We start from the raw sequence: 113,168 nt of genomic DNA, 5'->3' as shown, positions 1-113,168 counted from the left end.
CCGTCAGCCAGCGCGGCCGCGTCAGCACGTCGACGTAGTCCGCAAGCCCCGGATAGCTCAGGACGCCGAACGTCGGGTACAGCACGAACACCACGAGGATCGCCAAGGCGGCCACGAAGGCGACGACGACCCCGAGCTCGACCGGCGCCCGGTCGCCATGCCATCCAAGCCGACCGGCTACCGCCGACATTGCCGACATTGCATTCTCCTCATTGGCCCCGCCCGACGGCGGGACAGCGGTTTCGTGGCAGGACGGACGGCTTCGGGACCGCGCGAGGCGATCCCTCGGCCGCCCCGGCTCGGGGGACTGGTTCGGGCAGGGGGCGAGCTTCACATCGACGGAGCGTGGCGCGTCAACGGCCCGTCTCGCGCGCCCACTGCTTGCGGAGCCGGTCGACGTTCGCCGAGGCCCATTCCACGTCGTACTTCACCAGCTTGAGATCCGTGAGCGGCGGCGCGCCTTCCGGCGGCGTCGCGGCCGGGTTCAGCGGATGGCGGAAGCCGTACTTGGCGTTGATGGTCTGCGGATAGTCGCTCAGCAGGAAGTCGATGTACTTCCGCGCGCCCTCCGGGTTGGGGCCGCCCTTGACGATCGACGCCGCCCACACGTTGACGACGTTGTCCGGCGGCACCGTGAACGCGATGGGGCCGTTGCGCGCCAGCTTGGCGGTCAGCACATCGGCCAGCCAGAACGCGCCGACGCTGGCCTCGCCTTGTTCGACCAGGGTGACGGTGAGCGGCGCCGAGGGGGTGTACTGCTTGACGTTCTTGTCGAGCGCGCGGGTATAGGCCCAGGCCTTGTCCTCGCCGGAGCGGAAGATCTGCGTCGCCAGCAGGACGTAGCCGATCGCCGACGTCTGCGGGTTGGACAGCACGATCTGGTCGGCGAGCCTGGGATCGAGCAGGTCATCCCACGTGGCCGGAGGCTGGAGCCCCTTGGGGGCGAGCTCCTTGGCGAAACGGTCGGTGTTCCAGAAGATGCAGGTGGTCAGGCCGTACCAGCCGAACCAGCGGCCGTTGGCGTCCGCATAGCCCTTGGCGACCATGTCCGCCGTCACTGCCGGTGACTTGTAGGTGTCGAGCAGGCCGTCCTTGGCGAGGGCCTCGTGGAAGTCGACCGGCGCCGTCGCGAAGACGTCGGCGCGGGGCCTGTCCTTCTCGCTGCGGATGCGCGAGGCGACCGTGCCGACGGCCGGCACGTTCAGCACCTCGACCTGGATGCCGGTGCGCCTGGTGAATTCCTCGTTGATCTGCCGGTTGACCTCGGCATCGGGGATGACGGTGTAGACGACGATCTTCTGCTGTGCGGACGCCGCGCCGGTCGAGGCCGCGACGAGCGACGCGGCCAGCGCGACGGCGAGCGCGCATCCGGGAAATGATCTCATGGCTTCCTCCTCGTTGCCCGTGTGCCGCTACTTCGCGCTCACCCGGCCCCACTCCTTGCGGATGCGGTCGATGTTGTCGTTGGCCCAGGCCTGATCGTACTTGACCGTCTTGATCGAGGCGAGCGCAGGTGCACCCTCCGGCGCCGGCACGTTTTCATTGAGCGGCGTGCGATAACCGAGACGCGCGTTCACTTCCTGCGGATATTCCGACAGTAGAAAGTCGACATATTTCTTTGCGCCTTCCGGATTCGGTCCGCCCTTCACGATGGATGCAGCCCATACGTTGACCGTGTTGTCGTCGGGGACGACGAAATCGAGAGGCTGCTTGCGGCCGAGCTTCGAATACAGCACGTTCGATAGCCAGAAGACGCCGACGGTCGCCTCGCCTTGCTCCACCATCGCCACGGTGACCGGAGCGGAGGGCGGATACTGCTTCACGTTGCCGTCCAGGCGGCGCAGGAACTCCCAGGCCTTGGGCTCGCCCAGGCGGAAGATCTGCGTCGCCAGCAGCACGTAGCCGATCGCCGAGGTCTGCGGGTTCGAGACAACGATCTCGTCCTTGAGGCCGGGAGCGAGAAGGTCGTCCCAGGCCTTGGGAGCCGTCAGGCCGGTCTTGCCGGAGAGGGCGGCGAAGCGGTCGCGGTTCCAGAAGATCGCCGTGGTGAGGCCGTACCAGCCGTGCCAGTAGCCCTGCGGATCGGAATAGCCCTTGGCCAGGACCGCGTCGGTCTCCAGCGGCGACCGGTAGGACAGCAGCAGCCCCTCCTTCGCCAGTGCCTGCTGGAAGTCGATCGGCGCGTCGGCCAGCACGTCGGCGCGCGGCCGGTCCTTCTCGCCGCGGACACGCGCTGCCAGCGCGCCGGCGGCGGGAACGTTCAGCATCTCGACCTCGATGCCCGTGCGGCGGGTAAATTCCTTGGCGATGTCGCGGTTGATCTCCTGCTCGGGGATGACCGTATACACCACGACCTTCTGCTGCGCTGCGGCCGGCGCCGACCCAAGCACCAGCAGCGGCACGACAGCCATGAGGCCAGCGAACAGTGATCTCGTCGAACGCACTCTGAATCCCCCCGTATCATTGTCTTGATCCGTCGCCACGGTGGCGCATCCGCGCGGCCGTTGCCGCACGGAGGACGGGCCACGCTAGCCTTGCGGATCTCGCTGCCGCCAATACCCATTTCTGATCGGCCGTATAATTTTCAATGATCGGCTCCGATTTACGCCGCGCCGCATCGGGATTGGCTGTGATGACCCCTCATAGTGGGCAGCATTGCGTCTGACAATCCGTCACCCCGCGTCCAATCGGGGTGATCGGATCAACTGCACGCGTGCGGAGCATCATTTAAAATTATCAACCTGATCACATATCATTACTTCCATTCACTGAACCAGATGGCTTTTCTCCGGGCCGGATGCGCCCATCCGTCCCCGGGGCGCGATCAGGCACGAGATGACGATGAGTTCGACGTTCAAGGCTGCCGTCGCCGACGAGGCCACCCTGCGCACAGCACTCGACGATGCGGATATCGCCCCCACGCTGATGGTCCTCGCCCAGCTCGGCGGCGGGGCCGGCCTGCTCGACGAGGCCGCGCCCTATATCTCCGGCGCCTGGAACTTCCAGGAGACTGTTCCGGACACGCTCAAGCGGCGGATCCGGGATGAGCTCGTCACCGTGCTCCAGGATTACGCGCGGACCGGAAAGCCGGTGCCGCGCGCGGTGGACCTCGGCTTCCTCCGGAAGATGATGAGCACCGCGGTCGGCCAGCCGGTACCGGACGAATACGTGCCGCTGCTACTGGAGGAGATGCGGCTGGGCGCGGAGGAGACCCGCAAGGTCGCCTGGCGCGGCGCGGCGCCCGCCGCCCGCAAGGCGTTCAAGGTCGTGGTCATCGGCGCGGGCTTCTCCGGCCTGTGCGCGGCGATCGCGCTGCGCGAGCTCGACATCCCCTTCGTCGTCATCGAGAAGAACGACGAGGTCGGCGGCACCTGGTACGAGAACGTCTATCCGGGCTGCGGCGTCGACACGCCCAATCATTTCTTCTCCTATTCGTTCTATCCCTACAACAAGTGGTCGCATCACTTCTCCAAGCGCGAGGAGATCCAGGGCTACATCGAGGAGGTGGCGCGCGCCTACGATCTCAAGCGCGATATCCGCTTCCGCACCGAGGTCTTGCGGGCGGTGTTCGACGAGGCGAGCGCCGCCTGGACCGTCACCGTCCGCACGGCTGACGGGGCCGAGGAGACGATCGCCTGCAACGCGGTCATCACCGCCGTCGGCCAGCTGAACCGGCCGGCGGTGCCGGCGATCGCCGGTCTCGACACCTTTGCGGGGCCGGTGTTCCACACCGCCTGCTGGGACGGGGACATCGATCTCCGCGGCAAGCGTGTGGTGATGATCGGCACCGGCGCCAGCGCCATGCAGGCGGCCCCGGCGATCGCGCCCGAGGTGGAGCGGCTCACCATCGTGCAGCGCACGCCCCACTGGGCCATGCCGAACGCCAACTACCACAAGGCGGTGACCGCCGGCCAGCGCTGGGCGCTGGAGAACATTCCGCTGTTCTCCGAATGGTGTCGCTTCCAGTTGTTCTGGGCTTCGTCCGACGGCTTCCATGCCTCGTTGCAGATGGATCCGCAGTGGACCCAGCCGGAGGTGTCGCTCAACGAGACGAACCACCGCATGCGCGAGATGCTGGTCGCCCACATCCGCAAGGAGCTCGACGGCGACGAGGCGCTCATCGCCCGCTGCACCCCGAGCTATCCGCCCTACGGCAAGCGGATGCTGCGCGACAATCACTGGTACCGGATGCTGAAGCGGCCGAACGTCGAGCTCATCTCCGGCGGCGTCGCCGAGGTCACACGGTCGGAGGTCGTGCTGAGCGACGGCACCCGCCGGGATGCGGACGTGATCATCATGGCCACCGGCTTCCAGGCCTCGAAGATCCTGTGGCCGATCGACGTGCGCGGGCGGGGCGGCATCGGCATCCGCGAGCTCTGGGGCGACGACGACCCGCGCGCCTACAAGGGCATGACCATCCCGGAGTTTCCCAATCTGTTCGTCACCTTCGGGCCGAACACCAACCTGGCCCACGGCGGCAGCGCCATCTTCCACTTCGAATGCCAGGTTCGCTACATCATGCAGGCGCTGCGCGAGATGATCGAGAGCGGTCACCGTACGGCGGAGATCCGGCGCCCGGTGCACGACGCCTACAACCGGCTCGTCGACGAGAAGTGCAGCAACATGGTCTGGGCGCACCCCGGCGTGAACAACTGGTACAAGAACAAGCACAACCGCGTGACGCTGACGTCGCCCTGGCGCCTGCTCGACTATTGGGCGCTGACGCGGACCTTCGTCCCGGACGAATACGAGTTCGACAAGGCCGGCGACGACGCGGCGGCGGTGCCATCGCTCGCGGCGGCGAGCTGAGGGCGTCGCCGTGGCTTACGTCGAGCGGCTTGGCCGCAGGATCGCCTATGACGTTGCGGGCCCGGACGACGGCCCGACCGTCGTCTTCGCCAATTCGATCGGCACCGCCAGCGCCATGTGGGACGGCGTCGTCGCGGCGCTCGGGCCGGCCGTTCGCGCCGTCCGGTTCGATGCGCGGGGCCACGGCGCCTCCGATCCTGACGGCAGCCCGGCGACGATCGACGATCTGGCCGACGATGCGCTGGCGGTGATGGATGCCGCCGACGCGGGCAGGGCGCTGTTCGTGGGCCTGTCGCTCGGCGGCATGGTCGGCCAGGCCCTGGCCTTGCGTGCTCCCGGGCGCCTGAGCGGGCTCGTGCTGTGCGCGACCGGCGCTGCGCTGCAGCCTGCCTCCGCCTGGGAGGAGCGGGCGCGGACGGCGCTCACGGCCGGCATGGAGCCGTTCGTCGCTCTTTCGCTGGACCGCTGGTTCACGCCGGCGTTCCGCGAGGCCGAGCCGGCGGCGGTGACGGCGTGCGCCGGGATGCTGCGGGGAACGGACCCGGCGAGCTACGCCGCCTGCTGCCGCGTCATCCGCGATACGGACCTGCGGGAGCGGCTGGCGGACATCAGGCTGCCGGCATTGCTGATCGCCGGGCGCGACGATCCGGCGACGCCGCCCGCGCTGCTCGACGAGATCGCGGCGCGGCTCGCCGGTCCGAGCGAGCGCATCGATGTGGCGCCGGCCGCCCACATGCTGGCGGTGGAGCGTCCGGCCGAGACCGCGGCGCTGATCGCCCGCTTCACGCGCTCGGCCGTCGGTGCCTGATCACCAGGCGATGGCGCCGCCGTCGACCGGCACGATCGCCCCGGTCATGAAGCTCGACGCCTCGGACGCCAGCAGCAGTGCGGTGCCCTTGATTTCGTGCGGCCGGCCGACGCGCCCCATGGGCACCGATTCGGCGAAGAGCGCTTCCGTGGCCTGCTCGTGCATGCGCCCGCCGCCGATATTGGTCAGGAACGGCCCCGGCGCGATGCCGTTCACGTTGACGCCGAACCGCGCCAGATCGGTCGCGGCCTGCTTCACCAGGTTCACTACCGCGGCCTTGGTCGCGCTGTAGGCGTAGCCGACCATTGGGTCGGCTCGGAAGCCGGCGCTGGACGCGGTGACGACGATGCGTCCCCAGCGCTGCTGCTTCATCGGCACGGCTGCGGCCTGAATCGTGGCGAAGACGCCGGTGAGGTTGACGTCCAGCACCTGCCGCCAGCGCTCCGGCGCCACCGCGCCGATCTCGCCCTGGTCGGTGAACGGGCCGGGGCCGGCCGAAATGCCCGCGTTGGCGAAGGCGATGTCGAGCCGCCCGAGCCGTTGTGCGATCTCTGCAATGGTGCGGCCGACGGCTCCTGCGTCGGCGACGTCGAGCGCCAGCCCCTCGCAGGCGAGGCCTCGCGCCTTGAAGTCCGCCGCCACCGCGTCCGCGGCCTCGCCGCGCAAGTCGGCGAGGACGACATAAGCCCCGTTCTCGGCCAGCGCCTCGGCCATGGCGAGGCCGAGGCCGCTGCCGGCGCCGGTGACGATCGCCGTCTTGCCGGAAAGGTCGAACAGGGGATGCTGGGTCATGGCTCTGCCTTCACGAGGATCGCCGTTCCGATCCCACAGGCGGCAGGACGCGGCAATTCAGATTATCTGATGGCGGCATCACCACTTAGCTGATGGCGCTATCACGCCGCGCCAGAGCATTTCGAATCCGGAGCGCTTCTTTTGCGATTGTGTGAGTCCACCCAATCGCGAAGCGCTCCGGACGGATCAGGCCCGCTGATACGGTGGATCAGAAACCCTTACTTGCCGCCCGGCGCTTCGGGCTCGTAACTCCGGCCAACGTGCCGCCAGCGGGCGGAATGACCGCAACGCCGACAGCCGGAGCAAGCCGATGAGCCACGCCGTTTCCTTTCCCGAGATCCGCGGCACGCGCATCCGCTTGTTCAAGGGAGGCGCGGGCAGCCCCGCGGTATTCCTGCACGGCGGCGCGGGCCTGAGCGTGTGGACGCCGTTCTTCGAGGCGCTGGCGCAGCAGCACGAGCTCCTCGTGCCCGAGCATCCGGGCTTCGGCCAATCGGACAATCCGCCCTGGCTCGGCTCGGTCGCCGATCTGGCGCTGTTCTACCTCGATTTCCTCGAGGCGCTCGACCTCGGCCCGGTGCACCTCATCGGCAATTCGTTCGGCGGCTGGATCGCGGCCGAGCTTGCCGTACGCGATGCGAGCCGCCTGAAGAGCCTGACGCTGATCGGCCCGTCCGGCCTGCCCGCGGTCGGCGAGGGTGCGACCGACATCTTCCGCTGGTCCTACGAGGAGAACACCCGCAACCTGTTCCACAACCAGGCGATCGCCGACCGCATCCTGTCGCAGCCGCCGTCGCTCGAGCAGGTTGCCGTGGCGATGAAGAACCAGACGACGGTGGTGCGGCTCGGCGCTGCGACCGCGCTCAGCAACCCCGACCTGTCGCGCTGGCTGCATCGCATCAAGATCCCGACCCACATCCTGTGGGGCGCGCAGGACCGTCTTGCGCCCGTGGCGACCGCGCAGTCCTGGACGGCCGAAATTCCCCACGCCAAGCTCACGGTCGTCGAGGACGCCGGCCACCTGCCGCACGCGGAGAAGGCGGACGTGGCGGCAGCGGCGGCGACGGCCTTCCTCGCCGGGGTCTGAGCCCGCGCCGACTGCCTCGGGGCCGCGCACGCTTGTCGTTGCGGCCCGATGTGCGTAGCACTTCGCCGCGCAAATGCGGCGAGGTGCAATGGACATCAGGCAGATCCAGTACTTTATCAGGGTCTACGAGGAGCGGAGCTTCAGCCGGGCCGCCGAGAAGTCGCACGTCGTGCAGCCGGCGCTGTCGATGCAGATCCGCCGCCTGGAAGAAGAGCTGTCGACGACGCTGTTCGAGCGCACCTCCCGCGGCATCGAGCCGACCGCGACCGGACACCGGCTCTACGAGCTGTGCGTGCCGATCGTCCGCAGTGTCTCGGAGGCGAGGCAGGAGATCATCGACGTCGCCCAGGGGCGGCGCATCTCCGGGGTGATCCGCGTCGGAACGCCTCCCTCGGTGAACCGCGGCATCATGGGCAGCGTGCTGTCGCTCTATGCGGAGCGGTTCCCCGAGGTCGAGATCACCGTCATGGAGGCCTACAGCAACTCCCTGACCGCCATGGTGCAGACCGGGGTGCTCGACGTGGCGCTGGGCGCCAGGCCGGCCGAGAGCGGCAGCCTGGACTTCCGCAAGGCCTACGAGGACCGGCTGCTGCTGGTGGCGGGCGCGCCGATCAACGGCGACTCGCTCACCCCCTGCAAGCTGTCCGAGCTGACCGAGCTCAAGCTGATCCTGCCGTCCCAGTACAACGTGCTCGGCGCCACCATCCAGGACCAGGTGGCGCGCGGCGAGATCAAGCCGAAGCGCATCATGAAGATCGACGGCGTCATCGCGACGCTGGAGCTGGCCCGGCGCGGCGGCTGGGCAGCGATCTTCCCGGTCATCTCGATGGCGCGCGATATCGGCCGCGGCGGCCTGTTCCTCTACCCGATCATCGCGCCGAGCATGACCTTCGAGCTCTACGTGGTCACCGACCACCGCCGGCCGCCGTCGATCGCGGCACGAACCTTCATCGAGGTGCTCGAAGCGGAGCTGAACTCGATCGCGGCCCTGCGCGAGCAGTTGTTCCCGGACCTGCAGGCCTCATAACGCGATCTGATCGCGCCTATTAGAACACGTTTCTTGTCGGCGCCGCGCCGAGCCTCCATCGCTGCGAGCCATTGGAGGTGATCCCATGATCCACGACCTGCGCATCTACACGCCGCACGAAGGCAAGGCGGACGCGCTACGCGAGCGCTTCCTGCACCAGGTGCTGCCGATCTTCGCCCGCCTCGGCATCGAGGTGGTGCAGATCTGGCGCCCCGAGACCGCGCCCGACGAGCTCTGGTACGTGACGCGCTTCGCCGACGAGCCGGAGCGGCAGGCCCGCTGGGAGGCCTTCAAGACCGACGCCGAATGGCTCGCGGCCAAGGCCGCGTCCGAAACCGACGGCCCGTTGCTCAAGAGCCAGACGTTCCAGGTGCTGCGCCCGGTGCCGCCCGCCTGAGCTCACGGGGACGCCTCACCTTGCGGAAGGGCCGCCGGAGCACTACCATCTCGTCCGCATCAAGAGTTGGGGCGACGCCCAACGCCAACCTGCTGTCCGAGCAAGGTGGCGCTCCCTGCCAGGGAGGATGTGGCCGACCCGGCAACCAAACGGATCAGGCCGCACGCGTCCGCCCCCATATGTGGAAGGGCCGACGCGACCATGCCGATCAAGATTCCCGACGACCTTCCCGCACGACGCACCCTCGAAGGCGAAGGCGTGATCGTCATGCGGGAAACCGATGCCGGGCGTCAGGACATCAGGCCGCTGCGGATCGGGCTGCTCAATCTCATGCCGAACAAGATCAGCACGGAGACGCAGCTCGCCCGGCTGGTCGGGGCGACACCGCTCCAGGTCGAGCTGACGCTGGTGCGGATGACCGGCCATGTTCCCCGCAATACGGCCGCCGATCACATGGCGACGTTCTACCGGCCCTGGGACGCCGTGCGGGCCGAGCGCTTCGACGGCTTCATCGTGACCGGGGCGCCGGTCGAGCGGATGCCCTTCGAGCAGGTCACCTATTGGGACGAGCTGCGCCGTGTCTTCGATTGGACGCAGACGCACGTCCACAGCTGCTTCATGATCTGCTGGGCGGCGCAGGCGGCCGTCCAGCACTTCCACGGCGTGCCGAAGCATGATCTCGGCCAGAAGGCGTTCGGGATCTTCCAGCACCGCAACCGGGCGCCCGCATCGCCCTATCTGCGCGGCTTTGCCGACGATATCGCCATACCCGTGTCGCGCTGGACCGAAGTCCGCCGGGAAGACCTGCCGCGGGACGGACGTCTGACGGTCCTGGCGGACAGCGACGAGACGGGCCTTTGCCTGCTCGACGACCCGTCGTGTCGGTCGATCCACATGTTCAATCACCTCGAGTACGACACGCGGTCGCTCGCCGACGAGTACGTTCGCGATCTCGAGGCACAGGGCGGCGTGCCGCTTCCGAAGAATTATTTCCCGGACGACGACCCGGCGCGGCAGCCCGTGAACAGCTGGAGAAGCCATGCCCATCTGCTGTTCGGCAACTGGATCAACGAGATCTATCAGACGACGCCGTTCGAGGTGGCGCACATCGGCGCGGGGGCTGTCCCGACGGTCGAGGCCGCCTGAGGGGGGCCGAGAAACGCCTGGCGATGGCGGCAGGCTGCCAAGACGCCCCCTGGGGCCCTTGCAGCGCAGGCTCGGGCCGATCTCGCCGGGGCCTTGACCTTGCCGCTAGCGTGAAGGCGCTAGCACCTTCGCGGCAAGGACGGAACCCGATGCAGATTCAGGAAGCGGCCCGGCATCTCGGCGTCAGCGCACGCACGTTGCGCCACTACGAGGCGGCTGGGCTCATTCGCCCCACGCGCCGGGCGAACGGCTATCGCAACCTGTCGGAGGCCGACCTGCGGACGGCTGCCTGGGCCCGCGATCTCATCGCCGCCGGCTTCTCGACCCGCGAGCTGCGGACGCTGCTCGCCGTGCTCGACGGCGGGGCGGACGGGACGGCTTGCGTCGCCGCCCTGCGCGGCAAGCTCGCCCAGATCGATCGGCTCGCCGGGACCTTGCGCAAGCGGCGGCAGGCCGTGGCCGAACGGCTGGCGGTCGAGGCCGGCCGGTCGCCGGGCTTGCCAGCCTCGATGCCCCGAGAGACGGAGAGTTCATCCGATGCAGGTGCTCAACATTCTGGTGCGGCGCTATCTGCCACTCGACGGCTTCGATGAGGCCGTCGCCTTCTACGAGGGTCTGATCGGCCAAGAGGCCCGGCTGCGCTTCGACTACCCCGCGTACAGTCTTAAGCTGGCGCAGGTCGCCTCCATTCTCTTCGTCGCCGGCACCGAGGAGAGCCTTCGTCCCTTCGTCGCCACGCACGCCACCTTCATGGTCGACGACATCCAGGCCTTCGCCGCCCATCTGCCGACCGTCGGCGCCGCGGTGCTCGAGCCGCCCAAGGTGGTGCCGACCGGCTGGAACATGCTGGTGCGCCATCCCGACGGCATGCGGGTCGAATACGTCGAGCACCGCGACAAGCACCCGGCCGACCGGATGTCGTAGGCCTTCGCGCTCTGGTCCCGCATCGTCCAGCCCGCAGCCATCCACGTTCGACAACGGTTGTTGATGCCTTCGACGGCTTGACCACGGTCATGGCACCCCGCATGCCATGGCGCGCGCCATGGGAGCGCGAACGTCCACGGGTTAATGAAGGTCCTCCGTCATGCTCTACGTCGACATTCCGACTGTTGCCGACCTGAAGGCCCTGATCACGCATCGGGACGACGCGTGCGTTTCGATCTACCTGCCCACCACGCCCGTCAGCCGCTCCACGGCCGGCGATCGCATCGAGCTGAAGAACCTGGCCAAGGAGGCGGTGCATCAGCTCGAAGCGAAGGGCGCCGACAAGCACCGGGTCCAGGTGCTGGCGGAGCACCTGGACGACCTCATCGACGATGACGAGTTCTGGAGCTACCAGGCCCACAGCCTGGCCATCCTGGCGACGCCCGACAATGTCCGCACCTTTCGCGTCGCCAACGCGCTCAAGCCGCTGGTCGAGGTGTCGGACCGCTTCCATCTCAAGCCGCTGATGCGGGCCGTGACCTTCCCCAACACGTGCTACGTGCTGGCGCTGGCCGAAGGTGCCACCCGGCTGGTGGAGGTGACCACGGATCTGCCGGCGACGACCGTCAAGGTGGACGGCATGCCCCAGAGCGCCGCCGCCGCCGTTCACCGCGCCAGCGTCAACGACCGTTCGCCGAGCGGCCGCATCCAGGGGTCCGAAGGCCAGAAGGTGCTGCTGCGTCAGTTCGCTCGCAAGGTCGACGGTGCACTGCGGGGCCTGCTCGCCGGCTCCGACATCCCGCTGATCCTGGCGGCAGCCGAGCCGCTCGCGTCGATCTTCGCGTCCGTCAACACGTATCCCCACCTGGCGCCCCGGACGATCGCCGGCAGCCCGGTGGCGCTGACCGACGCCCAGCTGGCCGAGCGCGCCCGTGATGTGCTCGACGGCCTGTACCAGCAACAGATCCAGGCGCTCGCGGGGCTCTTCGAGACGCGCCGCGGCACCGGCCAGACCACCACCGATATCGCCCAGGCGGCCCGGGCCGCGACCCAGGGCGCCGTCGAGGTCCTGCTGGTGGACATCGACGAAGTCGTTCCCGGCACGGTCGGCGCCGACGGCAGCGTCACCTTCGCCGACCAGGAGGGCCCGGACAGCTACGGCATCGTGGACGAGATCGCCGATCGCGTCATCCTGTCCGGCGGCCGTGTCCTGGGGGTGCGCAAGGCCGATATTCCCGGCGCCGGTTCCCTCGCCGCAATTCTGCGCTACGCGGCGTGAGGGAAGAACGGGCCGGGGCCGTACGTCTTCAGCATGTCATGTCATGCCGGACCCTGCGCGCGTGACGGGTCCGAGGAGATTGTTCATGCTGATGTCGACGCTCATCCGGCCCGTGGCCGTCGCTGCTGTCGCCCTCGCCACGCTCACGGTGGTCCCCGGGTCCATGGCGCTCGCGGATGAGATCGTCCGCGTCCGCGGCACCATCGTGAGCTTCGACGGCACCGCCGCCCTCGCGGTGAAGACCCGCGAAGGCCAGGATGCGACGATCGCCCTGAAGCCCGGCTTCGGCGTGTCCGGCATGGCCCGCGTGGCCTTGCCGGACATCAAGCCCGGCGACTACGTCGGCATCGCCTCCGTGCCCGGGCCGGGCGGTGGCGACGACGCACTGGAGGTGCTGGTGTTTCCGGCCGCGATGAAGGGGGCGGCTGAGGGAAACTATCCCTGGGACCTGAAGCCCAACTCGTCGATGACCAATGGTTTCGTGGCCGAGGCGGTCACCTCGGCGAACGGCCGCGCCCTCACCCTCTCGTACCAGGGGCAGAGCAAGACCATCACCGTGCCCGACGACGTCCCCGTCGTCACCTTCGCGCCCGCCGACAAGGGGGATCTGAAGCCGGGCGCCGCCATGTTTGCGATCGCCCAGAAGGATGCCCAGGGCGGGCTGAGCGCCAACCGCGTCACGGTGGGCACCAACGGCGTCGTGCCGCCCATGTGAACGACTGCTGCCGTCAGCGCACGTAGCTGATGGGCTGGCGGGTTTCGGGATGCGGCATCACGCCCATGGCGATGCCGTACACCGTATGCAGTTGCTCCGGCGTCATGATCTCCTCCGGCGTGCCCCGGGCAACCAGCCGGCCGGAGTGGAGCGCCAGGATCTCGTCGCAGAAACGGGCTGCCATGTTGACGTCATGGAGCACCACGACGACGCCCAGCCCTCGCTCCTTGGTCAGGCGGTGGACGAGGGACAGCACTTCCACCTGGTGCGCCACGTCGAGGGCCGAGATCGGCTCGTCGAGCAGCAGGTATTCGGCATCCTGGGCCACCAGCATGGCGAGCCAGACGCGCTGGCGCTCGCCGCCCGACAGGGTATCGACGAGGCGGTCGGCGAACGGCTCGACGCTGGTCAGCTCTATCGCCTCGTCGACCTTGGCGCGATCCGCGTGGCCGAAGCGGCCGAGCGCCCCGTGCCAGGGGTAGCGCCCGAGCGCCACCAGTTCCTTGACCAGCAGGCCGGAGGCCGGCGGCGTCTGCTGCGGCAGGTAGGCGACCTTGCGGGCGAAGGGCCGGTCGCCCCAGTCCTTCAGTGCGCGGCCTTCGAAGCGGATGGTGCCGGACGCGGCCGGCTGCTGGCGGGCGAGCAGCTTCAGCAACGTCGATTTGCCCGAACCGTTGTGCCCGATCAGGCCCACCATGCGGCGCGGCGGCAGGGCGAGCGTCAACGGCTCCAGCAGCACGCGATCGCCGACCGCGAAGGTGACGCCATCCAGCTCGAAGGGCGGCGTATCGGCCGCGGACGGCGGCAGCGCGATGGCAGCGGACGAAGATCTCGACATGAATGAGGGCCTCTCAGGCGGACCTGCCAGCTGAGCTTGACGGCAGTGGAGCTTGCGCGGCAATGCGGGGGATTGTCGTCGGCCGCCGCCGCGACGGTGGAAGCGCTCGGCCGACGACGTCGACGGCGAAGCGGACGGCGGTCACGGGCCGCCTCCCACGAGCATGGGCCTCTGCACCGGCCGGTCCTCGGCGATGCGGCCGCCGGCCAGGTGCACGATGCGGTCGGCGATGCGGAAGTAGCGGTCGTCGTGCGAAACCACGATCAGCGTCCGCCCCTGCGCCCTCAGCGCCGGCAGCAGCTCCTCGTAGAAGATCCGCCGGAACCCCGGGTCCTGGTCGGCGGCCCATTCGTCGGTGACGATGACCGGGCGCTTCTCCAGATAGGCATGGACCAGCGCGAGACGCTTGCGCTGCCCCGACGACAGGTCGGTGGTCGAAAAGCGGCCGTCCTCGACGCGCACCTTGCTGGCCATGCCGAGCCGCTCGAGGTGGGCCTCGGCCTCGTTCGGCAGAGCGCCGTAGGCCAGGTCGTCGAACAGGTAATAGTCGGAGAAGATGGTGGTGAAGAGCTGGCGGTAGTGGTCCCGCGTCGCGGCTGTCACCGGCTCGCCGTCGCGGAGGATCGTGCCGCCCTGGGGGGCGTAGAGGCCGAGCAGCAGCTTGACCAGCGTCGTCTTGCCCGAGCCGTTGTCGCCGACGATGAAGATCAGCTCGCCGGCGCGGATCGTCAGATCGATCGGGCCGAGCACGAACGGCACCGTGCCCTGCCGGCCAGGAAAGGCGTAGGTCACGCCGCGCAGCTCGATGGAGCCGATCCGCTCCGCCGTCGGCGCCGTGCCGCCGGCCATGAGCCCGATGTCGCCTTCGTCCTGGTCGAGCTCGGCCGAGAGCGCCGCGATGCGCCCGAAGGAGATCTGCGCCTGGTCGAGCATCGGCAGCGCGCCGGCGAGCTGCGCGATCGGCCCCTTGACGTACAGCAGGACGATGACGGCCCCGCTGACGGCGGCGGCATCGATGCCCAGCTGGTGGCGGGCGGTGAGCAGGATCCCGATGACGACGAAGAACAGGCCGGAGCCGGCGGCGTCCGCCACCCAGAACAGACGCATGGCCCGGCTCTTGAGGGCTGCGATGCGGTCGGCGGCATCGCTCAGCAGGACGCCGTGCACGCGGGCGCGTCGAGGTCTGCTGATCTTCAGCTCCTTGGCGCCCTCGGTGATCGCCCGGTACTGCTTCTGCAAGTCGTCCTGAGCGATGCGCACGCCCTTGTAGTCACGGATCCAGCCCCGCTTGGCGACGATGTTGATGGCGATGCTGAGGACAAGCCAGACGAGCGCCGCCGCGAACAGCGTCGGTGACAGCACCGCAAGATAGACGAAGCTGCCGATGGAGATGGCCAGCGCGATGGCGTAGCCGGAAAAATTGAAGGTGAAGATGCTGACCGTCTCGACGTCGTTGGTCAGCACCGCCATGAGACGGTGGGGGCGATGCGCCTCCAGCGCGGCGATTGGCGTGCGCAGGATCCGCGCCGAGATGTCCTTGCGCAGGGCCGCGATCAGCTTCTGGCCGACGATGCTGTTGAGCGTGCCCGCGATGGCGGTGCCGCCGACGCTCAGGACGCCGAGGCCCGCCAGCCCCGCCAGCAGCGGCCAGGGCGTCGCGCCGGCCTCGTGCAGGCCGCGGTTGACGGTGGCCAGCAGCGCCGCCGTGGCGAGACCGCTCAGGATGCCGATCCCGGTCGCCAGCGCCGACAGCAGCCAGAACGGCTTGAGCAGCCGCAGCGCCTCCCGGATCACGTGGCGGCGATCGCCGCCGGCATCGGCGTCGCTCATGCGGGGCGTCCCCGCAGCAGGGCCAGGCAGACCGGCGCGCCGATGAGGGCCGCGCAGAGGCCGGCGGGCACCTCCCAGGGGAAGAAGAGGTTGCGCCCGAGCCAGTCGGCGCCGAGCAGCAGGGCGCCGCCTGTGGCGGCCGCGGCCATGAGCTGCTCGCCCGGGCGTTCGATGCCGGCGAGGCGCACGAGGTGCGGTCCCATCAGGCCGACGAAGCTCAGAGGACCGACCACCATGGTGGCGACGGCGGTCAGGGCCGCGATCGCCGACACGAGGACCAGGCGGCTGGTGCGGGCGGGGACGCCGACCGACGCGGCCGTGGCGCCGCCCAGCGGCAGGATGGCCAGCCAGCGCGCCGTGGCGCCCACCGCCGCGATGAGAGCGGCGGCCAGAAGCGCCGCGGTGAGAGCCCCCGCGAGCGTGGCGCGGTAGGTCGAGCCCGACAGCCAGGCGAGGAGAATCGCCGACCGCGGGTCGCCGCTCGTCAGCAGCAGGGCGGCGAAGGCGCTGAAGCCGGTGGCGAGGGCGACGCCGACGAGCAGCAGGCGATCCGGCGACAAGCTCGAGCGCCGGTTCAGTCCGACGATCAGCAGAAGGGCGGCCAGCGCGCCGCCGGCCGTGGCCGCGATCATCAGCGGTTGGGAGACGTCGGCCACGACCAGCAGAAGAATGACGAGGCCGAGGGCAGCACCCGACGAGACGCCGAGCACCTCGGGGCTGGCCATGGGATTGCCGGTCATCCGTTGCAGCAGCAGGCCGGCCACGGCGAGCATCGCGCCGGCCGATCCCGCGGCGATGACGCGCGGCGCGCGCCACGGCAGCAGCAATCCCGCTGTGTCCGCCGAGAGCCAGCCCCAACCTGTCATCGTCCTGCCGAGCCCCATGGCGACCAGGGCCGACACCGCGAACAGCGCGCAGAGAGCCGCGACGACCATGCGGGAATGCCTGGCGCGGGGACGGACTGGTGCGGTGGCCGGCCGGGCATTCCGCACCCCGCGACCTTTATGCTGCAGCACGAGGAGGAGCAACACCGGGGCGCCGAGGAGTGCGGTTGCGCTGCCCGCAGGGATCTCGGCGCGCAGGAAGGCCAGGTGTTGGACCCCCTGGTCGGCGAGCCATAGGAGCAGCGCGCCGAAGGCAGGGGCCCAGGTGAGCCGCTGGCGGAGCGTTCGCGCCCCCAGCAGCCGCGCGATCTGGGGCGCGACGATGCCGATGAAGCCGACGACGCCCACGGCGCTGACGCAGACGGCGCCGATCGCGCCTGCGACCGCGACGGCGCCGGCTCTGGAGGCGTCGACCCGCAGGCCGAGGGCGCGCCCCTGGCTCTCCGCCAGTTGAAGCAGCGTCAGCGGCCTCGCCAGCGCGACGGCGGCAGCCGCGGCGAGCGCCAGGGCGGCCCCCAGGCGGCGAACCGTGCCCCAGCCGTTCTGTACCAGCGAGCCGCTCTGCCAGACGAACAGCGTGCTCAGATAATCGTGGTTGAGAACCGTCAGCACTGCCGCCGCCGATCCGCACAGCAGCGAGAGGGTCAGCCCGGCAAGGATGAGCGAGGTCGACGAGAGATCGCCGCGGCGCGCCAGCGCCAGCACGATCAGCCCGACGGCGAGGCCGGCGGCCAGCGCCACTGCCTCCTGCCCAGCGTTCAGCAGCGCCGGGGCGAACAGGGAGGCGGCGGCCAGGGCGAGGTAGGCGCCGGCGGAGATGCCCAAGGTGGTCGTATCCGCCAGCGGGTTGCGCAGCGCCTGCTGCAGCAGGACGCCTGCCAGCGCCAGGGCGGCGCCGACGATCCAGCTGACGACGACGCGCGGCAATGCCACGTCGGTGAAGATGAGGGCCGCCACGTCGTTGCTACGGCCCGCCAGCGCCGACCACCAGAGCCCGACCGGCAGCGTGGCCGCCAGCGTCGAGATGGTGAGGGCCAGGGCGAGGCAGGTGAGCGCGCCTGCCATGAGCCCCGGCGAGGGCATGCTCAGGGGCCGATCGAGCGTCTCGCGCTCAGCCATGGGCCGGGCTCGGCGCCTCCGCGACGGCGTCCCGGATGAGGCGCGCGCACCGCCATGCGGACGGCAGGCCACCGAGGGCGTAGAAAGCCGGAATCGCCCGCACCCGTCCGGCGCGCACCAGAGGCAGGCCGCGCCAGAGCGTGCTCTGTCGCAGCGCGTTCTCCGCCCGCCGCGTCCGGCTGCCTTGATCCAGATAGAGCAGCAGAGCCTCGGGCGTGGCCGCCAGGTGCGCGACCGCGATCAGGGCGTTGCCGAAGCGGGAGGTCGGCGCCTTCAGCCCATTGCGCAGGCCGAGGTGCAGCAGCACCTCGTGCACCCAGCTGCCGGGGCCGTAGGCGTAGAGCTGCCGGCCGTTCTCATGGAGGACGCCGACGATGACCGGCATGCCCTTGCGATCGGCGAGGCTGTCCGCAGCGACAGTGAGGGCCGCCTCGAATGCCGTCTGGTAGCGGTGCGCATCCATGGCCTTGCCGAGCGGCGCGGCGACGTCGCCAAGCGCGGCGCGGGCGTTGTCCAGGGGCGAGGCGGGCGGCGCCACGATCGACAGCACCTGGGTCGGCGCAATGCGCTCGAAGCGCGCGACGAGGCTCGTCTGCCAGTTCGAGACGAGGATCCGGTCGGGCCGCAGCGCGGCGAGCAGCTCCAGATTGGGCTCGGCCCTGGAGCCAAGGTCCAGGACGCCGGCGGGCAGGGGGATCTCCGGCAGCCACTCCCGATAGACATCGACATCGGCCACCGCCAGCGGCGGCACGCCGATGGCCAGCAGGCTTTCGGCGGCCGCCCAGTCGGGCGCGGCGATCCGCGGCACGGCGGCCGCGGCGGCGATGGGGCGGCCGGCCCATGCGCCGAGCCCCGCCAGGCCTGCGATGCACTGCCGCCGCGTCGACCCTGCGCGCGCCGCGCCGCCCATCCCGCGCACCGCTCAGAAGTCGAAGGTGGTGGACACGAGGAAGGTGCGCGGGGCGCCACGGGCCAGGCCGAAGGTGGACGAGGCGGCGGCCCAATAGTCGGCGCCGAGGAGGTTCTCCACCGCGGCGCGGATGGTGACCGGCTTGCCGCCGGGCCGCTCGAAGGTATAGCGGGCGCCGAGGTCGACGCGCGTCCAGCCCGGGATGCTCTGGGTGTTGTCGACGCTGGCGTATTGCGAGGACGTGTAGATCACCCGCCCGGTCACGGTCAGGCCGTGCAGAAAGGGCGTGTCCCATTCGGCACCCAGGTTGAGCTGGGTGTCCGGGATGCCGATCGCCTTCTTGCCGTTGTTGATGCCGTTCGCGGTCTTGGTCTGCACGCCGTCCATGAGCGCCACGCCGCCGAGCAGCCGCAGTTCCGGCACGACCTCGCCGAAGACGTTGAACTCGAGGCCGCGGTTGCGCACTTCGCCGTTCATGCCGTACCGGTTGGTGGCCGGGTCGAGGACGCCGTTGGGCTGCTCGATCTGGAAAGCGCTCAGCGTCGTCGTGATGCGGCCGAAGTCGACCTTGGCGCCGGCCTCGTACTGCTTGGACTTGATCGGGGCGAAGGTTTCGCCCGAGTTGACCGAGCCCACCGGCGCGACCGGTCCCTGGCTCAGCCCCTCGATGTAGTTGGCGTAGAGCGAGACGCGCTCCCACGGCTTGACCACCAGGCCGACCGCAGGCGTGATGGCGTTCTCGTCATAGAACGCGGTCTGCGCGCGGGTGGTGACGTTCCAGCCCTTCTGCAGCACGTTCTGAAAGCGGCCGCCGACGATGACCTGGATGCGGTCGTCGAGCATGTACAGGCTGTCGGCGACGGCGAGGCTGCTCAGCGTCGCGGCGCTCGTCTTCGGCGTCCAGTTGTACCACTTCGACAGATCCGGCATGCCGACGCGGGCGGGATCGTAGAGGTTCGACGAATAGGTCGAAATGGTCTGTGAACGGTTGCCGAGCTCCGAGTAGAGGCGCGTGGCGGTGATGGTCAGCTCATGGCGGATCGGGCCGGTCTCGAACCGCGTCCGCACCCCGGCCTCGCCGGTCCAGGCTTCGTAGTAGGTCGGCTGATAGTAGTTGTTGGCATCGAAAGCGCCCGCCGCGTTCTTGATGTACTCGAAATTGTACAGGCCGAGCAGCGAATTGCGGTGCGCGCCGAAGGTGGCGTAGGCCGTGATGTTGTCGGTGACGTCGTATTCGCCGCGCACGATGGCGATCGTGTCCTCGCCACGGGCGAAGTACCAGTTCTGGCCCAGGTCCGCATCCGCCCGTGGCGGCCGCGGGATCTGGAAGCCGGCGCGGTAGTAGATCGGCCTGACCGGATCGTCGGCGTAGTTCTTCTGGTAGATCAGGTCGGCCGACACGCGCAGACGCTCGCCGCGATAGTCGAGCCCGAGAGCGGCATCGCCGAGCTCCGTCGACTGGCCGTCCACCGCCGTGCGGCCGTTGGCGTAGGAGCCGTTGAAGCGGACGCCGAACTCCTTGTTCTCGCCGAAGCGGCGGCCGACGTCGATATGCGCGCCGGGCTGGCCATCCGAGACGTAGCCGAGGGTCAGCCGCGTGATCGGATCGTCGGTGGCGCGCTTGGGCACGAGGTTGATGGTGCCGCCGATGCTGCCGCCCGGCGCCATGCCGTTGAGCAGTGCGCTCGGGCCCTTCAGCACCTCGACGCGGTCGACCCAGGAGGTGCCGGCCATCTGGTAGGGGGCCAGCCCGTAGAGGCCGTTGATGGCGATGTCCGGATTGCCGACGGCGAAGCCACGGATGAAGAACTGGTTGGAATAGCTGCCGTCGGCCCAGGTGGTGCGCACGGAGGGGTCGTTCTTGACCACGTCGCCGATGTTGCGGGCCTGCTGGTCGGCGATGGTCTTGGCGGTGAAGCTGGTGACGTTGAAGGGCGTGCTCATCACGTCGCGGTTGCCGAGGATGCCGAGACCTCCCCCCGTCGCCACCTGGCCGCCGGCATAGGGCGGCGGCGGGGTGCCGAGGGCCTGCTGCCCCTGCACCTCGATCGTGTCGAGCACGATGCCGCCATCGGCGGCAACCGCGCCGACGCTCGGGCCGGTCCGCGCCGGATCGACGAGCACGATCGATTGCGGACCGGTGACCCGATATTGCAGGCCGGAGCCGGCCAGCAGGCGCCCGACCGCCTGGGGCGGCGTCATGCTGCCAGAAAGCGGGTTGCTGCGGACGCTGGGCGGGAGCGTGAAGGGATAGGCGATGCGCCAGCCGCTGACGGCGCCGACGCCGGCAATGGCAGCCGCCAGGGACGTGCTGGGGATATTGAAGTCATAGGTGGACGCGGGCCGCGCAGCCGTCTGGGGCGGGGCGCTCTGGGCGACGACGGGAGAGGCGCCGAGCGCCACCGCAGCTGCCGCCGTGCTCGACAGCAGCGCGATGCCCCAACGTCCGTATCTGCGCCCGCACGACCCCGCCATTCGCCCGCTCCTCCGACCATCGCCGAGAGCCGCGACGCGGCCTCTCATGGTAGAAACGGGTGACGGAGCCTCCGCCGTGCCTCGGCGGCTGCAGATTTTTCGGGATTGACCCGCACGCGGCGCGCGCGGGCGTCAGTACATCACGGTGAGCCAGGGTGTGGCGTGGAGGATGCGGCCCTGCACCGCCTCCGCCAGCGTCACGAGCGAGGCGTCCACGTCCGTGAGCGGAAAGGTGCCCGAGATCTCCTGGCCGGCCAGCGTGCCGCGCACGACGATGCGGCCTGACGTGTGGCGCTGCAGCGCGGCGGCGACATCCGCCACGGTGGCGCCCTGGACCACGAGACGACCCGACATCCAGGCCAGGGCGAGCGCCGGATCGGCCGCCTCGACCCGTTGCGCGCGGCCGGCCGCGACCAGCACCTGATGGCCTTGGCGCAGGACGACCGGTGCGGTGTCGTCGCGCCCGGTGACCTCGACGGCTCCCTCGGCCACCACGACGCGCGTGCGATCGGGTACGGCGTCGACGTTGAACCTGGTGCCGATGTCGCGCACCTCGTCGCCGTTCGCCTGCACCGTGAAGGTGCCGGCGGGCCCGTGAGCGACCTCGAAGTAGGCCTCGCCGCGGAGCAGGCGGACGCGGCGGCGGCTGTCCCGGAAGTCGAGCGCGACCGCCGTGTCGGCGCCCAGCCGTGCAGTCGATCCGTCCGGCAGGCGGACGACCGAGACCAATTGCCGTCCGGTGACGATGTCGCTCTGCCAGTTCTCGACCATCGACGGATTGAGGACCCAGGCGACGAGCAGGGCGGCGGCCACCACGGACGCCGCGGTCAGCCAGCTCCGGCGCGGTTGGACCAGCCGCGCCAGCTTGCGCCGGAGCGGCGCAGCGTCGGCCGCGCGCCGGGCCGGCTCCTCCAGCTGCGCGTAGAGCGTACGCGCATCGTCGAACGCCCGCCGATGGCGGCGGTCGGCGTTGAGCCAGGCCTCCAATGCCTCGGCGTCCTTGTGCGTGAGCGATCCACCGGTCTTCTTCGCCAGCCAGAGAGCTGCCTCGTCGCGCTGCTCCTCGCTCGGTTCGTCGCTCAGCGTCATTCCCTCCACGATCCTTCGTCCGCGACCGGCGCGAGGTCGGTCGGCGGCGGACTGCATCCGTAGGATATAACGGCTGGGGGAGGAAACGCCGTGTCAGCGGCGGCAGATCATCCTCAACGCTCGGCGAGATGATCCGACAGGCAGGCCTGGCAATGGCGCAGCGCACGGGCGATGTGCTTCTCGACGCTGTTGACGGATATGCCGTGCCGGCGGGCGATCTCCTCGTTGGACAGCCCGTGAACACGGCGAAGGATGAAGATGTCGCGGCAGCGGGGCGACAACGCGGAGAGCGCCGCATCCAGGGCGCCGAGCGCCTGCTTGGCTTCCAGCCCCCGCTCCGGCGAAGGCTCGTCGACGGCGCTTTGCTCGGGCAGGAAGGCCGACAGCAGGCGGTCGTGGCGGCGCGCGGTGCGATGATGCTCGGCAGCCGCGTTGCGGGCGGAGGCGAACAGCACACGCCGGTCGTCGTCGGCCGTTGCGCGCGGCCCGGCGACCAGGGCGCGCGTGAACACATCCTGCACGATATCGGCCGCCGTCTCACTGCTGCCGACGCGCTTGCGCACGACCGACTCCAGCTGCCGGCGGTGGGCCAGGAACAGGGAGGCGAACCTATTGCGCCAATTGGACATCATCAACCGTCTGGGGCCTGCGCGAGCGGTCCGTCCGCCGATCGGAAAGCCGCCAGCCAAGCACCTATCCCGAGAGAATTATCCTTGCAATTCCAATAGTTTGTATCCGTTCTAAAATGGGCGGGGAGGGCTGCCGAATGCCGGTGGGGCCTGGTGCCCAACGGGGCGGATCGCTTGGTGATTGCCGCCTGCCTAGTCGAACGAGCCGGGAGAGATGATTGGCGGGGGGTGTTGCGCATCGGCAACAAAGGCCAGGGCAGGCGCCGTCGCGCCATGCTCCAAGACGGGTTGGCTCGGGCCGGCGAGGATGGTCGCGCAGCCGCGCCACCGGCGCCGGCCGGCAGCGTCGCGGCCCCATCTATATGTGACAGAACTTTGAATGACGTGGCTCAATCATCCCGACATACGGCGATGATCTAGTGCTGCTCGAGACCTGGAGCAGCATTCCATGAAATCCGCCATCGTTGAACAGCTTGGGCAAGCCGAGATTCTGCTGCCGTCCCTCATCCGGGAGGGCCTCGACGCCAATGATCGCGTCAAGGCGCGGCTGAGCCTGCTCCAGGCCGCAGCGCGCCATGCGCGCAGCCCGAGCGGGCAGCCCTTCGATCTGAAGGACGAGTGCCGCGCTGCCGGCCTCGACGCCGTGGCCATGGAAGCGCTCGTCAACGGCGCGGCCGTGCTTGCCGACGACGGCATGACGGCGCCGGGCCTCGGCGGGCTTGGCCGGGCGATCCGGGACGACATCGAGGCCATGGTGCGCCCCGTCCAGGCGGCGGAGCCCGCCGCGGGCGAGGCGGCACACGGACGACTGTCGGCGCTGCTGGCCGCGATCCCGCTCGGCGCGTCCGACACGATGGCCATGGCGGAGGTCGCGCAGCTGACGTCGCTGTCGAAGGACGGACGCGACAGTCTCCATCGCCTGGTGATGGACCTGCACAAGGACCTCAACCGTCTCTCCGCCGCCCACGCCGAGGAACTGCTGGCCGGAGCCCACGTGCACGGCCTCCTTCCGGAGGATCGGCCGCTGATCGAGAGCTTCATGCGCGGGCTCGAGTCGACGCGCATGCTCAAATTCGACCACCCGGGGCTGACGACGACCGCTGGTCGGTCCGGGGAACGGCTGATCATCCAGAACGACATCGGCGAGACCGACGCCCACGTCGTGGTGATCACCGTCGAGGCCGGCGACGTCACCGTCACCTACACGGACGTGCATCTGGCGCGCGCCAAGTTCTTCATCGGGCTGGTCGGCGACGCGTCGATCCAGTGGAGTGGGCTTGACAGCACGAGCGCTGCGGGCCTGAACGAGGGGAAGGCCTTCCACCTGGTCACCGGCCGCAGCCGGACGACGGACGAGGCGCAGCGCTGCGCCGTGCTGTCGTCCCTCGGGGCGGCGCTGGTCTTCCTGATCGACTGGAACAAGGCGCGCAAGGTGCTGCGGACCCTGGTCCCGAAGCCGGACGCGGTCGGTATCCTGGACTGGGCGGCGCGCCAGCAGGTCGGCCACCGCGGCTTCCTCGAGCTCGGCGGCAGCGAATTCGTCGCCTCCGCCGTGCGCGGTGTCGCCGGGAGCCGCATCGGTTTTGGCGAAAGGCTGGACGGCGCGCTGGGCAGGGCGCAGGCCCTGGGCTTTCTCAAGACCATCCTGCGCATCTCGACCGAGACGCTGCTCCAGGGACGTTCGGCGCGCGCGGCGCGAGACCGCGTCGAGGCCGACCTCGTCCAGCGCCTGCAGCGGGTCGATGCCGAGTTCCTGGCGATCGTGGCGCGCCAAGCCGGTCTTGCCCGCGACATCGCCTCCGCTCTGGCTCAGTTCGTCGGCGAGCTGCAAGCGGGACGGCCGTTCGATCAGGCCGCCTTGGCGGCGAAGGCCCGCCGTATCGAGGAGAAGGCCGACCGGATGGCCGTCGACGCCCGCGGCCGCATCGCGCGGCTCGACGCGGACCGCGTGATCGAGCAACTCGTGAATCGGATCGAGGACGCCATCGACGAGCTGGAGCAGGCGGCCTTCATCGCTTCGCTGGTGCCGCGTCCGCTGCCGCCGCTGCTGCTGGAGCCGCTCGCGGCCCTGTGCGCGGCGGCCGTCGACGCGGCCGAGGCGGCGGCCGTCGGAGCGACGGCGGCGGCGGAGGTCCCCGAGGGGCATCGCCTCGACGCGGAGGATGCGCTCGCGGCGGCGGCGCGGCTATTCGACGTCGAGCATGCCGCTGACACCGCCGAGCGGTCGGTGACGGCGACCGTTCTGCAAGGCGATGTCGACCTCAGGACGGCCCTTTCGACTCTCGACCTGGCCCGCGCCATCGAGCGGGCGACCGACCGCTTCGCCAGTTTTGGCCACCTGCTGCGCGAGCGCGTGCTCGCCGAGCTCTCGAAATAGGAACGCGACCATGGCAATCGTGCGTATCGGCGACGGGCCGATCGACAACTGTTCCCCGGAGACGCTCGGCGCCAAGGCGGCCAATCTGGCGCACATGGCCACGCTCGGCCTGCCGGTGCCGCCGGCCTTCGTGCTGCCCGTCTCGCTGTGCGCGGCGATCATGCGAGGCGATGCCGACGCCAGGCGGGAGATGCTGGACGGCCTCCGCGACGGCATCCGCTTCCTGGAGGCGCGCACCGGTCTGGTGTTCGGCGATCCGCGCCGTCCGCTGCTGGTGTCGGTGCGTTCGGGGGCCGCTCGCTCCATGCCTGGCATGCTCGACACCGTCCTCGATGTCGGCTGCACGCAGGCCGCGACGCGCGGCCTGATCCGCGCGAGCGGCAACCCCCACTTCGCCTGGGACTGCCGGTGCCGGCTGCTCGACAGCTTCGGCGGCGTGGTGCTCGGCGTGCCTTCGTCGACGTTCGACAAGGCACGGACGGCGCTGGTCGCCACTGAAGGGGTCGGCCGCGACGACGAGCTCGATTGCGACGCGCTGGAGCAACTCGCGGGCCGATACCAGCAGGCCATCGAGAACGCCGGAAAGGCGGTTCCCGACGCCGCCATGGAGCAGCTCGCCGCTGCGGCGCAGGCGGTCTACGCCTCCTGGGACAGCGACCGGGCCCGCACCTATCGCCGGCTTCAGCATCTGGAAGACCTGGAAGGCACGGCCGTCACGGTCCAGGCCATGGTCTTCGGCAACCGCGATCTCGCCTCCGGTGCCGGTGTCGCCTTCTCCCGCGATCCCTCGACCGGCGCGCCGGAGCCGGTCATCGACGTGCTCCTTGCGTCGCAAGGCGAAGACGTCGTGTCCGGGCGCCGGACCCCGGATACCGAAGAGGCGCTGATCCGCGCTGCACCGGGCCTGGCGCAGGAGTTGCGCGGCTACCTGAGCCGTCTCGAAGGCGAGTTCCGCGACGTCCAGGACGTGGAGTTCACCATCGAGCAGGGGCGGCTGTGGATGCTGCAGACCCGCGCCGCCAAGCGGACCCCGCGGGCGGCATTGCGCTTCGCCGTCGATTTCGTCGGCGAACGGCTGCTCGCGCCGGCGCAGGCGCTGGAGCGGCTGGAGGGGCTCGACCTCGACGCTCTGGTCGAGGAGCGGCTCGCCCATGCCGGCGATTCCGTCGCGCGAGGAACCAGCGCCTCCGGGGGCGTCGCGGTCGGCCGCGCCGCCTTCGATTCCGAGGGCGCTGCGCGCTTCGCCGCGGCCGGCGACCCGGTGATCCTGGTTCGCCCCGACACCAGCACGGCCGATGTCGCCGGCTTCGCGGCGTCCAAGGGCATCGTCACAGCGGTCGGCGGCCGGACCGCCCATGCCGCCCTGGTGGCGCGGCAGCTCGGCAAGCCCTGCGTGGTCGGCTGCGCCGGCGTCGCCGTCGATGTTGTCAACCGTCGCGCGCGGCTTGCGGCGGTCGAGGTGGACGAGGGCGACTGGCTGTCGATCGACGGCACGCAGGGCACCATCCATCTCGGCCGGGCCGACATCGTCACCGAGCGTCCGCAGGCGGAGCTGGCCGAGGTGGCGCGCTGGCGCGACGGGAGCCTGTCGCGGCCGGATACGGCCATCCGCTTCGAGAGGCAGGCTTCGCCGGCTTGAAGCCACGCCGGGGAAGGCCATTCACCGAGGCCCGCGGGCCCCGGCCGATGCAAGCCTGGTCCAGGCTGCGCGGCTTTGACGCGGAGGTTGCAAACGCGCATCCTGACGACCGTCGCTCCGGACCGTGAGTCAGGCTGGAGCCTTGCGCTTCGGCTGTCCGGGTCCGGACCGGCGCCTCGTGCGAAAGCACATGTCGACATCCGAGCAGAGGAGCTTCACCGTTCACCGCTGCCGTGCGCGCACCAAGACGCGCCGCATCGATCACCAGGGAAAGGAAACGCCATGGACATCGGATACTTCGCGATGCCGTCGCATCCGCCGGAGTGCGGCCTCAAGGAAGGCCAGGACTGGGATCTTCAGGTGCTGCGCTGGCTCGATGAGCTCGGCTATCGCGAGGCGTGGATCGGCGAGCACCATACCGCGCCGTGGGAGCCCAATCCGGCGCCGGACCTCCTGCTCGCGCAGGCCATGCTGCAGACCAAGTCCATCCGGCTCGGTCCCGGCGGCTTCCTGCTGCCCTACCATCATCCGGCGGAGCTCGCCAATCGCGTGGCGATGCTCGACCATCTCTCTGGCGGCCGGCTGAACTTCGGCGTCGCCGCCAGCGGCCTGCCGAGCGATTGGACCATGTTCCACGTCGACGGCATGTCCGGCCAGAACCGCGAGATGACGCGCGAAGCGCTCGACATCATCCTGCGCCTGTGGAGCGAGCCGGCGCCGTTCACCTACGAGGGCAAGTACTGGACGGTCACCAAGCCCGACGTGATGTTCGATTTCCTCAAGCCGCACCTCGAGCCGCTCCAAGCCCCGCATCCGCCGATCGGGGTGGCGGGGCTGAGCAAGGGGTCGGACACCCTGAAGCTCGCCGGCGAGTACGGCTATATCCCCATGAGCCTCAACCTCAATCCGGCCTATGTGGGCAGCCACTGGGAATCGGTGGAGATCGGCGCCGCCAGGACCGGGCGGACGCCCAACCGCCGCGACTGGCGGCTGGTGCGCGAGGTCTTCGTGGCCGACACCGACGAGGAGGCGTGGCGGCTGTCGACCGGCGACATGATGGGCCGGATGATGGGCGAATACTTCCTGCCGCTCCTCGGTCATTTCGGCTTCAAGGACTACCTCAAGCACACGCCGGACGTGGCGGACGGCGACGTCACCGTCGAGTACTGCGCCCGCCACAACTGGATCGTCGGCTCGCCGGCGACGGTCGCCGAGAAGATCGAGGCCATCTATGACGAGGTCGGCGGCTTCGGCACGCTGCTGGTGTTCGGCTTCGACTACAAGCACAGGCCCGAGGCCTGGCACAATTCTCTGAGGCTGCTCGCGGAGGAGGTGATGCCGCGCCTCTCTCACCTCGAGCCGGGCCTTGTCCGCGCGGCGTAGTATCAACACGAACGGGGGCGGGTCGGTGACGGTGGCCGGCCCGCTCATCATCGAGGGCTGGGATATGCGGGAGCTTGCAGGAAAGACGGCATTCGTCACGGGTGGGGCCAGCGGCATCGGCCTCGCGCTCGGCCGCGCCTTCGCGGCGGAGGACATGAAAGTGGTGCTCGCCGACATCGAGGCGGCGGCTTTGCCGTCGGCCGTCGACAGCCTGAAGGAGCTGGGTGCGGACGCGCGCGGCATGGTCTGCGATGTGGCCGATCCCGCGAGCGTCGAGCGCGCGGCGCAGGCCGCCTACGAGGCGTTCGGCCGTGTGCACCTGGTCTGCAACAACGCGGGCGTCGCCGGCGGCGGCGGCATCGACGACATCTCCCTCGACGACTGGCGATGGGTGCTCGACGTCAACCTGATGGGGGTGCTGCACGGCATCCGGACCTTCGTTCCGCACATCCGCGCCCATGGCGAGGGCGGCCACATCGTCAACACCGCCTCGCTCGCCGGGCTGCAGTGCGGCCTCGGCTTCAGCCCCTACGTGGCCAGCAAGTTCGCCGTGGTCGGCATGTCGGAGGGGCTGGCCATGCAGCTTGCGCCGCACGGCATCGGCGTGAGCGTGCTCTGCCCCGGATGGGTCAACACCCGCATCAGCGAGAGCGGGCGCAACCGGCCGCAACGCTACGGAGCGGCGCCGACCGTCGACCCGGGAAGCCCGGCGGGGGCCGTGGTCGCGCAAATCGCCGAGCTGCTCCGTTCGGGGCTCGACCCGTCGGCCATCGCCGCCCAGGTGCTCACCGCGATCCGCGAAGACGAGCTCTACGTGTTCACGCACCCGGAGATGCGCGGCGAGGTGGACGAGCGGTTCGACGGCATCAAGGCGGCGCTGGACAAGGCGGCTGCGCGCCAGGCCCCGGTCCCTTAAAGCGAGATGATTTGTCTTCGACTCATCATCCCGCTCCAAGACTTTGTTTTGAGCATGATCTTGTCCAAAAACCGGTGGCCACTTTTGGGGATCATGCTCTAGGTCGACATCGTCGACGGCGCCGAGCGCTCGCCCGCGCCCGAGGTCCACTCCACGAAGCCGGGCGGCATGTCGACGTCGAAGTGCGGGCGGCCGGCCACCGCGTTGGCGATGACGGCGCTGCGCCAGGCCATCAGGCTCAATTGCGGCTCGGCGATGCCGTGGCTGATCAGGCCGGCGTTGAGCGCGAAGATGCGGTTGGACTTGGGGCCGTCCCAGTGGACGGCGAAATCCGCATCGAGCCGCAGGCGCCCGGAGCTGTCGAGGGCGAGCCGGTCGGCGAGGGAGGCCACGCACGCGGGCAGGCCGAAGGCATAGCCGGTCGCCAGAATGACCATGTCGGCCTGAGAGAACTCCATGCGGCCATCGAGCCCGTTGCGCATGATCAGACGGGCGCTGCGGCCGCCCTGATCGACATCGAGAACCTCGCGGTGCGGCAGCAGCGCGGCGGTGATGGCGGCGTTCTCGATATGCTGGAGGGTATAGAGGCGGCGATAGAGGTCGGTGAGCGTCGTCGCCGAGACGCCGTCGCTGGCAAGCATGTCGCGCTCGACGATGGCGGCGCGGCGCGCTTCCGGGAGCCGATGGAAGCTCTCCACGTATTGCGGCGTGAACTGTTCGTTGGTGAACGGCGTCTCGTCGAGCGGCTGGAAGTTCGGCCGCATGCTGATCCAGTCGACGTGCGACGGAGCGTCGGCGCCGCGGTTCAGGAGGTGCAGCACGATCTCGGCCCCGCTCTGGCCGCCGCCGATGACGGCTACCCGCTTGCCGGCCGTCCGTGCCAGCTCGAACGCGGCCCGCGAGGAATGGAAATGATCGTGGCCGGCGAGCTTCCTGGCGAACGCCGGCAGGCGCGGCTGCAAACCTACGCCGAGCGCGACATTCCTGGCGCGGATCGGGCCGCCGTCGGTGCCGAGGATGAACGTGCGGCCGTCGAAGGAGATGTCGTCGATGCGTGTGGCGAAGGCGAGGCCCGGCAGGCGTGCCGCCACCCAGGCCAGATAGTGCGCAAACTCCTGCCGGGGCACCGCCGCGAACTCGGCGTTGAGGAAATCGTAGAAGCGCTTGTGTGCGACCAGATAGGATAGGAAGCTCCAGGGGCTGGTCGGATTGGTCGCCGTGACCAGATCCTTCAGGAACGACGTCTGCAAGGCGACGTCCGGCAGCATCATCCCGGGATGCCAGTTGAACCCCGGGCGCTGGTCGAAGAAGCGTGCCGTGACGCCGTCGACGGCATCGAGCTGCGCGGCTAGGCTCAGGTTGAACGGGCCGATTCCAACGCCGGCAAGGTCAAGCGTCTCGCTTGTCATGATGGTTGGACTCCTGCAAGGCTGCCCGCCCGGCCGGCGGATTGCTCGGCGAGGTGCAGCGGATTGATGAGCTCGGTCCCGAGGCTCGGCACCGGGCGGCGGCTGGAATCGCCGTAGCCCGCCGCCAGACGAACCCGGTTGATGCAGATGCGCGGCACCTTCGGTGCGAACAGCTCGAACAGCGCGAAGCGATCCTCGAGCTCGGGGTGGCGTGCCTGGTAGCGGCGCAGCGCGGCGGCGAGAGCGCCGTAGAAGGCGATCTCGGGGACGCCGTCGTGGCGCGCCAGCGCGTCGGAGAGGAAGCGCAGCACGCTGGCGAAGTGCCCGGTCTGCAGGTGCTGGAGCAGATGCAGGGCCGGGCGGTGCAGCAGCACCTGCCGCACCTCCGCCGGTAGGCTGCCGGCCTCGGGGAAGTCCTGGTCGACCAGGTCGACGTCGCCCTGCAGGTCCTTCAGCGCCACCCCGCACGGCACGGCGCCGTCGAGGATCACGGTGATGTTCTGGCCGTGGGCGATGAAGCCGACGCCGTAGCGGCACAGGAAGTGGTAGAGCGGCACCACGACGCTGTCGAACAGGCGCTCCAGCCATTCGGCGGGCGCGAGCCCCGAGCGGGCGATCAGGGCGCTCGCCAGCGGGCGGCCGTCGGCGCCGGTCTTGATGAAGGCGCCCAGCATCATCGGCCGCCGGCCATCGGTGAGCCGCGCCTCCGGCGGCTCGCGCCAGATGACGCCGAGCATCTCCCGGAACTGATAGGGCGCGCTCTCGATGCGCTCGAACAGCGGGTGCGGATAGAAGGCGCCGGCCCGCTCCCGCAGCACGACCACACCGGCTAGCTCCGGATCGGCGGCCGTCTGGGCCACGAGCCACGAGGAGAAGGCGGGGCCGACGGCGATGTACTTGCCCGGCACGCCGCGCCAGGCCGACGTATTGAGGATGGTCAGCGCCACCTTGACGTGGAGGGCGCGGGGCGAACGAGCGTTGGCGAGGGTGCGCAACGATTGCTGCGCCAGATAGGCGTCGCCGAACACGCCGAGCGGTACCAGCCGGCCGGCGGCGATCTCGCCGGCGAATTGCGCGGCGACCATGTTCTGCCATTGCCAGGGATGGACCGGCATCAGCAGGTAGCGATCGGCCGTTACGCCTGCGTCGCGGCAGGCCTGGTCGAGCCGCTGGCGCTCGTCGGCGTCCATGGCGCCGGCCAGCAGATCCTGCTCATCGATGCCGTCATCGAGCGCCAGGCGGCAGCACGCGCGATCGGCGGCGATCCAGAACAGCCGGATCCCGGCCTGGAACTCCGGGGCGAAGGCCTCGAAGTCGCCGAGGCCCCAGCCGATGCGGCCCTTGCTGGCAGGGGCCTTGGGATGGCCGTCGAGGTATTGCTGGAGGCGGCTGTCGGGCAGGGCGATGAGGTCGTCGGCGGACATGGCCGCACCGATCGCCGCGATGCGCGCGTCGGCCATGAGCGTGCTGAGCATCTCCTTGACGTAGATGCAAAGCGTATCCGGCTCGATCGATAGGGCGGCCTGGGCGTCGACCATGAAGCGTGCCGCGTCGATGGCCGGCCGCACCACGTTCGCCTCGTCCCGCATCAGGCTCGACGGCTCGATGGAGAGGTTGCCCCAGATGCGGCGCTCGGCGCGGAAGCGGTAGCTCACGGTGTCGTCGAGCCGCAGCGTCCAGACGCGGCCCGCGGCATCCGCCGGCTCCGGGACCAGCGCCTCCTCGAAGGCCAGCTCGCTGATCGCCTTGGCGATCACCACACGGTTGAGCCCGTGCCAGAGCTCGGCGTCGACCGGCGCGCCGCCGGGCAGCGGGCCGCGGCTCACAGCTCCACCTCGCGGAAGAAGCGCTCGCGCTCGCAGCACACCAGGGCCGCCCGCTTATGGGGGAAGTCGAACTCCTTCACCTTGTCGTAGGCGACGTCGGCGCAATAGCTCAGCATCTTGTGGTGCGAGGCGCGCGGCTCGCCGACGATGCGGCGGGTGCGCGGCTCGTCGAGGAACAGGTAGTGGGTGAGGGAGCGAAACCAGGCGAGCGTCTTGGGCCGCCCCAGGTGCCGCGCGTTGCCGATCAGGCCGTGCCAGCCGCGGTCGAAGTCCTCGGCGTCGTAGTGCGGGCCGAGGCGGTCCTCCAGCGCCCAGTAGAACTCGAAATAGCCGACCGGCTCGTCGTTGAAGCTGCCGATGACGCCGAACAGATGCGGATCGGCCTCCTGGTCCGCCAGGTAACGGTCGAGCTCCGCCTCGCTCTGCGCCAGCTCCCAGAAGAAGGCGACGCGCGGCTGGTTCATCCAGCCGTGGAACAGCTTGAGGTCGCGGCGGCGATCGATGGCGCGCAGCGACAGGCTGCCGCCGAGATGGGGCAGCCAGCGCTGGTACATGAGGCCGTTGGGCTGTGGCGGCCGCAGTGGCGGCAGGCGCCCCTCCGGCCCGATGCGCGAGCGGATCACCGGGTAGGCCGCGTGCGCCGTTTGACGGCGCCAGAGCAGCGGCAGCTGGTAAAGCTCGTTCCGCCGCACGACCGCATGGGGACGATCGGTCCCGGGCGCGATCCATGTCTCGGCGGAGAGCCCCGCGAGCGCCGGACGGCCGGCCCAGCCGGGCAGCAGCAGGCGCTCGGCGCCGGCGATGCGCTGGAAGGCCGCTTCCATCAGCACGGCCACGACGTCGGCGTCGGCGGGGTGGAGCCCGTCGGGGCGCGTCGGCGCGAGCACCACGTCGCCGGCCGCCGGCGCGGCCTCGAGGCCCGCCTCGGCGATCACCTCCGAGCCACGCAGCACGCAGAGCTGGAGTGAGCCTTCGCCGCGCCCCGTGCCGATGACGGCCAGGGTCTCTCCGGTACGGCCCGAGAGGTGCAGGCTGCGGCCGTCGGCAGCCACTGCGGCGGCGGTGTCGATCTTGCCCTGAGCCGTCATGGTCAGGCCCTCGCGATTGGATTGGGGAGCGGGACGTAGCCGGCGAGCGGATCGATCACCTCGGTGTTCTCGTTGATATTGCGGAAGCAAATCATGAAGTTGCCTTTGCTCATCAAGGTCGGCGAGTGCAGCAGGTAGTCGAGCAAGGTCTTGTCCCGGAGCGGCTGCGCCGAGATCTCTTCGAGGAGCTCGCGCAGCCGGGCGACCAGCGCCGCCTCGTCGGCAAAGCCGCCGGTGGCCAAGGTGCCGATCACGGCGAAGACGCTGTTGACGATGAGGTAGTAGCCGGCGAGCTGCGCCGCCTGGGCGCTGGCGAAAAGGTGGCCGGCGTCGAGCCGCACGCCGGGTGCGTCCTGCGCCAGCTGCGGCAGGAACTCGCTGACGTAGCCGGTGCCCTGGCAGTCGCGGAAGTAGAGCTTGCTCGGCCAGCCGTCGTCGAGGCCGACGACGATGTTCTGCTGATGCGCGCCGAACAGCAGGCCGTAGTCGGCCTGAACGATCAGCAGCGGCGTGACGACCACCTGGAGAAAGCGGTCGAACCATCGCCGCGCCACGCTTGCCGCGGTCACGCCCTCCAGCTCGGCGAGGCGTAGCAGGACGTCGCCCAGCGCGCTGCCGCGGCCGTCGGCGTAGATCTCGCACAAGCCGGCCAGCATGGCGGCGGGTGGTCCGCCATGCTTGAACGGGTTGTCGCGGAACACGACCGTGGTCGCGGGCAGCACCCGGCCGTCCAGGTTCCTGAGCGCCAGATAGGCCGGCTCGCCCAGCACCTGGAAGGTGGGCAGCCGCGCCGCCAGCGTCTCACCGAGGCCACCTGCGAGGAGCTTGTCGATCTCGATCCCGCGCTCGCATTCGTAAAGCTCGATGATCCGCTCCGAATTGGTGAGGCGCAGGCTGAGCGAGACCTTGAGCATCCAGTCGGCATGGGGCGCGTAGATGCTGCGGAGCGAGGAGGTGGCGTACCATGGGGCCCCCGAGGCGCCGAGGTCCGTCAGCAGCCCGGCGCGGAACAGCGCGTCGATCTCCGGCTCGAGCGCCAGCCGCGAGGCCTGCCAGGGATGCATCGGCAGCAGCACGCGGCCGTCGCCGCCGGCCGCCTTGACCTGCGGCGCGAGCGCCTCGTCGCCCGCCGCGAGCGAAGCCGAGAGGCCGGCGGCCGGCGTCGCGCCGGAGGCGCCTTGCGCCACGATCTCCGGCGCCGCCGCCCACCAGCGCAGCGCGAAGCCCTGGCCGTACTCTGCCGCGAAGCGGCGCGAGTCCGTCCGGGTGAATTGATCGCGGCTGCGCGGCGTGGGGTGGACCGCGTGGCCGAAACGCAGCGCCCGCTCGCCCTCGATGAAGCTCGGATCCCGCCGGCCGAACACCGCGGGCGCCGGCCCCTGGCTCATGAGCACGTCGTCGATGTTGGCGACGCTGTCGAGCACGCGCTGCAGGAAGGTCAGGGCCCGGCCGCCGTCGCCGTTGCCGATGGCCGGCTCGGCCGCGACCAGGGTTGCGAACTCGACGAAGCCGATGGGCCGGGCCGGGCTGTGTTCGGAGATTTCATGCAGCGGCAGCTGAAAGCCGAGGTAGCCGACGCGGGAGACATGCGTCACGGAGACGGCGATGTGGCTGCCGCGGCCGGGCAGGGCGATCAGCGCCCGCCAACGTGCGTCCTGCGCGGCAGTCGAAGGCGTGGCAACGCCCGCGGCGTCGCCCGGCGAATCCGCGCGCGCGCCCATCGGCTCGATTCGACAGCCCGCGTATTCGCGCATCAGGCTATTGATGAACGCGCGTGCAGATATCTGAAGCGCTGCCTCGACAGAGGATATCCTGGATTCGATCATGTGTAATCTCTCCGAAGGCTCGGTATAGATCACTTCACCGCATAGATAAATAGATCGTTGTTTTGTCGCGTGCGAATATAAAACTATTCTAATCTAAGAAAGATTGTTGCATAAACGCTGAGCGTTCCGTATGCAGGCGCGGTCTGGCGAAGGAGTATTCATGAGCGCGGCGGACACATCGCCGGCGTCGCAGGGCGCCATCGGCCGGCTGTCGCTGATCGCGGCCAGCGTGGGCTTCGGCCAGTCGGCCCTGCTCGCTCTGGTGCCGATCGTGGTCGAGCGGACCGGGCTCGGGGCGTCGGCCGTCGGGGCGGTGACCCTGCTCGGCGCGTTGGCCTTCCTCGTGGCGGCGCCGCTGTGGGGGCATCTCGGCGCGCGCAGCAGCCTGCGCCGGCTGTTCCGGCTGCTCGCCGGCCTGATGATCGCCGGTCACGCCCTGCTGGTGGCCGCGGTGTTCCTCGGGCCGCTGCCCGCGCTCGCGGCGCTCGCCCTGCTGGCGGCGTCCCGCGTTGTCTACAGCGTCGGGGCCGCCGGGGTCATGCCGCACGCGCAGGCGGCCATCGTGCACGGCACCGTGCTCGAGCGGCGGCCGGCCGCTCTGTCGCGTCTGAGCGCCGGGCTCGGCGTCGGGCGCGTGCTCGGCTCGCTGGCCGCCGTCGCCGGGGCGGCGGGGCCGGGCGTGCCGTTCCTGCTCATGGCGATCAGTCCGCTGCTGCTGCTGACGGCGCCGGCTCTCGTTCGCCCGCAGGTCCAGGAGGTGCGCAAGCGCCTGTCCAGCCTCGCCGGGGCCGCGCTGCCTCTGCTCGTCATTGCCTTTACGCTGACCTTCGGGCTGGGCCAGATTCAGATCGCACTCGGCCTCTTCCTGCAGCAGCGCTTCGGCCAGAGCGCCGATCAGGCCGCGGCCCTGGCCGGGGTGACCTATGCGCTGGTCGCGGTCGCCATGATCGCCGTGCAGGTCCTCGTCGTGCCGCGCCTGGCCTACCGGCTGACCCGCAACATGCAGATCGGCGTCGCCGGCTTCGCCGTGGGGTGTGCCATCCTGGCGGCGGCGCCGTCGTTCTGGGTGGTGATCCTGGGAGCTGTGCTGGCCGGCGCCGGCATTGCCGTCGCCACGCCGGCCTACACGGCCTGTCTCGCGTCTCGCGTGCCGGCCGCGCAGCAGGCCGGCGCGGCCGGCTGGCTCGCCAGCATCCATGTGCTGGGGCAGGGGGTGGGCGCGCTCGTCGGCGGGCTGACCTTCGCGCTGTGGCCGCCGCTCCCCTTCGTCGTCTGTGTGGCCGCCGGCTGCATCGCGTGCCTGACCTTGGCCCTGGCGCGCGCGCCGCAGCCCGCCGCGAACGAGCCGGCCGGTGACATCCCGCCCGAATGCGGAGCGCTGCAGGGAGCGGCCTGCCGTCATGACGCGTCGCCCAGATAGGGCGCCAGAAACGCCCGGGCGCTGGCCTCGTCCCGGGCCACGGTCAACGGCATGGACCAGAGCCGGCGGAAGGTGTGCGCCATCTGCTCGGTGGCGCCCGGCCGGACCATGGCGATCGCGCGGCACAGGCGATCGAAGCGGCTGCGCGTCGCCTTGAACCAGAGCGCCTGCTCCCGCTCGCCCGCCGGCGAGAGCTTGCCGCCGCCGCCGAAGATCGTCAGCAGGGCGAACGGCGTGTCGCTGCGACCGATCTCGCTCAAGGCGTCGAGGTAGGCGCGCTCGTCGTCCGGCCCATAGGGGGGCAGGAAGAGCAGTGTCACCAGGGCGCCCGTGCGATCGAGGCGGACCATCAGGCGCGCGTTCCCGCGGTGGCGACGGCCCGCATAAGCGGCCCAGTGGCGGGCAAGGAGTGAGTCCGCAAAGCTGCCTCCGATACCATCCTGCATCTCATGTGGTGCTCCGATATCTACGCCGGTCCGCAACGCGCCCAATGCAGACCTCGCCGAGCCTAAGCATTGGCTCAAGCCGTCGTTGATGCTCGCTCCTAGTTTATAATTATTTTAAACTAAGTGCATGTTGCATATACTTCCATGGGGCCCGGCACGTGCTATGAATATTCACGGCGCTCATAGGCCAGGGCGCGCTGAGATTTCTTGGACCGGGACGCATTGGCAAACGGACTGGAGCGAACAGCAGCGGAACTCGCGCCGCGGATCGGTGCCGCTCAGGCGGCCGCAGAGAGCAAGCTGACGCCGGTTTGGCTCATCGCCAACGAGCTGACGCCGGCCGAGCGGGCGCAGCTTGATTTGCGTGTCGCCGGGCGGGCGGCGCGGCGCCTGCGGCTCGACTCGCAGCCCACGCCGCTCCGGGCGAAGGCGCTCTTGCGTCTCGACCCGGATATCGGCCTGGCGTCCTGCTTCGGCCCGACGGAGCTGGTCGACCTCTCGCACGCCGGCATGCTCGCCGACGGGGTAGGGCTGCTGCTGCGGCCGGCCGATGGCACGCTGGTCGTCGAGCGTGAGGCGCGCCGCGCGGTCGTCGGGGCGCGCGAGGCGATCCTGCTCACGGACCTGGCCGGGACGCAGCTGCGGCTGACCGACGTGGCGCGGCTGGACTATTTCGTTCTGCCCGGCCGCTGGCTGACCGAGGAGATGCTCGCCGCAGCCGCGGCGCTGCGGGTGCATCATCGGCAGAACGACGCCTTACAACTGCTGGGCAGCTACGGCGCCGCCCTGATGCGCGGCCTCATGCCGCTGAACACGCCGGCGTTGCGCGACATGGCCGTGAAGTACATGAGCGAGCTGGTCGCGATGATGTGCGAGGCCCCGGCCGAGGCCGACGTGTGGGCCGAGGTGGACCGCCCCGCCAGCCGTCTGAACGCGATCAAGGCCGAGATCGAGGCGCGGCTGGGGGAGCGCACCCTGACCGCCGGACGGATCGCCGAGCTGCACGGCGTCAGCCTGCGCTACCTGCAGAAGCTGTTCGAGGGGGAAGGGCTGACGTTCTCGGAGTTCGTGCTGGCGCGCCGGCTGGAACGGGCGATGCAGCAACTGCAATTCCCCGAGCAGGACGGCCGGTCGATCAGCAGCATCGCCTTCGACGTGGGCTTTGGCGATCTCTCCTACTTCAACCGCACCTTCCGGCGGCGCTTCGGCATGGCACCGCGCATGGTGCGGGCCAAGTCCCGTGCCGAGCGGACACCGGCTCCGTGAGCCAGGGCATCGGCATCGGCCGGCCGAGGACGTCCATCTACCAGCAGACCAGCTTCGCGATCCGGTGCTTGAGTTTGCATCGTGAGTGATCCACGAGGACGGCGACGGTGCCTCTGCAGGCCTCATATGCGTAGATTTCGAGTATCCGGCCCGTGGTGAAGCCGCTCTCCCTGCACGAGGCGACAGCTAGGCTACGGCAGCTGATCTTGCTGGTGTCGTCCAGTTCGCAGGCAGACCGCCTCGGGGCCTCCAGAATCCGGAACGGCGTCTGTTGACCAAGGGCTTCGAGCGGAATCACGCTGGTCCGCACGCCCCGCTCGACCAACTGTCTGCTCAGGCTCCCGGACTCGCGCAGCGCATTCGCAGCGGCGCTCCATATCTCGATCAGCCACGGCGGTGCACTATCGGCATGACCGGCCGTCGTCGCCATGAGCATGCACGCTATTGAACAGATGCAAGCTGATCTTCTCGGAGCCACATCTTCTCCTCAACGTGACCGTTCGTCTGCGGCGCCAGCTGGCCCGACATGCGGAAGAAAGCTCTCCACGTGAGGAGGCCGAGCCAAGGCTCGACCGTCGGCGCGCGAGACGGCACGAGCAGCGATGATCCTCGCCGCGGCACATTGCGGACATGATCCTTCGGCAGCAGGCGGATCGCTGTCGGAAGGGGGGCGCAATCGCCATGCCAAGCCTGATAGCCGAGGCGGCGTCCGATCCGGCCTCAGGTTTGCAGGATATCGCCGCGGGCCCGAAGGCAGCGTCGGCGGCGATTTATTGTGTTTGCTCCAAATTTTGGAGCTTGGAGGCTCCGCGGCGTGGGCCTCCCTGGGACCACGCAACGGCGCTATCGCCGGGAGGAGCTTGGCGCGGCTGTATTTTTCAGCATTGGCATACGCATTGCGGGTTTGACGCGGCATCCCGCTCGCCGAGGCCCACGAATGCGCTGCTCCATCTTCTGTGACTTCGACGGCACCATCAGCAAGATCGACGTCACGGACCTGTTGCTCGAGACCTTTGCCGACAGCCGTTGGCGGTCGGTCGAAGAGGAGTGGCGCGCTGGTCGCATCGGCTCGGCGGAGTGCATGGCACGGCAGGTGGCCTTCGTCAGGGCCAGCCGCTCCGAGCTCGACCGGTGCATCGATTCCGTCGAGATCGATCCGGCCTTCGTCGATTTCCTCGGCTGGTGTTCGGCCCATGGAACCGCCCTGACGATCGTGAGCGACGGCATCGACTATGTCATCGACCGCGTCCTGCGTCGGTACGGCCTCGGCAGCGTGCCCATCATCGCCAACCATCTCCTGTTCATCGGCGATTCCCGCTACGCGCTGCAAAGCCCGCACGCCGCAGCGAATTGCTCGACGTTGTCCGGCACGTGCAAGTGCGCCGCTGCCCGGCGCGTTCCGGAAGCCTGGCTCTCGATCCTTATCGGCGACGGCCGATCGGACTTCTGCGCCGCATCGGACGTCGACCTCGTCATTGCCAAGGAGGCGCTGCTCGATCACTGCAAACGGCTCGCCCTCCCACATGTCCCGTTTTCCGACTTCACGGTGTTGCCGCTGATCATGGGGCGGATCCTGGAGCTGCCTGAGGCCGCGGGTGCGGCGGCGCCTACCGTTCACCAATGCGCTCGCGCACCTTAGATCTCGATGCTTTGCGCGTGCGGCAGCGCTTGTCGGAGCGCCTCGCCCAGGGTGGGGGGCGCAGCCATGGCAGATCACGCGACGGCCATAATCGTCGGGTTCGTATCACCGCTGTCGCATGTCCGTCTTGACGAGCCGTTGTCGTTGCTTCGCCTGGCCGATGTTTCGATCATCACGACAAGTCTGTTGCCGATCGGCGGGCGGGCGCCATGATGCTCGCGCGGTGGACGCAGTGGTGGTCGAGTTCCATCCGCTGGAAGGTCGTGGGCGTCTTCATCGCAGTCAGCCTGCTGCCGATGATCGTTGCCACGCAGATGACCGCGTCTGTGGTGTCGCAGACCTTTCATAGCAACGTGCAGGTCTGGCTCTACCAGGCGGCGCGTTTCTTCATCACCAACCTCGCGCGTGAACAGGAGGAAGCCTCTCGCATCGCGAGCGCGTTCGTCGGGCAGGGCGAGGTTCAGGCGCTCGTGTCCGGTCATGAGCGCGAGCTGCCCCCGTTCCTGTCGGAGCTGCTGGAGTCGCTCGGATACGACGTCCTGGCAATCTACGACGACTCCAATTCTGTCGTGTTTTCCTCCGTCCCGTTCCAGAGCATTACCCGGCTTCCGTTCGAGAACAACCCGTCCGTCTATCTTTACCGGTCGGGAGACAAGCAGTTGCTGATGGTGGCGGGCGCCCGCTCTTTCGAACGGAACGGAAAGATCTATAGGGCGGTGCTCGGCAACTGGGTCGATGGAACGTTCATAGACGGAATCGCCGCCATCAGCTCTCTCGATGTCCGCCTGAGCTACATCCTCGACGACGGCTATGTTCAAGTCTTCAGCACTCGGCACGACGAGAAGCGCGTCGCCATTCCGCCGGAGGTCATCGCGGAACTTCGAGATGGTGACGGGACGGAGCCCTATGTTCTGGCGCCGAGGGGCGAGGACAACGGCGTTTTCGGCATCTACGCGCCGATCCGATCCGACGGAAAGCTGGTCGGCGTCATCTACTGCTCGTTGAACGAGGGGTTCAATATCGCGAGCTGGTTCACCCACCGTGCTCTGTTCATTGTCATGCTGGTCATGGGATTGGTTGTGTCCGTGGCATCGGGCCTGTTGCTTTCACGGGTGCTCACGCGTCCGCTGCGACAGGTGCTGGCAGGTGTGCAGGCGGTGGCGCGGGGCAACTTCGGAGAGAGGGTGCCGGTTCATCGGCAGGACGAGGTCTCGCAGCTGGCCGCGGGCTTCAACGAGATGGCGGCTCAACTGGGACGCCTGCGCAAGATCGAAGCCCAGCTGCGGCGCCGCGAGCGGCTCTCCATCCTGGGTGAGGTGGCCGCCGGCCTGGCGCATGAGATCCGCAATCCGTTGGGCATCATCAAGACGACCGCCGAACTGCTCGAGAGCAGCAAGAATCTGAGCCCGGTCGAGGTGCGCCGGCTGGGCTACGTGGCTGACGAAGTGAGACGCATTGACCGGCTCATTCGCGAATTTCTCACGTTCGCCAAACCGCCGCAGCATCTCGCGGTCGTCGAGCCCGCGGCCGCGATCCACAGCGTCCTCGAATTCTGCTGGGACGAGATTCAGCGCCACCACGTCCACATCGTGGTGCTCGACGAGGCGAGCGGCGAGCACGTGTCGATCGACCGGGATCAGATCGTCCAGGCGTTCCTCAACCTCGTGATCAACGCACTGGAGGCCATGAAGAACCCCCCGCCGGAGGGGCCGCAGCTGTCGATACACGTCTTCGTGGACGAGGACGGCGTGCATCACGTCTTCTCCGACAACGGCCCAGGCGTCCCCGAGCATGTCATCCCCCGCATTTTCGACCCGTTCATGACAACCAAGGCGTCGGGAACCGGGCTCGGCCTGGCGCGGGTCTTTGCCGTCGCCGACGGACATGGCGGCTACGTGACCTGCAGCAGCCCTCCTGGTGGGGGCGCCATCTTCGATTTTGTCCTGCCGCGGCATCGCGCGGAGCCGGACGGGCAGGCCGCGCCCAATATGGAGGCGTGCCGCGCATGACCCACACCATCCTGATCGTCGATGACGAAGCCAAGTTCCTCGACGTTCTCGGCGGGATGCTCGAGGGGCTCGGCTTTCGGCCGCTGGAAGCGGAGAGCGGGCCCGCAGCGCTCGCGGTTCTCGACAGGGAGAGCGTGGATCTCGTCCTCACCGATCTGCGCATGCCGCACATGAGCGGTCACGATCTGCTGGTCGAAATCAAGAAGCGCTCGCCCGACATGCCGGTGGTTCTGATGACGGCATTCAGCTCGGTGCGCGATGCCGTCCGTTCCATTCGGGATGGGGCCTTCGACTACATCGACAAGCCGGTTGAGATCGATGAGCTGACGACCGTGCTGTCGAATGCGTTGCGCCTGCACGATGCGCTGCGCGACAACGAACGACTGCGCGCGGAGCTGGAGGGACGGCACCGGTTCGGGGCGCTCGTCGGCAACTCCGCCGCGTTCCGGCCCGTGCTGGATGCGGTCAAGGCCGTATCGCAATCGCGCACCACCGTGCTGCTGGCCGGTGAGAGCGGGACCGGCAAGGAGGTCGTTGCCCGGGCGATCCACTTCAATAGCCCACGCCATGCCAAGCCCTTCATCGCGATCAATTGTGCGGCGGTGCCGGAGGCGCTCATGGAAAGCGAGTTCTTCGGGCATGTGAAAGGCAGCTTCACCGGGGCCATCGCCAGCCGACCGGGGCGCTTCGCCCAGGCCGAGCGCGGCACCCTGTTTCTCGACGAGGTGGGGGACATGCCGCTGGCATTGCAGGCGAAGATACTTCGCGTGCTGCAGGAGCGTCAGTACGAGCAGGTTGGCAGCGCGACGCTCAAGGAGGCCGACGTCAGAATAATCGCTGCAACGAACCGCGACCTGCGCAAGATGGTTGCTCAGGGCGCCTTCCGCGAAGATCTGTACTACCGCCTGGCCGTCTATCCCATCAGCCTGCCGCCGCTGCGGGAGCGAATCGAAGACATTCCGTTGCTGCTCGGGCTCTTTACGGACGAGATCGGATCAGCTCTGGGGCGGCGGGGCGTTGCCTTCAGTGCCGCGGCTCTGAAGGCGATGGTCAGCTACCATTGGCCGGGCAACATCCGCGAGCTGCAGAACTGCGTCGAGCGATCGCTGCTCTCGGCCCGTGGCGCCTCGGTCGAGGTTACCGACCTGCCGCCTTACCTGTTCGAACGGGAGCCGGAAAGCGATCCGGAGGCACCGCGATTGCCCGTCGACCTCGACCGGGCCAAGGACGCCTTCGAGGCGCGATACGTCCTGGCTGCCCTCAAGGAGACGGACGGCGTTCAAGTGCGTGCGGCCGAGCTTCTCGGGATCAACGAGAGAAGTCTCTGGCATCGCATCAAGAAGCTTGGGATCGCCGTGTCCCGCGTCGCGATCAGCCGCGATCCGGATCGTGTGTCATGATGCGCATGACCCTGCAACGGCATGCCGCCTCGCGCCCGAACGAGGCCGGGCAGGACGACGACGGCGTCGCGCCCGGCTGTGGCGGCGATGGGCGGCTGTCGTGAGCGCCTGATCCGTCGACTGCGGCCTCGGTCGGGGCCATTCCGCGGCCGGGACCTTCCGCAATGCCAATGGTCCGGCTCGCCCGGATTCGTCTCAAGCCTTCTTGCTGAGCTGGTCCATGATCGCGAGAAGATCCTTGAGCGAGCCCGAGCATGCCGTTGCCTCGGGCGGATCTGCGCGCAGCGCCGACAGCGCCTTGTCGATCGCGGCATCGACGACGTGCCAGTCGGAGGCGGCCCTGGGCTTGAGAGCCGGCTCGGCCTCGTCCCAGCTGGTCTCCAGATCCTTGATCCGCGTCTTGGCGCCGGATAGATCGCCCTTGTCGACCAGGGCCTGCGTGTCGATAACGATCGCTCGGAATTTGGAGAGGTCTCCGAGCCGCGACGGCGTCGCAGCATCGGCTCGTGCAATCAATCGTCCGGCGACCTCCGGCATGATGCTTGCGCCGATGCAGGGCGCGGCCAGGATGACGGCTGCAACGCCGAGCAGACGCAGCTTAACGGTACGTGGCATGAACGTATCCTTTCGTTTGGGGGGCAGCGAACTCGTCTTGGGACAAGGCTGATGCGGGGGCGCGGGTCAGCGGCCGGGCCGCTCCGGTGCGGTGCGGCCACTGTCATGGGTGCCGACGCTGAGAAAGGCGACGAGCCCGACGATCACGGCCAGGAAGACAAGGCTCGTGTAGGACGTGCCGAGCCCGAGACCACCATACTCCGTGGCCTGCGACAGCAAATCGCCAAGGGAGGCGCCCAGGGGCGGGTCAGGATGTAGGCGAGCCAGAAGGCCAGGATCGGGTTCGCGCCCAGACGGTATGCGAGCCAGATGGCAATGATCATGCCGGCGAAGATGTAGACGCCGCGGTCGAACCCCAGGCCCAGCGCCTCGGTCGCGAGGTCGCCGGCCGCGGTGCCGAGCGCGAAGGTCAGCAGGATCGAGCTCCAGTAGAACAGCTCGCGTCTAACAGTATATATGGTGTGGATAGAGAGCGTCCGCTCGACGGCATACCATATGGCGAACGTCGCCGCCAACGCGGCCGCGAAAGCGGCGGTGGTGACGTACAGGCTGACGCCCAGCTCGTCAGTCAATATGTCTGTGATTTGGGTTCCGACGATGCTGACCAGGACGACCGTCAGCCAATAGATCCATGGCACGTAGTGCATCTTTGTGACCTGGCATGCCAGGGCGGCCATCAGGAGTGACATCATGATGCCGGTCGTGACGGTCGGGCCGAGGCCGACGTGGACCGCCAGATAATCCGCGCCCGTTTCGCCCACCGTGGTCGACAATATCTTGATGATCCAGAATGCGAGGGTGACCTCCGGCACCTTGTTCATCATGCTTGTTGCGATGCCGTCCGCCGCACGTGCCCCTTTGACCACAACGCCCATTCGGCTCCCCCGTGAATCGATGAGTAGCGCGGTCAGGCTAGGTGGCACCACTTAGCGGCGACTTAGGTCAGTATCCGGATTGCCCCCGCAGATGCCGGACGCGGCTAAGCGACAGCTAATTCTCGAGCGGCATGTCGTAGGCGCATTCGCTTGAAGAAAGGCTATGCTGATGAAACAAAAGAACGCCGTCGTCGGCTTCGTGCTGGCAACGTTGGTTTCGGCGCCGGCCCTCGCCGAGGGCGCGGCGAACGACGGCCTCGCCGCCCCCGTTGCAAAGGTCCCCATGGCGGCTGCCATTGCGACCGCGGAACGCCACGTTCAGGGGCACGCCCTCCGGGGCGAGTATGAGCGGGGCGCAAATGGCCAATGGGTCTACAACATCGAGGTGCGGGCCGCCTCTCAGCTCTTCGATGTCAAAGTCGATGCGGCCGACGGGAACGTCATCGCCTCGACGGCCGACTCGGCAGATGCGGATGGCGAGGAGGACGCCGACTAGCTAGCGCGTGTTCCGATCAGATGAGGTCCTCTGATCGGATCGACGTGTTTCAATCCCTTGAATCTGGAGCGCTTCTTGTGCGATCGGGCGATCGCGAAGCGCTCCAGGCATTGTCGGCGATGGTGACCCACGACGGCGATGCCGGTCGACGGCGGTGGCCTGCGGCGGTGAGCGGGCATCTCCAGATAGGGCGCAATGGCACGGGTTCTGCTGGTCGAAGATGACGGAATGGTCGGAGCTGCGGTGGCGCAGGCACTGCGGGACTCCGCGTATGCGGTCGACTGGGTCAGGGACAGTGCGGGCGCGCTGGGCGCGGCCCGGGGCGAACCCTACGACCTGGTGCTGCTCGATCTCGGGCTGCCCGGCTCCGACGGCCTGGATCTGCTCCGTGAACTGCGAGCCTCCCGGATCCCGCTGCCGATCATCATCGTGACGGCGCGCGATGGCATCGACGACCGGATCAGTGGTCTCGACCTGGGCGCCGACGACTATCTCGTCAAGCCGTTCGAGGTTCGGGAGCTGTTGGCTCGGCTGCGCGCCATCCTGCGCCGCGCCGGCAGTGGCGCCGCGCCGATCCTGACGAACGGCCTGGCAAGTCTCGACCCGGCAAGCTTCGAGGCGAGCTATGGCGGCAAGACAGCCCGGCTCACGTCCCGGGAGTTTGCGCTGCTTCACGCGCTCTTGACTCGTCCAGGCGCGATCCTGTCCCGTGCCCAGATCGAGAGCCGTATCTACGGCTGGAACGAGGAAGTGGAGAGCAACGCCGTCGAGTATCTGATCCATGCGATACGCAAGAAGCTCGGCACAGCGGTGATCCGGAACGTGCGGGGCGTGGGCTGGATGGTGGACCGTGCCCAATGAGGATCTGAAGTCGGCATGTTCAATTCACTGCAGTCGCGCCTGTTTACAGGCGTCGCCGCGCTTCTGCTGGCTGCTGGCCTGATCGGCGGGGCTCTCGCCTTCCGCTGGGCTTTTGACGAGGCGATCGAGCTTCAGGACGGGGTCCTCAAGCAGGTCGGGCATCTGGCGGTCAACAACAGGCACCTCCGGATGAACGGCGAGGGCGAGGATGACGTCGAACCCGATGCCCGCGTCTTGATCGAGGAGCTGCCGCCGTCCGCAGGCGCGGCATCCGCGGGAGAGGGGCTGCAAACCATCTTGCGCGACGGCGAGCCGTGGCGCGTGCTGGTGCGCACCCGCGGCGACGGCACCCGAGTGGCCGTCAGTCAGGCGACGGCCATCCGGGACGAGGTGGCGCGCGATAGCGCTCTGCGAACCATACTGCCGCTCGTGGCGCTGACGCCCTGCCTGATGCTGCTCGTGGGCGCCCTCATACGATACGGCTTCAGGCCCGTTTCCGCGCTGTCCGCCCGGCTCGACGCGCGCGAGACGGATCATCTCGAGCGGCTGCCCACGGCGGGCATGCCGAAGGAACTGCTGCCGTTCATCAGCTCCCTCAATCGTCTCCTCGAGCGGGTCGCCCTGCTGTTTGAACAGCAGCAGAGGTTCGTTGCGCACGCTTCGCACGAACTGCGGACGCCGATCACGGCATTGAGCGTTCAAGCGGAGAACCTCGACGTGCCTGACCTGCCGCCCAAGGCTCGGGAGCGACTCGCGGCGCTTCGGGCGGGCATCCGGCGGACGGCGCGGCTGCTCGAGCAGTTGATCGCGCTCGCCCGGTACGATGCAGCGGCCCCGGATCGATCGTCGGTCTCGGCTCTGCATCGGGTGGCCATGGAATCGGTGTCCGAGCTGAGCCAGATGGCCCGTGTCCAAGCGGTCGATCTCGGATTCACGCAGTTCGAGGAGGTGTGGGTGCGCGCTCACGAGACTGCGTTGGCGGTGCTTGTCCGCAACATCCTCGAGAACGCGATCAGACATTCGCCCGAAGGGAGCCGCGTCGATCTCTCGCTGTCGAAAGATGAGCGCCGGGGCGTTCTGAGCATCACGGACAATGGACCTGGAATAGCGCAGACCGAGATCGGCCGAGCGTTGGAGCCCTTCTATCGTGGTAGCCACCCGCAAGGAGAAGGCAGCGGCTTGGGCCTATCGATCTGTCGGAGCATCGTTGACATGTATTCCGGAACCATTGAGCTCAGTAATGTAACGCACCCTGGCCAAACCGGGCTTCGGGTCCGCGTGACGTTTCCGGCCGCGTCGCCCCGCTCGGATGACGCGATCGATGAAAGCCGCAGCCCGGCAGGCGCTCGTGGCAATGATGGCAGCGCCTGAGTTCTCGAATGCAATGGGCGCCGCAGGCGCCAATGAAATTGTATAATTCGAGATCGAAGTACAGGTTAGCGACAAGCATTCGTCTTGACCGAAATGTCGTGCGATGCGCTTCACGTGCCAATCGGCAGGGGGGCGCCATCCGTGATCCTTGCTCGTCGAGGTCGACGACGTCCCGGCGCCGGTTGCGGTTCAAGAGAACGACGCAACGGCCGACAGGCTCTTAAATCAGAATTTAATGGCGGACCGTGTCCGCACTCCCGATGTTGCAGTGCGAAGAGACCATTCGCGACGGTCGCCCTGCTCGTTCAACGGGAGAGAAAGTCTTGAACGATCAATCGTTCGTCAAGGACCTCGTCGATGCGGAGACGCCGTCGGCGCAGCCCCTTCGCGCGCGCCGACGCGTCGTCGGATCAGCAACGTGCGGGCTGCTGCTTCTGGTGAGCGGATATTTTGCCTATACGTATCTGACCGTCGACCATCGGCCGCCTGTGCCCATGGCGACGGTCCAGGCGCCGCCGACGGCGGTGCAGAGCGCACAGGCGCGTACGCAGGACGTGCCGATCGAGGTGACCGGGCTGGGCACGGTTCAGCCGTTCAACAGCGTGACCGTGAAGCCGCGCGTCAGCGGGCAGATCCGCGACGTCGCCTTCACCGAAGGGCAAATTGTCCACGTGGGAGACGTCCTCGCCCACATCGATCCGCGGCCGCTGCTGGCCCTCCTCCACCAGGCGCAGGCGACGCTGGCGAAGGATGAAGCGCAGCTGAAGAACGTGCTGTCGGATCTGCAGCGGACGACGAGCCTGGCCAAGAGCGGTTATGCCTCAGCCCAGGCGCTCGACACGCAAAAATCCCAGCTCGCCGGCCTGCAGGCCACGATCCAGTCCGACCAGGCCAGCATCGAGAGCAACCAGACGCAGCTGGACTACGCGACGGTCACGTCGCCCATTACCGGGGTTGCGGGGTTGCGGATGATCGATGCGGGAAACGTGATCGCACCGAGCGATCCAGGCCTCGTGATGATCAACCAGCTGGAGCCGATCGCGGTCGTGTTCTCGGTTCCGGCGGGGTCGATCGGCCACTGGGCCGTCGGCGCGCCGACCTCGTCCATTCCGGTGTCCGCGGTGTCGCCTGATGGCGCCGATCCATTGGCCATGGGCAAGCTGAGCCTCGTCGACAATCACATCGATCCGGCGACGGCCACGATCAAGCTGAAGGCGATCTTTCCGAACACCGATCACCGATTAAAGCCGGGGCAATTCGTCAATGCGCGCATGCGCAGCGCCGTGCTCCGCAACGCCTTGACGGTGCCGGCGAGCGCGGTCCAGCAATCGAATAGCGGCACCTACGTCTACCTCGTCAAGCCGGACGGCAGCCTCGTCCAACAAGCCGTGGTCGTGACCCGCACCGCCGGCGACGTGGCCGTGGTCGGCTCTGGCCTGAATGCCGACGATACGGTGGTGACCGACGGCCAGTACAGCCTCAAGCCGGGGATGAAGGTGTCGACGACACCCTCCGGCAACCTCGCGTCGCGGTGAGGTCCGGCCTGTAACCCGGCTCGCCTCTGCGCTCTTCTTGGACTTGCCCCATGTCTATGTCCCAACGCTTCGTCGAACGGCCTGTCGCAACGGCTCTGCTGACCTTCGGCATCATGCTCGCGGGGGCCGTGGCCTACCTGCTGCTGCCGGTTGCCTCGCTGCCCCAGGTGGATTTTCCGACCATCTCGGTGTCGGCAACTCTGCCTGGCGCAAATGCCGAGACGATGGCGTCCACCGTTGCCAGCCCGCTGGAGCAACAATTCACCAATATCCCCGGTCTGGCCCAGATGACCTCGACGAGCACGCTGGGCCAGACGAGCATAACGCTGCAATTCGACCTGACCAAGAACATCGACAGCGCTGCGCAGGATACGCAGACGGCCATCAGCGCCGCGGCTGGCTTGCTCCCGAAATCAATGCCCAGCCCACCGACCTATCACAAGGTCAATCCAGCCCAGTTCACCGCGATTTCGATCGTCCTCCGCTCGGACACCATCCCGCTGCCCAAGGTTATCGACGACGCCACCAACCTCATCGCTCAGAGCCTGTCGCAGATCCCCGGCGCAGGGTTTGTGGATCTACCGGGTTCGTCGAAGTCGGCGATCCGCATTCAGGTCGACCCCACGAAGATCGCCAACATGGGCATGAGCCTGGAGGATGTGCGCGCGGCGCTCGTCGTGGCAACCACCAACGGGCCCAAGGGCACGCTCGACGGCGCGCGGCGCTCTGTGACGCTTGATGCGAACGATCAATTGCTATCGGCCGCCAATGCCAATGCGACGATCTTGGCCTATCGCAACGGATCGCCGGTGCGGGTCAGCGACATCGGCCAAGCTCTCGACAGCGTCGAGAACACCTCGCTGGGCGCCTGGTACAACAACAGGCGCGCTGCGATGATCGACGTTCACCTGCAACCCGGCGCCAATGCGGTCGACGTCGTCAACAGCGTGAAAGCCGCACTGCCCACGCTGCGCCTCAGGCTGCCCCCTTCCATCGAGGTCACGACGGCCGGGGATTCCACCATTGCCGTGCGGGCTGCCGTCGACGACGTGCAGTTCACGCTGATGATCACGATCGGCCTCGTCGTGCTGATGATCTTCGTGTTCCTGAAAAGCGTCAGCGCGACGACTATCCCCGCGATCACCATCCCCGTGTCGCTGATCGGCACGTTCGGCGTCATGTATCTGCTCGGCTACAGCCTCGACAACATTTCGCTCATCGGCCTCACGATCGCGGTGGGCTTCGTCGTCGACGACGCCATCGTCGTGATCGAAAACATCGTGCGCCACGTCGAAGACGGCGAAACCCCGCTGCAGGCGACGTTGAAGGGCGCGAGCGAGATCGGCTTCACCGTCGTATCGATGACGGTCTCGCTCATTGCGGTGTTCATTCCGCTGCTCCTGATGGGGGCATGGTTGGACGGATCTTTCGCGAGTTCTCGGTCACCGTGTCGGTTGCACTGATCATCTCGGCCGTCATCTCCCTGACGCTCACGCCGACGATGTGCGCCTTGATGATCCGCGCCAACGCGCCGGGCCGGCGCCCAAATCGTCTCTCGCGGCTCCTCGAAAGCATCTTCACGGCGGTCGAGGCCGGCTACAAGGCATCCCTGCTACGCGTCATCGCCCATCCGCGGCTGGTCATGCTGTCCTTCGCAGCCACCCTGGCGCTGACCGTCCATTTGTTCGCGATCATGCCCAAGGGATTCTTTCCGCAGCAGGACATCGGCCTGATCGCCGGTGCGACACAGGCCGCGCAGGATATCTCCTTCGACGCGATGGCCGCCAAGCAGCGCGAGGTGGTCGATATCGTGCTCAAGGATCAGGCGGTCGATAGCGTGCGCTCGACGCTCGGCGGCTCGGGCCTCAAGAATGCCGGCAAGGTCACCATCCTGCTCAAGCCGCAGTCGGAGCGGACGGCGACCGCCGATCAGGTGATTGCGCGCATCCGCAAGCAGGCGTCGTCGGTGAGCGGCATCAGCCTCGCCATGCAGGCGGTGCAGGGCATCAACGTCGGCGGCCGTGTCTCCCAGACGCAGTTCCAGTACACGCTACAGGATCCCGACCTGCCCGAGCTCTACAAATGGTCCACCATGATGATGGACGAATTGCAGAAGCTGCCGCAGGTCCGCGACGTCGCGACCGACCTGCAATCGGCGGCGCCGCACGCCAGCATCGTGATCGATCGGGATACGGCGGCGCGGCTCGGGGTGACGCCCCAGGCGATCGACGACACGCTCTACGACGCCTTCGGCCAGCGTCAGGTGGCGACGATCTTCACGCCGCTCGACCAACATAAGATCGTGCTCGAGGTCGACCCCCGCTACAAAGTGGACGCAGGCGCGCTCGACAGCATCTTCGTCGGCAACGACAAGGCCAAGCAGATCCCGCTCAGCACCTTTGCCAGGATCGGCTCGTCGGTCGCGCCGCTCGCCGTCAACCACCAAGGCCTGTTTCCGGCCGTGACGCTGAGCTTCAACCTGGCGCCCAACGTCGCCCTGGGCGACGCGGTCACCGCCGTCGAAGCGGTGAAGGCCCGGATCGGGCTGCCCGGTAGCGTGCAGACCGGCTTCCAGGGAACGGCCCAGGCCTTTCAGGCGTCCCTGGCGACCCAGCCGATGCTGATCGCCGCGGCGCTCGTCGCCGTGTACATCATCCTCGGCGTGCTCTACGAGAGCTTCATCCATCCACTGACCATCCTGTCGACCCTGCCCTCGGCCGGCGTCGGCGCTCTCGCCGCGCTGCTGTCGATGGGCGGCCAGCTCGACGTGATGGCCCTCGTCGGCATCATCCTGCTGATCGGCATCGTCAAGAAAAACGCGATCATGATGATCGACTTCGCCTTGACGGCCGAGCGCCATGGAGCGCTGTCGCCTCGCGACGCAATCGTCAACGCCTGCGTGCTACGCTTCCGTCCGATCACCATGACGACGCTTTGCGCGCTCCTCGGGGCATTGCCGCTGGCGCTGGGAACCGGTGTGGGATCCGAGCTTCGCCGCCCGCTCGGCATCGCCATCGTCGGCGGGCTGTGCGTGTCGCAATTGCTGACGCTTTACACGACCCCGGTGATCTATCTCTATATGGAATGGGCGCTGCGACGGCTCGCAGCTCTCAAGGAAAAAGTCTGGAGTCGACCGCGCCTCGCCGCCTCGCAGGCTGGCGAATGAACGCGGGAGGCGAGACATGATCAAAGTATTGATCGTCGAGGACGATGCCGAGACCGCGGACGAGATCGCTGAAGAATTCAGCGCCGCCGGGTTTACCATCGACCGGGCGGCGACGGGACCGGACGGCTACGCCAAGGCCTCCGCTCAAAGCTTCGACGTCATCACGCTCGATCGCCTGCTGCCCGAGCTCGACGGCCTCAGCCTGCTCGCGCGCCTGCGCAGCGACGGCATCAACACGCCGGTGCTCGTGCTCAGCGCTCTGTCGAGCGTCGATGAGCGCATCCGGGGATTGCGGGCGGGAGGCGACGATTACCTGGTGAAGCCGTTCTCGCCCGCCGAACTGCGGGCGCGCGTCGAGGTCTTGGCGCGCCGCGCGCCCGACCCGAGGCAGGTGGTGCTTCGGGCCGGCGACCTCGAGCTCGATCTGCTGACCCGCACCGCCAAGCGCGGCCAGAGAACGGTCGACCTCGTTCCGCAAGAGGTCAAACTGCTCGAGTATCTCATGCGCCATGCCGGACAGGTCGTCACGCGGACGATGCTGTTCGAGCAGGTCTGGCGATACCGCTTCGATCCAGGCACCAATCTGGTCGATGTCCATCTCGGGCGCTTGCGCCGCAAGGTCGACGCCTCGGATGAGGCGCCGCTGATCCACACCGTCCGCGGCGTGGGGTTTGTTCTTCGTGCGGCGGATTGAAATGCTCGCTCCGTCCGGTGTTCGGCGCGTCGCCGGCACGACGGCCATTCTCTGCCTCGGCATCGCTGCCCTTGCAGGTTTTTTCTACTGGCAGACGATCGGCTATCTCACCAGACAGATCGACGCCCAATTGTCGGCCGACGTGCGCAGCTTCGCGAAGGAGGAGCCGACGGCCCTGCAAGCCCGCTGGGAGAGCGTCCTGGCAACGGATCAGCAGGAGGAAAAGGCCTACGCCGTTTTCGCCACGGACGGCAGCCGGGTGGCCGGTAACATCGGCACCAGGCCCGCAGTGCTCCCGCCGCCCAACCAGCCGGAGCCGATGCGGGTGACCTTGCTGCGGAACGGCCGAGAGCGGAACGTCAGCGTGCGCCTCGTAACCGCGCAGCTCACGGACGGCTCGACGCTGGTCGTGGGCCGAAGGACGGAAACGCTGGAGGAGATCACCGAGATCGTCACGCGGGCGATGGCGCTCGCCATCGTTCCGGCGCTGGCAATCTCCCTTATCGGCGGCATCGTCGTCAGTCGCGCGACTGCGAGGCGCGTCGCCGCCGTGCGCGAAACGTGCCAATCCATCATGGCGGGTCGCTTCGACCAGCGCTTGCCCGTTCAATCGAGGCCGGACGAATTCGACCGGCTGTCCGAGATCGTCAACACCATGCTCGACGAGATCGAGCGACTGGTCGCCGAAGTGAAGGGGGCCGGGGATGCCATCGCTCACGACATCAGGACGCCGCTGACGCGACTCCGGGCGCGGTTGGAACGCACTCTCAAGAGCTATGCGGGCGACCCTGCCCATGAACTCGTCCTGCAAAAATCCGTGGCCGACTTGGACCAGTTGCTCGCCACGATTGCCGCTCTGATGCGAATTGCCGAGGTGGAGCAGACCCGTCGACGCGAGAACTTCTCGCGCATCGACTTGTCGGCCCTCGTTTCAGCCCTCGTCGAATTCTACGAGCCGATCGCCGGCGAGAAGGGGCTTGCGTTTTCATGGCACGCCGAACCGACCGCGCCGGTCGACGCCGATGGTGACCTGCTGTTCGAGGCGCTCGCCAATCTGGTCGACAACGCCATCAAGTTCACGCCCCCGGGCGGCAAGGTGGGTGTCCTGGTCGCCAGGGCCCCGACCGGCCCCGTCGTCACCATCTGGGATACCGGCCCGGGTGTGCCGCACGACGAGAGAGGCAACGTCCTCCGTCGTTTCTATCGCCTGGACCGCAGCCGTCACCGGCCCGGCTCCGGACTGGGACTCAGCCTGGTCGCGGCGATCGCCCGACTCCATGACTTTGATCTGAAGTTCGAGGACCACGATGGGGGAGGCCTTCGCGTCGAGCTGCATTGCAGCCCGCGGGCCTCAACGATCGATGCCAGGCCCTAGCTTGCCGCTGCCGGCGACGGTCGATGCGGCCCAGGCCGCCGCCCCGAGCAGCCCGGCGTCGTTGCCGCGCGCGGCGAGCCGCACCTCGCAGCCGCGGTGCAGCAGCGGCCAGGTGAAGCGCGGCAGGTGGCGCGCCACCCCCTCCCGCAGCGGCTCGCCGGCGTGCGAGACGCCGCCGCCCAGAATGCAGGCCTGGAGGTTGAGGGCGTTCACCAGCGCGCCGCAGGCCTGGGCGATGCGCCGACAGACCTGGTCGACGGCGGCCGCCGCCGCGGCGTCGCCGCCGGCCGCGCGGGTGAAGATCGCGGCGGCGTCGAGGTCGTCCCGGCCATAGGCGGCCTTGAGGCCGGGCACCGCGGCGAAGGCTTCGAGCGTGCCGGGCAGGCCGCTGTAGTTCACCGGAGCCGCGGCATCGAGTACCATCGCGCCGAGCTCCGGCGGCTCGCCACGGCTGCCGGTGACGGGCCGGCCGTCGATGACGACGGCGCCGCCGATGCCGGTGCCGATCGTCATCATGACGAAGCGGGCGAGGCCGCGGCCGGCGCCGAACATGAGCTCCCCGCGGGCTGCGGCGACACCGTCGTTCTGCGCGACCACGGGGACGCCCACGCGCCGGCCGAGCGCCTGCGGCAGTGCCTGGCCGGCCAGGGCGGGTACGTTATGGGTGCCGTCGACCGACACGCCGGTGTCGGGATCGACGTAGCCCGGCAGGGCGACGCCGACTGCGACGAGGGGGCCGTCGGCCTGCGCCTGCAGCTCCTCGGCCACACGGCCCAGCTGCTCGACGACATCCGCAAAGGAGAGGCCGCGCTCGAAGGCCTGTTGCCGCCGGGCGAGGATGGCGCCGTCGCCGTCCACCAGCCCGAGCTTGACGGCCGTGCCGCCGATGTCGATGCCGATGGCGGCGCGCCTCACGGCTGCTGGTCCGTCTTGATGTCGAAGCGATGGGTCAGGCCCGGATAGCGCATGAGATCGGGGTTGCGTCCCCGTCTGAGGCACAGCGCCACCGCGAGCTGCTGGAACAGGAAGGCGGCGGCGATGGCGCTCCACGGCGCCGGCAGTTCGCGCGAGGGCGTCGCGTCGACCGGCTCGGCGTGGATGCCGAGCGGCGCCATCACCTCCCGCACGCGCCCGGCCTCGGCGCGGGCCGGCGCGTCCATGGCGATGGGCATGCACAGGCTCCGCTCGGTCAGGCCATGCAGGCGGCCGTGGAGCATCTCCTCCACGGTGTAGGCCGATGTCGGCAGCCCGGCGACCTCGGCGATCTTGAGCGAGCCCTCCAGCGCGATGCCGTGGCTGGCGCCGTCGCCCGCCACCATGACGTGGTCGGCGGCGTCGAGCCGGGAGGCCAGCGCCTCGGCGCGGCCGGCTGCGGCCGCCACGGCATCCGCAAGGGCGGCTCGCAGCCCGGCGGGCACCGGCACCGATGCGCCGAGGCGGGCGGCGAGGGCGAACAGCGCCGCGCAGGTCGCCGTGAAGCCCTTGGTCTTCGGCCCGATCGTCTCCGCGCCGATCGGCAGCACGAGCGTCGGCAGAGCGAGCTTGGCCGCGTCGCTGCCGCCGTTGGCCGTGACGACGAGGACGCGCGCCCCCTCGGCCGCCGCCTTGCGCGCGGCGGCGATACTGGTGGCGCTCGCGCCGGTCTGGGTCAGTACCACCACGAGCGTACGCCCGGGGGCGGCCGGGGGCCGCCGCGCCAGGAACGGTGTGGCGCCGACCGCCTCCGCCACGATGCCGTCCGCCGTGGCGAGGAGCGGCGCCGCGACCGTGCCGGCGTTGAGCGACGAGCCCGAGCCGACGAGCGCGACGTGCGCGACGCCGGCGAGGTCGTGCGCCTCCAGCAGCGGGCCGATCGCCCGGACTGTCTCGATCACGGCCGACGGTTGCTCGTCGATGAAGCGGCGGATCTCCATGCGCGTCCCTTTCGTCCAGCGACGATGGTTGTAGCGCGGGATGACGGCGAACCGGTAACGGCGACATCGGCGTGGGCCCGGCGGCGCGCCTCGAGGCCGTAAACCTACGTATACTGGGAGGTTGACCGTCGTCGGCGGTACATCCCGAAGCATCGGCGCGGATCCGTTGGCGCCGGGCGCGCCGATTGGCATCGCTGCGCCGGCCGGTCCGCCAGCACCCGGGATGGGAGCCTTCGATGATCGCAAGCGGACAGGCCAGCTCGCGCTGGTGCGGCCATGGCGCCGCGGCGAGGCTTCTGGCGGTGGGTGGCGTCACGCTGCTGCTCGCGGCGGGCGGGCCGGCGTCGGCCGACGGAGGGCCCGCAGCCGCCGCGCCTCCGGTCGAGGTGGCGGCGGCGCGGATCGGGGACGTGCCGGTCATGTTGACCGGCCTCGGCACCGTCCAGGCCTTCAACACGGTGCGGGTGAAGACGCGGGTCGAGGGCGAGCTGCAGCAGGTGCTGTTCGACGAGGGCCGGGACGTGAAACGCGGCCAACTGATCGCCGTGGTCGATCCCCGCACCTTCCAGGCGGCCCTCGATCAGGCCAGAGGCAAGCTCGTGCAGGACAAGGCGTCGCTCGCCAACGCCCAGCTCATCCTCGGGCGCGACCTCCAGCTCGGCAAGAACGAGTTCGCGAGCCAGCAGGTCATCGACAACCAGCGCAGCCAGGTCGAGCAGCTTCAGGCGCAGATCGTCCAGGACGAGGCGCTGGTCGCCGCGGCCGCTACCCAGTTGTCCTACACGCAGATCACGTCGCCGCTCGATGGCCGCACGGGCCTCAGGCTGGTGGACCAGGGCAATATCGTCTCGCCGACCGATGCGGCCGGGCTGGTGGTCATCACCCAGCTCAAGCCCATCGCGGTGCTGGCGCCGCTGCCGGAACAGGATATCGAACGGGTGCGGGCGGCACTGAGCGCCGGCCCCGTGCCAGCGGAGGCACGCGCTCGCGGCGGCGGCGCCCTGCTCGACCGCGGGACGCTGGCGCTGGTCGACAACCAGATCGACCCCAGCAGTGGCACGGTCCGTGTCAAGGCGACGTTCCCCAATGCGGCGGACCGGCTGTGGCCGGGCCAGTTCGTCGACCTGCGCATCCAGGTCGGCGTGCTGAAGAGCGCCGTCACCGTGCCGGCGGGTGCCGTTCAGCGCGGCCCGGACGGCGCCTTCGTCTACACCGTCGACGCTGCCGGCGCAGCGCAGCAGGTGCCGGTCACGCTCGGCCAGATCGCCGACGGCACGGCCGTCATAGGGGGCGGTCTCGAAGCCGGTGCTCGGGTGATCGTGTCCGGGCAGTACCGGGTCACGCCGGGAGCCCACGTGGCGGTCCAGGACGCCTCGGCGTCGGACGCCGCGACCCGTTGAGGAAAGCGCACCATGTCCGTCTCGGCCTGGTTCATCCGCCATCCCATCGGCACCTCGCTGCTGATGGCCGGCCTCGTCGCGGTCGGCGCCTTCACCTTCCCGCTGCTGCCGGTCGCGCCGCTGCCCAACATCGACGTGCCGACCTTGCAGGTCTCCACGCAGCTTCCGGGCGCGAGCCCCGAGATCATCGCCTCGTCGGTGACGCAGCCGCTCGAGCGCCAGTTCGGTGAGATCTCTGGCATCGCGCAGATGACGTCGATCAGCACGCTCGGCAACAGCTCGATCACGCTGCAGTTCGCGCCGAGCCGCTCCGTCGACGGCGCCGCGCAGGACGTGCTCACGGCCATCAACGCCGCAAGCGGCCAGCTCCCCACCGACCTGCCGTCGCCGCCGACCTACCGTAAGGTCAATCCGGCCGATCCGCCGATCCTCGTGCTCTCCCTCAGGTCCGAGACGGTGCCCCTGATCAAGGTCGACGATTATGCCGAGACCGTGCTGGAGCAGCACATCAGCCAGATCGACGGCGTCGGCCAGGTGCAGGTGGTGGGCCAGCAGAAGCCCTCCGTGCGCATCCAAGTCGATCCGGCCAAGGTCGCCAGCCTCGGCCTGTCCCTGGAGGATCTGCGCAGCGCCATCGTGTCGACCACCGTCAACGATCCCAAAGGCACGATCCAGGGGGCGCGGCGCACGTTCACCTTGCTCGACAACGACCAGCTGACCACCGCGGGCCAATGGCAGGACGCCATCCTCGCCTATCGCAACGGCGCGCCGGTGCGGGTGCGCGACATCGGCAGGGCGGTGGAGGGGGCCGAGAATGCGCAGCTCGCCGCCTGGGCCAACGGCAAGCCGGCCGTCCTGCTCGCCGTCTACAAGCTGCCCGGCGCGAACGTCATCGCCGTCGTCGACAAGATCAAGGCCGAGCTGCCGCAGCTGCTGGCCACTGCGCCGGCCGGGATCCACCTCGACGTGCTGAGCGATCGCACCACCACCATCCGCGCCTCCGTCGGCGACGTGGAGCTCACCCTGGTGATCACCATCGTGCTGGTGATCGGCGTGATCTTCGTCTTTCTGCGCAGCTTCTGGGCGACGCTGATCCCAAGCGTCACGGTGCCGCTGGCGCTGATCGCCACCTTCAGCGTGATGTTCGCGCTCGGCTACAGCCTCGACAACCTGTCGCTGATGGGCCTCAGCATCGCCGTGGGCTTCGTCGTCGACGACGCCATCGTCATGCTGGAGAACATCAACCGCCATCTGGAGATGGGCAAGACGCCGCTCGCCGCGGCGCTCGACGGCTCGGCCGAGATCGGCTTCACCATCCTCTCGATCAGCTTCTCTCTGGTTGCCGTCTTCATCCCGCTGCTGCTGATGGCGGGCGTGGTCGGCAGCCTGTTCCGGGAATTCGCGGTCACCGTGACGGCGACCATCCTCATCTCGGCGGCGGTGTCGCTGACGCTCACGCCGATGATGTGCGCGCGCTTCCTCAAGCCGCACGCCGGTGCGCAGCATGGCCGCCTCTACCGCTGGTCGGAAGCCGCCTTCGACGCGCTGCTGGCGGGCTACCGGCGGAGCCTCGACGTGGCGCTCCGCCACCACCGCATCACCTTCGCCGTCTTCCTGGCGACGCTAGCCGCCACCGCAGTGCAGTTCGTCCAGATCCCGAAGGGCTTCTTCCCCATCGAGGACACGGGCCTCATCATCGGCGTCTCGGAGGCGGCCCAGGACATCTCCTTCGACGGCATGGTGGACCGCCAGCGCGCGCTCGCCGCCGTGGTCATGGCCGATCCGGACGTGGCGACCGTAAGCTCCACCGTCGGCGCCGGCCCCGGGCAGACGATGAACAACGGCAAGATGTTCATCACCTTGAAGCCGCGCGACCAGCGCCAGGCGTCGGCCAGCGAGATCATCACCCGGCTCGGCCCGCAGCTCGCCAAGGTGCAGGGGGCGGCGCTGTTCCTGCAGGCCGCACAGGATCTCAACGTCGGCGGCCGCGTCGCCCGCACGCAGTTCCAGTACACCTTGCAGGACGGCGATATCGCCGAGCTCAACACCTGGGCGCCGCGGCTGCTCGCCGAGCTGCGCAGCCTGCCGCAGCTGACCGACGTCGCCACCGACCAGCAGACCGGCGGCACCACGCAGACGCTGACCATCGACCGCGACCAGGCCGCGCGCTTCGGCATCACGCCCGAGCTGATCGACAACGTGCTGTACGACGCCTTCGGCCAGCGCCAGGTGGCGCAGTACTTCACCCAGCTCAACAGCTATCACGTCATCCTGGAGGTGACGCCGGAGGCGCGCAACTCGCCCCACGCGCTCGACCAGCTCTACGTGAAGTCGCCCCTGACCGGCGAGCAGGTGCCGCTGAGCGCGCTCGCCTCATGGACCACCGCGCCGACCACCTTCCTGTCGATCAACCATCAGTCCCAGTTCCCGTCGGTGACGCTGTCCTTCAATCTGGCGCCGGGCGTGGCGCTGGGCCAGGCGGTCGACGCGATCCGGGCGGCCGAGCGCGGCCTGGGGACGCCGGCCACCCTTGTCGGCAGCTTCCAGGGGAATGCGCAGGCGTTCCAGAGCTCGCTCGCCAGCGAGCCGCTGCTCGTCGTGGCCGCGCTCATCGTCATCTACATCATCCTGGGCGTGCTCTACGAGAGCTACGTCCACCCGCTGACCATCCTGTCGACGCTGCCCTCCGCAGCGCTCGGCGCGCTGGTCGCGCTCAGGGCCTTCGGCTTCGACTTCACCATCGTCGCGCTGATCGGCGTCATCCTGCTCATCGGCATCGTCAAGAAGAACGGCATCATGATCGTCGACTTCGCCATCGAGCGCATGCGCGGCGAGGGGCTGGACGCGCAGCAGGCCGTGCGCGAGGCCTGTCTGCTGCGCTTTCGGCCGATCATGATGACCACCATGACGGCCCTGCTCGGCGGCGTACCGCTGATGCTGGGCCACGGCACCGGCTCCGAGATCCGCCAGCCCCTGGGCTACGCCATCGTCGGCGGCCTGATCGTCAGTCAGGCCATGACCCTCTACACGACGCCGGTGTTGTTCATGTATCTCGACCGGCTGGCCGGTTGGCGCGCGCGGCGCCGCGCGGCAGGTGCCGCAAAGGTCAGCGCAGCGCCGCAGCCGTGAGCGAGCCGCTTCCCGCTGGTGTGGGACACGTCGGAGACATCGGCGATAGCTGGGAAGGACGAGCGCTAAGGTTCAGTTCAGGGCCGCAGCGAAAAGGGATCTATTCAATCCATATACCTATATTTCTGGGCAATCCGGGCATGAGCGTGCAGGTTCATTCGTCGATCGGATCGAGAAGCTCTGCCTTGGCCTGAACGATTTCCCGGAGCGGGGCATCCGCTGCGACGACCTTCGGCCGGGCATCCGTCTCCGGACTGACCCGCCGCCGGTGGACCGAGCCTCGCCGGGATCGCGGGATGCGGAGGAGGGCGCGCGGTTGTACGCTCGCTCCGCCAAGCCGCCGGGCGGGCGCTCCTGCCGCGGCCATAACCACTGGGAGGACAGCCAATGGCGCTCGAACAGGTTCGCTACGAGGTCGACGAGCACGTGGCCACCGTGACGCTCGATCGGCCCGAGAAGCTGAACGCCTGGACGCGCCGCATGTCGGAGGACCTGCGCGAGGCCATGCGGCAGGCCGACGATGACCCGTCCGTCCGCGTCATCATCTTCACCGGCGCGGGGCGCGGCTTCTGTGCCGGTGGCGACATGGGCCTGCTGAGCGACATCGGCGCCGACCGCGATCGCCATGCGGTGCCGCCGGCCGGCGCCTTCGATCCGCGCGCGCCGGTCGACTTCCACGGGCCCGACAGCTACTTCCCGTCCATCAGCAAGCCCATCATCTGCGCGCTCAACGGGGTGGCCGCCGGCATCGGGCTGGTCTATCCGCTCTACTGCGACCTGCGCTTCTCCGCGAGCGAAGCCTATTTCTTTACGGCCTTCGCCCAGCGCGGCGCCATCGCCGAGCACGGCATGAGCTGGCTGCTGCCGCGCCTCGTCGGCCTGCCCAACGCCTTCGACCTGCTCTACTCGGCCCGGCGCGTCGATGCCGCCGAGGCGTTGCGCATGGGGCTGGTCAACCGTGTCGTGCCCGGCGCCGAGCTGATGAACGAGACCAGGGCCTACGCCCAACTGCTCGCCACCCAGGTGTCGCCGCGCTCGCTCAAGGTCATCAAGCGCCAGCTCTGGGACGACCAGATGCGGGGCCTCGGACCGGCGGTCGCCGTGTCGCAGGCGGAGATGGCGCTCAGCTTCCTCAGCGCCGACTTCCGCGAGGGGATCGGTCACTTCGTCGAGCGCCGCCCGCCACGCTTCACCGGCGCGTGAGCGGAGCTGCCGGGCGCATCTGGCACGGGCGGCCGCCCGGTGGAAATATGGCTGGGGGAAACGTGGCCGGTGGATGCCGACGCGCCGCCGGGGCCAGCGCGGCGTGCCGTCGCCGGGCGCCGCGGCCACAGCGGCCGCGCGCAAGGTCCGCGCCACAGCTGTGACAGCCGCATCGCTTCGCGGCAAGATACAGTTATCGTAGCAATATTTTGATAATCGCGAGCGCGCGCCATGCGTCGCATAATCATCGTCGGCGCCAGCTCCGACGTGCGGCTTCTCGCAGGCGTAACCATTTCTGCCGCTCCAGGGAAAAATGATCCTGTTTAGCCGCCTTGTCGTAAAATATTTTTATACCTGAATTATGAAGTCGCAAATTCAGACGAATGCAAAGAAAAATAACGATTTGCTCTTTTCAAAGATAGAGGTTCCGTAATGGTGGCCGGTTCTTCGTTGAAAAGCGACTTCTATGAGCGGCAGGTTCCAGATCTTCCGGAGTACATATCTTCTAGAGTGCAGAAGCACTGGAATCGGATCAAGAATGACTGGAACGGTGGTCACCTTCTGCATGGCCTGAATCCAGGCGAGAATGCCATAATACTATCCAGTAACGACTACCTCTCGGTGCTGGGGCGGAATGGGCTTGCTTCGCCGGCTCGAATTTCGCCACGTCCTGACTCTCAACTGCTGATGTCGGCTGTGTTCTCCCATGGCGATACCGTCGCTGCGCGCACGGAGGCCAAGCTGGCGCGGTTTCTCGGGGCGGAGGATGCCGTTCTCTGCCAATCCGGCTGGGCGGCCAATGTCGGCCTGATTCAGACGATCGCCGACGCCAGTGTGCCCGTCTACATCGACATGATGGCGCATATGTCGTTGTGGCGCGGGGTGCATGCGTCCGGCGCGCGCGCGCTCGCCTTCGCCCACAACAATGCCAGGCACGCCGAGCAGAAGATCAGCCGGAACGGCCCCGGGGTGCTGATCGTCGACACGGTCTACAGCACCGACGGGAGCCTGTGCCCGCTGGCGGATTTCGTCGACCTGGCGGAGCGCACCGGCTGCGTCATCGTCGTCGACGAGTCGCACTCCTTGGGCACCCATGGGCCGCAGGGCCGCGGCCTGGTCGTCGAGCACGGGCTTTGCGACGCCGTGCATTTCCGGACGGCGAGCCTGGCGAAGGCCTGCGCCACCCGGGCTGGGCTGATCACCTGCTCCACGGAGTTCAAATCCTATTTCTCGTCGGAATCCTATCCGGCGATCTTCAGCTCCAGCATGCTCGATCACGAGATGGTGTGGCTCGGCCGCGTGGTGGATTTCATCGAGGCCGCAGACGAGCGGCGCGCGCGGCTGCACGCCATCTCCAGCCATGTGCGGCCCGAGCTGGCGACGATGGGATACGACGTCTCGGCCGGGTCGGAGCAGATCATCTCGCTCGAGGCCGGCCCCGAGCGCAAGACCCTGGCCTTGCGTGACGCGCTCCAGAAGCGGGAGGTGTTCGGCGCCGTCTTCTGTGCGCCGGCGACGGCGCCCAATCGCTCGCTGATCCGTCTGTCCATGCAGTCGGAGCTGTCCGATGCGGAGGTGGAGCGCCTGCTGACGGCCTGTCACGGCGCCATGCAGGAGTTGGGCGGCGCGATCTGAGACGCGCGGGCCGGAGCGCTTCGCGATTGGGTGGACTCACCCAATTGCAAGAGAAGAGCTCCAGATTCAAAAGGGTATGAGCATTTCTCCGCCATTGGATGGGTCCATCCAATGGCGAAATGCTCCGGCTCCCCGCCAAATCGTGTCGAAGCGAAGGGTGTCGCGGTCGCGGCCACCATCGCTTGGTCAAGCGCTCAGGGGCGCCGAGGCCCTTTTGCCGCCGGCTTACCCTCGAACTTGCCCTCGAACTTGTTCGGGCGACTGCGGCCGGGCCCGCGCGGGGGGCGACCGGGTGGCTTCGGCTCACGCGGGGGCTCATGGCCTGCCTTGCCGGGCGCGGGCTTGTCACGGAATGATCTGCCCGGGGGCGCCCCGTCCTGCCGCGCCTTCCTTCCGCGACCCGGGCGTTCGGGATGGCTCGCGCGAGGGCCGCCGGGAAGTGGTTCCACGGTCACGTTCGAACCGTCCGGCGTGCGCAGCGCCTCGCTGAAGCGATCGAGCGCGGCGGCGCTGACCTCGAAAGCGGTCTCGTCGTCGAAGATGCGGATGGCGCCGATGTCGTCGCGCGTCACGTTGCCCCGCCGGCAGATCAGGGGCAGCAGCCAGCGCGGATCGGCCCTGTGCCGGCGGCCGAGGTTGAGGCGGAACCAGGCGCCGCCTCCGCCCCCCGCCGGTCCGGCGAAGCCGCGGCCGGGGGCCCGCTCGCGCGCGCCGCGCGTCTCGCCGGGATCGGTCACCTCCTCCGGCGCGGGAAGGGCGGCGCGATACTGGCGCACCAGCGCCGCAACCAGATGCTCGGCCGAGTGCGCCGCCAGCAGCGTGCGGGCGACGTCCGCATCATCCTCGCTGGGCGCGTCGGTCAGCAACGGGTCGCGCAGCATGCGCTCGTGGTCGAGCTTGCGGATCTCGTCGGCGGTCGGCGGCCCCGACCAGGCCGCCGTCACGCCCAGGCTCGCTAGCATGTCCTCGGTGCGGCGCCGGCGAAACGCCGGCACCAGCAGCACGCTGACGCCCTTGCGGCCCGCCCGTCCGGTGCGGCCGCTGCGATGCTGAAGGCTCTCGACGTCGTGCGGCAGGTCGGCGTGGATGACGAGGGCGAGGCTCGGCAGGTCGATGCCGCGCGCGGCGACGTCGGTCGCCACGCACACGCGCGCCCGGCCGTCGCGCAGCGCCTGGAGCGCGGCGTTCCGCTCGTTCTGGCTGAGCTCGCCGGACAGCCCGACCGCGGAGAACTGCCGCTCCTGAAGCGTCGCCAGCATGTGCCGGACGGTCTCGCGCGTGTTGCAGAAGACGATGGCGCTCGGCGCATCGTAGAAGCGCAGCACGTTGACGACGGCGTGCTCGACTTCCTTGGGCGCGACGCGGATGGCGCGGTATTCGATATCGGCGTGCCCGCCCTCGGCGCTCGCCACTTCGATGCGCAAGGCGTCGCGCTGATAGCGTTTGGCCAGGGCGGTAATGCCGCGCGGCAGCGTCGCCGAGAACAACAGGCTGCGCCGCTCCGGCGGCGTGGCGTCGAGAATGAACTGGAGATCCTCGCGGAAGCCGAGGTCGAGCATCTCGTCGGCCTCGTCGAGCACGGCGACCTGCACGGCAGACGTGTCGAGGCGGCCGCGCTCCAGATGGTCGCGCAGGCGGCCGGGCGTGCCGACGACGATGTGGGCACCGCGGTCGAGCTGGCGCTGCTCCTGGCGCGGATCCATGCCGCCGACGCAGGAGACGACGCGCGCGCCCGTCGCCGCGTAGAGCCACTCGAACTCACGTTGGACCTGGAGCGCCAGCTCACGGGTGGGGGCCACGACGAGCGCCCGCGGCGCGGCTGCGGGTCCGAAGTGCTCGTCGGTGCCCAGCAGCGTGTCGGCCATGGCGAGGCCATAGGCCACGGTCTTACCCGAGCCGGTCTGGGCGGACACCAGGAGGTCCCGGCCCGAGGCCTCGGGGGCCGACACCGCGAGCTGCACCGGTGTCGGGTCGTCGTAGCCTCGCTCCGCCAAAGCGCGCGCGAGCGCCGGGTTCGTCGTCATGATGGGCACAGCCGGCTCCGTCTATGTCGCAATGTCGTCAGGCGTCGAACGGGAGCCATCGGAAGGGGAGGGGGACCCTTAGTCGAGAACGCTCGCCGATGCCATTGTCGCCGAGGCGTCGTCCAACGGTGCCCTCGTGTCCAGGACGTGCCGGAGCTACGGCAACGGCTTACGGGACGCAGCGCCGTAGTCGGGCGCGAACCGAAACCTCGGCAACCGGCTTCCCGCCCGCCCTTGAGTCTTAGAATTCATCTAAATCATTGTGTTTGCACAACAATGGACGCTCCGATATGCGGGCCCAAGCGCGACCTGCGCCAGCGCGACGCCGAGGAGCCAATTTCCTATGTCCGCCCGAACGGTCGATTTCGCCGGGCTGTATCTGTCGGAGCGCGACAGGATCACACGCCTGATCCAGCGCTTCGTCCGCAATCGCGCGACCGCGGACGACCTGGTGCATGACGCCTTCGTCAACCTGATCGACAAGGGCGCCCTGGCCCGCGACCACGCCGCCTATCTGACACGGATCGCGCGCAATCTGGCGATCGACAGCTGCCGCGCCGAGCGGCGGACGCTGTCGCTCGAGGAGGCGGATCTGTTCGCGATGGCGGACCCGGCGCCGTCGGCGGAGGCGGTGCTGGTCGACCGCGAGGCTCTGGCGCTGACCATCGACATCCTGGCGCGCCTGCCGGAGCGCACCCGCGCGGCCTTCGTGCTGCATCGGCTCGGTGAGAAGACCCTGGCGGAGATCGCCGGCCAGCTCGGCATGTCGACGGCCCACGCCGGCCGGCTGGTTCTCCAAGGCTACGGCGCCGTGCGCGACGGGTTGCGCGCGGCCGGCATGCGCTGAGGCGCCGGCGGCGCCACGGGCGATCGTTTGGAGATAATTTCGACGCCGCGTTCGTCCCGTACTATGGGGGCGGGCTTGACGTTTCGCGCCGCCGGATCCCGCGTCGATGCCAACTGTCCCTGAAGACGACGACCTGTGGAACGAGGCCATGGCGCTGCTCCTGGCCTGGCAAGCGGCGCCGCAGGACGAGCGCGCCCGGGAGGCGATCCGGGCCTTTTGTGCGCGGGGGCCGGATCATCACTCAGCCTGGGAGGAGGCCAAGCGGGTCTACCGCGTCACGGGCGACGCCGTGGGCGCACGGCCCCGCCGCGGCGGGCCTTCCCGTCGGCAGGTGCTGACCAGCGTGGCGGCGGTCGCAGTCGGCGCCACGGCGGCGCTCCAGGCGCCGGGCCTGATGCGCCGATGGCGGGCCGACGAGGTGACGGGCGTCGGCGAGATCCGGCGCTTCGCTTTGCCGGACGGATCGTGGATGACGCTCGGACCGGAGAGCGCGGTCAGCGTCGCCTTTTCACGGACCGAGCGGCGCGTCCTCCTCGATGACGGCATGGTGCTGTGCGAGGTCAGAGCCGAGGGCGACCGGCCGTTCATCGCCGCGGCCGGAGCCTTGACGGCCAGCACCGACGCCGGGGCCTTCGAAGTCAGGCACGAGGGCGCTCGGTGCTTCGTCGCCTCGCAGAGCGGACGAATCGAAGCCGTGCTCGGGCCGGCGGGCACCATCGCCCTGGCGCCGGGCGAGTGGGTCTCGCTCGGGCCGCAGCAGGGCGCCGTGCAGCGCGGCCGCCGGGACACAAAACAGATCGCCGCATGGCGCGAGCGCCTGCTCATCGCCGACCGGGAGAACGTGGCGACGATCGTCGCCGAGATCGCCCGTTGGCAGCGCGGGCGGGTGATCATTGCGGAAGCGGCGCTGGCCGACGCATCGGTGAGCGGACTGTTCGACCTCTCCGATCCGCAGGCCGCGCTTGCGGCCGTGGTCGCGCCCTACGGCGGCAAGGTGCGGCAGGTCTCGCCCTGGTTCACCGTCCTGACGACGCTTTGACGATCCCTCGGAAAAAAATGCGCCCGCCGCGAGAAATTTCGTCCGCCACCCCGTCAGGACTCTGACGCGCTGCAGCCGCCCAGGGGCGGCAGCCACCGAGCAGCGCCGCGAGGGGATCGGAGAACTCTGTCATGCCGGGTCGGAAGGGCGCGCCAGCGGCGCGCGTCGTGCTACGAGGCGGGCTTGCGGCCGCTCTGCTGTTGTCCGCTTCCCTGGCGGCGACGCCCTCGGCTGTCGCGCAATCCGCCTCGGCCCAGCGGCACTTCGCTGTTCCCTCGGGCCAGCTCTCGGCCGGGCTCGTCGCCTTCGGCCGCCAGGCCGGCGTCCAGGTCAGCTATGCGCCGGCCGTCGCCGCCAATCTGCGGACGGTCGGGGTGTCCGGCACCATGTCGAACGAGGCGGCGCTCTCGGCGCTTCTCGCCGGAACCGGCCTGACCTGGCGCTTCCAGTCGCCGCGGACCGTCGTGGTCGAGCGGGTGGCGAGCGTCGACGTCGGCACCGCCCCGCCGGGTGCCATCGCGCTCGAGACGATCGACGTCCGCGGCGGCGGCGATGACGGAACGGTCGGCTTCGTCGCCACCCGCAGCGTCGCCGGCACCAAGACCGACACACCGCTGGTCGAGGTGCCCCAGTCCGTCTCGGTGGTGACCCGCGCCCAGATGGACGCGCGCAACGTGCAGACCGTCGCCGAGGCGGTCAGCTACACGCCCGGCGTCTCCACTCAGCCTGGCGGCGTCGACGGGCGCTACGACCAGCTCTACATCCGCGGCTTCAACGAATACATCAACGGCGACTACCGGGACGGGCTCCGCCAACCCGGCCGCAGCTACAGCTATTTCCGTTCGGAGCCGTACGGCCTGCAGCGGATCGACGTGCTGCGCGGGCCGACCTCGGTGCTGTACGGGCAGAATGCGCCGGGCGGCATCGTCGACCGCATCAGCAAGCTGCCGACGGCCGAGTCGGTGCGCGAGATCATGCTCCAGGGCGGCTCCCAGGACAGGCTCCAGGGCTCCTTCGACCTGAGCGGCCCGGTTGCCGGCGACACGCGCTACCTCTACCGCATCGTCGGCCTCGGCCGTTCGAGCGACAATCTTCAGTCGTCCATGCTGCCCGACGACCGGCTCTACCTCGCACCCTCCTTCACCTGGAGGCCGACCGAGGCGACGACGCTGACGCTGATGGCCGAGGCACTACAGGACGTCACCGGCTACAACTTCTACTATACTGCACCGGGAACGCGGCCGACACGCGTCTATACGGGCGACCCTTCCTTTGATCGCTTCAAGCAAGAGCAGAACACCATCGGCTATCGCTTCGAGCACAAGTTCACCGACGACGTGATCGTGCGCCAGAACCTGCGCTACGGCCAGCTCGCGCTCGACTACCATTCCGTCTACGGGCTCGGCGCGGTCACGCGCGGCACCACGCTGCTGCCGCGGACGGCGGGGCTGGTGAAGGAGAAGCTCAACGCGCTGACGCTGGACAACCAGGGGCAGGTCAATTTTGATGTCGGCCCGACGCGTCACCGGTTCCTGTTCGGCTTCGATTACCAGCACTGGAACTCGGCCATCTCCAATCAGCTCGGCCTCGCTCCCGCGCTCGACATCGCCAATCCGATCTACGGCGTGCCGATCAACGAGCCCTACACCTTCGCGCAACGCAACCGTCAGATCCAGGATCAGGCCGGCTTCTACGTGCAGGACCAGATCAAGGTCTGGGACAAGCTGGTGCTGACGCTCGGCGGCCGTCATGACCGGGCGCGGAGCGAGACCCTCAACCGGCTGACCAACGTCACCACCATCCAGAACGACGGTGCCTTCACCGGCCGTGCCGGCCTGACTTATCTGTTCGACAATGGTCTGGCGCCCTACGTCAGCTATTCCACGTCGTTCCAGCCCCTCGCCGGTACCACGTCGCCGGCGCGCGGCTCCCAGCCCTTCGAGCCGACGACGGGCGAGCAGTACGAAGCCGGGGTCAAGTACCAGCCGATCGGCTGGAACAGCTTCGTCACCGTCTCGCTCTACGACCTGCGTCAGCAGAACGTCTCGACGACCGATCCCAACAACATCCTCTACCGGGTCCAGACCGGCGAGGTGCGCTCGCGCGGCGTCGAGCTGGAGGCGGTCGCCAGCCTGACGGACGGGCTGAGCGTGCACGGCAGCGTCACCTACCAGAATGTCGAGGTGACGAAGAGCAACGGCACAGATCTCGGCAAGCGCCCGACGCAGATCCCCGAGCAAATGGCCGCCCTCTGGGTCGACTATACCGTCCAGAGCGGGATGCTGCGTGGCGTCGGCCTCGCCGCCGGCGTCCGCTATGTCGGGCCGACCTTCGCCGACCCGCTCAACACCATAAAGAACCCCACCTACACCCTCGTCGATGCCGCGCTGCGCTACGACCTCGGCGAGCTGCGTCCGGAGCTGAAGGGCTGGAAGGCGGCCGTCAACGCCACCAACCTCTTCGACGAGCAGTATGAGGTGTGCTCGAGCAGCTACTGCTCGTGGGGCAGCGGCCGCACGGTGATGGGCTCGCTCAGGTTCACCTGGTAGGCGCCCCTTTGCGCAACCACGGCTACACCGCGAGGCGCGCCGTGTCCCGGCGCGCCGTGCTCGCCGGCCTGTTCGGCATGGCCGCGGGCGCTGCCGCGGCGCATGCCGCGCCGGGCGCGCCGCGTGTCGTCGCGCTCGACTGGGGATGGGCGGAGACGCTGGTGGCGCTCGGCCTGCCGCCGGTCGCCGTCGTCGAGCGGGGCGGCTATCGGGCGACCGTGGTCGAGCCCGCGCTGCCCGACACGACCTTCGATCTCGGTGTTCACACCGAGCCGAGCCTGGAGCGGCTCTACCGCCTGAAGCCGGACGTGATCGTGATCACCCCGGCGCTGGAGTCCCTGCGGCATCTGGTGGAGCCGATCGCGCCGGTCGTCTCGCTCGGCATCTTTCCGGCCGGGGGCGACGCCTTCCGCCGTGCCGGAGAGCAGACGCTGGTTCTCGCCCGCCACCTCGGCATCGAGGCCACCGCGTCCCGATTCCTCGGCCAGGCGCAGGACGAGCTTGCGGCCATGCGCCGACAGGCCGGCGGGATCGCCGGTCCGCTCTGTATCGTCCGGATCGTCGATGCGCGCCACGGCGTGGTGTTCGGGCGGAGCAGCCTCTTGCAAGGCGTCATCGACCGGCTCGGGCTGGACAACGCCTGGCAGGCGCCGACCAATGCCTATGGCACGCTCAGCATCGGCCTGGAGAACCTGGCGGCGCTCCCCGCCGCCGGCAGCCTGGTCTCGATCCGCAACGGCGGACCGGCGAACGCGTCATCGCCCGCCGGGCCGCTCTGGCAGGCGCTGCCGTTCGTCCGCGATGGGCGTGTCATCGCGCTGCCCTCCGTGTGGGGCTTCGGCGCCGTTCCGTCGGCGATGCGCTTTGCCCGCCTTCTGGTTGCGGCGACGCCGCGGCATGGTCATGGCTGAGGCCGTGCGCGCGTTCGCGCCAGCGCCATCTCGGCGGCTCGGGTTGACGCTGCTACCGGCGACGCTCGCGACGGCTGCCGCGGCGTTGATCGTGCTCAACCTGTCCGCGCGGCTGCCCCTGCCGCTCTGGCTGGGCGCGCTCCGGCATCCGGACGCCGCGGACATGGCGCAGATGCTCTTTCACTTCAGCGCCCTGCCGCGCCTCGCCGTCTCGCTGCTGGCCGGCGCGGCGCTCGGCCTCGCGGGAGCGCTGTTCCAGCAGGTTCTTCAGAACCCGCTGGCCGAGCCGGCGACCCTCGGCATCTCGGCGGCGGCGCAGCTGGCACTGGCCATCGCGAGCCTCTGGTGCCCCGCCCTGTTCCTCCTCGGTCGGGAGACGGTTGCGCTCGCCGGAGGGCTGGGCGCCGGCCTCCTGGTCCTCGGCCTGGCGCGCGAGCGGCTGTCGCCGCTCTCCATCATCCTGGCCGGGCTGATGGTCGCCGCCTTCTGCGGCGGCGTCTCGGCCGTCCTGACCATCTTCAACTTCGCGTATCTGACCGCGCTCACCCTCTGGGGTGCCGGCTCGCTCGCCCAGAACGACTGGACCATCGCGGCCTATCTCGCTCCGAGGCTCGCGCTCGGGGTGGTGCTGGCCTTCCTCCTCGTCCGGCCGCTCGCGCTGCTCGACCTCGGCGAGGCCGGGGTGGCCGGGCTCGGCGGCTCCTATCGACGCACCCGGCTGCTCGGCCTGCTCGTCGCCATCGGCATCAGCAGCGTCACCGTCAGCGCCGTCGGCGTCATCGGCTTCGTCGGGCTGGCGGGGCCGCTCCTTGCACGCCTGCTGGGGATCAACCGGCTGCGGCCGCGCATGGGCTGGGCGCTCGTGTTCGGCGCCGTCCTGCTTTGCCTGACCGATCAGGCCGTTCAATGGCTGGCCGGCTCCCGCGGTGAGCGCTTGCCGACCGGTATCGCCACCGCGATGCTCGGCTCGCTGCTTCTGGTGGTGATGGCGCGTCGCAGCGCGACGGGCCCCGCGCTTGCCGGGACCGAGGCCGTGGGCGGTGCCGGCGGCGGCAGGAGAGCGGCGGCTCCGCTGCTGGGCGCCCTGGCGCTGTTGGTCATCGTCGCGGCGATCATCGCGCTGCTGATGGGGCGCGGCGAGGCCGGCTGGCTGCCGGATGTCGGCGCCGAGCCGCATATCCTCGCGCTCAGGCTGCCACGGGTCGCCGCAGCGCTCAGCGCCGGGGCCATGCTGGCGGCAGCGGGCGCGGTGTGCCAACGGCTGCTCGCCAATCCGGTCGCCGGGCCGGAGGTCACCGGCATCGGCTCCGGAGCTGCACTGGGCGCCGTGGTCGGCGCCTTCTTGCCGCTGTCGGGCCCGCGCCCGATGCAGCTCGTCTGCGCCGCCTGCGGAGCGCTGATCGTGCTCATGGTCATGCTCGGCCTGGGGCGCCGCCATGCCTATGCGCCGGAGCGGCTGCTGTTGATCGGCGTCGCGCTGGCGGGCCTGCTCGGCGGCATCGTCGCGCTCTTCGTCATCTCCGGGGATCCGCGCGCGGTCTCCGCGCTGAGCTGGATGGCGGGCTCGACCTACCGGGTCGATGCCGGCCAGGCGTGGCTCGCGGGCGGCACGGCTCTGGCGCTGCTGGCGGCGCTGCCGCTCGTCTCGCGCTGGCTGGACATGCTGCCGCTCGGTCCGAGCGTGTATGGCCCCCTCGGCCTGCCGGTCCGGTTGGCGCGCCTCGCCTTGCTGCTGCTCGCCGCCGGCCTCACGGGCGCCGCGACGATCCTGGTCGGGCCGCTCAGCTTCGTCGGGATCATGGCGCCGCACGCCGCGCGGATGATGGGGCTCCGTCGCCTGCCGCAGCTCGCGGGCGCGGCCCTGCTCGGCGCCGCGAGCCTCGCCATTGCCGACTGGCTCGGCCGCAACCTGCTGTTCCCCTGGGAAATACCAGCAGGCATGATGGCCGCGCTGATCAGCACGCCCTACCTGATCCGGCTGCTGTCGCGGCGGTGACCGCCGGGCCAGCGTGAAGGGAGCCCGGTGGGGATGAGGCCTGGGCGAGCTGTCACCGAAATCGCAATCTGATGAGCTATCCAGTGGGCGCGCGGCGCGCAATTTCGGCCTTGCCGGGGCTGTGCCCCGTCCATAGTCTCAACGCGCGTCGCCGACCTCTGACACGAGAAAGCCGCCGCCATGGGGATCGAGATCGAGCGAAAATTCCTGGTGCGCAATGACGGCTGGCGTCGGGATGTCGTCGATGAAGTGCCGATCATGCAGGGCTATTTCGCACGCACGCCGCTGCTGCGGGCGCGGATCAGGCTCTACGGGGACAAAGCCTACATCACCCTCAAGAGCCAACCGGGACCGCGGGCGCGATTGGAATTCGAATACGAGATCCCGCGGACCGATGCCGAGGAGATCATTCACCAGTTCAGCATCGAGCCCCTGATATCGAAGGTGCGCCACCAGGTGATGCACGACGGCACGCTCTGGTCGGTCGACGTCTTCAACGGCGCCAACGAAGGCCTGGTCGTCGCCGAGGTCGAGCTCGAGACAGTGGATCAAGCTGTCGTGTTGCCGTCCTGGGTCGGCGTCGAGGTGACCAGCGACGTCCGCTACGGCAACTCCAATCTGGCACGCTTCCCCTTCGTTTCGTGGCCGTGCGCCGACGTCTCGAGGTCGCTGCGGCTGTCCGCAATTGGGGCCGTCAGCGCCCGTGAGCCGGAGACCGTGATGCCGGATTCGATATGCTGAGGGACCTCCTTCCAAGGCGACGGTCGGCGTGCTCCCGTCAGCCTTGATGAGGCCCCATCCGCCTCCGATCGTGCTCGATAGCGAATACATGGGCGTAAAGACTTGCCACCCAACGCCGCCCCTCGACGGTCTTGTCGAGGGCCTGAATGGCGTCGCCGATGACCGGCTCGACCTGGCTCCAGAAGAAGGCGGGGTACCGTTCGGCCAGATCTGCCGGCGATGCGTAGCCGAGCTTCTCGTTCATGCCGACCTCGGCGAATTCGTGGAACAGCGCATTCAGCTTGCGGGGGTAGAGGGAGTTGGCCGATCAAATCGGCGGCGCGCATGTATCCGGCCTCGGTCGCGGTCTCCCCATGATCGCCGGCCGTCGGCACGGGGAAGCGCGTCAACTCGACGGCTCGCGCGATCCGCTCCGCATCGATGAAGGAGTGGTTGTGAAAGCGCTCGCGCACGGCGATCTTCGAGCGCTCGACGTGGTGGGGCGACAGGGCCGCATCTGACGCCCCGCGCGGCAACTCCACGCTGGTCCCGTCAACCGCGACGACAAAGCGCTTGGCAGTGTCGCCCGAGCAGATGCCGCGTACATAGCCAACGTCATGGTAGAGCGCGGACAGAATGGCGTGCAGCCAGTCCTCCGGGGTCAGGCATTCGGTGACCGAGCGGCCCAGCAGGATATCCTGAGCGACGAGCGTGATCAGCGCGGTATGCTGGTCGTCATGGTAGAGGGCGTCGCTGCCGCCAATCCTTTCTATGGTCGACCGGGCGACAGCTTCCAGGACTTCGGCGAAGCGCGGCTCGCGGCTGCCGAAAACGCGCCGGTACGTCGCCGCAAGGTGCTCGCCGAGGGCGTTCGCGAGAAGCTTGGTCGGATCTAACATCGCGAGAGACCTTCGAGACGATGCGGCTGCGGATCGCGAAAGGCTTCCACCGTCCCCCCGCTGACCGCCACACCGGGTCCTCCACGCAGGGTCCGGTGTGACGAGGCCACCGTGATCCGATGCGCGCAGTGTCGCGACAGCTTACCAAATCGGGGCCGGGGTGACATGATCGTCGTGGCCCTCTCAGTGCGCCTGCCGGCCGTGATGAGAGCCAGCCAAGTCCTCGCTTCAGGCCACCGCTCCGCTAGTGCGCGCTCGATCCGGCGCACACTGTGGCTCCGCCCTAGTGTGGTGGATCTGAAGTTCCTGCTCCCCACATGGCATCAATGTCCAGGAACTTCAGATCCATTAAACCACACTAGAATCATAGAGTTGCTAGTGTGGCTTAGGAATCCGAAATTCGCTCCCAGCGATGCCCCGAGGTGGTGCGAATTTCGGATTCGCCACACTAGAGCGCTTTGCGATTGGGTGGAATCACCCAATCGCAAAGAAGCGCTCCAAATTCAAAAGGTTATGAGCATTTCTCTGCCATTGGATGATCCCATCCAATGGCGAAATGCTCTAGCCGCAGCAGCTTTCCAGGCAGTCGAGCAACTCGTCGGCGTCGATCGGCTTGCTCATGAAGGCGCGGGCGCCGCTGCTCATGGCCCGGCGCTGGGCGCTCTCCGTCTCGTAGGCGGTCACCACGATTACCGGGAAGGTGCAGCGCAGCGCCCGCACTCGCTCGAGCAACTCCAGGCCCGTCATGCCGGGCATCTGCACGTCGGTGATCAGGCAGGCGGTGGCGTGGAGGTCGGCGGACTCCAGGAATTCCTGCGCCGACGCGAAGGTCCGCGCCTCCGCGCCGACCGAGCGCACCAGGCTCGCGGTCGCTGAGCGGACGTCGAGATCGTCGTCGACGATCGACACAATGGCGGGATAGGACACCGGGTTGCCTTCTGCTGAGCGCCCGTTGGCCGTGCGCCGAAAACCTGCCTCGAATCTGGCCGAGGCCGTCCTCCCGCGCAATTCATATGATGGTTTTATAGCGGGCCGCGCCGGCCTCGCGCGCGCCCAGCGCCTCGGCCATGCGCACCAGGTCGGCGAGGGACTGCGCGTGCATCTTCCGCATCAGGTTGCCGCGGTGGATCTTCACGGTGATCTCGCTGAGGCTCAGCCGGCCGGCGATCTGCTTGTTCATCAGGCCTGCCGTCACCAGCGCCATCACCTCGCGCTCGCGCGGTGTAAGCGAGGCGTAGAGGCTGCGCAGGCCGTCGTCCTGCCGGCTCGCCGCCCGGCGCTCGGCGTCGCGCGCGACCGCCTCGGCCACCGCCGCCAGCATCTCGTCTTCGGCGAAGGGCTTCGCCAGGAAGTTCACGGCGCCCGCCTTCATGCCGCGCACCGTCATGGGGATATCGCCGTAGCCGGTCATCAGGATCACCGGAACGTGGTTGTCGCTGGCCAGCAGCTCCTGCTGGAAGTCCAGGCCGTTGGCGCCCTTGAGGCGGACGTCGAGGATGAGGCAGGCGGCGCCGTCGCTGTCGTCCGCGGCCAGGAAAGCCTCGGTCGTCTCGAAGCCGTCGACGGTGAAGCCCGCCGAGCGCAGCAGGCTGTCGAGCGCGCGTCGCACGCCCTCGTCGTCATCGATCACGCAGATGCGCGCGCCCTGCTCGCTCTCACTCATCGCCCGTCGTCCCCAGATGCTGAACCGGTGTCGCCGGCCCGGGGCAGCACGAAGCCGATGCGGGCGCCGCCGCCGTCCCGGTTGGCGGCCGAGATGCGGCCGCCGTGCGCCTCGATGATAGACCGGCAGATCGAGAGGCCGATACCCATGCCGGTCGCCTTGGTGGTGAAGAACGGGGCGAAGATCGCCTGGGGATCGTCCGCCGGCAGGCCCGAGCCGCGGTCGTTGACGAACACGCTGAGCATCCGTTCGTCCGCCGCGCGCACCTCGACGGCGATCTGCCGCCGGTCGGGGTGGGTGTGCTCCATGGCCTGGATGGCGTTGAGCACCAGGTTGACGATCACCTGCTGGATCTGGACGCGGTCGCCGAGCGCCTCCGTGAGGTCCTGATCCGTCTCGAGGGCCGCGGTCACGCCGGCGCTGGCCAGCTCGCGGCGCACCAGCGCCAGCGACGCGTCGGCGAGTTCGGGGAGGGCGAGGCGCTCCATCTCCGGCTCGGCCTTCTTGGTTTGCGCCCGGATCCGCTTCACCACCTCGAGCGCGCGGCGGCCGTTGCTCACGATGTTGTCGAGGCACGCCGCGGTCTCAGGCGCCTCTGCGGCCTCGCGCGCCAGCCAGCGCTTGCCGGACTGGCCGAAGGTGATGATGGCGGCGAGCGGCTGGTTGACCTCGTGGGCGATCGAGGCGGTGAGCTCCCCCAGGGTCATCACGCGGGTCGCATGGGCCAGCTCCGCCAAGGTCTCGTCGAGGCGTCGCTGGGCGCGGTTGCGCGCGGTCACGTCGATGGCGGAGACGAGCACCCGGTCCCAGGGGGCGGCCTCGCTCGATACGGTCGCGCGCAGGATGACCTCGATGCGTCGTCCGTCCAGGGTCTGGAACTCGGTCTCCTGGTCCACCGTCTGGGCCCCGTCGACGAAGGCGGCCACCGCGCGGATGAACGAGGCTTCGCTCCGCGGCGTGAACAGGCGGAGCAGCTCTGGCCCGAGCAGGTCGGCCTCGTCCGCGGTGCCGAGCAGGGCGAGGCCCGCGCTGTTGACGTCGGTGGTGGCGGTCAGTGCGCCGAGCTCGCCGACGAGAGCCGGCTCGGCCCGCGCGCGATCTTCGACAGCGCTGCCCGTATGCAGGCCGAGGCGCTGCAGCGCCGCGCACATGCCCGACCAATCCATGGCCCAGATGGCCACCCCTGCGGCCTCGAAGATATGGCTGTAGCGCCGCTCGGCCCTGGCGGCCGCCGCGTCGGCCCGGCGCTTCTCGGTCACGTCGGTGCTGATCTCGACGATCTCGAGCGCCCGGGTCGGGCGGTCCTCGCGCAGGGACCAATGGCTCTCGAGCAGGATCTGCGTGCCGTCGCGGCGGGTGCGGGTGAGCTCTCCCGACCAGCGCCCCTGGGCGCGCAGGATCGCCATGACCTCCGCTTCGGGCATCGACAGGGCCGTCTTCAGCAGCTTGCGGCAGTCGGCGCCGATAGCCTCCGACCGGGCGTAGCCGTAGAGCCGCTCGGCGCCGCTGTTCCAGTAGCGGATGTGGCCCGACACGTCCCGGATGACCACCGTCTCGTGGGCGAGGTCGAGCAGCTCCGCGTGCTTCACCAGCACGGACTGGGCCGACCATGTGCGCAGCGCCAGCAGAGTGGTGATGGCGATGGCGACCAGCCCCGCTGCAAGCCGCAGCAGGCTCGCGTCCAGCGGCTGCTCGGCGTGGGAGAGCAGGTAGCCGACGATCGCCAGCGCCGCCGTCGTGGCGCCCGTGGCTGCCACGCCGCGTGGGCTCAGCACGTCGGCGACCAGGAGGATGGTGCCGGCGTAGAGCACCGACACCGCGCCCGGCACGTCCGTCGCCGTGTCGATCCAGAAGATGACGGCGGCCAGCGCGATCGCGCCGGCGATACGCCACCTCGACCCGTGCCAATCACCTGTCATGCGCACGCATGCCCCATGTCGCCGTGCCGACTCCGAAAGCTTTGCCAACCGGTTACACGCAGACGCGCCCCGCGTCTTCTGCGAAGTCGGCCGCGCACGGCTCCCGAAGTGCGCCTGCCAGGCGCAGGGCGGCGCTGCTCGCCCGACATCATACCTAGGTTTATGCGGACCGGCGCCGGGCCATACGTGCGTATACTACTCGGACCGGATTGATCCGGTGTTCATGAACGCAGTCGCCGCCGGCAACCGCTGCTGAATACTTCGGAAGCCGCGGCCTCCCAGCGTGAGGCCCGTACCCTGTGCCACACGCTCACCCCTGAGCCCGATAGGAGGCTTCCATGAACCTCGACAACGTCAAGGCGCGGCAGCTTGCGCCCCTCGCCACGCCCAACGGCCTTCCGGCCGCGGCGGTCCGGGACATCTCGGCGGCGCTGACGACCCTGCTCGCCGACGTCTTCACCCTCTACCTGAAGACCAAGAACTTCCACTGGCACATGTCGGGGCCGCATTTCCGCGACTACCACCTGATGCTCGACGACCAGGGCGGCCAGATCTTCGCCATGACCGACGACGTCGCCGAGCGCGCCCGCAAGATCGGCGGCGTCACGCTGAAGTCGCTCGGCCAGGCGGCGCGCCTGAGCCGGCTCGACGACAACGACGCCGACTACGTCACGCCCGAAGACATGCTGGCCGAACTGCGCGACGACAACCTGCGCCTCGTCGGCTTCCTGCGCGCCACGCACACCCTGTGCGACGACTACGGCGACGTCGCCACCGCGAGCCTCATCGAGAACTGGATCGACGAGGGCGAGCGCCGCGCCTGGTTCCTGTTCGAGAGCGGCCGCCGCGATACGATGCGCTGACGGGCGCCTGCCGCGGTCGGCGCAACTCGCGCCGCCGCCCCGCGGCGCACGACCTGTCCGCCTTCAGCAATTCACGCTCGAGCCCTTGGGAGGGACGCCATGAACCCCGTTCAGACTTCATTCCGTTATCGCCTGGAGCAGCAGGAGCCGCGCCTCGGCTCCGGCGGCATCACCCGCGGCGCCTCCGTGCGGCAGTTCCCCGCCAGCCAGGGGATCGCGGGCGTGTCGATGCGGCTCGAGCCCGGCGCCATGCGCGAGATGCACTGGCACGCCAACGCGGCCGAATGGGCCTATGTGGTCACAGGCTATTGCCGAACCACGATCCTGCACCCGGACGGCGGGTCGGCCACCGACACGTTCGGGCCCGGCGACGTCTGGTACTTTCCGCGCGGCTGGGGCCACGCCATCCAGGGCATCGGGCCGGGCGAGTGCCATTTCATCCTGATCTTCGACAACGGCGACTTCTCCGAGGACCACACCTTCAGCGTGACCGACTGGCTGTCGCGCACGCCTCCCGCCGTGGTGGCGCAGAGCCTGGGCCTGAGTGCCGCCGAGGTGGCGCAGCTGCCCCGCGGCGAGGCCTATTTCGCCCAAGGCTCGGTGCCGGACGACCGCTCCCTCGATGCGGCGCCCCGGCGCACGCCGGAGCTCGTCACGACCCATCGCTATCCTCTGCTCGCCCAGCAGCCGCGGCGGGTGCCGGGTGGCGGCACGCAGCGGACCGTGACCGTCGCCGAGTTTCCGATATCGACGACCATGGCCGGCTCGCTGCTGGAGATCGAGCCGGGCGCCATGCGCGAGCTCCACTGGCATCCCAACGCCGACGAGTGGCAGTACTATATCCAGGGCACGGCGGAGATGGCCGTCTTCCTGGCGGAAGGCCAGGTGGTGACCGAACAGTTCGAGGCCGGCGATGTGGGCTACGCTCCCATGGGCGCAGGCCACTACATCCGCAACACCGGCAGCGACGTGCTGCGCGTGCTCGTCGGCTTCAATAGCGGGCACTACCAGGCCAACGATCTGTCCGCCTGGCTCGCCTCCAATCCCGTGGACATTCTGGCGGCCAACCTCGGCCTGCCGCGCGAGACCGCTGCCCGCCTCCCGCATCACCAGCAGTTCTTCGTCACCCGCTGACGGTTGGGTACACAGGCAGCATGATCCCCCCGGAGGGGATCATGTGCGTGCTCAACGCGTCAGCAGGGCGGCTTGGCCGACCTTGGGCAGGTTGATCGTCGCCCGGAGGCCGCGCGCCTGGTTGACGAGGGAGACGTCGCCGCCGTGGTGGCGGGCGATGGTGCGGGCGATGGACAGGCCGAGGCCGATGCCGCCGGTCTCCCGGTTGCGGGATTGCTCCAGTCGGTAGAACGGGGCGAAGACGCGGCCCATGGCCGCTTCCGGAATGCCCGGTCCGTCGTCGTCCACGACGATATCGATGCTCTCGGCGGTCCCCGCCAGGCTCACCCGCGCCCGCTCGCCATAGCGCACGGCGTTCTCGACGAGGTTGCGCACGGCGCGCCGGAGACCGTCGGGCCGGCAGCGATAGGTGACCGTCGGGCCCTCGATGAAGGTCACGTCGCGGCCGAGCTCGGCCAGGTCGTCGCACAGGCTTTCGACCAGGGCACCCAGATCCACCGTCCGCGTCGTCTCGGCCGTCGCCTCCTCCCGCGCGAACGCGAGCGCGGCTTCCGTCATGGTCTCGATCTCGCTGATGGTCTTCAGCATCTTGTCCTGGATCTCCTGGTCCGCGACGAACTCGGCCCGCAGCCTGAGCGAGGTCAGCGGCGTCCTGAGGTCGTGGCCGATGGCCGCCAGCATGCGGGTGCGGTCCGCCACGAACCGCTGCAGGCGCGCCTGCATGCGGTTGAAGGCTTCCGCCGTCTGGCGGATATCGTCCGGCCCGGATTCGGGCAGCGGCGTCACCGTCTCGCCGCGGCCGAGCGCCTCGGCAGCCACCGCCAGGCGCCGCATGGGCCGCGCGATGCCGCGCGCCACCAGCATGGCGATCAGCGACAGCACGGCCGCGGTGATGGCGAGCGACACCGCCGACTGCGATGTCCAGATCGAGTTGGTCATCGATTTGGCGAACGCGGCGTTCAGCCAGGTGCCGTTCTCCAAGCTCACGGTGAGGCCCATGCCGTAGGCATCGTCGAGGGAGACGAACTTGGCCGGCCGGGGCAGCGGCCATTTGGTGGGCGGCAGCGTGATCCATGAGAGCGGTGCCGCGATGGCGGAGCCGGTCAGCCCACCCGGCGCATTGGCCACCCCGGGCTCCTCGGCCGGCGGCTTGTGGTGCGGCTTGATTAGATTGGGCAGCGGCTTGGCAAGCTCCGTCCAAGCCTCCTGCCGCCACGCGTTCGCATCGCGCGGTTCCTCGGCGGAGAGCCAGAAGCGCGTGTAGTTGGTGGCGCTGGCGTCCAGAATGCCGGCGTGGATCGCCGTGGGGGTCGTCTCGATGAGGCGGGCGAGGGAGACGGTGCGGCTGAAGAACTCGCTCTTGGCCGCGGCACGCAACGCCTGCCCCCGCTCGTCCCACGATATCAGCAGGCCGATGCCCTGCGACAGCACCAGCGCCGTCAGCAGGAAGACGATGAACTGCGCAGCGAGGCTGCGGTGCCAGAGGCGTCTCATGCCTGCTCGACGTCAGCCGTGAAGCTGTAACCGCCCCCCCAATGGGTCTTGATCAATGCCGGCGTCTTCGGGTCGAACTCGATCTTCTTGCGCAGGCGGCTCACCTGGTTGTCGATGCTCCTGTCGAAGCAATCGGCGGCGCGTCCCACCGTCAGGTCCAGCAGCTGGTCGCGGCTGAGCACCAGCCCGGCGTGATCCAGGAACGCCTTGAGCAGCCGGTACTCCGCGGTGCTCAGCGGGATGGCGACGCCGTCCTCGCCGGCGATTTCACGGCGGCCGACGTTGAGCTGCCAGCGGTCGAAGCGCACCACCTTGGCCTTCAGCCCGTCGCGCTGCGGCGGCAGGCTGTTGACGCGCCGGAGCACGGCCTTGATGCGGGCGAGCAGCTCGCGCGGATTGAACGGCTTGGTGAGATAGTCGTCGGCGCCCAGCTCCAGCCCGACGATGCGGTCGGTCTCCTCGGCCATGGCCGTGAGGAAGATGATCGGCAGGTTGGTGCTGCCGCGCAACTGGCGGCATACGGCGAGGCCGTCCTCGCCCGGCATCATCACGTCCAGCACGATCAGGTCCGGCGCGCCGCGCTCGAGGACGCGCCGCAGCGCGGCGCCACTGTCGGCGACGCTGATGCGATAGCCATGCTGGGCCAGATATTTGCCGACGAGGTCGCGAATGTCGCGATGGTCGTCGACGACCACGATGTGCGGTGCGGATTCCATGCATTGTGCTCCAGCATCCAACGATAGCGCAGGATCAGATTAGGACCGCTCGAAAAAGTGTAACGAACTGTGGCAACGACAAGAGGAGCCAGCCTGCCGTGCGCGCGGCGCGATGCCTTGCCGCGGAACGCGATCGACGGGCCCGGGGCGGCGGGGGAGCGCCGACAATCCGTCCGCACCCCGGCACAGTTCTGCGACAGCTGCCGCTCATGCTTGCGTTCATACGAAGGCTTCGCCCCCCGACCATGGGCGGGGCATCGGCGGGTGGCAACGGCTGGGGCGGCCAACCGCATCGACACAGGGAGTCCTGCATGGCCCAGCAGACGATCGCTCTGCTCGTAGTCCTGGCGCCCGCCGGCGCCTCATCTCCTGCCTTGGCACAAGGCGCCTCGCCCGACGGCGAACAGCTCTTTCGAACCCGCTGCGGCTCCTGCCACGGGCTCGAACCCGGGCCAAGCCGGATCGGCCCGCCGCTCGCCGGCGTCGTCGGCCGCAAGGCGGCGAGCGTGGAGGGGGCGCGCTATTCCGCTGCGATGCGCGGCTCGCAGCTGACCTGGGACGAGCAGACGCTCGAGCACTATCTCGCCAATCCGCGGCAGGTGGTTCCCGGCACCAGCATGACCATCGGCCTCGCCGATGCCGGCCAGCGCCAGGCCGTCATCGCCTATCTGCGCGGCCTGCCCACCGCCAATTGAGCAACCCGCCCCGAAAGGACATCGCTATGGCCCGATTGACCATCAACGCCGCCGTGCGCGAGGTCGACGCCGATCCCGACACGCCGCTCCTGTGGGTGCTGCGCGAGCAGGTCGGCTTGACCGGCACCAAGTACGGCTGCGGCATCGCCGCCTGCGGCGCCTGCACGGTGCATGTCGACGGCGTCGCCACGCGCTCCTGCACCCTGCCGATCAGCGCGCTCGGGCCGGACCAGCGCATCGTGACCATCGAAGGGCTGTCGCCCGACGGGTCGCATCCGCTGCAGAAGGCGTGGCTCGCGCTGGACGTGCCGCAATGCGGCTACTGCCAGTCCGGCATGCTGATGGCGGCGGCGTCGCTGCTGGCACAGAACCCCAAGCCCACCGACGCCGACATCGATGCCGAGATCACCAATATCTGCCGCTGCGGCACCTACAACCGCGTGCGCGCCGCCATCAAGCAGGCGGCGGCCGGCGGCCCGACGCAGAACGGCTGAGGAGACGCGCCATGACCGTCCACACCGATCTGTCCCGGCGCCACTTCATCGTCGGGTCGGCCGCCGCCGTCGGCGGCCTGTCGCTCGGGATGCGCCTGCCGCTGACGGCGGACGCCATGGCGGCCGAGCGGCAGCCCGAAGTCAACGCCTGGGTGGTGGTCAAGCCCGACGAGACGGTGGTGATCCGCATCGCGCGCTCGGAGATGGGGCAGGGCACCTTGACCGGGCTTGCCCAGCTGGTCGCCGAGGAGCTCCAGTGCGACTGGTCCAGGGTCACCACGGACTACCCGACGCCGGGCGAGAATCTTGCCCGCAACCGCGTCTGGGGCAGCTTTTCGACCGGCGGCAGCCGCGGCATCCGCGAGTCCCAGGACTACGTCCGCAAGGGCGGCGCCGCGGCACGCGAGATGCTGATCGCCGCGGCGGCCCAGCAATGGGGCGTGCCGGCGGCCCAATGCACCGCCGCCAAGGGCGTGATCACGCACGCGGCGAGCGGCCGTTCCACCACCTACGGCCGGGTGGCGGAGGCGGCGGCCCGCCTGCCGGTGCCGGCGGACGTCAAGCTCAAGGATCCCAAGGACTGGACGATCGTGGGCAAGCCGCTGCCACGGCTCGACACGGCCGACAAGCTCACGGGCAAGCAGGTCTACGGCATCGATCTGACCATGCCGGGCCTGCTCAACGCCGCGGTCAAGGCTTGTCCGGTCTTCGGCGGCCGGCTGGCGAGCTTCGACGCTGCGGCCGTGGCCCAGATGCCCGGCGTGCGCAAGGTGGTGAAGGTCGACGACACCGCCGTGGCGGTCGTCGCCGACACCTGGTGGCGGGCCAAGACCGCCCTCGACGCACTGCCGATCGTCTGGGACGAAGGCCCCAACACGGGGGTCTCGAGCGCCTCCATCGCCGACACCCTGCGCAAGGGCTTCGATGCCGACGACGCCTTCATCGGCACCGAGGTCGGCAATGCCAAGCGGGCGATCGCCGCCGGCGGCGCCACGCTCGTCACCGCATCCTACGCCTTCCCCTACCAGAACCACGCCACCATGGAGCCGATGAATGCGACGGCGCTCTACACGCCGCAGAAGTGCGAGGTGTGGGTGCCGACGCAGAACGGCGAGGCCAGCCTGGCGGCGGTGGCGGAAGCCGCGGGGCTGCCGATCGGCAACTGCGAGGTCTACAAGATCCACCTGGGCGGCGGCTTCGGCCGGCGCGGCAATTTCCAGGATTACGTGCGCCAGGCGGTCAGCATCGCCAAAGAGCTGCCCGGCACGCCGGTCAAGCTGATCTGGTCGCGTGAAGAGGACATGCTGCACGGGGCCTATCACCCGACGACCCAGTGCAGGATGACAGGCGTGCTCGACACGGAGGGCAACCTCACGGCCCTGCACATGCGCATCTCGGGGCAATCGATCCTGGCCGCGGTGCGCCCGGAGGGTATGCAGGGCGGCAAGGACCCGGTGGTGTTCCAGGGCCTCAACGGCGGCGGTCCGGAAGGAGCGCTCGGCTACGCGGTGCCCGACCTGCTGATCGACCATGCCATGCGCAACCCGCCCATTCCGCCGGGGTTCTGGCGCGGCGTCAACCTGAACCAGAACGCCTTCTACGTGGAGAGCTTCATGGACGAGCTCGCCCACGCGGCCGGGCAGGATCCGCTTGCCTTCCGGCGCAAGCTGATGGCCAAGCACCCCAAGCACCTGGCGGTGCTGGAGGCGGTGGCCGAGCGCATCGGCTGGCAGACCAAGCCGCCGGAGGGCGTGCACCGCGGCATCGCCCAGATCATGGGCTTCGGCAGCTACGTCGCGGCTGCGGCCGAGGTGTCGGTGACCGGCGGCCGGTTGAAGATCCATCGCATCGTCGCCGCCACCGACGCCGGCCACGTGGTCAACCCGGCCCAGGTCGAGCGGCAGGTGGAGGGGTCGTTCGTCTACGGCCTGTCAGCCTGCCTCTACGGCGAGTGCACGGTGAAGGGCGGCCGCATGGAGCAGGAGAATTTCGACAGCTACGACGTGCTTCGCCTGGCGGAGATGCCGGCCGTCGAGACGATCATCATGCCGAGCGGCGGCTTCTGGGGCGGCGTCGGCGAGCCGACCATCGCGGTCGCCGCGCCGGCCGTGATGAACGCCGTCTTCGCCGCAACCGGCAAGCGCATCCGCGACCTGCCGCTCAAGAACCACAAGCTGGCGTGAGCGAGGACGGGCATCGCGGCGGGCTGGCGGCCCGGGCGTCGCGCGGCGGCCTGGCTGTCGCTGCGCTGCTCTGGGCCGCCGCGCCCGCAGCCGCCAGGACGGCCCACCCCGCCGATGCGACCGCCTGCGCCGGGTGCCACGCGCCGGCATCGACCGGCCCGGTGCCGGGCCTGCGCGGCCGGCCGCCCGCCGACGTCGCCGCCGCCATGCTCGCCTTCCGCAGCGGCGAGCGGCCGGCAACCGTGATGGACCGCATCGCCAAGGGCTATTCGGATGAGGAAATTCACGCCATCGCCGCGTGGGTCACGGCGACGCCCGGCGACGCACCGCGCCCGCCCCAGCCGTAGGGCGGTGCTGACCGGCCTGGCCGCGGCCGGCGCCGGAGCGCTTGCCGCTCCCCACGTGCGGGCTCAAGCCGGCAGCCATATCGTCGTTGTCGGCGGCGGCTTTGCCGGCGCGAGCTGCGCCCGCGCGCTCAAGCGCGAGCCCGGCGGCATGGCGGTGACGCTGATCGAGCCGAATGCCCGCTACACGGCCTGCCCGTTCAGCAATGCGGTGGTTGCCGGCTTGCGCGACATGGACACGCAGCAGTTCGGCTATGACGGGCTGCGCCGGGCCGGCGTGGAGGTGGTCGCAGGGAGCGTCGCCGCCGTCGATGACGAGGCGCGGCGCGTACGGCTCGACGACGGGTCGAGCCTGGACTATGCGCGGCTGGTGCTGGCGCCGGGCATCGACCTCGATCTCGGCGCCATCCCCGGCTACGACGCCGCTGCGACCGGCGTGATGCCCCACGCCTGGAAGGCCGGCGAGCAGACGCTGCTGCTGCGCCGGCAGCTGGAGGCGATGGAGGACGGCGGCCTCGTCGTCATCGCGGCACCCGCAAATCCCTTCCGCTGCCCGCCGGGGCCCTACGAGCGGGCGAGCCTGATCGCCTACTACCTCAAGGCGCGCAAGCCGCGCTCCAAGCTGATCATCCTGGACGCCAAGGACGCCTTCTCCAAGCAGCGCCTGTTCCAGGCGGCGTGGACGGAGCTCTATCCCGGCCTGATCGAATGGGTACCGCTCTCGGGAGGCGGGCGCGTGACCGCGGTGGACGCGGCGACGAAGACGCTGACCACTGAGTTCGGCAGCCACCGCGCCGCCGTTGCCAACGTCATCCCGCCGCAGCGCGCCGCCGCCATCGCCGTCGCGGCGGGCGTCGCCGACCGGACCGGCTGGTGCCCGATCGATCCCGTCACCTTCGAGTCCCGCCTCCGGCCCAACATCCACGTCATCGGCGATGCGGCGATCGCCGGCGCCATGCCGAAGTCCGCCTTCGCCGCCGACGGCCAGGCGAAGGCCTGCGCCCATGCGGTCGCCGCGCTCGTGCTGGGGCGCGAGCCGGACGAGCCGAAGCTGATCAACACCTGCTACAGCCTGGTCGCGCCCGACTACGGCATCTCCATCGCCGGCGTCTACCAGCCCCGCAACGGGTTGCTGACGGAGGTCGAGGGGGCAGGCGGTGTGAGCCCGCTCAATGCCCCGCCGTCCTTCCGTGCGGTCGAGGCGACCTACGCCATGGCGTGGTTCCGCACCATCACCGACGGGGTCTTCGGATGAGCTGCCCGGCCTGGCTCACGACCCTGGTGCTGCTCGCCGTGACGGGGCAGGCGCACGCCGAGGGGGCGCTACGGCCGTTCCAGGTCGTCGGCGATGCGATCGCACGACCGTTGACGGGCGAGGCTGGCGATGCGGCGCGCGGCGAGCGCCTGCTGCTGGACCGGCACCGGAGCCTCTGCCTGCTCTGCCATTCCGGGCCGTTCCCCGAGCCCCATGCCCAGGGCACGCTGGCCCCGGGCCTCGGCGGCGTCGGCCGCCGCCTGAGCGAGGGCCAGATACGGCTGCGCGTTGTCGACATGAAACGACTCGATCCGGCCACCATCATGCCTTCGAACCACCGCACCGACGACCTCCAACGGGTCGCCGCGGCGTATCGCGGCCAGCCGGTGCTGACCGCCGGGGAGATCGAGGACATCGTCGCCTTCCTCGTCACGTTGCAGGAGTGAGCCATGCTTCATGAGGTCCGGGCACAGCCCTCCGTCGGCCCGGTGCGGCGCCGGGAGGTGCTGTTCGCGGGCGCCCTCTGCATCTTCAGCGTGGCGCTGCCGAGCGCCGCCCGGGCGCGCCCGTCGCTCGGCGAGGCCATCCGGGCGTTCACCGGCGGGGCCGCCGTCAACGCCGGGCGGGTCCGTCTCGCCATTCCGCCGCTGGTGGAGAACGGCAATGCGGTCGGCGTCACGGTGACGGCGGAGAGCCCGATGACCAAGGCGGACCACGTCACGCGCATCGGGCTGTTCAACGAGAAGAACCCGCAGGCCGACGTCGCCGTCTTCCGGCTCTGGCCGCGGGCCGGCCGGGCGCAGGTGTCGACCCGCATTCGCCTGGCCACCTCGCAGACGGTCGCCGCCGTGGTCGAGATGAGCGACGGCAGTTTCTGGTCGAGCGACGCCAGCGTGATCGTGACGCTGGCCGCCTGCATCGAGGACCTGTCGTGACGCGGGCGCTGGTCAGCGTGCCCGCCTCGGCCCGCCGCGGCGAGATCATCGAGATCCGCGCCATGGTGGCCCACGTCATGGAGACCGGCTACCGCACCGACGCCGCGGGCGCGCCGATCGCACGGAACATCATCCATCGCTTCGTCTGCAGCTACGACGGCGAGGAGATCTTCTCGGCTGCGCTGTTTCCGGCAATCGCGGCCAATCCGTTCGTGGCGTTCACGACCACGGCGACGACGAGCGGCGTCATCGCCTTCTCTTGGTTCGGCGACGACGGCACCGTGCAGCAGGCCACGGCCGAGATCACGGTGACCTGATGGGGCGGCGGTGGCCGGCGCCCGCCGTCATCGTCCTGCTGCTGCTCGGCCTCGCAGTCCCGTGCGTCGCCGAGATGGCGCCCGCCGACCGACGGTCCGGCGCCGACTTCATGACGCCGGAGAACCGCGCCATGCAGGCGGATGACATGAGCAATCCGGCCATGCTGTGGGTTGCCGACGGCGAGCAGCTGTGGCGCAAGCCGGAGAGCGCCGGCGGACGGGCGTGCACAACCTGTCACGGCGACGCAACCCAGAGCATGCGTGGCGTGGCGGCCCACTATCCCGCCATCGCGGAGGCGACCGGCCGCCCCGTCGACCTCGCCGGCCGTATCAACCTCTGCCGCCAGACGCATCAGGCGGTGCCGCCGTTCGCGCCGGAAAGCCGCGAGTTGCTGGCGCTGACGGCCTACGTCGCCTACCAGTCCCGCGGCATGGCCATCGCTCCGCCCCAGGATCCGCGGCTCACGCCGTTCCGCGATGCCGGCCGCGCGCTGTACCGCCGCCGCATCGGCCAGCTCGACCTGTCCTGTGCCGCCTGTCACGACGCGCGCTGGGGGCAGCGACTGGGCGGCAGCGTCATCCCGCAGGCGCATCCGACTGCCTATCCGCTCTACCGGCTGGAGTGGCAGTCGGTTGGATCGCTGCAGCGGCGGCTGCGCAACTGCATGGCGGGCGTCCGGGCGGAACCCTATCCGTTCGGCGCACCGGAGCTCGTGGATCTGGAACTCTACCTCATGGCGCGCGCTCGCAGCATGGCCCTGGAGACGCCCGGCGTGCGGCCGTGAGGCGCGAGCCCGGGCGCCGCGCGGGTTGAGACACTTTTCGACAAACTCAGGGGGCTCACGGCACAGTTCTGCGACGGGGCCTGGCTAGCGTGGGGGCAAGCGCAAATGGAGATTGGCCATGAGCCCCCCGAGCAAGCGACCCGAAGACCGAGACTTGCCGTTGCATTTGCAGGATCCGCTGCTGCGTGACGAAGAAGCGTTTGCCACCTGGAGCGAGCCCACCGAGCGCCTCACCCTGGCCCGGTCGAGGATCGCCTTCGACGCGGCCGTGATCGGCAGTGTCCTGATCATCTTCGCGATCGGAGCCGTCGCCGGGCCGTCCCCGATGGGGAGCCTGACGAGCACCAGGCCGGCTCTTGCGGCGCTCGACACGGCTGGCGGCGCTGCCGTTCCTTCGCCTTCGGTTCCACGCGTCACCGCGGCTCATTCGGCGCAGCCGAGGGTCGCGCTGTGCGGCCTTGCCGCGAGCGTGCGCACCGCCGTGACGCGCGTGTCCTCGGGACACCACGGTCAGCTCTGACGTTCCATGATGCGGAGGCGGGACACGCGCGGCTGCCGGCGCCGGGCGGGATGGGCCAGACGCGTCCGCACCCCGCGTCGCCCACCACGGGGGGCGTGGCGCAGGCGGGTCCACGCCCAGCGACCCGAGCGCGGCGGCGCCGTCGGTCGTCCAGCCGCGGCGCGTCTTGGGCTGGCGCAGGATCACATTGTCCGGCTTGTGCTTGACCGTGCGCGTGACCTTGCCGACGAGGTGCGGCGCCCCGGCGCCGCCGATCACGTACAGAATCTGCTGCTATGGACCTTCGTGCGTCGCCCCCATGCCGCTGGCGTCGACGGGCGCCCTGGCAATCAGCAGGGCCGTGTCGGGAAGCAGCAGCGTCGTCGTGTCGGAAAAGCCCTGATTTGGCCTGCCTTCGTCCAGCGCCGGCAGAGGCGCCAGCGCGCAGGCATCGTCCCGAAACACCGTCGGCACCTTCCCCGCAGCGTTGTCGGTGCCGGCGATCGGAAAGCCTTCTTGAGTGCCGGCTCCGTCGACCGGAGACTGCTTCGCGAGTTGAAGTCGGACTCCAGAAATAAAGAGATAGGCCGACCGTCCGAGGGGATTTCGGAATCGCTATTCTAGGCATTTCGCCATTGGACGGGGGCATTCAACGGCAAAGAAATGCTCGTCACTTCTTGAAGGTGAAGCACGTCCTTGGCGGTTGGGTGAGGCCACCCGCTCGCGAAGGACGCTAGGCGGCCGGGCGCGGCGCGCTCAGGCTCTTGAGGTCGAAGCTCGGATCGCTCGCCTGGGCGGGGCTCAGCGGCAGCTTACCCTCCAGGATGCGGCGGCCGTGCATATGCTCGGCCGGTCGGTTGACCGTCTCGATGCCGAGGAGATGGCCCTCGCGAAAGCAGAACACGGCGAACTTGCCTTCGGCCGGATCGCCGCGTCGCACCACCGTGTCGTAGCCGCCCGTCAGACCCACCATCTGCAGCTTATAGTCGTACTGGTCGCTCCAGAACCACGGCACGCTGGCGTAGGCTGCGGGCTTGCCGGTGAGCTTCCTGGCGACGCAGCGGGCCTGATCGACACCGTTCTGGACCGATTCCAGCCGCACCGGCTGGTCTGCATAGGGGCTGGGAAAGCTGGCACAATCGCCGATTGCGGAAATGGCGGGGTCGGAGGTGGTCAGATACGGGTCGACGACGATGCCGTTGCCGATCTCGAGCCCGGCCGCCTGCGCCAGTTCGACGTTCGGGATCACGCCGATTCCCACCAGGACCAGATCGGCCTTCAGGCGTTCGCCGTCGGCGGTCTCGACCTCGCCGACGCGGCCGTCCGTTCCATGGAAGGCCGCCGCGCTGACGCCGAGCAGGATCCTCGCCCCCCGCTTGGTGTGCGCGTCCGCAAAGAACAGCGACGTTTCCGGCGTGACGGCGCGTCCCATCAGCCGCGGCGCGGCCTCCAGGATGTGGACGTTGGCGCCGCCGCTGCGGGCGACCGCCGCCAGCTCGAGGCCGATGAAGCCGCCGCCGACGATGATCACGTCGCGGGCCGTCGCCAGATGCGCGCGGACGACGAGGGCATCCTCCCGTGTGCGCAGATAGGCGACGCCGTCGAGCTCGGCTCCGGGGATAGGGAGAGGCCGGTTGCGCGCGCCGACCGCCAGGATCAGGTGATCGTAGGCGAAGCTCCGTCCCGCGGCCGACCGCACGGTTTTGGCTGCGGCGTCCACCGCCATCACGGCCTCGCCGGTCAGGAGCTCGATCCTTCGGTTGGCAAAGAAGGCCTCGGGCCGCAGCATCAGCTGCTCGTCGGAGACCTTGCCGGTGAGATAGCCCTTGGACAGCGGCGGCCGTTGGTAGGGCAGGTCGCTTTCGTCGCCGATCAGGACGATGCGGCCGTCGTAGCCTTCGTCGCGCAGGGACACCGCAGCTTGAACGCCGGCTTGGCCGGTCCCCACGACGACGATTCCTGCGGACATGGCGGCTCCTCGGCGGATGTGCGTGGCTGAACGAAGGTGCGCGGGCGGCCACCCGCTTTGGCGTGGTGCTCGACGAATCTGCTCCGTGCAGAGTGGCGCAGGGCGTCGGGAGGCCGTTATACCAATGGTCGCCGGCAGCTCATAGAAGCGCATGAAACGGGCTACGGAGCCTCGTCGGCCGCCTTGGGTCGTCGATGTGAGCCGGCTGCCAATCCCGTGAAGGTGGCGACTCCGGTGTTTCCGCCGCAATTCCGTTGTGTTAGAGGCTGCCCGCCGTCGGCGTCCATCAACTGAGCGGGTGGGTTGGCCTTCGCTGACGGGCTTGCGTCGGGCCCTCGGCCGGGCGGCATCTCGCGGCGCTCGTCCATGGAGCGTCGGATGGCGCCAACCCTAAGTTAACCGATGGCTATGCAACTGTTGGGCGCTCGCGCCGCATGGAGGGCCGGGGTGTAAGGGATGGTGGCGGGCGCGAGGCGGTCGGGCCATGGAGCGCCACCGTGCCGGCAGGCGGAGGCCGTCCTTGAGCGTTCTTCGCCTCAAGCGGAATTTTGGGGCCCCACCCAGGCGAGCTGACGGCTCGGTTCGAGAGTGTCCTGTTGCCCGGGAGGGCAGGAGGATAGGATGAAGAAGCCCTGTTTCGGCCTTAGTCGATGGACGTGTGATGGTTGAGGACAAAAGTTCGGTTGGTCATCCGCGGTTATCGGCGGCGGTTCCGTTCGTCTCCGGCCCGGTCTCGGTGGGAGCGCAGACCGTACTTTACAACACGAGCTATGCCGAGGTGAAGCGTACCGCGACGAGCCTGGCGCGCTCGGCGGAACTCGGCATGGCGAGCGGTGTCTTGACGTCCGTGGCCCTCCATCTGGGCGACAGCTCGTCGCTGCCTTGTCTGTCGGACGCCGAGGTTGCGAGCCTCCGGGACGAGTTCGGCCGCGTGCTGGAGATCACCTACCGCTCGTTCGGGGCCAACCGCGGGTCGGCCGGCGGCCAGAACGACTTGGCGGCGATCAATGCCGCCGACCTCCTCTTCATCCAGAACCCGGATGTGATCGCCTCGCCGCGCATGCTGGAAACCCTCGTCGAGCCGCTCAGGCTGGCCGGCGTGGGAATAGCCGAAGCCAAGCAGCTTCCGGTGGAGCATCCCAAGGATTACGATCCGAAGACCGGAGAGACGTCCTGGGCCATGGGTGCCTGCCTACTCATCCCGGCACGTCTGTTCAAGTCGATCGGCGGGTTCGACGCCGATTCATTCTTCATGTACTGCGACGATGTCGACCTTTCCTGGCGCGTCAAGCTGGCCGGGTTCAAGGTCATCCACCAGCCGTCGGCGGTCGTCTTTCACGACAAGAGGTTGTCGATCGACGCGAAATGGCTGCCCAGCGCCGCCGAGCGCTACTATTCGGCGGAGGCCGCCTTGTTCATGGCCCACAAATGGTCGAGAGCTGACGTGCTTGAGAAGCTGCTCCATCAGTTTGCCGTCAGTCCCCACGGTGACCACCAGAAAGCCTATTCCGTGTTCATCAGCCGGCGCGACGCTGGGACGCTTCCCGCTCCATTGGACCCGGCGCACAAGGTCGGACAATTCGTCGGGGACGTGTATGCCAAGCATAGGTTCGCGCTGCTATGAACCGAGCGGCTCCCATGTCTGACTACGCGCCCGATGCGGACAGCGTCTGCGGCCATGCCCTGGAATTGCTGGCGCGGAAGATCGCCAAGCAGTCGGGGACATTGCACCTGGACATCGGCTGCGGCCGCGGGCCGTTGGCCGAGCCCCTCACGTCCTGGCTCGGGCTGCATTATGTCGGCATCGATCGCGATGCCGAAGCCTTGCAGGGCTTGAAGGAACGAGGCTTCGAGACCCATGGGCTGGCGCTCTCGGGCGAAGCCGAGACCTATGAAGGGCTCTGTCGGATCGTCGGCGAGCGGGCGGTCGGCTCGATCACGCTGCTCGACACGATCGAGCGCCTGACCAATGCCGAGGAGATCCTCGGCGCGGTGGCGAGACTGGCGAGGACGCACAACTGCTACGTCGTGGTGAGCACGCCCAACGTCGCCCACGGCGACCTGGGCCGCAAGCTCGCCTTCGGCCAGTGGGACTACACCGACGGCGGCATTCTCGACCGCAGCCATGTCAGGTTGTTCGACAACCGCGCCCTCGGCGTCTCGCTTGCTGCGGCGGGGTTGCACGAAATCGACCGGCATGACGTGGAGAAGGCGCAGGCTGGGCAGCATTGTCCGTCGAGCCATCCGGCGTTGGCCACCGGGACGGAACTGCATGCCCTGCTGCATGAGCTTCGCACCGGGGCCGATCGCTTCGAATACGTGAGCCGGTTCGTGCGGCTGTGCGTGCCCGGTCCGGCCGTGGCCGCCCCGGTCGAAGCCGAGGGGGACGGGGCGGACGAGCTTGCGCGGCCGTTCCTGAGCATCGTCATGCGCACGCAAGGGACACGACTCCACACGTTCACGGAGGCTCTGACCTGCCTCGCGGCGCAGACCGATCCCGATTTCGAGGTGCTGGTGCTGGGCCACAGGCTCGATCCCGAGCGTCAGCTCGACGTCGCGCGCATCATCGCCGATACGGCCGACTGGCTGCGCCAACGGATCCGCTACATCGCCGTGGAGACGGGCAACCGGACCTACCCCCTGAACGTCGGCTTCGAGCAGGCGCGGGGCGCCTATATCTCGATCCTCGACGACGATGATGCGCCGCTGGCCCATTGGGTGGAGACGTTCAAGCGGCTGGCCCAACAGGCGCCGGGAAAAGTGCTGCGCAGCGCGTCCGTCCGCCAGGATGTCCGCAACGTCGACATCCGGGGGCGTCGCGCGCTGCGGGCCGAAGGAGGCTTCGACCGCTATCCGGAGAAGTTCGATTTCCTGGCGCACCTGCGCGGCAACCAATCCCCGCCGGTCGGCCTGGCCTTTCCCCGCGGGCCGTTCCATTCCTTCGGCATCCGCTTCGACGAGAGCCTCGCCACCACCGAGGATTGGGATTTCCTGATGCGGACGGCGGCCGTCGTCGGCGTCGCGTCCGCCGAGGAGATCACCGGGGTCTACCGCTGGTGGACGCAGGACGAGAGCTCCAGGACGGACCATCCGCAGACGGAATGGGACGGCAACTACCAGCGGATCCTGGGCAAGCTCGATCAGGCGCATATCGTGCTGCCTCGCGGCGCAGTGTCCAGGATCCGCTACCTGCTGGATTTCTTCGAGGCCAACGCGCACGGCGGCGATGGCGTGCCGCCCGACATCCAGCGCGAGCTCGACCGGCTGCGTCAGATCGAGAAGAGCACCTCCTGGCGCATTATGGCGCTGCCGCGCCGGATCATGTCCAAGATGCGCCGCGAGGTTCGGCTGCTGGCCCTGCGCCGTTGATCGGCTGCCGCGACGGCTGTGGGAGCTCTCTCTTTGAGCTGACCTGAAGCGGCGAAGCGCGAGCGCGGTCGCACGAGGGCAGTCGAAGCGGGCGGGGGCAACGCCGAGGCGGCCCTCGTCGTGAGCTGAAGCGTGCGCGCGATTGAGCCCGCCTGAAGCATCTCGACCCGATTAGATGAGCCCATCTGATCGGGACATGCTCCAGAGCATTTCGCCATTGGATGGACCCATCCAATGGCAGAGAAATGCTCATCGTCTTTTGAATCTGGAGCGCTTTTTCGCGATTGGGTGAGTCCACCTAATCGCAAAGCGCTCTAGTGTGGCGAATCCGAAATTCGCACCACCTCGGGGCAGCGCTGGGAGCGAATTTCGGATTCCTAAGCCACACTAGCAACTCTATGATTCTAGTGTGGTTTAATGGATCTGAAGTTCCTGAACATTGATGCCGCGTGGGGGGCAGGAACTTCAGATCCACCACACTAGTGGCCGAGCCGCATTTGACAAAAATATCCCGGTCCGCATCATTCGGACGGACCAACGATCTGAGCATGGGTCGGAACTGCCGTGGCATCGGCGCTCACGATCCGGCCGGGGTGGAGGAAGCTCGATGATAGACCGTCGCCGGGGCCCGCTCAGCGGGCTTGGCCCGGATCACGGCCTCCGCTGGCCCGCCCCCTCCGCCAACGAGCAGGAACTGGACGGCACATGATGGGCAGGATCAAGCCGGACTACGAAGTCATCGTCATCGGCGCCGGCGTGACCGGCATCTACCAGATCAAGCGGCTGGCCGACCTCGGCATCGACGCGACGGTGCTCGAAGCGGGCGCTGACCTGGGTGGGACCTGGTATTGGAACCGCTACCCCGGAGCCCGCTTCGACTCGGAGAGCTACACCTACGGCTACTCGTTCTCCAAGGACCTGCTGAACGAGTGGCACTGGAAGGAGCGGTTTTCGGGCCAGCCGGAGAATCTTCGCTACCTGAACTATGTGGCGGACAAGTTCGACCTGCGCCAATACATGCAGTTCAACTGCACGGTTGAGGCCATGCGCTTCAGCGAGGCCGACGACGTGTGGCAGCTGACCCTTGGCGATGGACGCCATCTGACGAGCCGGTTCGTCGTCATGGCCCTCGGCCTGCTGTCGGCGCCGACGCTGCCGCGTCTGGAGGGCATGGAGACCTTCAAGGGCCGCTCGTTCCATACCTACCACTGGCCGCGCGAACCGGTGGAGATGGCCGGCAAGCGCGTCGCCGTCATCGGCACCGGCGCGACGGGCATTCAGGTCATCGGCGAGATTGCGGACAAGGTCGCCGAGCTCACCGTGTTCCAACGCCGGCCCAACTGGTCCGCGCCGCTGAACAACGGGCCGATCTCCGAGGCGGAGATGGCCGAGATCCGCTCCCGCTACGACGATATCTTCGCCACCTGCGCGCGTACGCCCGGCGGCTTCGAGCACGAGCCGGACCGGCGCGGCTTCTACGAGGTCTCGCGCGAGGAGCGACTGGCGCTCTGGGACCGGCTCTACGAGATGCCCGGCTTTGCCATCTGGCTGCGCAACTTCCGCGAGATCTTCACGGACGAGAAGGCCAACGCCGAGTTCTCCGACTACATCGCCGACCGGATTCGCCAGCGCGTGAAGGATCCGGAGATCGCCGAGAAGCTCATCCCCCGCGATCATGGCTTCGGCGTGCAGCGGGTGCCGATGGAGACGCGCTACTTCGAGGCCTATAACCGCGACAACGTGCATCTGGTGGACATCAGTACGACGCCGATCGAGCGGATCACCGAGACCGGCGTGCGCACCACCGAGCGCGACTACGAGTTCGACATCATCGTCTATGCCACGGGCTTCGACGCCATAACCGGCGCCTACGACCGGATCGATATCCAGGGCGTCGGCGGGATCAAGTTGCGTGACGCCTGGAATGACGGGCCGTCGACGTTTCTCGGCATGCTCGTACACGGTTTCCCGAACCTGCTCATGCCCGGCGGGCCACAAAGCGGATCTGCGTCGACGAACTACCCGCGTGGGATCGAAACCGGCGTCAACTGGTGTACGGCGATGCTCGATCACATGCGCGAGCGCGGCGATGTCCGCGCCGAGCCTACGATCGAGGCGCAGGAGCGCTGGACCGCCCATGTGACCAGCATGTACGCGATGATGCTCATGCGGAAAGCCAAATCATGGTTCACCGGGTACAACTCCAATGTCCCCGGCCATGAGCACGGCAAGGTCCGCTACTTCGTCTACAACGGCGGGGCGCCGAAGTACGTATCCAGGATCAACGACGTGGCGGCGAAGGGCTACGAGGGCATCGTCTTTTCATCGGGGCGCCGCGCCGCCGGGGCCGCGACGCACGCGCAGGCGTCGGACCAGGCGATCTGAAAACCGATTACGTCGCTCGCCGACCGGCGCCGAGGCGCGAAAGCCGCTCCGACGATACGCTGCGATCCAATCGCCGCGGCGTGCATCCGTCAGCGGGCTCTCCTGCCCGTCCGCCGTTCCTGCCGGTCTCGGAGCGGCCTATCGGCCTCTGATGACGGGAGGCCGCTTCTCGAAGAAGGCGGCAATCGCTTCCCGGTTGTCGTCGGTCATCGAGGCGAGGATGTACTGGTCGTTGTCCATGTGGCAGGTCAGCCGGTTGAGCGCCGTTGCCTGCTCCGTGATCGTCCGCTTCGACGTGCGGACGCCGAAGGGCGGTAGGGCCGCCGCCTTCCGCGCCCAGCGCATGGCGCCGGCCAGCGCCTCGCCGTCGTCCGTCACCTCGTCGATCAGCCCCCACTGGAGCGCCTGCTCGGCATGGACTCGCTCGCCGAAGATGATGAGCTGCTTGGCCCTCGACGGCCCGATCAGGTTGAGGATGCGGGGCTGTGCGTTCCAGTTCAGGTTCCAGCCGAGCGGAATTTCCGGCAGCCGGACATGCGCTCCCTTGCCGGCGATGCGGAAGTCGCAGGACACGGCGAGGGCTAGCGCGCCGCCGAGGCAGAAGCCCTCGATGGCGACGATCGTGACCTGATCGAGGGCCTCCCAGGCGGCGCATGTGGTCGGTGCCAGCCGCAGCAGCTCCCGCTTCTCCATCAGGGGCGCGTCGCGGCGCGCCTGATGCTCGGGATCGGAGAGGTCGGCCCCGGCCGAGAAGACCGGGTCGCCGGTCAGCACCACGGCGGTCGTGTACGGGTCTTCGCGCAGACGGTATGCGACCTCGCGGAGCGCTTCGATCGCCTTGACCGACAGCGCATTCAGACGGTCCCCCCGGCGCAGGGTGACGATCGCCACCCGATCTTCGATCTCGACCTTGACCGGTCCAACCCCGAATGCCTCGATCATGTCATGCCGTCCCTGTGCCTGGATCCCTCGGCGGACGCGCCGGTCACTGCGACGAACCGGGGCACCTGCATCGCGACCGCGAGCCCTCCGGCGCCTAGAGCATTTCGCCATTGGATGGACCCATCCAATGGCGAAATGCTCAGAACCTTTTGAATCTGGAGCGCTTCTTTTGTGATTGGGCGAGCCCGCCCAATCGCAAAGCGCTCTAGGGCGCTTCCGCGCCACTGCGTCCGCATGTTTCCCCCATCCTGATCGTGCCGCATCCGGCTGTTGCATCAAATGTTATTGGTCGATAACATTTGAGTCAAACGCCGGCCTTGCGCCGGGCATGAGGGAGGGCTTCGGATGGCGTCGGCTGGGCAGTCCGCTGTAATCACGGGCGCCGCCTCGGGCATTGGAGAGGCGCTTGCCAGGCGGGCGGCGGCGCGCGGCATGCGCCTCATGCTGGCGGACATGGACGAGGCCAAGCTGCGCCGCGTCGGCAACTCCCTCCGCGCCGCGGGCGCCGACGTGGCGGTCTTCCCATGCGACGTTTCGGCGAAGGAGCAGGTCGACGAACTGGCTGCCCGGACCATCAGCAGCTTCGGCGCGCCGCACCTGCTGATCAACAACGCGGGCGTGTCGAGCAGGAACGGCCTGATCTGGGAGACGCTCCCCTCGGACTGGGACTGGGTCTTCGGCGTCAATGTCCACGGTGTCGTCAACGGCATCCGCAGCTTCGTGCCCGCCATGATCGCCGCGGTTCAGGCGGATCCGTCGTTCCGTGGGCGGGTGGTGAACGTCGCCTCCATGGGCGGGCTGTTCAATCCGGCTCTGTGCGGCCCGTACAGCGCCAGCAAGCACGCGGTGGTGTCGATCTCCGAGACGCTCTTCCACGACTTCAGCGTCGTGTCGGCCCGGCTGCGTTGCTCGGTGGTGTGCCCCTTCTACGTGTCCACGAACATCAACCGCGCCGAGGACAGGCGGCCGGAGCGCTTCCACACCTCGTCGGATCCGACGACTTCGCAGCTCATCAGCCAGGACTTCTCGGACCAGGGCATGGCCTCGGCGAAGCTCGGCGTCGAGGAGGTGTCGGAGCTCGTGTTCGACGGGATCGAGCAGGATCGCTTCTACATCCTGCCGCACCCCAAGATGCTGCGCTCGGTGCGCATGCGCATGGAAGACATCCTGAGCCTCGACAATCCGCGTGAACCATTCTCGTTTCGTCCCGAGATCGCGGACAGGCTGCGCCGCGAGCTCGGCATCGACGCGCCGAAGGCCTCCGTGCTCTAGAGCATTTCGCCATTGGATGGCCCCATCCAATGGCAGAGAAATGCTCATAGTCTTTTGAATCTGGAGCGCTTTTTCGCGATTGGGTGAGTTCACCCAATCGCAAAGCGCTCTAGGTCTTTGTCCCGAGCATGATTCCGCCCAAAAACCGGTGTCCACTTTTTGGGATCATGCTCTAGGGGGGAAGCCCGCCAGGGGACGGGTCGATCCTCATCCATATGTCTCGCCAAAAACCCGCAGAAGAGGCTGCGAACTGGCTGCCAGCGCCAGGTGAGGGGCCCTTTGTCTTGATACTGCGGGCTTATCTGCCAAAATCTCAGCTCATCGACTGCAACTATAGTCCGCCGTCCGTGGAAAGCCTCTGAGCGCAATCCGGCAACGCTAGAGCGGCTGCTCCGATGGAGCCAGAGCTGCCGCTCTAGCCATTTGTTGGCTTCAGCGTCGGATTTGTCTCAAAACCGGCGTCAACTTTTGGGTCCGATGCTCTGATGCTCGAGGACCAGGGTCCTGAGCACCTGATGGACGCCCTTGATCAGGCGGCTCTCGAAATCGGGCGCCGTCTGGAACTGGGCTGGCCAGCGGGCCGCGGAATTGATCAGGCCGATCGCCGAGTAGACCGCCACGTTGAGGCTCATCTTGTCCTCGGAAGGATAGAGCGCCGCGAGCGTCGTGGTCCAGCGCTTCAGGTGCGCGCGCTGCCGCCGCTTGACCTCCGCGCGCCATGACGGGTCGAGCGCGCGCCCTTCCAGCGTGGTGACGGTCAGCAGCTTGGGATAGCGCACGACAAAGCGGACCTGGCCCGCGACCAACGCGTCCAACTCCTCCTGCGCCGTATCGCGCACGTCGCCGGTGCACTCCGCGAGCCGGTCGAGCGTCATCTCGCACAACAGGCCAAGCACCTCACCTTTCGAGCGGAAATGGCGATAGAGCGCTGCCCCCGTAACCCCCACGGCTGCGCCAATGTCGTAGATGGTGACCGCGTGGTAGCCGCGCTCGTAGAACAAACTGAGAGCCGTTTCGAGAAGAGCGGTCCGATCGGTCTTCATGCCATTCTCATTCCGGCTATTCGCTTCCCGCGGCAAGGCCCTCCGCAGCCTCGGAGACTGCCGCCCATCGCCGCCCCGCGAACCGCCCCGAGTTTGCCGGAGGCTGCTCCGGCTGCGTCGCGCCGCCAGCTTCTGCTCGTCGCGCATAGCCTTGGTCGCGTGCCTCTGCTTCGGCCAGTGGAGTTTCGCGTCGTCCCGAGGACGCGGAGCGACGATCTTGGCGCTCCATTACCGCGGCCGCCCGTATTCGCCCTCATGCCGCATCGGCGTTCAGCCCCGTGGCATGCTGGAAGTAACGGGCCGTCTCTGCAACGCCGGTTTCGATCGGTGTTACGTCGGACCAGAAGCGGCCCACGAACTTGGCCGCATCGACATGATAGGGGCGGTCGAAGAGGAAGCGAACGTCGTGGACTTCGCGCAGTATCGGCGAGGCAAGCCGCAGCAGCGGCTGAAGCATCGCCGGGACCAGCTGGATACGCGGTGACCGCTCCATGGCCACCGCTGCCATGGTGGCAATCTCGCGAAGCGTCCGCGTCGTGGCGCAAGGCATGTGCCACACTTCTCCCCAAGCATCCTCCGGCGCATCGAGCAGGGTTTGCGCCGCGCGGGCGGCATCGGGCAGATAGGCAACGTCATGCGGGTGATCGACCGGCACCGCGAACTGTGCTGCCTTGCCCGCCGCCAGGCGCCCGAACAGCAGTTCACCGAGATGGCTGTTCGTTACGCCGGGGCCATAGAAATCGGTGACGCGCAATGCGCTCATGCGAACCCGCCCCTCTCTCGAGGCAGCTTGCCACATTTCGCTGATCCTGCGCCGCACGGCGGGCTTGCCGCCCCAGGGAGCGAAGGGCGTGGTTTCGCGGATCGGACCGTCCTGCGGGCCATACATATACATGTTGTCGAAGAACAGTGTCGGTGCGCCGGTCGCCTCGGCGGCTGCGAGCAGATGTTCCATGGCGCGGGGCCAGCAGTCCGACCAGACCTTGGTGCTATAGGCAAAGCCGGTCGTGATGACGATCCGCGCCGCTCCCGCCGCCGCGTTCATGACATCCGCGCGGTCGAGCACGTCGCAGCGGAAGAACTCAACGCCATCGGCGATGTCGATTGGCCGTGAACGTTGCGCGATGCGGAGAGGGCGCCCGGCCGCCACGAGCCTGCTGGCGATGGCCTGCCCGGCTACGCCATAGCCGACGATCAAATCATGTCCGTTCATTCTGCGCCCGTCCGATCTCTTCAACAAAAAGAGGGTAGCACTGGACCGGAGTATGCATAAAATGCATTGTTGCCATGATGAGCATACCAACCCAGCATCTTTCGGGAATCGATCTTGATCTGCTGCCTGTGCTCGACGCGCTGTTGCGGCGGCGCAATGTCACGCACGCGGGGCTTGAGGTTGGGCTGAGCCAGCCGGCGATGAGCCGCGCGCTCGGACGTCTCCGGCATCTGTTCGACGATCCGCTGCTGGTTCGCCAGGCCGGCGGCTTTGCGCTTACGCCCAAGGCGCAGCGTCTGACTCCGCAGGTCGCTGCCGCATTGGAGCAGGTAAGCGCGTTATTCCGCGACGCGCCATTTGATCCAGCGGCGGCGCGGCGCACGATCCGCATCGTCGCGGCGGATGCCCAAACACTGCTGCTGATGCCTGAGATCATGCGCCGCGTATCGACGGAGGCGCCGGGGCTGCGCGTCGCCGTGGAGGGTTATGGCCCTGACACGGTTGTCCATATGCAGCAAGGGCGGGTCGATTTTGCATTCGCCATCGCTTCCTCGCCCCTGCCGTCAGGCGCGGAAAGTCTGGTGATCGGGAGCGACCGGCTTATGCTGGTGACACGGAGCGGACATCCGCTTGCGGCGGGACCGGTATCGGCGGAAGATTATGTCCGCTTCCCCCACGCCGCGGTCACCATTTTCGGCGACGGCCAGACGGAGATCGATGCGGCACTGGCAGCACGGCGCCTGTCGCGGACGATCGCGCTGACCACGCCGCATTTCACCGTCGCGCTAGCTGTGGTTGCGACGACCGATTATCTGACGACACTGTCTGAGGCGCTGAGCCGTCGTTTCGGTGACGCATTCGGGCTGGCGATGAGACCGTCGCCTCTCTTTGCAGAGCCGCTCGCCATCACGCTCGTGTGGGACCGGCTGCGTTCGACCGATCCGGTTCTCGTCTGGTTCCGCGAACTGATCCGTGACGTGGCGTCTGAAGTTTATCGATAAAGCAGGCCGATGCCCTGCTTTCCAGTTGGTGTCCACCAATGCAAAAGTGAACACTTGTTCGAGCGCCGGTAAGCGTCCGGCGACGCGCCTTTGGCATGTAGGCTTGTGATCTCCCGTGCCGCGGTGGCCTCGCGCTTCAGCTCCCGGAGACCTCGAGGCGTTCGAGATCGGCGATCAGCCCTGGCCCGATCGGATTCCAACCCAGCTTCTTCCGCGTCGTCTCGCTCGAGGCCAGAAGGTCGCGGGACGCGAACATAGCCAGCCAACCAAAATGGGCCGGTGCTTCCTCCGCAGGTATGGATTTTACGGGCACCTTCAAGCCGCGACCGATGGCTTCGGCGATAGCCCGCATCGGCACGCCTTCCTCGGCGACCGCATGATATTTCGCGCCTGCTTCGTTCTTGTCCAGCGCAAGTCGGTAAAGGCGGGCAACATCCGAGATATGTGCGGCTGCCCAGCGGTTGTGTCCTCCCCCTACGTAAGCCGACACGCCTTTCTCTCGCGCGACAGCAACGGCATAGGTGAGAAGCCCTTGCCTTGCAGTGTCGTGGACCTGGGGAAGGCGCATGACCGAAGCGCGCACTCCGTTCAGCGATAGAGCCGTCTGTTCCGAAACGCGGGGAGACGGGAAATCCGGCGCCACATCGTCGTCTTCGGTCGCAACCTGGCCCGGCCCGGCCAATCCCGCTGTCCCCCCCGTAACCATGAGCGGCCTATCGGAGCCGGCGAGCGCCGAACCCAAAGCTTCAATGGCCCGGCGATCGATCTCACAATTCTCGGCAAATCTCGACCAGTCGTGAATGAAGGCCAGGTGGATGACGGCATCCGTAGCGGCCACCCCATTCCGCAAGCTGTCAGGGTCTTCGAGCGAGCCGCGCTGAACGTCCGCGCCAATGGCGGCCAGGGACCGTGCCCCTTCGTCCGAACGCGCCAGGCCAAGGACGTCATGTCCGGCGGCGATCAGCTCCTTGACGACGGGAGTGCCGACGAAACCGGTGGCGCCGGTAACAAACACACGCATGAGGAAAGTTTCCGGTTCCGGTTCGAGACGCATCTCTCTGATCCAAGGCGCCCACGACCTTGGCGGATACGCGCTTTCGCTGAACGTTCCAGCCGCAGGTGCTCGACAATTGCCGAGCAAGCTCCGCCGCGTCGTTGACCACAATGCTCTCGGTAATCGAGCGACGCGCGAAAGCGTCTGAAATCTTGCCGAGGGCAAATCTTGGTCAAAATGCTATCCTGGTAAAGTAGTGAGATCATCATGGTATAGTGGCTAACAGGATGAGCGGACGCCTCGAGACCGACAACCTGCTCGTGTCCCATTATGCCGTTCTACGTCTCTGCTTTGGATACGATCGTTTCCAAAATCCGGTGTCCACCTTTTTAGAATCACGCTCAGCGCGTGCCGCCGCGTGCCGCCGCGTGACGGCGCGTCCGGCGCAGCCTTGCGTTGCAGGAAGGAGGGTTGGTCCGAGCGCGGTCCGCGGCCTAAATAGCGGTGGGGAGGGGCAAAGGAAGGAGCGGTATGAAACTGTTTGCGCTATTCGTTGCGATCGTGGTGATCGCACTCATCCTCGGCATCGGCCTTTCGCACGAGCTCGCCATCGAGATGGCGATGGACCGGGGCTAATGCGCTGGAGCGAGGCCGCGGCGCGACTCGGCGTTCGATCGGCGGCAGTCGGACGAGGCAGGAGGCCCTCGACGGGCGAGGTGCAGGTCGGTCGTCCGTCGTCCCGGCGACGCGCCGCCGGACTCATGACCAACGAGCTGCGCCCGCCGCGATCCCCCGCGTGGCGCGCAGCCCGACCAACGCTCTGGCGTGCCGTCCTGCGTCATCCCTTGCGCAGGCGTGCATCGCGCAGGGTGTCGCCCCGCCCAAGCGATGCGAGGCTCTGCACCGCGTCTGAAAGATACGTTCCGAAATAGCGTGCCGCCTCGCTGCGCGCCGGGCCGGCATAGAGCGCGATCTCGTGTCGGGCAGAGCGGGCAGGCCCTCGGCGGTGCCGAGAATGGCGAAATCGGGCGGCACGGTGCTCTCGGCGAGCGCCGTAATGCCGATGCCGGCGGAGACGGCAGCCTGCACGCCCGCGAGGCCGGCAAGCGCGTTGCCGTCATCGGGACCGGCGCGACGGGCATTCAGGTCATCGGCGAAATTGCGGACAAGGTCGCCGAGCTCACCGTGTTCCAACGCCCGCCCAACTGGTCCGCGCCGCTGAACAACGGGCCGATCTCCGAGGCGGAGATGGCCGAGATCCGCTCCCGCTACGACGATATCTTCGCCACCTGCGCGCGTACGCCGGACGGCTTCGAGCACGAGCCCGACCGGCGCGGCTTCTACAAGGTCTCCCGCGAGGAGCGGCTGGCGCTCTGGGACCGGCTCTACGAGATGCCCGGCTTTGCCATCTGGCTGCGCAACTTCCGTGAGATCTTCACGGATGAGAAGGCCAACGCCGAGTTCTCCGACTACATCGCCGACCGGATGCGCCGACGCGTACGACCGTGCCGTGCTTGGCAAGCTCAAGCGCAGTGGCGGGATCTATGCCGGAGGTCGGGCCGGTGATGATGTACACCTTGCGAGCCGAGGGATTTTCCAAAGCGGTCTTCGCCATTTCTTCCCCGACTTAACTGTCTGTGCTCGTCTGCATAGGCCGGGTCACGGATCATGAAGTCGATCGTCGCGTCCGCCAACGCGCTCATCAGGGCAACGACGAATCCCAGCTGCGCATCGCGATGGGCAAGCGGGCACGTGTCCATCATTCCAGACGATTGGTTGGACCGCGCCGTCCCTCTCACGATGAGGTCCGTTGATCTATAGACGCACCAGCGGCAGGAAGATCTCGTCGACAATCTCGTTGATGGCTTCGTCCGATAGGGGCTCGAACGTCATCAGTATCTCGTGACGGGCAAGATCTGTAGGAAGCGACACAATCCGCGGAGTGAGGCGGGCAGCGGCGATCTCACCCCGGTCAGTAGCGCGCGTCAGGATGGCTTGCATGACGTCGGGTTCGACGATCTGCGCTCTTATATGCGTCCTCAAATCTGCCAAGTTGGATTGGTTGTCCGCAAGGTCCTTCTGCATGTCGAAGACCAGGCTGATCATGTCCGGCCGGGCGCGGTCGGACATCCGGCGAAGCAGAAGACGGATTTCATCGCGGACGCTGCCAAGATCGGGCGCGGCGATCGGGTTCTGCGCGATATGTCGTCCCAGCGCGGCCGTTGCGAGTGCGGTGCGGCTCGGCCAGCGTCGATGGAGCACGGGCCGACTGGTGCCGGCGCGCTTGGCGACGCCCTCCAGCGTGAGCCCAGGATAGCCCCGGTCGACCAGTTCCCCCCAAGCAGCATCCAGGATCGCATCCTCCAGGCGGGATCCCCGCCGCCGTCCAATTTTGTCAGCCTCCATCGGGTCCTCGTTTAGGATGCGATCTGCATCCTATTGAATTGATGATTCCACTCATATAAGATGCTTTCCGCATCCTATATAAATGGAGATAGGCGCATGTCCGAGACGCGAGGCGCAAAATCCCGCTCGGTCCTGATCTCCGGCGCCAGTATCGCCGGGCCAGCGCTGGCCTACTGGCTTGATCGCTATGGCTTCGACGTGACGGTGGTCGAGCGGGCGCCGACGGTTCGCAGCGGCGGCTACCCGATCGATGTGCGCGGCACCGCGATCGACGTGATCGAGCGAATGGGGCTCCTGCCGCGCCTGCAGGCTGAGCATATCGACACGCGGGAGCTGAGGTTCGTCGATGCCGAGGGCCGCGCCATCGGCACCATCCCGCCCTATGAACTCACCAGCAATCAGACCGGCCGCGACGTCGAACTGCCGCGCGGCGCGCTCACCACGCTGCTTTATGATCTCACCAAGAAGCGGCCGATCCGCTACCGCTTCAACGACACGATTGAAAAACTCTGGGATGACGGTTCCGGGGTCGCTATCCAGTTCAAGAGCGGTGACCGACATCGGTACGACCTCGTCATCGGCGCCGACGGCCTGCACTCCCGCACGCGGACGCTCGTGTTCGGTCCGGAAGAGCGGTTCAATCATTATCTCGGCCATTGCTTCAATATCTTCTCCATTCCCAACGACCTGGGCCTGTCTCACGGGGCCATCATCTATGGTGAAGCAGGGCGCAGCGCCGGCGCCTTCGCGGTGCGTAATAGCAAGGACATCTTCGCCTTCCTGACCTTCGTCAGCGACACTCCACCGCTTAGCGCACACCCCGGTATCGAAGAACAGTATGAGCGCACCGCGGCCGCGTTCGCCGATGGCGGCTGGGAAGTGCCGCGCCTGTTGGCAGCCATGCGGCTCGCCAACGATCTCTATTCTGACACGGTGAGCCAAATCCGCATGCCCGTCTGGTCTTCGGGACGGGTGGCCTTGGTTGGTGATGCCGCATTTGCGCCGTCGTTCCTGTCCGGCCAGGGCACCAGCCTGGCGCTTGTCGGCGCCTATGTCCTCGCCGGCGAGCTGGCATCGCAAGACGAGCCGACCGAGGCGTTTGCAGCCTATGAGCGGATTGCACGGCCGTTTGTCGAGGCAAACCAGGCCTTGGCGATCAAGGGGAACGGCTTCCTCCTCCTGCCGCGGACACCTCAACAGGTTGAAGCACGCAACCAGATCTTGGCAGGTCTCGCTGCGGGGCGAGGCGACGGTGTGCGAAACGATTATGCAGGGGAAGCACACAGCATGCTGCGGCTTCCCGATTACGTCCAATGGTTTCGTCAGGAAGATCGAAAATGAGACGTGGCCGAAATCGTGGCAACGAATAGCAGGGTTACCCGCCGGACATCTACACCGGGGCCGTTCGTCGCTGGACAGCGGGAAGCCGGTCGACGCAGCAGCTCCACGCCGATGTCAATGTCGCCCTGATGTCGCTCCTTCTTCCGCACGCGCCGGCAAAGGGGCGCGTGCCCCTCAAGCGTCGCCTTCAGGCGTGGGAAGCCCATCTTCCCCTGTGCGATCAAGCATGATCATGTCCAATCCAACGACTTGAAGCGCGATGATGAGTCGATGTCATCATTCGGCGCCAGACCAACGGATGGTGTGCCAGGGGGGCTTGGAGAGGTGAGGGCGCCGATCGATCGGGCCGTCATACAGCCTGGCAAGCATTTCCCCGGCACAGGCGGCTTCGGCCCGTGGATCGTCATCCCGGACGAGATGGGCCATGTCGCTGAACCGACATGGCCGGCGCGGCTCAACGGCATGGGATCGCGTCAGGCCTCGACGGATCGGCCGTGGGGCGCCAGACTGTCGATCGCAACGATGCGCAGAAACCCAAGGTGCGCAGATTAGGGCAGGCCGCGGGCTCGCGCGCAGCGAACGTGGCGCCGGGGAAGCCCGGCATCGGCGATACCGCCGACCGGCGTAGGGAGGTGTCATGGGCGGTCGATTTGCCGGGCGTGTGGTTCTGATTACGGCGGCGGCCTCGGGGATCGGGCTTGCCACCGCGACGCGCCTCGCGGGGGAAGGCGCGAGCCTGGCGCTGTCGGATCTGCGGCCCGATGAGTTGAAGGCGCGTGCATCCGAGCTGGGCCTGTCGCCCGACAGGCTCACCTGCTGCGCCGCCGATGTGCGCTCCGGCCGCGAGATCGAGGCTTTCGTGGGGCGGGCGATCGACACGTTCGGCCGCATCGACGTGCTGGTCAACAACGCCGGGATCGGGCGGCGCGGTCAGATCGCCGGCCTGTCCGACGAGGATTGGCGTCAGGTCATGGACGTGACGCTCGATTCGGTCTTTTACGGCGCCCGCGCGGCGCTTCCGCACCTCGCACGGACGCGCGGCAACATCGTCAACGTCGCGTCGATCTCGGGGCTGGCGGGCGACGGCGGCAATGCCGCCTACAACGCCGCCAAAGGCGCCGTGGTCAATCTGACGCGCGCTATGGCGGTGGACCACGGGCCGGATGGTGTGCGCGTCAATGCGGTCTGCCCGGGCCTCACGGTAACGCCGCTGACGCGCAGAATGCGCGAGACGCCGGCGGTGATGGAACAGTTCGAGGAGCGGATTCCGCTGGCGCGGGCCGGCGAGGCCCACGAGATCGCGGCGACGATCGCTTTTCTCGCATCCGATGAGGCATCCTACGTGACGGGCGTAAGCTTGGCCGTCGACGGCGGTTTGACCGCCTGGACAGGGCAGCCGGTTTGGCGCCCGAGGCGAAAGGAGTGAGCGAGGAACACCGATGACAGATCAATGTCGGAGTTTGGCATCTCGCGAAAGACCGCCTGCCAACTGTTCGAACGAGCGCCGCACTGGGTCGCGAGTGAACGGGTTCGGTGAATGACCTTAGGAAAGCTCTTCTCGGCGAGCTGGTCCGCTCTTGGCCGCGAGCCACATGCTCGATCCCGCTGGCCTCGTTCGGAAGCATTCACGGTTCTCGCAACGAGATCCGACGTCCACGCCGGGGACGGCGCAGAACCAAGGCGTTTCATAGCCAGCGCCGACGACAGCGCTGAAGCCGTCCTTCGACGAGCCGCCGACCCACTCTGGCTACCCAATATTTACGAGAGTGTCGTCGCCTGGTCGATCACGTCCAATGGGCCGCTTGCTATTGTCGAGCACGATTGTGGGGAAAATGGACGACCTCTTGAGCTAAGGCCGCTACATTTTTTGAACGAGCGCCTGCATGACGCGAACTGGTCCGGTAACAATCTCAGACTGCACTTCAACTATCACCCGCGCTTGAGCGCTGATGTCGTTTATGAAGTCCTGAGCACGCTCCAAATAGGTGCTTAGCTGCTCTCCAAATCAGCAATGAGATGAGCAAAGCATAAAACACAAAAAGCCCGGCGGCAGCCGGGCTTTTTTGACGTGACGTTGGTTGCGGGGGGGCTAATCTTCACTTTCTACCCGATCAAGTAAAGATGGCCGCGGGGACCGGTGTCGATCATTGCTTGTAATCGATGCCGGTAAAGGTGATCGCTGGAGCATGTACCCACATTTACTTGCTTTTCCGGCCAGCGGCTTAATGCCGATCCTTGCCAAGGTTGGGGTCGAGCTCGGTGGTCGTCGGACTGGCGACCTTTTGGACCCGTCGGGCGTCGAGCGCTTCGAACTTGTTAGCGACCCCAAGCTCGTAGACGCCCGGACCGACGTCGGAAGCAACCCTTCCATCTGAGCTCTGCGGGAGGCGGCCGTAGATCGAAGCGAAGGCCGCGAAACCATCGTGGCCGCTTCCCGCGTGCGTGGCCAGATTGGTTACGTCGATCACGCGGAGGTTTGCATTCCGAGCCTCGACGAGAACCCGGGGGTCGTCGATGTCGGCTGCGCCGGCGCGCAATTGCCCTCCGGCGATAAACCTGGATAGCGACAGCGCCTGGTCCTCCTTGGAGACCAGAACGGTGACGGGGGAGCGCAGGCGCCCGACGATCCGGAGTTGTTGAAGAAATACTTCGGCGTCGATATCCGGCGCCGCGAGCGTGAGGTCGATGAGCTTGCCGAGCGTGCGATCGTCTTTGGCGATCCGGATTTGCCGGACGCTCTCCATCGTCAGCCAAGCCCCCATGCTGTGGGCGTGAAGCTTCACCCCCCTGACACGGCGATCAGCAGCGACCCGCTCGACCAACCGGGCAAGCGCATCGCGCGAGAAGGTCACCGCATCCTTGTCTGCGAGATACCCGGTAACCGCTGCCCTCGAAGGCCATGAGAACAGCACTGCCGACTGCGCGACATGGACGTCGACGGTGAGCTGCGCCGTGCGGAACAGCGATTCCGGAAAGTTGTTGTTGAAGCCGTGGACGAAGATGGCGACGTCGCGGCCGAGCCCTTCTCCGCGGGCGGCAGCGGCCCCGACTTCCGCAAAGAACCGCCTTTCATCGAGGCGCTCGGACGAGACGATCGCGAAGTGCCGGGTCGGGTCCGGCACATCCGTCGGCCATTCGATCTCGGTCGGTCGGTGGGTCGGCGGGATGGAGACGACATGGCGAACGTAGGTAGTAGTGGCCGTAATCCGGTCGGTCAGGAGGGTTGGTGCGCTCGGATCGGTTGCCCGCGTACTCGCCACGAAGATGGTAACGTGCTTCGCGCCCCCGACGGCAGTCACCGGAGTGAGGACGGATGAGCCGGGCCGCGAGGCGCAGGCGCACAATGCAAGCGCCAGCGCCGTGATCAGTGCGACCGCCATGTATCGCCCGGATTGCTGTCGCCGCCTGATCGTCATCCTCTCCGCTCCTCATCCCACGGACCAGAGCCTCTAAGCGCCGTGAATCCGCGACAGTTATGCCTTTCACTTCCAGTATGTGCTGCCGGTATCTCCCAATATTCGGGTTCGGATGGTATGAACCAACTTACTTCCGGCACCCTGATCGTGGACCGATTTCCGGTCACGCAGCCCCAAGTAGTAATTGAAATATTTTGCCAGCTTCGCCGCAGCGGTCGCATTGTTGACCACAGTCTGAGGATCGTGGCTGCTTAAATTGGCCGGTTGTTAGGGCGGATGATCGATCAGAACGAGAACCGAATCCTCAGGACGAAGGAGTGACTTCAGGCCATTGCGGAACGCCATTTTCAATCCTTCTACTGAGGTCATCGGTAGTGCGTGCGAAGCGCAGCAACCCCGTACGCATAGCCCTCTTCTATCGTTCGATCGGGCGTCACTGTAGTCTCACCGCGCGCGAAACTGTGTCCCGCAACGAGGAACGCGAGCGGGAGGATCGAAGATTCGCAAAGGCTCGTTGAGATCGCGAATGCCGCGACTTAACACCTTATGCGATGACTATTCTCACTTGGCTGGATAAGGCTCGATGTCCGCCGACCAATAGTGTTTAGCAATGTTCTGGCTGTTGCGGATAACGTGGTAGGCGATATCCGGATCGCCTCCTTGAAGAGTGTCCGGGTCCGCACCACACATCAAACAATACATTTGCTGATGAACGACGCTTGCAAAATATTGCAGAACCGGTGTGGCGTCCCCCTGGCCGATTGCTCGCAGGTCATCGGCAGCCTGTTCGGCCGCCTTTTCCAAAGCCGACGAAACGGCAGCAGCCAACATCCTGTCCGCACGGCTGATGACGGTAGCGATTTGGCGTTCAGCCGACGTAAGACCAGGTCTATTATCTTTCATTGCTCACCTCACGTGTTGTTAGTGTACTTCAATTGTGCTACCACAGCGCCTACTCTGGCGGGGTGCTGAGAAGCGACAGATAGTTTTTGCCGCCTGCGTAAAACCGCGGTCGTTGATGTGCCGAGAGAGTGCTCGCTGCTGCTGTTCACTCCTATCGTTGGGAACAGCCTCCTGACGTTCCCTTTCCTTCCGAAGTGCTGCCGCGCTCCCTCGTCGTTCGCCTTCCGGGCGACGACCCGAGATGACCCTCATCTTGCCGACCAACCTTTCAACGCGGTTGGTATCGTTGCCGTCATAGGTTGGGTAGCCCCGCTATTCGCAATACTCGGTCACCAAAGGCGGAACGCGCGCCGCCTGACTGCTCGCAATGGGAAACACCACGCTCTGCGACCATCCGGTCCAACGCAGCAGGACGGATAATCTGGTCAGCCCGAGTGCTGCAACGGCAATGAAAGTCACCGCGATACAGACATCTGACAGTGCCAAGGCCGATAAAGTAGTGGGGACGAACGATGAATGCGCTGTTCCTGAAGGATCTTGCGGACAAGACCCGGCGCGGGCAACGTGGCCGCGTCGAGGCGGCCAAGTCGGGCGGCGGCAATTCGTACGGCTACGACGTGGTGAAGAAGTTCGATGCCGACGGCGAGCCCCTTCGCGGCGACCACACGATCAGTCGACGACAAGGTGGAGATCGACGTTCGCGGCGATCTTGCTGGGATTCTTACGCTTTCGACGCAAACGAAAAGCCCGCCAAGTCATTGACTTGGCGGGCTGATTTTGGTTGCGGGGGCTGGATTTGAACCAGCGACCTTCAGGTTATGAGCCTGACGAGCTACCGGGCTGCTCCACCCCGCGGCAATCTAACTGCGACGGTCAGTGAGCAGCCCGGAGTCTTTGGGTGCCCGCTTCGCTGTCGCTGCGCGGGGTGGCTGCTCCACCCTGCGGCAACTTCACCGACGACGG

The 113,168-nt window shown here is 68.1% G+C and carries 95 protein-coding genes, 1 tRNA gene, 5 pseudogenes and 1 riboswitch (1 of these 102 cut by a window edge); of the genes and pseudogenes, 61 read left to right on the top strand and 40 right to left on the bottom strand.

Translation table 11 applies throughout. The features are described 5' to 3' along the window. The 3 genes from ACZ5PO_RS36950 to ACZ5PO_RS36940 form a co-directional block, all read right to left on the bottom strand. Window positions 1-199, bottom strand: the beginning of a protein-coding gene (locus ACZ5PO_RS36950; protein ID WP_464187901.1) for an ABC transporter permease. The gene continues 1,460 nt to the left of window position 1, outside the view; the window shows 199 of its 1,659 coding nt (coding positions 1-199); it begins with the start codon at window positions 197-199; the stop codon falls past the left edge of the window. A 154-nt stretch (window positions 200-353) separates the two neighbouring features. Then, complete coding sequence (locus ACZ5PO_RS36945) at window positions 354-1,385, bottom strand: extracellular solute-binding protein (protein ID WP_464187899.1); 1,032 nt, start codon at window positions 1,383-1,385, stop codon at window positions 354-356. A gap of 27 nt (window positions 1,386-1,412) precedes the next feature. After that, window positions 1,413-2,411, bottom strand: coding sequence for an extracellular solute-binding protein (locus ACZ5PO_RS36940; RefSeq protein WP_464187897.1), 999 nt, complete (start codon window positions 2,409-2,411; stop codon window positions 1,413-1,415). Window positions 2,412-2,841: 430 nt separating this feature from the next. Here ACZ5PO_RS36940 and ACZ5PO_RS36935 point away from each other — a divergent pair, with 430 nt between their 5' ends. Together ACZ5PO_RS36935 and pcaD are read left to right on the top strand one after the other, a co-directional pair. Continuing rightward, the gene (locus ACZ5PO_RS36935; protein ID WP_464187895.1) at window positions 2,842-4,809 is read left to right on the top strand and encodes a flavin-containing monooxygenase; all 1,968 of its coding nucleotides are present in this window, start codon (window positions 2,842-2,844) and stop codon (window positions 4,807-4,809) included. Between the two features lie 10 nt (window positions 4,810-4,819). Then, window positions 4,820-5,617, top strand: a complete 798-nt coding sequence (gene pcaD, locus ACZ5PO_RS36930; RefSeq protein WP_464187893.1) for a 3-oxoadipate enol-lactonase — start codon at window positions 4,820-4,822, stop codon at window positions 5,615-5,617. On the opposite strand, the gene ACZ5PO_RS36925 is transcribed toward pcaD, so the two are convergent. Further along, the gene (locus ACZ5PO_RS36925) at window positions 5,618-6,409 is read right to left on the bottom strand and encodes an SDR family NAD(P)-dependent oxidoreductase (protein WP_464187891.1); all 792 of its coding nucleotides are present in this window, start codon (window positions 6,407-6,409) and stop codon (window positions 5,618-5,620) included. Window positions 6,410-6,719: 310 nt separating this feature from the next. On the opposite strand from ACZ5PO_RS36925, the gene ACZ5PO_RS36920 reads away from it, so the two are divergent. From ACZ5PO_RS36920 to ACZ5PO_RS36885, 8 genes are all read left to right on the top strand, one after another. Continuing rightward, on the top strand, window positions 6,720-7,496 hold the full coding sequence (locus ACZ5PO_RS36920) for an alpha/beta fold hydrolase (protein WP_464187889.1): 777 nt from the start codon (window positions 6,720-6,722) through the stop codon (window positions 7,494-7,496). Between the two features lie 88 nt (window positions 7,497-7,584). Continuing rightward, a complete protein-coding gene (locus ACZ5PO_RS36915) occupies window positions 7,585-8,523 on the top strand; it encodes a LysR family transcriptional regulator (protein WP_464187887.1) in 939 nt (312 codons plus the stop codon). 85 nt (window positions 8,524-8,608) lie between these two features. Then, on the top strand, window positions 8,609-8,920 hold the full coding sequence (locus ACZ5PO_RS36910) for an NIPSNAP family protein (protein WP_464187885.1): 312 nt from the start codon (window positions 8,609-8,611) through the stop codon (window positions 8,918-8,920). A 51-nt stretch (window positions 8,921-8,971) separates the two neighbouring features. Continuing rightward, window positions 8,972-9,079: riboswitch (SAM-I-IV-variant riboswitch) on the top strand. 42 nt (window positions 9,080-9,121) lie between these two features. Continuing rightward, window positions 9,122-10,066, top strand: coding sequence for a homoserine O-succinyltransferase (locus tag ACZ5PO_RS36905; RefSeq protein WP_464187883.1), 945 nt, complete (start codon window positions 9,122-9,124; stop codon window positions 10,064-10,066). Window positions 10,067-10,215: 149 nt separating this feature from the next. Beyond that, on the top strand, window positions 10,216-10,659 hold the full coding sequence (locus tag ACZ5PO_RS36900; protein WP_464187881.1) for a MerR family transcriptional regulator: 444 nt from the start codon (window positions 10,216-10,218) through the stop codon (window positions 10,657-10,659). Beyond that, window positions 10,604-10,990, top strand: coding sequence for a VOC family protein (locus ACZ5PO_RS36895; RefSeq protein WP_464187879.1), 387 nt, complete (start codon window positions 10,604-10,606; stop codon window positions 10,988-10,990). The genes ACZ5PO_RS36900 and ACZ5PO_RS36895 overlap by 56 nt, the downstream gene beginning before the upstream one ends. 160 nt (window positions 10,991-11,150) lie before the next feature. Next, a complete protein-coding gene (locus ACZ5PO_RS36890; RefSeq protein ID WP_464187877.1) occupies window positions 11,151-12,269 on the top strand; it encodes a baeRF11 domain-containing protein in 1,119 nt (372 codons plus the stop codon). 88 nt (window positions 12,270-12,357) lie between these two features. Beyond that, window positions 12,358-12,984: a hypothetical protein gene (locus tag ACZ5PO_RS36885; protein ID WP_464197192.1), complete on the top strand. Its 627-nt coding sequence runs from the start codon at window positions 12,358-12,360 to the stop codon at window positions 12,982-12,984. Window positions 12,985-12,997: 13 nt separating this feature from the next. Here the strand turns inward: ACZ5PO_RS36885 and ACZ5PO_RS36880 are convergent, their stop codons facing one another. The 7 genes from ACZ5PO_RS36880 to ACZ5PO_RS36850 all read right to left on the bottom strand — a co-directional run bounded on the left by ACZ5PO_RS36880 (window position 12,998) and on the right by ACZ5PO_RS36850 (window position 22,758). Then, the gene (locus ACZ5PO_RS36880; protein ID WP_464187875.1) at window positions 12,998-13,822 is read right to left on the bottom strand and encodes an ATP-binding cassette domain-containing protein; all 825 of its coding nucleotides are present in this window, start codon (window positions 13,820-13,822) and stop codon (window positions 12,998-13,000) included. A 141-nt stretch (window positions 13,823-13,963) separates the two neighbouring features. Next, window positions 13,964-15,652 carry a cyclic peptide export ABC transporter gene (locus tag ACZ5PO_RS36875; protein ID WP_464187873.1) on the bottom strand — a complete coding sequence of 563 codons (1,689 nt, stop codon included), beginning with the start codon at window positions 15,650-15,652 and terminating at the stop codon, window positions 13,964-13,966. Then, the gene (gene fhuB, locus ACZ5PO_RS36870; RefSeq protein ID WP_464187870.1) at window positions 15,649-17,655 is read right to left on the bottom strand and encodes a Fe(3+)-hydroxamate ABC transporter permease FhuB; all 2,007 of its coding nucleotides are present in this window, start codon (window positions 17,653-17,655) and stop codon (window positions 15,649-15,651) included. The genes ACZ5PO_RS36875 and fhuB (ACZ5PO_RS36870) overlap by 4 nt, the downstream gene beginning before the upstream one ends. Further along, on the bottom strand, window positions 17,648-18,565 hold the full coding sequence (locus ACZ5PO_RS36865; protein WP_464187868.1) for an ABC transporter substrate-binding protein: 918 nt from the start codon (window positions 18,563-18,565) through the stop codon (window positions 17,648-17,650). The genes fhuB (ACZ5PO_RS36870) and ACZ5PO_RS36865 overlap by 8 nt, the downstream gene beginning before the upstream one ends. Window positions 18,566-18,577: 12 nt before the next feature. Further along, a complete protein-coding gene (locus tag ACZ5PO_RS36860; RefSeq protein WP_464187866.1) occupies window positions 18,578-21,040 on the bottom strand; it encodes a TonB-dependent siderophore receptor in 2,463 nt (820 codons plus the stop codon). Window positions 21,041-21,172: 132 nt separating this feature from the next. After that, a complete protein-coding gene (locus ACZ5PO_RS36855) occupies window positions 21,173-22,129 on the bottom strand; it encodes a FecR family protein (RefSeq protein WP_464187864.1) in 957 nt (318 codons plus the stop codon). 113 nt (window positions 22,130-22,242) lie between these two features. Then, a complete protein-coding gene (locus ACZ5PO_RS36850) occupies window positions 22,243-22,758 on the bottom strand; it encodes an RNA polymerase sigma factor (RefSeq protein WP_464197190.1) in 516 nt (171 codons plus the stop codon). Window positions 22,759-23,206: 448 nt separating this feature from the next. On the opposite strand from ACZ5PO_RS36850, the gene ACZ5PO_RS36845 reads away from it, so the two are divergent. The 4 genes from ACZ5PO_RS36845 to ACZ5PO_RS36830 all read left to right on the top strand — a co-directional run bounded on the left by ACZ5PO_RS36845 (window position 23,207) and on the right by ACZ5PO_RS36830 (window position 29,073). Beyond that, the gene (locus ACZ5PO_RS36845) at window positions 23,207-25,135 is read left to right on the top strand and encodes a hypothetical protein (protein ID WP_464187862.1); all 1,929 of its coding nucleotides are present in this window, start codon (window positions 23,207-23,209) and stop codon (window positions 25,133-25,135) included. Between the two features lie 10 nt (window positions 25,136-25,145). Beyond that, window positions 25,146-26,774 carry a PEP/pyruvate-binding domain-containing protein gene (locus ACZ5PO_RS36840; RefSeq protein WP_464187860.1) on the top strand — a complete coding sequence of 543 codons (1,629 nt, stop codon included), beginning with the start codon at window positions 25,146-25,148 and terminating at the stop codon, window positions 26,772-26,774. Between the two features lie 282 nt (window positions 26,775-27,056). Continuing rightward, window positions 27,057-28,157, top strand: coding sequence for an LLM class flavin-dependent oxidoreductase (locus tag ACZ5PO_RS36835; protein WP_464187858.1), 1,101 nt, complete (start codon window positions 27,057-27,059; stop codon window positions 28,155-28,157). 25 nt (window positions 28,158-28,182) lie between these two features. After that, window positions 28,183-29,073, top strand: a complete 891-nt coding sequence (locus tag ACZ5PO_RS36830; protein WP_464187856.1) for an SDR family NAD(P)-dependent oxidoreductase — start codon at window positions 28,183-28,185, stop codon at window positions 29,071-29,073. A gap of 98 nt (window positions 29,074-29,171) precedes the next feature. Here ACZ5PO_RS36830 and ACZ5PO_RS36825 read toward each other — a convergent pair whose 3' ends face one another. The 4 genes from ACZ5PO_RS36825 to ACZ5PO_RS36810 are packed head-to-tail and all read right to left on the bottom strand — an operon-like array spanning window position 29,172 to window position 35,255. After that, entirely contained in the window at window positions 29,172-30,482 is a 1,311-nt protein-coding gene (locus ACZ5PO_RS36825) for a lysine N(6)-hydroxylase/L-ornithine N(5)-oxygenase family protein (protein WP_464187854.1), read from the bottom strand. Next, window positions 30,479-32,308, bottom strand: a complete 1,830-nt coding sequence (locus tag ACZ5PO_RS36820; protein WP_464187852.1) for an IucA/IucC family protein — start codon at window positions 32,306-32,308, stop codon at window positions 30,479-30,481. Before ACZ5PO_RS36820 ends, ACZ5PO_RS36825 begins: the two co-directional genes overlap by 4 nt. After that, complete coding sequence (locus ACZ5PO_RS36815) at window positions 32,305-33,396, bottom strand: GNAT family N-acetyltransferase (RefSeq protein WP_464187850.1); 1,092 nt, start codon at window positions 33,394-33,396, stop codon at window positions 32,305-32,307. Before ACZ5PO_RS36815 ends, ACZ5PO_RS36820 begins: the two co-directional genes overlap by 4 nt. A 2-nt stretch (window positions 33,397-33,398) precedes the next feature. Further along, a complete protein-coding gene (locus tag ACZ5PO_RS36810; RefSeq protein ID WP_464187847.1) occupies window positions 33,399-35,255 on the bottom strand; it encodes an IucA/IucC family protein in 1,857 nt (618 codons plus the stop codon). Between the two features lie 127 nt (window positions 35,256-35,382). On the opposite strand from ACZ5PO_RS36810, the gene ACZ5PO_RS36805 reads away from it, so the two are divergent. Continuing rightward, window positions 35,383-36,642: an MFS transporter gene (locus ACZ5PO_RS36805; protein ID WP_464187845.1), complete on the top strand. Its 1,260-nt coding sequence runs from the start codon at window positions 35,383-35,385 to the stop codon at window positions 36,640-36,642. Here the strand turns inward: ACZ5PO_RS36805 and ACZ5PO_RS36800 are convergent. Next, the gene (locus tag ACZ5PO_RS36800) at window positions 36,621-36,992 is read right to left on the bottom strand and encodes a hypothetical protein (RefSeq protein ID WP_464187843.1); all 372 of its coding nucleotides are present in this window, start codon (window positions 36,990-36,992) and stop codon (window positions 36,621-36,623) included. The two genes, ACZ5PO_RS36805 and ACZ5PO_RS36800, sit on opposite strands and share 22 nt — an antisense overlap. 318 nt (window positions 36,993-37,310) lie before the next feature. Between ACZ5PO_RS36800 and ACZ5PO_RS36795 the strand changes: the two genes are divergently transcribed. Then, entirely contained in the window at window positions 37,311-38,354 is a 1,044-nt protein-coding gene (locus ACZ5PO_RS36795) for a helix-turn-helix transcriptional regulator (RefSeq protein ID WP_464187841.1), read from the top strand. Window positions 38,355-38,391: 37 nt separating this feature from the next. On the opposite strand, the gene ACZ5PO_RS36790 is transcribed toward ACZ5PO_RS36795, so the two are convergent. Beyond that, window positions 38,392-38,784, bottom strand: a complete 393-nt coding sequence (locus ACZ5PO_RS36790) for a hypothetical protein (protein ID WP_464187839.1) — start codon at window positions 38,782-38,784, stop codon at window positions 38,392-38,394. Between the two features lie 507 nt (window positions 38,785-39,291). On the opposite strand from ACZ5PO_RS36790, the gene ACZ5PO_RS36785 reads away from it, so the two are divergent. The 3 genes from ACZ5PO_RS36785 to ACZ5PO_RS36775 all read left to right on the top strand — a co-directional run bounded on the left by ACZ5PO_RS36785 (window position 39,292) and on the right by ACZ5PO_RS36775 (window position 43,402). Then, complete coding sequence (locus ACZ5PO_RS36785) at window positions 39,292-39,993, top strand: MtnX-like HAD-IB family phosphatase (RefSeq protein ID WP_464187837.1); 702 nt, start codon at window positions 39,292-39,294, stop codon at window positions 39,991-39,993. A gap of 209 nt (window positions 39,994-40,202) precedes the next feature. Continuing rightward, on the top strand, window positions 40,203-42,002 hold the full coding sequence (locus tag ACZ5PO_RS36780; protein ID WP_464187835.1) for an ATP-binding protein: 1,800 nt from the start codon (window positions 40,203-40,205) through the stop codon (window positions 42,000-42,002). Next, window positions 41,999-43,402, top strand: a complete 1,404-nt coding sequence (locus ACZ5PO_RS36775) for a sigma-54-dependent transcriptional regulator (protein ID WP_464187833.1) — start codon at window positions 41,999-42,001, stop codon at window positions 43,400-43,402. The genes ACZ5PO_RS36780 and ACZ5PO_RS36775 overlap by 4 nt, the downstream gene beginning before the upstream one ends. Before the next feature lie 195 nt (window positions 43,403-43,597). On the opposite strand, the gene ACZ5PO_RS36770 is transcribed toward ACZ5PO_RS36775, so the two are convergent. Further along, the gene (locus ACZ5PO_RS36770; RefSeq protein WP_464187831.1) at window positions 43,598-44,017 is read right to left on the bottom strand and encodes a histidine kinase; all 420 of its coding nucleotides are present in this window, start codon (window positions 44,015-44,017) and stop codon (window positions 43,598-43,600) included. A 66-nt stretch (window positions 44,018-44,083) separates the two neighbouring features. Next, window positions 44,084-44,892 (bottom strand): annotated as a pseudogene (locus ACZ5PO_RS36765) (COG4705 family protein). A gap of 163 nt (window positions 44,893-45,055) precedes the next feature. Between ACZ5PO_RS36765 and ACZ5PO_RS36760 the strand changes: the two are divergent. The 7 genes and pseudogenes from ACZ5PO_RS36760 (at window position 45,056) to ACZ5PO_RS36730 (ending at window position 54,390) form a co-directional block, all read left to right on the top strand. Further along, entirely contained in the window at window positions 45,056-45,388 is a 333-nt protein-coding gene (locus ACZ5PO_RS36760; protein ID WP_464187829.1) for a PepSY domain-containing protein, read from the top strand. Between the two features lie 195 nt (window positions 45,389-45,583). Next, window positions 45,584-46,249: a response regulator transcription factor gene (locus ACZ5PO_RS36755; protein ID WP_464187827.1), complete on the top strand. Its 666-nt coding sequence runs from the start codon at window positions 45,584-45,586 to the stop codon at window positions 46,247-46,249. 15 nt (window positions 46,250-46,264) lie between these two features. Next, window positions 46,265-47,620, top strand: coding sequence for an ATP-binding protein (locus ACZ5PO_RS36750; protein ID WP_464187825.1), 1,356 nt, complete (start codon window positions 46,265-46,267; stop codon window positions 47,618-47,620). Between the two features lie 323 nt (window positions 47,621-47,943). Further along, the gene (locus tag ACZ5PO_RS36745; protein ID WP_464187822.1) at window positions 47,944-49,155 is read left to right on the top strand and encodes an efflux RND transporter periplasmic adaptor subunit; all 1,212 of its coding nucleotides are present in this window, start codon (window positions 47,944-47,946) and stop codon (window positions 49,153-49,155) included. 50 nt (window positions 49,156-49,205) lie between these two features. After that, window positions 49,206-52,321 (top strand): annotated as a pseudogene (locus ACZ5PO_RS36740) (efflux RND transporter permease subunit). A 16-nt stretch (window positions 52,322-52,337) separates the two neighbouring features. Then, window positions 52,338-53,015 (top strand): response regulator transcription factor, encoded by a 678-nt coding sequence (locus ACZ5PO_RS36735; RefSeq protein ID WP_464187820.1) that lies wholly within the window; start codon window positions 52,338-52,340, stop codon window positions 53,013-53,015. After that, window positions 53,002-54,390, top strand: a complete 1,389-nt coding sequence (locus tag ACZ5PO_RS36730; RefSeq protein ID WP_464197188.1) for a sensor histidine kinase — start codon at window positions 53,002-53,004, stop codon at window positions 54,388-54,390. The genes ACZ5PO_RS36735 and ACZ5PO_RS36730 overlap by 14 nt, the downstream gene beginning before the upstream one ends. Here ACZ5PO_RS36730 and ACZ5PO_RS36725 read toward each other — a convergent pair. Together ACZ5PO_RS36725 and ACZ5PO_RS36720 are read right to left on the bottom strand one after the other, a co-directional pair. Next, window positions 54,367-55,305: an ROK family protein gene (locus ACZ5PO_RS36725; RefSeq protein WP_464187818.1), complete on the bottom strand. Its 939-nt coding sequence runs from the start codon at window positions 55,303-55,305 to the stop codon at window positions 54,367-54,369. The genes ACZ5PO_RS36730 and ACZ5PO_RS36725 overlap by 24 nt on opposite strands. Then, entirely contained in the window at window positions 55,302-56,303 is a 1,002-nt protein-coding gene (locus tag ACZ5PO_RS36720; protein ID WP_464187816.1) for an SIS domain-containing protein, read from the bottom strand. Before ACZ5PO_RS36720 ends, ACZ5PO_RS36725 begins: the two co-directional genes overlap by 4 nt. 236 nt (window positions 56,304-56,539) lie before the next feature. On the opposite strand from ACZ5PO_RS36720, the gene ACZ5PO_RS36715 reads away from it, so the two are divergent. The 5 genes from ACZ5PO_RS36715 to cqsA all read left to right on the top strand — a co-directional run bounded on the left by ACZ5PO_RS36715 (window position 56,540) and on the right by cqsA (window position 63,670). Next, entirely contained in the window at window positions 56,540-57,703 is a 1,164-nt protein-coding gene (locus tag ACZ5PO_RS36715) for an efflux RND transporter periplasmic adaptor subunit (protein ID WP_464187813.1), read from the top strand. Window positions 57,704-57,715: 12 nt separating this feature from the next. Continuing rightward, window positions 57,716-60,832: an efflux RND transporter permease subunit gene (locus ACZ5PO_RS36710; protein ID WP_464187811.1), complete on the top strand. Its 3,117-nt coding sequence runs from the start codon at window positions 57,716-57,718 to the stop codon at window positions 60,830-60,832. 49 nt (window positions 60,833-60,881) lie between these two features. Further along, entirely contained in the window at window positions 60,882-61,271 is a 390-nt protein-coding gene (locus ACZ5PO_RS36705) for a type II toxin-antitoxin system RelE/ParE family toxin (RefSeq protein ID WP_464197186.1), read from the top strand. Then, entirely contained in the window at window positions 61,220-62,035 is an 816-nt protein-coding gene (locus tag ACZ5PO_RS36700; RefSeq protein ID WP_464187809.1) for an enoyl-CoA hydratase, read from the top strand. Before ACZ5PO_RS36705 ends, ACZ5PO_RS36700 begins: the two co-directional genes overlap by 52 nt. A 432-nt stretch (window positions 62,036-62,467) precedes the next feature. Beyond that, complete coding sequence (cqsA, locus tag ACZ5PO_RS36695) at window positions 62,468-63,670, top strand: alpha-hydroxyketone-type quorum-sensing autoinducer synthase (protein ID WP_464187807.1); 1,203 nt, start codon at window positions 62,468-62,470, stop codon at window positions 63,668-63,670. Window positions 63,671-63,864: 194 nt separating this feature from the next. On the opposite strand, the gene ACZ5PO_RS36690 is transcribed toward cqsA, so the two are convergent. Next, a complete protein-coding gene (locus tag ACZ5PO_RS36690) occupies window positions 63,865-65,694 on the bottom strand; it encodes a DEAD/DEAH box helicase (RefSeq protein WP_464197184.1) in 1,830 nt (609 codons plus the stop codon). A gap of 343 nt (window positions 65,695-66,037) precedes the next feature. Between ACZ5PO_RS36690 and ACZ5PO_RS36685 the strand changes: the two genes are divergently transcribed. From ACZ5PO_RS36685 to ACZ5PO_RS36660, 6 genes are all read left to right on the top strand, one after another. After that, complete coding sequence (locus ACZ5PO_RS36685; RefSeq protein WP_464187805.1) at window positions 66,038-66,541, top strand: RNA polymerase sigma factor; 504 nt, start codon at window positions 66,038-66,040, stop codon at window positions 66,539-66,541. A 106-nt stretch (window positions 66,542-66,647) separates the two neighbouring features. Further along, the gene (locus tag ACZ5PO_RS36680; protein ID WP_464187803.1) at window positions 66,648-67,580 is read left to right on the top strand and encodes a FecR family protein; all 933 of its coding nucleotides are present in this window, start codon (window positions 66,648-66,650) and stop codon (window positions 67,578-67,580) included. A 131-nt stretch (window positions 67,581-67,711) separates the two neighbouring features. After that, window positions 67,712-70,129 (top strand): TonB-dependent siderophore receptor, encoded by a 2,418-nt coding sequence (locus ACZ5PO_RS36675; RefSeq protein ID WP_464187801.1) that lies wholly within the window; start codon window positions 67,712-67,714, stop codon window positions 70,127-70,129. Window positions 70,130-70,170: 41 nt separating this feature from the next. Next, a complete protein-coding gene (locus ACZ5PO_RS36670) occupies window positions 70,171-71,040 on the top strand; it encodes an ABC transporter substrate-binding protein (RefSeq protein WP_464187799.1) in 870 nt (289 codons plus the stop codon). 43 nt (window positions 71,041-71,083) lie between these two features. Next, window positions 71,084-73,036: a Fe(3+)-hydroxamate ABC transporter permease FhuB gene (gene fhuB, locus ACZ5PO_RS36665; protein ID WP_464187796.1), complete on the top strand. Its 1,953-nt coding sequence runs from the start codon at window positions 71,084-71,086 to the stop codon at window positions 73,034-73,036. Between the two features lie 180 nt (window positions 73,037-73,216). After that, on the top strand, window positions 73,217-73,777 hold the full coding sequence (locus ACZ5PO_RS36660; protein ID WP_464187794.1) for a CYTH domain-containing protein: 561 nt from the start codon (window positions 73,217-73,219) through the stop codon (window positions 73,775-73,777). Between the two features lie 37 nt (window positions 73,778-73,814). Here ACZ5PO_RS36660 and ACZ5PO_RS36655 read toward each other — a convergent pair whose 3' ends face one another. Continuing rightward, a complete protein-coding gene (locus ACZ5PO_RS36655) occupies window positions 73,815-74,021 on the bottom strand; it encodes a hypothetical protein (RefSeq protein WP_464187792.1) in 207 nt (68 codons plus the stop codon). A gap of 55 nt (window positions 74,022-74,076) precedes the next feature. Between ACZ5PO_RS36655 and ACZ5PO_RS36650 the strand changes: the two genes are divergently transcribed. Then, entirely contained in the window at window positions 74,077-74,277 is a 201-nt protein-coding gene (locus tag ACZ5PO_RS36650) for a hypothetical protein (protein WP_464187790.1), read from the top strand. 120 nt (window positions 74,278-74,397) lie between these two features. After that, complete coding sequence (locus tag ACZ5PO_RS36645; protein ID WP_464187788.1) at window positions 74,398-74,652, top strand: hypothetical protein; 255 nt, start codon at window positions 74,398-74,400, stop codon at window positions 74,650-74,652. A 564-nt stretch (window positions 74,653-75,216) separates the two neighbouring features. Here the strand turns inward: ACZ5PO_RS36645 and ACZ5PO_RS36640 are convergent. From ACZ5PO_RS36640 to ACZ5PO_RS36630, 3 genes are all read right to left on the bottom strand, one after another. Then, a complete protein-coding gene (locus ACZ5PO_RS36640; RefSeq protein ID WP_464187786.1) occupies window positions 75,217-75,582 on the bottom strand; it encodes a response regulator transcription factor in 366 nt (121 codons plus the stop codon). An 82-nt stretch (window positions 75,583-75,664) separates the two neighbouring features. Then, a complete protein-coding gene (locus ACZ5PO_RS36635) occupies window positions 75,665-76,318 on the bottom strand; it encodes a response regulator transcription factor (RefSeq protein WP_464187784.1) in 654 nt (217 codons plus the stop codon). Beyond that, window positions 76,315-78,237: a PAS domain-containing sensor histidine kinase gene (locus ACZ5PO_RS36630; protein WP_464187782.1), complete on the bottom strand. Its 1,923-nt coding sequence runs from the start codon at window positions 78,235-78,237 to the stop codon at window positions 76,315-76,317. Before ACZ5PO_RS36630 ends, ACZ5PO_RS36635 begins: the two co-directional genes overlap by 4 nt. Window positions 78,238-78,575: 338 nt before the next feature. Between ACZ5PO_RS36630 and ACZ5PO_RS36625 the strand changes: the two genes are divergently transcribed. Next, window positions 78,576-79,100 carry a Dps family protein gene (locus tag ACZ5PO_RS36625; RefSeq protein WP_464187780.1) on the top strand — a complete coding sequence of 175 codons (525 nt, stop codon included), beginning with the start codon at window positions 78,576-78,578 and terminating at the stop codon, window positions 79,098-79,100. A gap of 99 nt (window positions 79,101-79,199) precedes the next feature. Then, entirely contained in the window at window positions 79,200-80,234 is a 1,035-nt protein-coding gene (locus ACZ5PO_RS36620) for a cupin domain-containing protein (protein WP_464187777.1), read from the top strand. A gap of 51 nt (window positions 80,235-80,285) precedes the next feature. On the opposite strand, the gene ACZ5PO_RS36615 is transcribed toward ACZ5PO_RS36620, so the two are convergent. Together ACZ5PO_RS36615 and ACZ5PO_RS36610 are read right to left on the bottom strand one after the other, a co-directional pair. Then, complete coding sequence (locus tag ACZ5PO_RS36615) at window positions 80,286-81,728, bottom strand: ATP-binding protein (protein WP_464187775.1); 1,443 nt, start codon at window positions 81,726-81,728, stop codon at window positions 80,286-80,288. Beyond that, window positions 81,725-82,444: a response regulator gene (locus ACZ5PO_RS36610; RefSeq protein ID WP_464187773.1), complete on the bottom strand. Its 720-nt coding sequence runs from the start codon at window positions 82,442-82,444 to the stop codon at window positions 81,725-81,727. The genes ACZ5PO_RS36615 and ACZ5PO_RS36610 overlap by 4 nt, the downstream gene beginning before the upstream one ends. Window positions 82,445-82,755: 311 nt before the next feature. On the opposite strand from ACZ5PO_RS36610, the gene ACZ5PO_RS36605 reads away from it, so the two are divergent. The 10 genes from ACZ5PO_RS36605 (at window position 82,756) to ACZ5PO_RS36560 (ending at window position 89,972) form a co-directional block, all read left to right on the top strand. Then, window positions 82,756-83,139: a c-type cytochrome gene (locus tag ACZ5PO_RS36605; protein ID WP_464187771.1), complete on the top strand. Its 384-nt coding sequence runs from the start codon at window positions 82,756-82,758 to the stop codon at window positions 83,137-83,139. Window positions 83,140-83,165: 26 nt separating this feature from the next. Continuing rightward, the gene (locus ACZ5PO_RS36600) at window positions 83,166-83,633 is read left to right on the top strand and encodes a (2Fe-2S)-binding protein (RefSeq protein ID WP_464187769.1); all 468 of its coding nucleotides are present in this window, start codon (window positions 83,166-83,168) and stop codon (window positions 83,631-83,633) included. 11 nt (window positions 83,634-83,644) lie between these two features. Beyond that, on the top strand, window positions 83,645-85,816 hold the full coding sequence (locus ACZ5PO_RS36595) for a xanthine dehydrogenase family protein molybdopterin-binding subunit (RefSeq protein ID WP_464187767.1): 2,172 nt from the start codon (window positions 83,645-83,647) through the stop codon (window positions 85,814-85,816). Continuing rightward, window positions 85,813-86,163 carry a c-type cytochrome gene (locus ACZ5PO_RS36590; protein ID WP_464187765.1) on the top strand — a complete coding sequence of 117 codons (351 nt, stop codon included), beginning with the start codon at window positions 85,813-85,815 and terminating at the stop codon, window positions 86,161-86,163. The genes ACZ5PO_RS36595 and ACZ5PO_RS36590 overlap by 4 nt, the downstream gene beginning before the upstream one ends. 4 nt (window positions 86,164-86,167) lie before the next feature. Then, window positions 86,168-87,415, top strand: coding sequence for an FCSD flavin-binding domain-containing protein (locus ACZ5PO_RS36585; RefSeq protein WP_464187763.1), 1,248 nt, complete (start codon window positions 86,168-86,170; stop codon window positions 87,413-87,415). Next, window positions 87,412-87,861 carry a cytochrome c family protein gene (locus ACZ5PO_RS36580; RefSeq protein WP_464187761.1) on the top strand — a complete coding sequence of 150 codons (450 nt, stop codon included), beginning with the start codon at window positions 87,412-87,414 and terminating at the stop codon, window positions 87,859-87,861. Before ACZ5PO_RS36585 ends, ACZ5PO_RS36580 begins: the two co-directional genes overlap by 4 nt. A gap of 3 nt (window positions 87,862-87,864) precedes the next feature. Then, entirely contained in the window at window positions 87,865-88,350 is a 486-nt protein-coding gene (locus ACZ5PO_RS36575; protein WP_464187760.1) for a SoxY-related AACIE arm protein, read from the top strand. Next, window positions 88,347-88,667, top strand: a complete 321-nt coding sequence (gene soxZ / locus ACZ5PO_RS36570) for a thiosulfate oxidation carrier complex protein SoxZ (protein ID WP_464187758.1) — start codon at window positions 88,347-88,349, stop codon at window positions 88,665-88,667. The genes ACZ5PO_RS36575 and soxZ overlap by 4 nt, the downstream gene beginning before the upstream one ends. Beyond that, window positions 88,667-89,452 carry a sulfur oxidation c-type cytochrome SoxA gene (soxA, locus tag ACZ5PO_RS36565; RefSeq protein ID WP_464187756.1) on the top strand — a complete coding sequence of 262 codons (786 nt, stop codon included), beginning with the start codon at window positions 88,667-88,669 and terminating at the stop codon, window positions 89,450-89,452. The genes soxZ and soxA overlap by 1 nt, the downstream gene beginning before the upstream one ends. A 166-nt stretch (window positions 89,453-89,618) precedes the next feature. Continuing rightward, window positions 89,619-89,972, top strand: a complete 354-nt coding sequence (locus ACZ5PO_RS36560) for a hypothetical protein (protein WP_464187754.1) — start codon at window positions 89,619-89,621, stop codon at window positions 89,970-89,972. A 273-nt stretch (window positions 89,973-90,245) separates the two neighbouring features. Here ACZ5PO_RS36560 and ACZ5PO_RS36555 read toward each other — a convergent pair whose 3' ends face one another. Together ACZ5PO_RS36555 and ACZ5PO_RS36550 are read right to left on the bottom strand one after the other, a co-directional pair. Continuing rightward, window positions 90,246-90,416 carry a hypothetical protein gene (locus tag ACZ5PO_RS36555; RefSeq protein ID WP_464187752.1) on the bottom strand — a complete coding sequence of 57 codons (171 nt, stop codon included), beginning with the start codon at window positions 90,414-90,416 and terminating at the stop codon, window positions 90,246-90,248. 268 nt (window positions 90,417-90,684) lie between these two features. After that, window positions 90,685-91,920, bottom strand: a complete 1,236-nt coding sequence (locus tag ACZ5PO_RS36550; RefSeq protein WP_464187750.1) for an NAD(P)/FAD-dependent oxidoreductase — start codon at window positions 91,918-91,920, stop codon at window positions 90,685-90,687. Window positions 91,921-92,581: 661 nt separating this feature from the next. Here ACZ5PO_RS36550 and ACZ5PO_RS36545 point away from each other — a divergent pair. The 3 genes from ACZ5PO_RS36545 to ACZ5PO_RS36535 all read left to right on the top strand — a co-directional run bounded on the left by ACZ5PO_RS36545 (window position 92,582) and on the right by ACZ5PO_RS36535 (window position 97,674). Continuing rightward, a complete protein-coding gene (locus tag ACZ5PO_RS36545; RefSeq protein ID WP_464197182.1) occupies window positions 92,582-93,544 on the top strand; it encodes a glycosyltransferase family protein in 963 nt (320 codons plus the stop codon). A 14-nt stretch (window positions 93,545-93,558) separates the two neighbouring features. Beyond that, window positions 93,559-95,289 (top strand): methyltransferase domain-containing protein, encoded by a 1,731-nt coding sequence (locus ACZ5PO_RS36540; protein WP_464187748.1) that lies wholly within the window; start codon window positions 93,559-93,561, stop codon window positions 95,287-95,289. Window positions 95,290-95,994: 705 nt separating this feature from the next. Beyond that, window positions 95,995-97,674: a flavin-containing monooxygenase gene (locus tag ACZ5PO_RS36535; RefSeq protein WP_464187746.1), complete on the top strand. Its 1,680-nt coding sequence runs from the start codon at window positions 95,995-95,997 to the stop codon at window positions 97,672-97,674. Window positions 97,675-97,812: 138 nt separating this feature from the next. Here ACZ5PO_RS36535 and ACZ5PO_RS36530 read toward each other — a convergent pair whose 3' ends face one another. Continuing rightward, the gene (locus ACZ5PO_RS36530; RefSeq protein WP_464187744.1) at window positions 97,813-98,616 is read right to left on the bottom strand and encodes an enoyl-CoA hydratase/isomerase family protein; all 804 of its coding nucleotides are present in this window, start codon (window positions 98,614-98,616) and stop codon (window positions 97,813-97,815) included. A gap of 345 nt (window positions 98,617-98,961) precedes the next feature. Between ACZ5PO_RS36530 and ACZ5PO_RS36525 the strand changes: the two genes are divergently transcribed. Next, a complete protein-coding gene (locus tag ACZ5PO_RS36525; protein ID WP_464187742.1) occupies window positions 98,962-99,888 on the top strand; it encodes an SDR family NAD(P)-dependent oxidoreductase in 927 nt (308 codons plus the stop codon). Between the two features lie 203 nt (window positions 99,889-100,091). After that, entirely contained in the window at window positions 100,092-100,250 is a 159-nt protein-coding gene (locus ACZ5PO_RS36520) for a DUF1214 domain-containing protein (RefSeq protein ID WP_464197180.1), read from the top strand. Window positions 100,251-100,349: 99 nt separating this feature from the next. Here the strand turns inward: ACZ5PO_RS36520 and ACZ5PO_RS36515 are convergent, their stop codons facing one another. Both ACZ5PO_RS36515 and ACZ5PO_RS36510 read right to left on the bottom strand, forming a co-directional pair. Beyond that, the gene (locus tag ACZ5PO_RS36515) at window positions 100,350-100,931 is read right to left on the bottom strand and encodes a TetR/AcrR family transcriptional regulator (RefSeq protein ID WP_464187740.1); all 582 of its coding nucleotides are present in this window, start codon (window positions 100,929-100,931) and stop codon (window positions 100,350-100,352) included. Between the two features lie 253 nt (window positions 100,932-101,184). Further along, window positions 101,185-102,144 (bottom strand): NAD-dependent epimerase/dehydratase family protein, encoded by a 960-nt coding sequence (locus ACZ5PO_RS36510; RefSeq protein ID WP_464187738.1) that lies wholly within the window; start codon window positions 102,142-102,144, stop codon window positions 101,185-101,187. Window positions 102,145-102,221: 77 nt separating this feature from the next. On the opposite strand from ACZ5PO_RS36510, the gene ACZ5PO_RS36505 reads away from it, so the two are divergent. Beyond that, window positions 102,222-103,145, top strand: coding sequence for a LysR family transcriptional regulator (locus ACZ5PO_RS36505; protein WP_464187736.1), 924 nt, complete (start codon window positions 102,222-102,224; stop codon window positions 103,143-103,145). A gap of 136 nt (window positions 103,146-103,281) precedes the next feature. On the opposite strand, the gene ACZ5PO_RS36500 is transcribed toward ACZ5PO_RS36505, so the two are convergent. After that, window positions 103,282-104,166: an SDR family oxidoreductase gene (locus ACZ5PO_RS36500; protein WP_464197178.1), complete on the bottom strand. Its 885-nt coding sequence runs from the start codon at window positions 104,164-104,166 to the stop codon at window positions 103,282-103,284. Between the two features lie 828 nt (window positions 104,167-104,994). Between ACZ5PO_RS36500 and ACZ5PO_RS36495 the strand changes: the two genes are divergently transcribed. Further along, window positions 104,995-105,705, top strand: coding sequence for a hypothetical protein (locus tag ACZ5PO_RS36495; protein WP_464187734.1), 711 nt, complete (start codon window positions 104,995-104,997; stop codon window positions 105,703-105,705). A gap of 249 nt (window positions 105,706-105,954) precedes the next feature. Here the strand turns inward: ACZ5PO_RS36495 and ACZ5PO_RS36490 are convergent, their stop codons facing one another. Continuing rightward, complete coding sequence (locus ACZ5PO_RS36490) at window positions 105,955-106,545, bottom strand: TetR/AcrR family transcriptional regulator (RefSeq protein WP_464187732.1); 591 nt, start codon at window positions 106,543-106,545, stop codon at window positions 105,955-105,957. Between the two features lie 96 nt (window positions 106,546-106,641). Here ACZ5PO_RS36490 and ACZ5PO_RS36485 point away from each other — a divergent pair, with 96 nt between their 5' ends. Beyond that, on the top strand, window positions 106,642-107,886 hold the full coding sequence (locus ACZ5PO_RS36485) for an FAD-dependent monooxygenase (RefSeq protein WP_464187730.1): 1,245 nt from the start codon (window positions 106,642-106,644) through the stop codon (window positions 107,884-107,886). Between the two features lie 637 nt (window positions 107,887-108,523). Next, window positions 108,524-109,312 carry a meso-2,3-butanediol dehydrogenase gene (gene budC, locus ACZ5PO_RS36480; protein ID WP_464187728.1) on the top strand — a complete coding sequence of 263 codons (789 nt, stop codon included), beginning with the start codon at window positions 108,524-108,526 and terminating at the stop codon, window positions 109,310-109,312. Window positions 109,313-110,108: 796 nt separating this feature from the next. Here budC and ACZ5PO_RS36475 read toward each other — a convergent pair. From ACZ5PO_RS36475 to ACZ5PO_RS36460, 4 genes and pseudogenes are all read right to left on the bottom strand, one after another. After that, window positions 110,109-111,302: an alpha/beta hydrolase gene (locus ACZ5PO_RS36475; protein WP_464187726.1), complete on the bottom strand. Its 1,194-nt coding sequence runs from the start codon at window positions 111,300-111,302 to the stop codon at window positions 110,109-110,111. 186 nt (window positions 111,303-111,488) lie between these two features. Beyond that, window positions 111,489-111,647: pseudogene (locus ACZ5PO_RS36470) on the bottom strand (hydrolase); the annotation flags it as partial. Window positions 111,648-111,863: 216 nt separating this feature from the next. Beyond that, window positions 111,864-112,205, bottom strand: a complete 342-nt coding sequence (locus tag ACZ5PO_RS36465) for a hypothetical protein (RefSeq protein ID WP_464187724.1) — start codon at window positions 112,203-112,205, stop codon at window positions 111,864-111,866. 331 nt (window positions 112,206-112,536) lie between these two features. Continuing rightward, window positions 112,537-112,716: pseudogene (locus ACZ5PO_RS36460) on the bottom strand (pirin family protein); the annotation flags it as partial. Between ACZ5PO_RS36460 and ACZ5PO_RS36455 the strand changes: the two are divergent. Then, window positions 112,715-112,888: pseudogene (locus ACZ5PO_RS36455) on the top strand (recombinase family protein); the annotation flags it as partial. The pseudogenes ACZ5PO_RS36460 and ACZ5PO_RS36455 overlap by 2 nt on opposite strands. 95 nt (window positions 112,889-112,983) lie before the next feature. Here the strand turns inward: ACZ5PO_RS36455 and ACZ5PO_RS36450 are convergent. Beyond that, window positions 112,984-113,060 (bottom strand) — tRNA-Met (locus ACZ5PO_RS36450). Window positions 113,061-113,168 lie beyond the last annotated feature (108 nt).

The organism is Chelatococcus sp. KU-N122, assembly GCF_055391085.1.
Note: the sequence above shows the minus strand (reverse complement) of the source record. Positions and strands in the feature narration are given on the sequence as shown.

What these genes read in the sequence shown, in the direction of transcription:
- ACZ5PO_RS36875 (WP_464187873.1), bottom strand. Translation starts at nt 15,652, where the DNA reads ATGAGCGACGCCGATGCCGGCGGCGATCGCCGCCACGTGATCCGGGAG.
- ACZ5PO_RS36800 (WP_464187843.1), bottom strand. Translation starts at nt 36,992, where the DNA reads ATGGTCCGCCTCGATCGCACGGGCGCCCTGGTGACACTGCTCTTCCTG.
- ACZ5PO_RS36535 (WP_464187746.1), top strand. Translation starts at nt 95,995, where the DNA reads ATGATGGGCAGGATCAAGCCGGACTACGAAGTCATCGTCATCGGCGCC.
- ACZ5PO_RS36625 (WP_464187780.1), top strand. Translation starts at nt 78,576, where the DNA reads ATGAACCTCGACAACGTCAAGGCGCGGCAGCTTGCGCCCCTCGCCACG.
- ACZ5PO_RS36465 (WP_464187724.1), bottom strand. Translation starts at nt 112,205, where the DNA reads ATGAAAGATAATAGACCTGGTCTTACGTCGGCTGAACGCCAAATCGCT.
- ACZ5PO_RS36905 (WP_464187883.1), top strand. Translation starts at nt 9,122, where the DNA reads ATGCCGATCAAGATTCCCGACGACCTTCCCGCACGACGCACCCTCGAA.
- ACZ5PO_RS36925 (WP_464187891.1), bottom strand. Translation starts at nt 6,409, where the DNA reads ATGACCCAGCATCCCCTGTTCGACCTTTCCGGCAAGACGGCGATCGTC.
- ACZ5PO_RS36910 (WP_464187885.1), top strand. Translation starts at nt 8,609, where the DNA reads ATGATCCACGACCTGCGCATCTACACGCCGCACGAAGGCAAGGCGGAC.
- ACZ5PO_RS36920 (WP_464187889.1), top strand. Translation starts at nt 6,720, where the DNA reads ATGAGCCACGCCGTTTCCTTTCCCGAGATCCGCGGCACGCGCATCCGC.
- ACZ5PO_RS36900 (WP_464187881.1), top strand. Translation starts at nt 10,216, where the DNA reads ATGCAGATTCAGGAAGCGGCCCGGCATCTCGGCGTCAGCGCACGCACG.
- ACZ5PO_RS36715 (WP_464187813.1), top strand. Translation starts at nt 56,540, where the DNA reads ATGATCGCAAGCGGACAGGCCAGCTCGCGCTGGTGCGGCCATGGCGCC.
- ACZ5PO_RS36485 (WP_464187730.1), top strand. Translation starts at nt 106,642, where the DNA reads ATGTCCGAGACGCGAGGCGCAAAATCCCGCTCGGTCCTGATCTCCGGC.
- ACZ5PO_RS36850 (WP_464197190.1), bottom strand. Translation starts at nt 22,758, where the DNA reads ATGTCCAATTGGCGCAATAGGTTCGCCTCCCTGTTCCTGGCCCACCGC.
- fhuB (WP_464187870.1), bottom strand. Translation starts at nt 17,655, where the DNA reads ATGGCTGAGCGCGAGACGCTCGATCGGCCCCTGAGCATGCCCTCGCCG.
- ACZ5PO_RS36720 (WP_464187816.1), bottom strand. Translation starts at nt 56,303, where the DNA reads ATGGAGATCCGCCGCTTCATCGACGAGCAACCGTCGGCCGTGATCGAG.
- soxA (WP_464187756.1), top strand. Translation starts at nt 88,667, where the DNA reads ATGGGGCGGCGGTGGCCGGCGCCCGCCGTCATCGTCCTGCTGCTGCTC.
- ACZ5PO_RS36675 (WP_464187801.1), top strand. Translation starts at nt 67,712, where the DNA reads ATGCCGGGTCGGAAGGGCGCGCCAGCGGCGCGCGTCGTGCTACGAGGC.
- ACZ5PO_RS36605 (WP_464187771.1), top strand. Translation starts at nt 82,756, where the DNA reads ATGGCCCAGCAGACGATCGCTCTGCTCGTAGTCCTGGCGCCCGCCGGC.
- ACZ5PO_RS36595 (WP_464187767.1), top strand. Translation starts at nt 83,645, where the DNA reads ATGACCGTCCACACCGATCTGTCCCGGCGCCACTTCATCGTCGGGTCG.
- ACZ5PO_RS36890 (WP_464187877.1), top strand. Translation starts at nt 11,151, where the DNA reads ATGCTCTACGTCGACATTCCGACTGTTGCCGACCTGAAGGCCCTGATC.
- ACZ5PO_RS36815 (WP_464187850.1), bottom strand. Translation starts at nt 33,396, where the DNA reads ATGACGGCTCAGGGCAAGATCGACACCGCCGCCGCAGTGGCTGCCGAC.
- ACZ5PO_RS36915 (WP_464187887.1), top strand. Translation starts at nt 7,585, where the DNA reads ATGGACATCAGGCAGATCCAGTACTTTATCAGGGTCTACGAGGAGCGG.
- ACZ5PO_RS36490 (WP_464187732.1), bottom strand. Translation starts at nt 106,545, where the DNA reads ATGGAGGCTGACAAAATTGGACGGCGGCGGGGATCCCGCCTGGAGGAT.
- ACZ5PO_RS36880 (WP_464187875.1), bottom strand. Translation starts at nt 13,822, where the DNA reads ATGTCGAGATCTTCGTCCGCTGCCATCGCGCTGCCGCCGTCCGCGGCC.
- ACZ5PO_RS36780 (WP_464187835.1), top strand. Translation starts at nt 40,203, where the DNA reads ATGATGCTCGCGCGGTGGACGCAGTGGTGGTCGAGTTCCATCCGCTGG.
- ACZ5PO_RS36865 (WP_464187868.1), bottom strand. Translation starts at nt 18,565, where the DNA reads ATGGGCGGCGCGGCGCGCGCAGGGTCGACGCGGCGGCAGTGCATCGCA.
- ACZ5PO_RS36630 (WP_464187782.1), bottom strand. Translation starts at nt 78,237, where the DNA reads ATGACAGGTGATTGGCACGGGTCGAGGTGGCGTATCGCCGGCGCGATC.
- ACZ5PO_RS36575 (WP_464187760.1), top strand. Translation starts at nt 87,865, where the DNA reads ATGCTTCATGAGGTCCGGGCACAGCCCTCCGTCGGCCCGGTGCGGCGC.
- ACZ5PO_RS36755 (WP_464187827.1), top strand. Translation starts at nt 45,584, where the DNA reads ATGGCACGGGTTCTGCTGGTCGAAGATGACGGAATGGTCGGAGCTGCG.
- ACZ5PO_RS36635 (WP_464187784.1), bottom strand. Translation starts at nt 76,318, where the DNA reads ATGAGTGAGAGCGAGCAGGGCGCGCGCATCTGCGTGATCGATGACGAC.
- ACZ5PO_RS36805 (WP_464187845.1), top strand. Translation starts at nt 35,383, where the DNA reads ATGAGCGCGGCGGACACATCGCCGGCGTCGCAGGGCGCCATCGGCCGG.
- ACZ5PO_RS36500 (WP_464197178.1), bottom strand. Translation starts at nt 104,166, where the DNA reads ATGCGTGTGTTTGTTACCGGCGCCACCGGTTTCGTCGGCACTCCCGTC.
- ACZ5PO_RS36935 (WP_464187895.1), top strand. Translation starts at nt 2,842, where the DNA reads ATGAGTTCGACGTTCAAGGCTGCCGTCGCCGACGAGGCCACCCTGCGC.
- ACZ5PO_RS36690 (WP_464197184.1), bottom strand. Translation starts at nt 65,694, where the DNA reads ATGACGACGAACCCGGCGCTCGCGCGCGCTTTGGCGGAGCGAGGCTAC.
- ACZ5PO_RS36835 (WP_464187858.1), top strand. Translation starts at nt 27,057, where the DNA reads ATGGACATCGGATACTTCGCGATGCCGTCGCATCCGCCGGAGTGCGGC.
- ACZ5PO_RS36710 (WP_464187811.1), top strand. Translation starts at nt 57,716, where the DNA reads ATGTCCGTCTCGGCCTGGTTCATCCGCCATCCCATCGGCACCTCGCTG.
- ACZ5PO_RS36660 (WP_464187794.1), top strand. Translation starts at nt 73,217, where the DNA reads ATGGGGATCGAGATCGAGCGAAAATTCCTGGTGCGCAATGACGGCTGG.
- cqsA (WP_464187807.1), top strand. Translation starts at nt 62,468, where the DNA reads ATGGTGGCCGGTTCTTCGTTGAAAAGCGACTTCTATGAGCGGCAGGTT.
- ACZ5PO_RS36525 (WP_464187742.1), top strand. Translation starts at nt 98,962, where the DNA reads ATGGCGTCGGCTGGGCAGTCCGCTGTAATCACGGGCGCCGCCTCGGGC.
- ACZ5PO_RS36615 (WP_464187775.1), bottom strand. Translation starts at nt 81,728, where the DNA reads ATGAGACGCCTCTGGCACCGCAGCCTCGCTGCGCAGTTCATCGTCTTC.
- ACZ5PO_RS36760 (WP_464187829.1), top strand. Translation starts at nt 45,056, where the DNA reads ATGCTGATGAAACAAAAGAACGCCGTCGTCGGCTTCGTGCTGGCAACG.
- ACZ5PO_RS36840 (WP_464187860.1), top strand. Translation starts at nt 25,146, where the DNA reads ATGGCAATCGTGCGTATCGGCGACGGGCCGATCGACAACTGTTCCCCG.
- ACZ5PO_RS36475 (WP_464187726.1), bottom strand. Translation starts at nt 111,302, where the DNA reads ATGACGATCAGGCGGCGACAGCAATCCGGGCGATACATGGCGGTCGCA.
- budC (WP_464187728.1), top strand. Translation starts at nt 108,524, where the DNA reads ATGGGCGGTCGATTTGCCGGGCGTGTGGTTCTGATTACGGCGGCGGCC.
- ACZ5PO_RS36610 (WP_464187773.1), bottom strand. Translation starts at nt 82,444, where the DNA reads ATGGAATCCGCACCGCACATCGTGGTCGTCGACGACCATCGCGACATT.
- ACZ5PO_RS36860 (WP_464187866.1), bottom strand. Translation starts at nt 21,040, where the DNA reads ATGGCGGGGTCGTGCGGGCGCAGATACGGACGTTGGGGCATCGCGCTG.
- ACZ5PO_RS36735 (WP_464187820.1), top strand. Translation starts at nt 52,338, where the DNA reads ATGATCAAAGTATTGATCGTCGAGGACGATGCCGAGACCGCGGACGAG.
- ACZ5PO_RS36545 (WP_464197182.1), top strand. Translation starts at nt 92,582, where the DNA reads ATGGTTGAGGACAAAAGTTCGGTTGGTCATCCGCGGTTATCGGCGGCG.
- ACZ5PO_RS36505 (WP_464187736.1), top strand. Translation starts at nt 102,222, where the DNA reads ATGAGCATACCAACCCAGCATCTTTCGGGAATCGATCTTGATCTGCTG.
- ACZ5PO_RS36510 (WP_464187738.1), bottom strand. Translation starts at nt 102,144, where the DNA reads ATGAACGGACATGATTTGATCGTCGGCTATGGCGTAGCCGGGCAGGCC.
- ACZ5PO_RS36680 (WP_464187803.1), top strand. Translation starts at nt 66,648, where the DNA reads ATGCCAACTGTCCCTGAAGACGACGACCTGTGGAACGAGGCCATGGCG.
- ACZ5PO_RS36855 (WP_464187864.1), bottom strand. Translation starts at nt 22,129, where the DNA reads ATGACGCTGAGCGACGAACCGAGCGAGGAGCAGCGCGACGAGGCAGCT.
- ACZ5PO_RS36550 (WP_464187750.1), bottom strand. Translation starts at nt 91,920, where the DNA reads ATGTCCGCAGGAATCGTCGTCGTGGGGACCGGCCAAGCCGGCGTTCAA.
- ACZ5PO_RS36940 (WP_464187897.1), bottom strand. Translation starts at nt 2,411, where the DNA reads ATGGCTGTCGTGCCGCTGCTGGTGCTTGGGTCGGCGCCGGCCGCAGCG.
- ACZ5PO_RS36685 (WP_464187805.1), top strand. Translation starts at nt 66,038, where the DNA reads ATGTCCGCCCGAACGGTCGATTTCGCCGGGCTGTATCTGTCGGAGCGC.
- ACZ5PO_RS36775 (WP_464187833.1), top strand. Translation starts at nt 41,999, where the DNA reads ATGACCCACACCATCCTGATCGTCGATGACGAAGCCAAGTTCCTCGAC.
- ACZ5PO_RS36825 (WP_464187854.1), bottom strand. Translation starts at nt 30,482, where the DNA reads ATGACAAGCGAGACGCTTGACCTTGCCGGCGTTGGAATCGGCCCGTTC.
- ACZ5PO_RS36620 (WP_464187777.1), top strand. Translation starts at nt 79,200, where the DNA reads ATGAACCCCGTTCAGACTTCATTCCGTTATCGCCTGGAGCAGCAGGAG.
- ACZ5PO_RS36655 (WP_464187792.1), bottom strand. Translation starts at nt 74,021, where the DNA reads ATGAACGAGAAGCTCGGCTACGCATCGCCGGCAGATCTGGCCGAACGG.
- ACZ5PO_RS36945 (WP_464187899.1), bottom strand. Translation starts at nt 1,385, where the DNA reads ATGAGATCATTTCCCGGATGCGCGCTCGCCGTCGCGCTGGCCGCGTCG.
- ACZ5PO_RS36895 (WP_464187879.1), top strand. Translation starts at nt 10,604, where the DNA reads ATGCAGGTGCTCAACATTCTGGTGCGGCGCTATCTGCCACTCGACGGC.
- ACZ5PO_RS36770 (WP_464187831.1), bottom strand. Translation starts at nt 44,017, where the DNA reads ATGCCACGTACCGTTAAGCTGCGTCTGCTCGGCGTTGCAGCCGTCATC.
- ACZ5PO_RS36790 (WP_464187839.1), bottom strand. Translation starts at nt 38,784, where the DNA reads ATGGCGACGACGGCCGGTCATGCCGATAGTGCACCGCCGTGGCTGATC.
- ACZ5PO_RS36600 (WP_464187769.1), top strand. Translation starts at nt 83,166, where the DNA reads ATGGCCCGATTGACCATCAACGCCGCCGTGCGCGAGGTCGACGCCGAT.
- ACZ5PO_RS36530 (WP_464187744.1), bottom strand. Translation starts at nt 98,616, where the DNA reads ATGATCGAGGCATTCGGGGTTGGACCGGTCAAGGTCGAGATCGAAGAT.
- ACZ5PO_RS36700 (WP_464187809.1), top strand. Translation starts at nt 61,220, where the DNA reads ATGGCGCTCGAACAGGTTCGCTACGAGGTCGACGAGCACGTGGCCACC.
- ACZ5PO_RS36580 (WP_464187761.1), top strand. Translation starts at nt 87,412, where the DNA reads ATGAGCTGCCCGGCCTGGCTCACGACCCTGGTGCTGCTCGCCGTGACG.
- ACZ5PO_RS36845 (WP_464187862.1), top strand. Translation starts at nt 23,207, where the DNA reads ATGAAATCCGCCATCGTTGAACAGCTTGGGCAAGCCGAGATTCTGCTG.
- ACZ5PO_RS36750 (WP_464187825.1), top strand. Translation starts at nt 46,265, where the DNA reads ATGTTCAATTCACTGCAGTCGCGCCTGTTTACAGGCGTCGCCGCGCTT.
- ACZ5PO_RS36785 (WP_464187837.1), top strand. Translation starts at nt 39,292, where the DNA reads ATGCGCTGCTCCATCTTCTGTGACTTCGACGGCACCATCAGCAAGATC.
- ACZ5PO_RS36540 (WP_464187748.1), top strand. Translation starts at nt 93,559, where the DNA reads ATGTCTGACTACGCGCCCGATGCGGACAGCGTCTGCGGCCATGCCCTG.
- ACZ5PO_RS36515 (WP_464187740.1), bottom strand. Translation starts at nt 100,931, where the DNA reads ATGAAGACCGATCGGACCGCTCTTCTCGAAACGGCTCTCAGTTTGTTC.